The 114280-nt window shown below is 62.5% G+C and carries 102 protein-coding genes and 1 tRNA gene (2 of these 103 only partly in view); 52 read left to right on the plus strand and 51 right to left on the minus strand.

From position 1 onward, the window contains the following. Both HWY05_RS33510 and HWY05_RS33515 read right to left on the minus strand, forming a co-directional pair. Positions 1-3038 carry the 5' portion of a maltotransferase domain-containing protein gene (locus tag HWY05_RS33510; protein WP_176061048.1) on the minus strand. Its footprint begins 415 nt before the window's first position, so only the first 3038 of its 3453 coding nucleotides appear in the window; it begins with the start codon at positions 3036-3038; its stop codon lies off the left edge, out of view. 449 nt (positions 3039-3487) lie between these two features. Beyond that, complete coding sequence (locus HWY05_RS33515) at positions 3488-4150, minus strand: DUF1345 domain-containing protein (RefSeq protein ID WP_035561076.1); 663 nt, start codon at positions 4148-4150, stop codon at positions 3488-3490. A gap of 284 nt (positions 4151-4434) precedes the next feature. On the opposite strand from HWY05_RS33515, the gene HWY05_RS33520 reads away from it, so the two are divergent. The 4 genes from HWY05_RS33520 (at position 4435) to HWY05_RS33535 (ending at position 9057) form a co-directional block, all read left to right on the plus strand. Further along, complete coding sequence (locus tag HWY05_RS33520) at positions 4435-5052, plus strand: sugar dehydrogenase complex small subunit (protein ID WP_035561078.1); 618 nt, start codon at positions 4435-4437, stop codon at positions 5050-5052. A 39-nt stretch (positions 5053-5091) separates the two neighbouring features. Further along, a complete protein-coding gene (locus tag HWY05_RS33525) occupies positions 5092-6693 on the plus strand; it encodes a GMC family oxidoreductase (RefSeq protein WP_035561081.1) in 1602 nt (533 codons plus the stop codon). A 20-nt stretch (positions 6694-6713) separates the two neighbouring features. After that, the gene (locus tag HWY05_RS33530; protein WP_176061049.1) at positions 6714-8174 is read left to right on the plus strand and encodes a cytochrome c; all 1461 of its coding nucleotides are present in this window, start codon (positions 6714-6716) and stop codon (positions 8172-8174) included. Positions 8175-8319: 145 nt separating this feature from the next. Further along, positions 8320-9057: a metallophosphoesterase gene (locus HWY05_RS33535; protein ID WP_176061050.1), complete on the plus strand. Its 738-nt coding sequence runs from the start codon at positions 8320-8322 to the stop codon at positions 9055-9057. 75 nt (positions 9058-9132) lie between these two features. On the opposite strand, the gene HWY05_RS33540 is transcribed toward HWY05_RS33535, so the two are convergent. Together HWY05_RS33540 and HWY05_RS33545 are read right to left on the minus strand one after the other, a co-directional pair. Continuing rightward, positions 9133-9834: an RES family NAD+ phosphorylase gene (locus HWY05_RS33540; RefSeq protein ID WP_176061051.1), complete on the minus strand. Its 702-nt coding sequence runs from the start codon at positions 9832-9834 to the stop codon at positions 9133-9135. Next, the gene (locus HWY05_RS33545; protein ID WP_035561093.1) at positions 9831-10268 is read right to left on the minus strand and encodes an MbcA/ParS/Xre antitoxin family protein; all 438 of its coding nucleotides are present in this window, start codon (positions 10266-10268) and stop codon (positions 9831-9833) included. Before HWY05_RS33545 ends, HWY05_RS33540 begins: the two co-directional genes overlap by 4 nt. Before the next feature lie 113 nt (positions 10269-10381). Between HWY05_RS33545 and HWY05_RS33550 the strand changes: the two genes are divergently transcribed. Continuing rightward, entirely contained in the window at positions 10382-11068 is a 687-nt protein-coding gene (locus tag HWY05_RS33550; protein ID WP_176061052.1) for a hypothetical protein, read from the plus strand. Positions 11069-11076: 8 nt separating this feature from the next. Here the strand turns inward: HWY05_RS33550 and HWY05_RS33555 are convergent, their stop codons facing one another. From HWY05_RS33555 to HWY05_RS33570, 4 genes are all read right to left on the minus strand, one after another. After that, on the minus strand, positions 11077-12000 hold the full coding sequence (locus HWY05_RS33555) for an HTH-type transcriptional regulator ArgP (protein ID WP_051981117.1): 924 nt from the start codon (positions 11998-12000) through the stop codon (positions 11077-11079). A 147-nt stretch (positions 12001-12147) separates the two neighbouring features. After that, a complete protein-coding gene (locus tag HWY05_RS33560) occupies positions 12148-12549 on the minus strand; it encodes a DUF2442 domain-containing protein (RefSeq protein ID WP_176061053.1) in 402 nt (133 codons plus the stop codon). Continuing rightward, a complete protein-coding gene (locus HWY05_RS33565) occupies positions 12546-12788 on the minus strand; it encodes a DUF4160 domain-containing protein (RefSeq protein ID WP_176061130.1) in 243 nt (80 codons plus the stop codon). The genes HWY05_RS33560 and HWY05_RS33565 overlap by 4 nt, the downstream gene beginning before the upstream one ends. Positions 12789-12845: 57 nt before the next feature. Beyond that, positions 12846-13697 carry a LysR substrate-binding domain-containing protein gene (locus HWY05_RS33570; RefSeq protein WP_176061054.1) on the minus strand — a complete coding sequence of 284 codons (852 nt, stop codon included), beginning with the start codon at positions 13695-13697 and terminating at the stop codon, positions 12846-12848. Positions 13698-13797: 100 nt separating this feature from the next. On the opposite strand from HWY05_RS33570, the gene HWY05_RS33575 reads away from it, so the two are divergent. Then, positions 13798-14181, plus strand: coding sequence for a tautomerase family protein (locus HWY05_RS33575; protein WP_176061055.1), 384 nt, complete (start codon positions 13798-13800; stop codon positions 14179-14181). Positions 14182-14321: 140 nt separating this feature from the next. On the opposite strand, the gene HWY05_RS33580 is transcribed toward HWY05_RS33575, so the two are convergent. Further along, positions 14322-15116 (minus strand): SDR family oxidoreductase, encoded by a 795-nt coding sequence (locus HWY05_RS33580; RefSeq protein WP_035561103.1) that lies wholly within the window; start codon positions 15114-15116, stop codon positions 14322-14324. A gap of 218 nt (positions 15117-15334) precedes the next feature. Here HWY05_RS33580 and HWY05_RS33585 point away from each other — a divergent pair, with 218 nt between their 5' ends. Continuing rightward, positions 15335-16171 (plus strand): TOBE domain-containing protein, encoded by an 837-nt coding sequence (locus HWY05_RS33585; protein ID WP_176061056.1) that lies wholly within the window; start codon positions 15335-15337, stop codon positions 16169-16171. Between the two features lie 33 nt (positions 16172-16204). Here HWY05_RS33585 and HWY05_RS33590 read toward each other — a convergent pair whose 3' ends face one another. The 4 genes from HWY05_RS33590 to HWY05_RS33605 all read right to left on the minus strand — a co-directional run bounded on the left by HWY05_RS33590 (position 16205) and on the right by HWY05_RS33605 (position 19226). After that, positions 16205-16906, minus strand: coding sequence for an ATP-binding cassette domain-containing protein (locus tag HWY05_RS33590; RefSeq protein WP_176061057.1), 702 nt, complete (start codon positions 16904-16906; stop codon positions 16205-16207). Position 16907: 1 nt separating this feature from the next. Further along, positions 16908-17582: a molybdate ABC transporter permease subunit gene (modB, locus tag HWY05_RS33595; protein ID WP_035561113.1), complete on the minus strand. Its 675-nt coding sequence runs from the start codon at positions 17580-17582 to the stop codon at positions 16908-16910. 30 nt (positions 17583-17612) lie between these two features. Then, on the minus strand, positions 17613-18386 hold the full coding sequence (gene modA / locus HWY05_RS33600) for a molybdate ABC transporter substrate-binding protein (RefSeq protein WP_176061058.1): 774 nt from the start codon (positions 18384-18386) through the stop codon (positions 17613-17615). Between the two features lie 138 nt (positions 18387-18524). Then, complete coding sequence (locus tag HWY05_RS33605) at positions 18525-19226, minus strand: phosphatase PAP2 family protein (protein WP_176061059.1); 702 nt, start codon at positions 19224-19226, stop codon at positions 18525-18527. Positions 19227-19592: 366 nt separating this feature from the next. Between HWY05_RS33605 and HWY05_RS33610 the strand changes: the two genes are divergently transcribed. Together HWY05_RS33610 and HWY05_RS33615 are read left to right on the plus strand one after the other, a co-directional pair. Further along, positions 19593-20786 carry a PHB depolymerase family esterase gene (locus tag HWY05_RS33610; protein ID WP_176061060.1) on the plus strand — a complete coding sequence of 398 codons (1194 nt, stop codon included), beginning with the start codon at positions 19593-19595 and terminating at the stop codon, positions 20784-20786. A 106-nt stretch (positions 20787-20892) separates the two neighbouring features. Next, complete coding sequence (locus tag HWY05_RS33615) at positions 20893-21069, plus strand: DUF3563 family protein (protein ID WP_081936309.1); 177 nt, start codon at positions 20893-20895, stop codon at positions 21067-21069. Positions 21070-21165: 96 nt separating this feature from the next. Here the strand turns inward: HWY05_RS33615 and HWY05_RS33620 are convergent, their stop codons facing one another. The 7 genes from HWY05_RS33620 to HWY05_RS33650 form a co-directional block, all read right to left on the minus strand. After that, complete coding sequence (locus HWY05_RS33620) at positions 21166-21624, minus strand: TspO/MBR family protein (RefSeq protein ID WP_035561122.1); 459 nt, start codon at positions 21622-21624, stop codon at positions 21166-21168. Positions 21625-21681: 57 nt separating this feature from the next. Then, positions 21682-23181 (minus strand): deoxyribodipyrimidine photo-lyase, encoded by a 1500-nt coding sequence (locus tag HWY05_RS33625; RefSeq protein WP_176061061.1) that lies wholly within the window; start codon positions 23179-23181, stop codon positions 21682-21684. Between the two features lie 234 nt (positions 23182-23415). After that, positions 23416-23835: an organic hydroperoxide resistance protein gene (locus tag HWY05_RS33630; protein ID WP_035561127.1), complete on the minus strand. Its 420-nt coding sequence runs from the start codon at positions 23833-23835 to the stop codon at positions 23416-23418. A gap of 169 nt (positions 23836-24004) precedes the next feature. Further along, a complete protein-coding gene (locus HWY05_RS33635; RefSeq protein ID WP_035561131.1) occupies positions 24005-24457 on the minus strand; it encodes a MarR family transcriptional regulator in 453 nt (150 codons plus the stop codon). A 160-nt stretch (positions 24458-24617) separates the two neighbouring features. Continuing rightward, on the minus strand, positions 24618-25424 hold the full coding sequence (locus HWY05_RS33640; protein ID WP_176061062.1) for a BPSS1780 family membrane protein: 807 nt from the start codon (positions 25422-25424) through the stop codon (positions 24618-24620). Next, complete coding sequence (locus HWY05_RS33645; RefSeq protein ID WP_176061063.1) at positions 25415-26410, minus strand: homoserine kinase; 996 nt, start codon at positions 26408-26410, stop codon at positions 25415-25417. The genes HWY05_RS33640 and HWY05_RS33645 overlap by 10 nt, the downstream gene beginning before the upstream one ends. A gap of 302 nt (positions 26411-26712) precedes the next feature. Beyond that, positions 26713-27108, minus strand: coding sequence for a hypothetical protein (locus tag HWY05_RS33650; protein WP_035561139.1), 396 nt, complete (start codon positions 27106-27108; stop codon positions 26713-26715). Between the two features lie 200 nt (positions 27109-27308). Between HWY05_RS33650 and HWY05_RS33655 the strand changes: the two genes are divergently transcribed. Continuing rightward, positions 27309-28835 (plus strand): AMP nucleosidase, encoded by a 1527-nt coding sequence (locus HWY05_RS33655; RefSeq protein ID WP_176061064.1) that lies wholly within the window; start codon positions 27309-27311, stop codon positions 28833-28835. A gap of 34 nt (positions 28836-28869) precedes the next feature. Here the strand turns inward: HWY05_RS33655 and HWY05_RS33660 are convergent, their stop codons facing one another. Both HWY05_RS33660 and HWY05_RS33665 read right to left on the minus strand, forming a co-directional pair. Continuing rightward, positions 28870-29400, minus strand: a complete 531-nt coding sequence (locus tag HWY05_RS33660; protein WP_035561141.1) for a chromate transporter — start codon at positions 29398-29400, stop codon at positions 28870-28872. Next, a complete protein-coding gene (locus tag HWY05_RS33665; RefSeq protein ID WP_105510597.1) occupies positions 29397-29966 on the minus strand; it encodes a chromate transporter in 570 nt (189 codons plus the stop codon). The genes HWY05_RS33660 and HWY05_RS33665 overlap by 4 nt, the downstream gene beginning before the upstream one ends. Positions 29967-30063: 97 nt before the next feature. Between HWY05_RS33665 and HWY05_RS33670 the strand changes: the two genes are divergently transcribed. Continuing rightward, a complete protein-coding gene (locus HWY05_RS33670; RefSeq protein WP_176061065.1) occupies positions 30064-30981 on the plus strand; it encodes a transcriptional regulator GcvA in 918 nt (305 codons plus the stop codon). Positions 30982-31072: 91 nt separating this feature from the next. On the opposite strand, the gene HWY05_RS33675 is transcribed toward HWY05_RS33670, so the two are convergent. Next, positions 31073-31816 carry a TIGR00730 family Rossman fold protein gene (locus HWY05_RS33675; RefSeq protein WP_035561148.1) on the minus strand — a complete coding sequence of 248 codons (744 nt, stop codon included), beginning with the start codon at positions 31814-31816 and terminating at the stop codon, positions 31073-31075. Position 31817: 1 nt separating this feature from the next. Between HWY05_RS33675 and polA the strand changes: the two genes are divergently transcribed. The 3 genes from polA to HWY05_RS33690 all read left to right on the plus strand — a co-directional run bounded on the left by polA (position 31818) and on the right by HWY05_RS33690 (position 37095). Continuing rightward, entirely contained in the window at positions 31818-34559 is a 2742-nt protein-coding gene (polA, locus tag HWY05_RS33680; protein WP_176061066.1) for a DNA polymerase I, read from the plus strand. A 155-nt stretch (positions 34560-34714) separates the two neighbouring features. Further along, complete coding sequence (locus tag HWY05_RS33685) at positions 34715-36064, plus strand: NAD(P)/FAD-dependent oxidoreductase (protein WP_035561161.1); 1350 nt, start codon at positions 34715-34717, stop codon at positions 36062-36064. Positions 36065-36222: 158 nt separating this feature from the next. Continuing rightward, the gene (locus HWY05_RS33690) at positions 36223-37095 is read left to right on the plus strand and encodes a dienelactone hydrolase family protein (protein ID WP_176061067.1); all 873 of its coding nucleotides are present in this window, start codon (positions 36223-36225) and stop codon (positions 37093-37095) included. 100 nt (positions 37096-37195) lie between these two features. Here the strand turns inward: HWY05_RS33690 and HWY05_RS33695 are convergent, their stop codons facing one another. Continuing rightward, positions 37196-38065: a sulfurtransferase gene (locus HWY05_RS33695; RefSeq protein WP_176061068.1), complete on the minus strand. Its 870-nt coding sequence runs from the start codon at positions 38063-38065 to the stop codon at positions 37196-37198. Between the two features lie 192 nt (positions 38066-38257). Further along, complete coding sequence (locus HWY05_RS33700; protein ID WP_176061069.1) at positions 38258-39364, minus strand: aromatic ring-hydroxylating dioxygenase subunit alpha; 1107 nt, start codon at positions 39362-39364, stop codon at positions 38258-38260. Positions 39365-39672: 308 nt separating this feature from the next. Between HWY05_RS33700 and HWY05_RS33705 the strand changes: the two genes are divergently transcribed. The 4 genes from HWY05_RS33705 (at position 39673) to folE2 (ending at position 43922) form a co-directional block, all read left to right on the plus strand. Continuing rightward, positions 39673-39981: an exodeoxyribonuclease VII small subunit gene (locus HWY05_RS33705; protein WP_111932566.1), complete on the plus strand. Its 309-nt coding sequence runs from the start codon at positions 39673-39675 to the stop codon at positions 39979-39981. After that, the gene (locus HWY05_RS33710; protein ID WP_176061070.1) at positions 39978-40859 is read left to right on the plus strand and encodes a polyprenyl synthetase family protein; all 882 of its coding nucleotides are present in this window, start codon (positions 39978-39980) and stop codon (positions 40857-40859) included. The genes HWY05_RS33705 and HWY05_RS33710 overlap by 4 nt, the downstream gene beginning before the upstream one ends. An 85-nt stretch (positions 40860-40944) precedes the next feature. Beyond that, positions 40945-42852, plus strand: a complete 1908-nt coding sequence (gene dxs / locus HWY05_RS33715; protein WP_035561177.1) for a 1-deoxy-D-xylulose-5-phosphate synthase — start codon at positions 40945-40947, stop codon at positions 42850-42852. A gap of 263 nt (positions 42853-43115) precedes the next feature. Further along, on the plus strand, positions 43116-43922 hold the full coding sequence (folE2, locus tag HWY05_RS33720) for a GTP cyclohydrolase FolE2 (protein WP_176061071.1): 807 nt from the start codon (positions 43116-43118) through the stop codon (positions 43920-43922). A 90-nt stretch (positions 43923-44012) separates the two neighbouring features. On the opposite strand, the gene tsaD is transcribed toward folE2, so the two are convergent. Further along, complete coding sequence (gene tsaD, locus HWY05_RS33725; RefSeq protein WP_035561182.1) at positions 44013-45041, minus strand: tRNA (adenosine(37)-N6)-threonylcarbamoyltransferase complex transferase subunit TsaD; 1029 nt, start codon at positions 45039-45041, stop codon at positions 44013-44015. A gap of 156 nt (positions 45042-45197) precedes the next feature. Here tsaD and HWY05_RS33730 point away from each other — a divergent pair, with 156 nt between their 5' ends. From HWY05_RS33730 to HWY05_RS33765, 8 genes are all read left to right on the plus strand, one after another. Then, on the plus strand, positions 45198-46415 hold the full coding sequence (locus tag HWY05_RS33730) for an NAD(P)/FAD-dependent oxidoreductase (RefSeq protein WP_176061072.1): 1218 nt from the start codon (positions 45198-45200) through the stop codon (positions 46413-46415). Between the two features lie 68 nt (positions 46416-46483). Further along, positions 46484-46690: a 30S ribosomal protein S21 gene (rpsU, locus tag HWY05_RS33735; RefSeq protein WP_176061073.1), complete on the plus strand. Its 207-nt coding sequence runs from the start codon at positions 46484-46486 to the stop codon at positions 46688-46690. Between the two features lie 224 nt (positions 46691-46914). Then, a complete protein-coding gene (locus tag HWY05_RS33740) occupies positions 46915-47361 on the plus strand; it encodes a GatB/YqeY domain-containing protein (RefSeq protein WP_035561192.1) in 447 nt (148 codons plus the stop codon). 82 nt (positions 47362-47443) lie between these two features. After that, positions 47444-49309 (plus strand): DNA primase, encoded by a 1866-nt coding sequence (gene dnaG / locus HWY05_RS33745; RefSeq protein ID WP_035561195.1) that lies wholly within the window; start codon positions 47444-47446, stop codon positions 49307-49309. 99 nt (positions 49310-49408) lie between these two features. Further along, a complete protein-coding gene (gene rpoD / locus HWY05_RS33750) occupies positions 49409-51802 on the plus strand; it encodes an RNA polymerase sigma factor RpoD (RefSeq protein WP_081936310.1) in 2394 nt (797 codons plus the stop codon). A gap of 153 nt (positions 51803-51955) precedes the next feature. After that, positions 51956-52043: transfer RNA gene (locus tag HWY05_RS33755), tRNA-Ile, on the plus strand. A gap of 305 nt (positions 52044-52348) precedes the next feature. Beyond that, a complete protein-coding gene (locus HWY05_RS33760) occupies positions 52349-52555 on the plus strand; it encodes a hypothetical protein (RefSeq protein ID WP_176061074.1) in 207 nt (68 codons plus the stop codon). Between the two features lie 964 nt (positions 52556-53519). Beyond that, positions 53520-54653, plus strand: coding sequence for a porin (locus HWY05_RS33765; RefSeq protein ID WP_035561201.1), 1134 nt, complete (start codon positions 53520-53522; stop codon positions 54651-54653). Between the two features lie 168 nt (positions 54654-54821). Here the strand turns inward: HWY05_RS33765 and HWY05_RS33770 are convergent, their stop codons facing one another. Then, positions 54822-55904, minus strand: a complete 1083-nt coding sequence (locus HWY05_RS33770; RefSeq protein ID WP_176061075.1) for a porin — start codon at positions 55902-55904, stop codon at positions 54822-54824. 329 nt (positions 55905-56233) lie between these two features. Here HWY05_RS33770 and HWY05_RS33775 point away from each other — a divergent pair, with 329 nt between their 5' ends. After that, positions 56234-56584 (plus strand): transposase, encoded by a 351-nt coding sequence (locus HWY05_RS33775; protein ID WP_035564050.1) that lies wholly within the window; start codon positions 56234-56236, stop codon positions 56582-56584. Positions 56585-56707: 123 nt separating this feature from the next. On the opposite strand, the gene HWY05_RS33780 is transcribed toward HWY05_RS33775, so the two are convergent. Then, positions 56708-58267 carry a methyl-accepting chemotaxis protein gene (locus HWY05_RS33780; protein ID WP_035561207.1) on the minus strand — a complete coding sequence of 520 codons (1560 nt, stop codon included), beginning with the start codon at positions 58265-58267 and terminating at the stop codon, positions 56708-56710. 191 nt (positions 58268-58458) lie between these two features. Continuing rightward, the gene (locus HWY05_RS33785) at positions 58459-59205 is read right to left on the minus strand and encodes a Crp/Fnr family transcriptional regulator (RefSeq protein WP_176061076.1); all 747 of its coding nucleotides are present in this window, start codon (positions 59203-59205) and stop codon (positions 58459-58461) included. Between the two features lie 158 nt (positions 59206-59363). Here HWY05_RS33785 and HWY05_RS33790 point away from each other — a divergent pair, with 158 nt between their 5' ends. Beyond that, a complete protein-coding gene (locus tag HWY05_RS33790) occupies positions 59364-60995 on the plus strand; it encodes an acyl-CoA synthetase (protein ID WP_176061077.1) in 1632 nt (543 codons plus the stop codon). A 28-nt stretch (positions 60996-61023) separates the two neighbouring features. Here HWY05_RS33790 and HWY05_RS33795 read toward each other — a convergent pair whose 3' ends face one another. The 3 genes from HWY05_RS33795 to HWY05_RS33805 form a co-directional block, all read right to left on the minus strand. Beyond that, positions 61024-61248: a hypothetical protein gene (locus HWY05_RS33795; RefSeq protein WP_035561215.1), complete on the minus strand. Its 225-nt coding sequence runs from the start codon at positions 61246-61248 to the stop codon at positions 61024-61026. 289 nt (positions 61249-61537) lie between these two features. Then, positions 61538-61741: a cold-shock protein gene (locus HWY05_RS33800; RefSeq protein ID WP_006047703.1), complete on the minus strand. Its 204-nt coding sequence runs from the start codon at positions 61739-61741 to the stop codon at positions 61538-61540. Between the two features lie 297 nt (positions 61742-62038). Next, positions 62039-62674: a LysE family transporter gene (locus HWY05_RS33805; protein WP_035561219.1), complete on the minus strand. Its 636-nt coding sequence runs from the start codon at positions 62672-62674 to the stop codon at positions 62039-62041. 496 nt (positions 62675-63170) lie between these two features. On the opposite strand from HWY05_RS33805, the gene HWY05_RS33810 reads away from it, so the two are divergent. Next, positions 63171-63434 carry an H-NS family nucleoid-associated regulatory protein gene (locus HWY05_RS33810; RefSeq protein ID WP_035561222.1) on the plus strand — a complete coding sequence of 88 codons (264 nt, stop codon included), beginning with the start codon at positions 63171-63173 and terminating at the stop codon, positions 63432-63434. Positions 63435-63654: 220 nt separating this feature from the next. Then, positions 63655-64893: a serine hydrolase gene (locus HWY05_RS33815; RefSeq protein WP_176061078.1), complete on the plus strand. Its 1239-nt coding sequence runs from the start codon at positions 63655-63657 to the stop codon at positions 64891-64893. A 167-nt stretch (positions 64894-65060) separates the two neighbouring features. On the opposite strand, the gene pcaG is transcribed toward HWY05_RS33815, so the two are convergent. Beyond that, positions 65061-65648, minus strand: coding sequence for a protocatechuate 3,4-dioxygenase subunit alpha (pcaG, locus tag HWY05_RS33820; protein WP_176061079.1), 588 nt, complete (start codon positions 65646-65648; stop codon positions 65061-65063). Positions 65649-65651: 3 nt separating this feature from the next. After that, a complete protein-coding gene (pcaH, locus tag HWY05_RS33825) occupies positions 65652-66356 on the minus strand; it encodes a protocatechuate 3,4-dioxygenase subunit beta (protein ID WP_035561231.1) in 705 nt (234 codons plus the stop codon). Positions 66357-66464: 108 nt separating this feature from the next. Here pcaH and pcaQ point away from each other — a divergent pair, with 108 nt between their 5' ends. Beyond that, complete coding sequence (gene pcaQ, locus HWY05_RS33830; RefSeq protein WP_176061080.1) at positions 66465-67466, plus strand: pca operon transcription factor PcaQ; 1002 nt, start codon at positions 66465-66467, stop codon at positions 67464-67466. A 293-nt stretch (positions 67467-67759) separates the two neighbouring features. Next, positions 67760-68896, plus strand: coding sequence for a VOC family protein (locus HWY05_RS33835; RefSeq protein WP_176061081.1), 1137 nt, complete (start codon positions 67760-67762; stop codon positions 68894-68896). 92 nt (positions 68897-68988) lie between these two features. Here HWY05_RS33835 and HWY05_RS33840 read toward each other — a convergent pair whose 3' ends face one another. Next, entirely contained in the window at positions 68989-69933 is a 945-nt protein-coding gene (locus tag HWY05_RS33840; protein ID WP_176061082.1) for a LysR substrate-binding domain-containing protein, read from the minus strand. Between the two features lie 175 nt (positions 69934-70108). On the opposite strand from HWY05_RS33840, the gene HWY05_RS33845 reads away from it, so the two are divergent. Both HWY05_RS33845 and HWY05_RS33850 read left to right on the plus strand, forming a co-directional pair. Then, entirely contained in the window at positions 70109-71146 is a 1038-nt protein-coding gene (locus HWY05_RS33845) for a DUF1338 domain-containing protein (RefSeq protein WP_176061083.1), read from the plus strand. Positions 71147-71278: 132 nt separating this feature from the next. Further along, positions 71279-74254 (plus strand): FAD-binding and (Fe-S)-binding domain-containing protein, encoded by a 2976-nt coding sequence (locus HWY05_RS33850; protein WP_176061131.1) that lies wholly within the window; start codon positions 71279-71281, stop codon positions 74252-74254. A gap of 33 nt (positions 74255-74287) precedes the next feature. Here HWY05_RS33850 and HWY05_RS33855 read toward each other — a convergent pair whose 3' ends face one another. Beyond that, positions 74288-74920, minus strand: a complete 633-nt coding sequence (locus HWY05_RS33855; protein ID WP_176061084.1) for an XRE family transcriptional regulator — start codon at positions 74918-74920, stop codon at positions 74288-74290. Between the two features lie 532 nt (positions 74921-75452). Here HWY05_RS33855 and HWY05_RS33860 point away from each other — a divergent pair. Then, entirely contained in the window at positions 75453-75902 is a 450-nt protein-coding gene (locus tag HWY05_RS33860) for a hypothetical protein (protein WP_176061085.1), read from the plus strand. Positions 75903-75966: 64 nt separating this feature from the next. On the opposite strand, the gene HWY05_RS33865 is transcribed toward HWY05_RS33860, so the two are convergent. Continuing rightward, complete coding sequence (locus tag HWY05_RS33865) at positions 75967-76545, minus strand: GNAT family N-acetyltransferase (RefSeq protein ID WP_051981123.1); 579 nt, start codon at positions 76543-76545, stop codon at positions 75967-75969. Positions 76546-76657: 112 nt separating this feature from the next. Beyond that, positions 76658-77302, minus strand: a complete 645-nt coding sequence (locus HWY05_RS33870; RefSeq protein WP_176061086.1) for a glutathione S-transferase C-terminal domain-containing protein — start codon at positions 77300-77302, stop codon at positions 76658-76660. Between the two features lie 72 nt (positions 77303-77374). Here HWY05_RS33870 and HWY05_RS33875 point away from each other — a divergent pair, with 72 nt between their 5' ends. Continuing rightward, complete coding sequence (locus HWY05_RS33875) at positions 77375-78109, plus strand: TetR/AcrR family transcriptional regulator (RefSeq protein WP_176061087.1); 735 nt, start codon at positions 77375-77377, stop codon at positions 78107-78109. Positions 78110-78175: 66 nt separating this feature from the next. Next, positions 78176-78880, plus strand: coding sequence for a hypothetical protein (locus HWY05_RS33880; protein WP_051981125.1), 705 nt, complete (start codon positions 78176-78178; stop codon positions 78878-78880). A gap of 9 nt (positions 78881-78889) precedes the next feature. Here the strand turns inward: HWY05_RS33880 and HWY05_RS33885 are convergent, their stop codons facing one another. Then, positions 78890-79567, minus strand: coding sequence for a DJ-1/PfpI family protein (locus HWY05_RS33885; protein WP_176061088.1), 678 nt, complete (start codon positions 79565-79567; stop codon positions 78890-78892). 132 nt (positions 79568-79699) lie between these two features. On the opposite strand from HWY05_RS33885, the gene HWY05_RS33890 reads away from it, so the two are divergent. Beyond that, the gene (locus tag HWY05_RS33890; RefSeq protein ID WP_035561262.1) at positions 79700-80695 is read left to right on the plus strand and encodes a DJ-1/PfpI family protein; all 996 of its coding nucleotides are present in this window, start codon (positions 79700-79702) and stop codon (positions 80693-80695) included. 115 nt (positions 80696-80810) lie between these two features. After that, entirely contained in the window at positions 80811-82115 is a 1305-nt protein-coding gene (locus tag HWY05_RS33895) for a hypothetical protein (RefSeq protein ID WP_176061089.1), read from the plus strand. 70 nt (positions 82116-82185) lie between these two features. On the opposite strand, the gene HWY05_RS33900 is transcribed toward HWY05_RS33895, so the two are convergent. The 5 genes from HWY05_RS33900 to HWY05_RS33920 all read right to left on the minus strand — a co-directional run bounded on the left by HWY05_RS33900 (position 82186) and on the right by HWY05_RS33920 (position 87289). Beyond that, positions 82186-82548: a cupin domain-containing protein gene (locus tag HWY05_RS33900; protein ID WP_035561266.1), complete on the minus strand. Its 363-nt coding sequence runs from the start codon at positions 82546-82548 to the stop codon at positions 82186-82188. A 133-nt stretch (positions 82549-82681) separates the two neighbouring features. Then, entirely contained in the window at positions 82682-83737 is a 1056-nt protein-coding gene (locus HWY05_RS33905) for a polyamine ABC transporter substrate-binding protein (protein WP_231585164.1), read from the minus strand. A 729-nt stretch (positions 83738-84466) separates the two neighbouring features. Next, on the minus strand, positions 84467-84781 hold the full coding sequence (locus HWY05_RS33910) for a DUF4148 domain-containing protein (RefSeq protein ID WP_176061090.1): 315 nt from the start codon (positions 84779-84781) through the stop codon (positions 84467-84469). A 171-nt stretch (positions 84782-84952) separates the two neighbouring features. Beyond that, positions 84953-86026 carry an aldose epimerase family protein gene (locus HWY05_RS33915; protein WP_176061091.1) on the minus strand — a complete coding sequence of 358 codons (1074 nt, stop codon included), beginning with the start codon at positions 86024-86026 and terminating at the stop codon, positions 84953-84955. 33 nt (positions 86027-86059) lie between these two features. Beyond that, the gene (locus HWY05_RS33920) at positions 86060-87289 is read right to left on the minus strand and encodes a DNA-binding transcriptional regulator (protein WP_176061092.1); all 1230 of its coding nucleotides are present in this window, start codon (positions 87287-87289) and stop codon (positions 86060-86062) included. Between the two features lie 273 nt (positions 87290-87562). Here HWY05_RS33920 and xylA point away from each other — a divergent pair, with 273 nt between their 5' ends. From xylA to HWY05_RS33955, 7 genes are all read left to right on the plus strand, one after another. Next, the gene (xylA, locus tag HWY05_RS33925) at positions 87563-88885 is read left to right on the plus strand and encodes a xylose isomerase (protein ID WP_176061093.1); all 1323 of its coding nucleotides are present in this window, start codon (positions 87563-87565) and stop codon (positions 88883-88885) included. 168 nt (positions 88886-89053) lie between these two features. After that, positions 89054-90082, plus strand: coding sequence for a D-xylose ABC transporter substrate-binding protein (gene xylF, locus HWY05_RS33930; protein ID WP_035561282.1), 1029 nt, complete (start codon positions 89054-89056; stop codon positions 90080-90082). A 79-nt stretch (positions 90083-90161) separates the two neighbouring features. Next, complete coding sequence (xylG, locus tag HWY05_RS33935) at positions 90162-91721, plus strand: D-xylose ABC transporter ATP-binding protein (protein ID WP_176061094.1); 1560 nt, start codon at positions 90162-90164, stop codon at positions 91719-91721. Beyond that, entirely contained in the window at positions 91718-92917 is a 1200-nt protein-coding gene (locus HWY05_RS33940) for a sugar ABC transporter permease (RefSeq protein ID WP_176061095.1), read from the plus strand. Before xylG ends, HWY05_RS33940 begins: the two co-directional genes overlap by 4 nt. Positions 92918-94080: 1163 nt before the next feature. After that, the gene (locus HWY05_RS33945) at positions 94081-96819 is read left to right on the plus strand and encodes a TonB-dependent receptor (protein WP_176061096.1); all 2739 of its coding nucleotides are present in this window, start codon (positions 94081-94083) and stop codon (positions 96817-96819) included. A gap of 285 nt (positions 96820-97104) precedes the next feature. Next, positions 97105-99375, plus strand: a complete 2271-nt coding sequence (locus HWY05_RS33950; protein ID WP_176061097.1) for a xanthine dehydrogenase family protein molybdopterin-binding subunit — start codon at positions 97105-97107, stop codon at positions 99373-99375. 50 nt (positions 99376-99425) lie between these two features. Next, positions 99426-99884: a (2Fe-2S)-binding protein gene (locus HWY05_RS33955; protein ID WP_176061098.1), complete on the plus strand. Its 459-nt coding sequence runs from the start codon at positions 99426-99428 to the stop codon at positions 99882-99884. A 241-nt stretch (positions 99885-100125) separates the two neighbouring features. Here the strand turns inward: HWY05_RS33955 and HWY05_RS33960 are convergent, their stop codons facing one another. After that, positions 100126-101793, minus strand: a complete 1668-nt coding sequence (locus tag HWY05_RS33960) for an FAD-dependent oxidoreductase (protein ID WP_176061099.1) — start codon at positions 101791-101793, stop codon at positions 100126-100128. After that, positions 101793-103307, minus strand: coding sequence for a polyamine aminopropyltransferase (locus HWY05_RS33965; protein WP_081936395.1), 1515 nt, complete (start codon positions 103305-103307; stop codon positions 101793-101795). Before HWY05_RS33965 ends, HWY05_RS33960 begins: the two co-directional genes overlap by 1 nt. A gap of 86 nt (positions 103308-103393) precedes the next feature. Between HWY05_RS33965 and HWY05_RS33970 the strand changes: the two genes are divergently transcribed. From HWY05_RS33970 to speD, 5 genes are all read left to right on the plus strand, one after another. Next, entirely contained in the window at positions 103394-103780 is a 387-nt protein-coding gene (locus tag HWY05_RS33970) for a DUF350 domain-containing protein (RefSeq protein ID WP_035561303.1), read from the plus strand. Between the two features lie 65 nt (positions 103781-103845). Then, positions 103846-104853 carry an SPFH domain-containing protein gene (locus HWY05_RS33975; protein ID WP_176061100.1) on the plus strand — a complete coding sequence of 336 codons (1008 nt, stop codon included), beginning with the start codon at positions 103846-103848 and terminating at the stop codon, positions 104851-104853. Positions 104854-104862: 9 nt separating this feature from the next. Continuing rightward, the gene (locus HWY05_RS33980) at positions 104863-106410 is read left to right on the plus strand and encodes a DUF4178 domain-containing protein (RefSeq protein WP_176061101.1); all 1548 of its coding nucleotides are present in this window, start codon (positions 104863-104865) and stop codon (positions 106408-106410) included. Next, positions 106407-106556 (plus strand): hypothetical protein, encoded by a 150-nt coding sequence (locus HWY05_RS33985; RefSeq protein WP_176061102.1) that lies wholly within the window; start codon positions 106407-106409, stop codon positions 106554-106556. The genes HWY05_RS33980 and HWY05_RS33985 overlap by 4 nt, the downstream gene beginning before the upstream one ends. Continuing rightward, positions 106553-106990 (plus strand): adenosylmethionine decarboxylase, encoded by a 438-nt coding sequence (speD, locus tag HWY05_RS33990; protein ID WP_279614195.1) that lies wholly within the window; start codon positions 106553-106555, stop codon positions 106988-106990. Before HWY05_RS33985 ends, speD begins: the two co-directional genes overlap by 4 nt. A gap of 12 nt (positions 106991-107002) precedes the next feature. Here the strand turns inward: speD and HWY05_RS33995 are convergent, their stop codons facing one another. Then, entirely contained in the window at positions 107003-108478 is a 1476-nt protein-coding gene (locus HWY05_RS33995) for an HD domain-containing phosphohydrolase (protein WP_176061103.1), read from the minus strand. 168 nt (positions 108479-108646) lie between these two features. Here HWY05_RS33995 and HWY05_RS34000 point away from each other — a divergent pair, with 168 nt between their 5' ends. Beyond that, positions 108647-109435, plus strand: a complete 789-nt coding sequence (locus HWY05_RS34000; protein WP_035561313.1) for an alpha/beta hydrolase — start codon at positions 108647-108649, stop codon at positions 109433-109435. Between the two features lie 114 nt (positions 109436-109549). Here the strand turns inward: HWY05_RS34000 and HWY05_RS34005 are convergent, their stop codons facing one another. The 4 genes in view from HWY05_RS34005 to HWY05_RS34020 are tightly spaced (at most 46 nt apart) and all read right to left on the minus strand, a layout consistent with a single transcriptional unit that may run on beyond the window. Beyond that, a complete protein-coding gene (locus HWY05_RS34005; RefSeq protein WP_176061104.1) occupies positions 109550-111070 on the minus strand; it encodes an efflux transporter outer membrane subunit in 1521 nt (506 codons plus the stop codon). Then, complete coding sequence (locus HWY05_RS34010) at positions 111067-112104, minus strand: HlyD family secretion protein (RefSeq protein WP_176061105.1); 1038 nt, start codon at positions 112102-112104, stop codon at positions 111067-111069. The genes HWY05_RS34005 and HWY05_RS34010 overlap by 4 nt, the downstream gene beginning before the upstream one ends. After that, positions 112101-112310: a DUF1656 domain-containing protein gene (locus HWY05_RS34015; RefSeq protein WP_035561322.1), complete on the minus strand. Its 210-nt coding sequence runs from the start codon at positions 112308-112310 to the stop codon at positions 112101-112103. Before HWY05_RS34015 ends, HWY05_RS34010 begins: the two co-directional genes overlap by 4 nt. A gap of 46 nt (positions 112311-112356) precedes the next feature. Continuing rightward, positions 112357-114280, minus strand: partial view of an FUSC family protein gene (locus tag HWY05_RS34020; protein ID WP_035561325.1) — the 3' portion only. Its footprint extends 179 nt past the window's final position; only the last 1924 of its 2103 coding nucleotides appear in the window; its start codon lies off the right edge, out of view — the gene reads right to left on this strand; its stop codon occupies positions 112357-112359.

The raw sequence follows: 114280 nt of genomic DNA on the forward strand, positions 1-114280 counted from the left end.
GCGCGGCGAATCCGGTTCAGCGCACTGATCTCGCCGACAATATTGCCGGGCCGGTTCCAGTCCCATGCGCGCAACTGGTACTTCTCGGAGTCGAGATATTCCTCGCTGTTCGGCAAGGCGGCGGCCTCGCACAACTCGAAACCGCTGTACACGCCCCACAAACCGGCCAGCGTCGCGGCCAACGCCGCGCGAATCAGAAAACCCGTGCGACCTTGCGACTGCAAATGCCGCGGGTTGATATCCGGCGTGTTGACGAAGAAGTTCGGCCGGTAGAAATCGCGCGCATCGGTTCGCGTGAGTTCGTTCATGTACTCGATGAAATCGCGCTTCGATTCGCGCCACGTGAAATACGTGTACGACTGCGAGAAGCCGATCTTGCCGAGCCGGTTCATCATGCGCGGCCGCGTGAACGCTTCGGCGAGAAAGATCGTGTCCGGAAAGCGCGCGCGGATATCGCCGATAACCCATTCCCAGAACGGCAGCGGTTTGGTGTGCGGATTGTCGATACGGAAAATATGCACGCCCGCGTCGATCCAGAACAGGAACACGTCGCGCAACGCGAGCCAGAGATCGGGCTTGGCGTCGTGCGCATAGAAGTCGGGGTTGACGATGTCCTGATATTTCTTTGGCGGATTCTCCGCGTAACGCAGCGTGCCGTCGGGACGCCATGCGAACCAGGTCGGATGCTCCTTCAACCACGGGTGATCCGGCGCGCACTGCACGGCAAAGTCGAGCGCGATTTCGAGGCCGTGCGCGTGCGCGGCGGCGAGCATCGCCTTGAAGTCGTCGAGCGTGCCGAGTTGCGGATGCACGGCGGTGTGGCCGCCTTCCGCGCCGCCGATCGCATACGGGCTGCCGACATCGCCCGGTTGCGCATTCAACGTGTTGTTGCGGCCCTTGCGATTCGCGACGCCGATCGGGTGGATCGGCGGGAAGTACAGCACGTCGAAGCCCATGTCGCGAATGCGCGGCAGTTTCGTCGTGACGTCGGCGAAGGTGCCGTGGCGCGCTTCGTCGTCGCTCATGGAACGCGGGAAGATCTCGTACCAGCTTGCGAAGCGCGCGGCGGTGCGGTCCGCGTCGATCTTGTAGATGATCGGGTCGCGGCTCAGGAACGGCCGGTGGCGCGCGGCGCTCATCGACTTTGCGGTGGTCGGCGCGAGCAGCAAGGCGAGTTTGGTGTCCGGGTCGGACTTCGTGAAGACCTTGACGATGTGTTCCAGCGGTTCCGTTATCGCGCCATCCACGGTTTCGACTTCGGCGAGGACCAGCGCGAACAGATGCGAGGCTTCGTCAAGTTCCAGTTCGACGGTTTGGCCCGCCTTCAGCTTCTTCTGGATATGCTCGACCAGCGACGCGAAGTCGTCGCGCCAGGCGATCACCGTGAATTCGTGGCGGCCGAGGCGTTCGAGCGGAATGCGCGCGGTCCAGATGTCGAGGCCGGCGGGTTGCGCGGGGGACATGGGGACTTCGTGCCACGCGGTTTCGTCGGCGGCACGCCAGAGCACGGCGGCGGCGATCTTGTCGTGACCTTCGGCAAAGATCGCGGCGCGGATCTCGGCGCGTTCGCCGACGCTGCGCTTGGCCGGGAATCGGCCGTTGTCGACGGAAGGCGTCACGTTTTCTATCGCCACACGCGGCGCGCTGAGCGCCTCGATCACCGTTTTGCGGCCGCTGCGTTTGCTGTTGGCTTTGTCGATCGGCGGCGCGAGGCGGATCGGTTTTTCCGTCACCGCGCGGAACAGGCGGACCGCGCCGGGGGCGAGTGTGAACGGTGTCAACGTGACCGGCGTGGTGTGACCGGGCGCGTCGAGCGGCACGAAACGCGTGAAGTTGCCGGGTACGCCCACCAAAAAGCGCGCAGGGTCGACGCGCACCGGCGCGCCGAGTTCGGGATTGATGGCGATCAGGATCGCCTCGTTGGCGTCGCGCAGGTCGGGCTGATCGGCGCGCAGCAGCACGGCGGCGGGCGCGCCTGGCCCGCTTAGCGGGCGCAATTCACCGTTGGCGTGCAGGGTTGCCGTGTTGCGTGCAACGTCGTTCACATGCGCAATGCGCTCGGAGAGATCGAACTGCTTCGCCTGAGCCGCGAGCGCGAATTGCGCGGCGTCGCCACGCGTTTGCGACATCGGCTCGGCGATGCCGTATTCGAAGCCCATCGGCATCATCCAGCCGGTGCCGGTCGACGCCGACGCGAACAGCGCGCGCCGATAAGCACGCTCGACGATACCGGCGCCATGCGCGTCGCTCAGGTCGGCGACGAGGCGTGTGCCGTAGGGTGCTTCGGGGAACGCGATCGGCGAGCCGAGGCGCGCCAGTGCGGCGTGCTCCTCGACCATCCAGCTTGAACGGAAGTCCCACCAGCGCACCGACGTGAACACGCTGTCGAAGCCCGCGCCTTCCAGCGCGGGCAGGTCGCCGCGTGACAGACCGGGCGTCGCGGCGAGAAAGCGCACGTGCGGATGCCGGGCGCGCACCGCTTCGCCGAGCTGCCGCCAGACGGCAGCGGGCACGCGATGGGGCGAGTCGAAGCGGAAGCCGCCCACGCCAGCCTCGGCGAGCGACAGCAATTGCTGCGTCCACCAGAGCGTTAGCGCGGCGCGACTGCCGGCCTCGTTGAAATTCGCATACGCGACGTTGTCCTCGCGATGCACATGGCGCGGATCGAGTCGCGCTTCCTCCGACTCGAACGGATGGAACCAGTCGGCATGTTCGGCGTAGAGCGCGCCATCGGCGGCCATCCGGTCGATCACCAGATCGGCCAGCAAGGTCACGCCATGCTGATGGGCCGTGGTCGCAAGCGTGCGAATCGACTCGACAGCGGACCCTTGCGCCTCGAATACCGGATGCAGCCTGGCGTGATTGCCGACCACTTGCCCGTGGCCTGCCTGTCCCGGCTCGAAGAGACTGCCGATCAACGCATGATCGAAGCCCAGCGCGGCGGCGTGCGCGAACTGCGCGGGCCACGCGGCGAGCGGTCCAACCAGAAGTGAATGAAAAAAGTAAATCCGTGGCGCGTACCCGTTTGGAGATTCCATCGGTCGTTTCCAGATTCGTCCTGCTGCGGTGTGGATGCAATTGGCATGCGATCACAGCGCTCATTGGGCTTCCAGAGCCGGATACCGCTACCGCGCGATTGCGTCGAGCGAAGGCGCGTACTGGTCAATGTAGTGCAAAGATCGTCACGCCGCTGGCCAGTAAGGGAGTGCTTTGACGCCACGCACGGTGACGCCGGGCTGGCCGGAACTGTTCGCAAGACGCAGCAATCGGTGTGCCAGTATGGTCTGGAAACACGGCGAACGGGGGGCGAGCGAGCGCCCCGCAGGAGGATGCGGGGGACGCTGGAAGGTGGGATGGCGACGGGCTAAGGTCTGGCTGAAGTGGCGGCCCGCGTGTAAATCGGGCGGCGTCGTCCGGGTTTTACACGGGGCGTGGGGCGAGCCGCGCAGGTCGCACGGTCACCCGAAAAACTGGAGCGGCAGTGCGCTTACGAACCGACGAGGCCCGCTGCGATGTTCACGCACAAGCCCAGCACCGCGACGTTGAAGTAGAACGACAGGATCGACTGCGCGAGCGCCGCGCGGCGAATCGTGCGCGAGCGCAACACCACGTCGGAAGTTTGCGAGGCCACCGCGATGGTGAACGAGAAGTACAGGAAGTCCCAGTAATTCGGCTGGAGCTTGTGATCCGGAAACAGCAACGGCGTCTCGTCGACGTCCGGGTCGTAGTACAGCCGCGCATAGTGAGACGTGAAGATGGTCGGAATCATGAACCATGCGCCGACCATCGTCAGGCCGGTCAACGCGTAGTGCCACGCGGTCGAAGCGCCCGCGGTGCCCTTCGCCGAAGCCAGTTCGAGCACGATCGCCGCCAGACTGGCGACCGTCGCCACGCAGATGATGGCGAGCACCACGCCCGCGTTTTCATCGTCGCGGCGGGCGTATTCGCGCACGTCGCCTTCGTCGGCGAGCGCCATGTGTACCCAGATCAGCACCAGATAGGTCCAGACGGCGGCGTCCCAGCCGGCCAGGCCGAGCACCATGGGACGCGTGTGGGCGGGCAACAGGAACGCGGCGACGACGCCGACGGCCAGACCGATCAGCATGCGTGGCCGATTGCGAAGCACCTGCGGAAGAAATCGTGTGAGCATGGAATATAGGAGGGTGGGCATCGGTGTCGCGGATTCTACCCGCGCTTCGAGCACCATTTGTCGAATGGGCGAGTCACAGGCTATAGTCTTTCGCAACGGCCTTGCGTGCCGCTTTCAGTTGAAAGGCGATTGGCAGGCTGAGGTTTGTTGCACCGAGAAGACCGCTGAAGCGGCACGAGACCAGGTTTGGGGTAGAGCATCGAGGCAGCGCGCGGAGGGCATTCATGCCGCGCCGTGTTGCCCGTTGAGTATGACTCACGATCGACTCACCATCTGGAGTCCCCATGACAGATGTTCCTGAGAAAAATAATGCGCACCACGAAGTGACGCATTCAGCCGGGTTGTCGTCGTCAGCTTCGTTGTCGAAATCGTTTCCAACGTCATTTTCCGCGTCACGCAGAGCGTGGGTGCTCGGTGCCTGCGCCGGCGCCGTGGCGCTCGCGTTTGCCGGCGCCGGCCGCTCGCTCTCGTGGATCGCCCCCGCTTTCGCCGATGCGCCCGCGGGCGGCGGCCTCGACGCTTTCGTCGCGCTCTCGCAGCGCCTCACTGCCCACACGAGCTTCGACCCGATTCTCAGCAAGCGTTACTACGACGCCCTCGCTAAATCCGACAGCCAGTTCACCCAGAACGTCGCCGCGCTCAATACGTGGCTGCAAGGCCATGGCGGTGTGCCGTCCGATACGGTCACGCAGGCCTTGCAGGCCGAGCAACCGGCGCTCGCGAAAACCGTGGGCGCGATCATGCGCGCGTGGTATCTGGGCCTGGTCGGCGAGATGCCGCATGTGGACGTGATCGCCTATGAAAAAGCGCTGATGTTCGAGCCCGTGAAAGACGTGCTGACCATTCCGTCGTATTGCCGCGACGTGCCTTTCTACTGGACGCAGAAACCGGTCAGCGCCTGACGCAACGACGTTCCCCGGTCGATATAAAAGAGGGCAACAATGGCAAACTCAACTTCCGCCGACATCGTCGTAGTCGGTTCGGGCGTGGCGGGTGGACTGGTCGCGCATCAGATGGCGCTGGCCGGTGCCTCGGTGATCCTGCTCGAAGCCGGACCGCGCATTCCGCGCTGGCAGATCGTCGAGAACTTCCGCAACTCGCCGGCCAAGTCCGACTTCGCGACGCCGTATCCGTCCACGCCCTACGCGCCGCATCCCGAGTACGCGCCGGCCAACAATTATCTGATCCAGAAGGGCGACTATCCGTACAACTCGCAGTACGTGCGGCTGGTGGGCGGCACCACCTGGCACTGGGCGGCGGCCGCGTGGCGCCTGCTGCCGTCGGACTTCCAGTTGCACAAGCTGTACGGCGTGGGGCGCGACTGGCCGTATCCGTACGAAACGCTCGAACCGTGGTATTCCGCGGCGGAAGCGCAGTTGGGCGTGTCGGGCCCGGATAACTCGATCGATCTCGGCTCGCCGCGTTCGAAGCCTTACCCGATGAGCGCACTGCCGCTCTCCTACATGGATCAACGGTTTAGCGACGTGCTGAATGCGCAGGGCTTCAAGGTGGTGCCCGAGCCGGTGGCGCGCAACAGCCGTCCGTACGACGCGCGGCCCACCTGCTGCGGCAACAACAATTGCATGCCGATCTGCCCGATCGCCGCGATGTACAACGGCGTGGTGCACGCGGAAAAGGCCGAGCAGGCTGGCGCGAAACTGATTCCCGAGGCGGTGGTGTACCGCGTCGAAGCGGACAACAAAGGGCTCATCACGGCGGTCCACTACAAGGACCCGAACGGCAACAGCACACGCGTGACCGGCAAGCTGTTCGTGCTCGCCGCCAACGGCATTGAAACGCCGAAGCTGATGCTGATGTCGACCTCCGACAAATTCCCGCACGGCGTGGGCAACAGTTCCGACCAGGTGGGCCGCAACCTGATGGACCATCCGGGCACGGGCGTGACCTTTCTCGCCAATGAACCGTTGTGGCCCGGACGCGGGCCGATGGAAATGACCTCGATCGTCAACTTCCGCGACGGCGCGTTCCGCTCCGATTACGCGGCCAAGAAGCTGCATCTGTCGAACGGTGTGCCGACCATGAGCGTGACCGCCGATCTGCTGGGCAAAGGCCTCACCGGCGCCGAGCTCGACCGGCAGATTCGCGACCGCGCGGCGCGCACGCTGAACATCAACAGCTTTCACGAGCATCTGGCGGAGCCGCAGAACCGGGTGGTGCCGTCGGCGGATCACAAGGACGCGCTCGGCATTCCGCAGCCGGAGATCTACTACTCGATCAACGACTACGTGAAGAAAAGCGCGGCCAACACGCATGAACTCTACGCGCAGATCGCCAACCTGTTCGGCGGCGCCGAGGTCTCGTTCGACGATACCTTCGCCCCCAACAATCACATCATGGGCACCACGATCATGGGCAGCGACCCGGCGGATTCGGTCGTCGATGCGGATTGCCGCACGCACGATCACTCCAATCTGTTCATCGCCAGCAGCGGCGTGATGCCCACCGCGGCCTCGGTAAATTGCACGCTGACGATCGCAGCCTTGTCGCTGAAACTGGCCGACAAGCTCAAGCGTGAAATCTGAGCCCTGAACGGAGCGCCACCATGACGAAGAACCTCTCTCGCGGGCAGCCGGCTCAGGCGCTCGTGCAGCACAAACGGCGGCGTTTCCGGGTCGCGACGCTAGCGGCGGCGTTCTCGCTGTTCGCGCTGTATGTGGCGTGGTACGAAGCGCATGGGCCCAACGCGCGGCATAACGACGAATTGCCGATCATGCAGGCGCATGCTGACGACGCGTCGCAAGCGCCCGGCAGTGCGCCCGGTGGTGCGGCCAACGGTGTGGCCAACAGCGCGCCCACGCCCGCCGCAGCAGCCGGTAGCAGCGATCTGGTGAAACGCGGCGAATACCTCGCGCGCGCCGGCGATTGCGTCGCGTGTCACACGGCGGACAAAGCCCGTCCGTTTGCGGGCGGCCTGCCGATCAACACGCCGTTCGGCACCATCGTGACGCCCAACATCACGCCCGATCCGGACACCGGCATCGGCCAATGGAGCGACGCCGATTTTCTGCGCGCGATGCATGAAGGTATCGGCAAGAGCGGCGAGCGGCTTTATCCCGCGTTCCCTTATGCGGAATACACCAAGGTCACCGATCAGGACGTGCTGGCGATTCGCGCGTATCTGAACACGCTCACGCCGATCCACTACGCGCCGCCGAGCAACAGCCTGAAATTTCCCTTCAACCAGCGCTGGTTGATGGTGTTCTGGAACATGTTCAATTTCACCGAGGGGCGTTTCGTCCCCGATCCGAAGCAAAGCGCCGAGTGGAATCGCGGCGCGTATCTGGTGGAAGGTCTCGCGCATTGCGAGGAGTGCCATACGCCGCGTAATTTCACCCAGGGTTTGAAGACGAGTTCGCGCTTCTCCGGCGCGCTGCAGGCCGGCTGGCATGCGTACAACATCACGCCGGACAAGAACAGCGGCGTGGGCAACTGGAGCGACGACGAGCTCGTTTCGTATCTGTCGACCGGCGCGGCGCCGGGACGCGCCAACGCGGCCGGCCCGATGGCCGAAGTGGTGACCGACAGCACGCAATATCTGACGCGTGAAGACCTCGGGTCGATCGTCGCGTATTTGCACTCCGTGCCGCCGATCAGCGGCGGCGAAGCGCGTCCGCGCGACCAGTGGGGCAATCCCGCCAACGACGTCACGGCAATGCGCGGCACCACGGTCAACGCGGTGAACGGCGCGCAACTGTTCGTGGCCAATTGCGCGACCTGTCATAGCTGGACGGGCCAAGGCGTGGGCGCGAGCGCGCCGGGGGCGTATCCGTCGCTGATCCATAACTCGGCGGTCGGCGCGAGCGACGCCAACAATCTGGCGATGGTGATCCTGCACGGCGTCAGACGGACGACGAAGCAGGCGGACGTGCTGATGCCCGCCTTCGGCACCGAACTCACCGACGATCAGGTCGCCGCCATCACCAACTATGTGACCAAACAGTTCGGCAATCCTCAGTCGACAGTGACCGTCGATCAGGTCGCCAAGCTGCGCACTCAGCAATAGCGGCCGCGCGGAGCGCGTGTTTCCGGAGAGGGCTTCCGGAAACACGCGGTTTTCGCGTCGATTTGCATCAATTTCGCCGTTCGGCGCGCCAGGATACGATGGGCAACGCGCATACGTCGCGTGTCTGTCGCATTATCATGGGCCCATGGCTTCCGTACTCGTCAACCCCGTTCAGCATCATTCGGCCAACGCGAGCGGCCGCGATTTCGTGGTCGGCGATCTGCATGGCTGCGTCGATGCATTGCGCTATCTGCTGCGCACCATCGCGTTCGATCCCGCGCGCGACCGGCTGTTCTCGGTCGGCGATCTGGTGGATCGCGGCGAGCATTCCGAACAGGCGCTGGCGCTACTCGACAAGGCGTGGTTTTTCCCCGTGCTCGGCAATCACGAAGACACGCTGTGCGGTGTTGCGGACGGTCGTATGCGGCGTCAGTGGTGGTATGGCATTGGCGGCGCGTGGGCGGCGGATTTGCCCGACGAACGCTTGCAGCACTATGCGGAGCAATTGCGGACGTTGCCGCTCGTGCGGGTGGTGGGCAGCGGCAAGGAGCGCTTCAATATTCTGCATGCCGAATTCTTCGGCTCGGACGCTGAACTCGATGCAGGGAATTTTTCCGCCGACACCCGTCAGCAGTTGCTGTGGGGTCGCGGCCTCGCTTTGGGCAATAGCGATCCCGGCCGTCAACGCGGTCTTTCGCTGACGTATTGCGGCCACACGCCGATGCGCGATATCCAGCAGATCGGCTCGCAGGTGTTCATCGACACCGGCGCGTTCGGGCCGAGCGGCAAGCTGACGATCGTGGAGCCGCAGGCATTGCGCCGCTGGTCGGTCTCGACCGAAGATGCGCGTGCCGATGGCGCGGCGGCGTTGGCGTTGCCTTGACGCAGTTTGCTCGGCGTTCGCTGACGCTTTTTACGCGCGCCTTAGGGCATCTTTTGCGATTCAACCGTCAGCGTATCAACCCACCTGGTTGAGTTCGAACACCATATCCACGCTCGTGCCGTTCCAGTTGTATTCCAGATACGCGGCGTGATGACAGGCGCGCAGCAGTGTCGTTTTGAACCCGGCGAGACATTCGCCGTCCGGGTCTCGCACCGATGGATACGCAATGCCCGGCGCCCCCGCTTCGCGCACCGCGCGACCGAGCGATTGCCCCGCCAGATAATCGTGCGGCGACAGCACCGCGAGATCCAGCGACGCATCGCCGCGAATATCCACCACGTTGCCTTGCGCGATAACCGTGTAGAGACGCATTTGCTGGCGCATGGGCGCCTCGGCGGTGGCCTCCAGAAATTTGCCCGTGTGATACCGCGTTTCGGCGATCGCGGTGGCGCGCGAGCGGGCGCAATAAAACACGCCGTAGCTGCCGTCCGAAAAGCGACTGCCTAGCGGATTCAGATGCGTCAACGCGGCCATGATCGGTCCGTAGCCGGGCCCGAATTGGCGCTCTTCGTACGGCACCAGATCGAGATCGCCGACCTCGGTGCGCAGACGGTCATTGGTCATCGCCTCGAGCGCGTACAACGCGTCGAAATCTTGCGGCGATGCCACCCGGTCGAACAGATTGACGGCCGGAAAGCGCGTGGGAATCACCCGATAGGCGGGCGACCAGTCGAGCCGCGCCGTGCGCCAGCGGTCCTGCCATTGCGGTTGTGTCACGCCCAGCCGCCTCGCATTGCGTCGAGATACTGGCGTACGGCCACGAGATCGCTGATGTTGCCGGCCAGCATGCGGTCTAGCGCGCGACGGCCGCCGAATGGCGGCGCGCTGTTGGGGCGCTTGATCCAGGAGTCCGCGGCGCCGGCTTGCGGCAGCAGGATTTGCAGCGCCTTGTAGATGCCGAGCAGCAGCGACAGGCGTTCGAGCGTATCGCGCCCGACGCGCGCCGTTTCAGGCGCCGCTTTCCATTTGAAGAAGGTGGAGCGGCCAGGTGAGCCGAGCAGCACGATCTGCTCCTCGGCGCTCAAGTCCCAGTCGCGTGCGATGTTGAAGAAAGCGCGCAAACCCGCCGCGGACATTTCCGTTAACGAGGGGGCCGAAGCGGGCCGTCGAATCGGCGCGTCGGGCTGGGAGGCACGGGCGGCGTGAGCCATGAGCGGGCAAGTCCTTTTATGTACTTAAGATAGATAGTAGTCTAGATGTGGATTTTTGCAAGGGAATATAATCCCGGGCTCATTGGGCAGCGGCAGATCAGGAGAAGCAGGAGATGTGGGTTCGAGTAGTAGCAGCGGCGCTGGCCGTGTGGTGTGTGTCGGGTGCGGCGATGGCTGCGGGTTATGCGGAAACGTGGAATCCGCCGGAAGCGACGGGGCATGCGGCCAAACAGGCCGGGAAGACGAAGAAGGTTGGGAAGGTTAAGGCTTCGGGCGGTTCGAAGGCGGGTTCAAAAGCGGGGGCGAAGGTTGCCTCGTCGAAGACGGCGTCAAAAACCGCTTCCAGGCATACGGCGAGCGGTCAGCACGGGGCGCAGCGTGTGGCGTCGGCGTCGGTGACGGGCAAAGGTGGCAAGCCAGCGACGCGTGGCGCGGTAAAGAAAGTGACGGCCAGGAATGGGAGTGCAAAAGGAACCGTCAAAGCGCTGGGCACTGCAGGCAGCAAGCCCAGGAAGCCGAAAGCGGCCGTGATGGCGCAGGGTAAGAAGCCGCATGCGCAACTGGTGACGGCGAAATCGGGGCAGGGCAAGGTCACATACGCCAACCTGGTTCAAGGACATGCGACGCGTCCGCACGCGGCCAAGGTTGCGGCGAAATCGGCTGCAACGAAACCGGCAGTAGCTCAAGCCAATGCGCCGGCTCAAAACGCAAACGTTAGCGCCAGTCCGGCGGCGATGGCCGCCACGTCCAGCAATCCGGCGACCGCCGGTAGCGGCTCGTTGCCGCCAATTCTTCACTGAGCTCGATTTCAGCCGGCGCGTTTGCGTTTGGCCTTGGTCTCGGGCGGCCCCAACGCTGTGCGGCCTAGTTCCACGATCCGCGCCGACAGCTTTTCCAGACGCGGTGATTGCACCTTCCACGCGTGCCAGTACAACTCGACGTCGGTGGGCTGTTTCGGCGCGAGGTCGACCAGCTCGCCGCGCGCCACGGCGTCGCCGAATTCCAGCTCCGGCACCATTCCATACGCGAGGCCGCGCTGGATCGCCATGTAACGCGGGACCGGCGCGGGCACGTAATGGCACGGATACGCCTCCGGCGGCAGGCCGAGGCGCGTCTCGAGAAAGCGCGCCTGCAACGCGTCCTTGCGTGAGGACAGGATCACCGGCGCGCGCCGCGCGCTGTCACGCGTCAATCCATTCGGAAACCAGCGTTCGACAAACGCCGCCGATGCCACCATCCGGTAGCGCATCGCTCCGAGCCGTTCGGCGAAGCAGCCGCGCATCGGCGCGGGTTCAGTGGTGATGCAGCCGATCGCAAGACCCGACGCGAGCAGCGCATGCGTGTGGTCCTGATCGTCGACGGTTAGGTCCAGCAGCACGTTTTCCTGCAGCAGGATGTCCGAGAGAGCGGGGAAAAACCACGTGGATAAAGTGTCCGCGTTGACGGCGGCGGCGACGCTCAGCAGCGCCTCGTTGGCGCCGGCCAGATCGCTGGCGAAGTCGTCTTCGAGCAGCGCGGCGCGCCGCAGATATTGCAGCAGGCGCTGGCCCATCTGCGTGGCGCGACATGGTCGCGTGCGCACGATCAGCGGATTGCCGATGCGCGTTTCGAGCGCCCGCACCCGCTGCGATACCGCCGACGACGTGAGATTCAGCCGCACGGCGGCCTGCTCGAAACTGCCGGTTTCGATGACCGCGCGCACGGCGGCGGTTTGTCGGGGGTCGAGGTCCACGAAATGCCCTTTTATAAGAGGTGACGCCGAACGGCGCGACGGGCTGCTCCACGAACGGACGCGAAGCCGCGCGACGGCTCGGTCCAGCCGCTCGGCGCCGCGGTTGAATGCATCGCGCGTCTAACGATCGCTTCGGACGATCTCAAGTCAAGCCGCTTTGCGCGGCCGACCGCCTTTCTTGCCGTTTTCGCGTGCTGCCGCCGACTTCGCTTCGGACTTGACGCTGCCACCGCTGCGGCCGATATCGCGCATCCATGCTTTCGAGCCGAATACGCCGTCGATCAAACCGTGCACCGACACCACGACGTCGAGCGCCGGAAATACGAGCGCAGAGCCGAGGCCGAAGATTTCTATCTCGCGTAGATCTGCGGGCGCTGCGTTGTGCAAACCTTCGATGAAAGCGACCGGGACGAGCAGAGAAATGCCGTTGGTCAGTGTGATGTCGAGACGTTTGGTACGTGGCTTATATTTCGCGCCGAGCGCGGCGGGACGCCGGGCGGTTGCGGCGCCACGTTCCTGAGCAAGCCGCCATTCTTCGCTGCTGTTCATGAGTGGATTCCTTTCCATGCGGAGCACAGGAACGGCACCATTTCGTTAATGCGTTTTGCCAGTCGGCGCGCTTCGCGTTCTGAATACCCTCGAGCTTCGCGGATCGACACCGGGCCCTCGGGACAATTCAAGATAAAGATAATCTCACCATCCGGACCGAGAACATGAACATGTGGCGGAGCGTGATCGTGAGGGTAAATCACCACGACCAGCCCGTCGATCCGGGCAATGATGGGCATGTTCACGATTATATACCGTAGCCGCTTGGGTTTTTACGATAACCCGTGCGAATGCGCTCAAGCGCTCGCTAACCCATGCGTCACCAGCCGCAACGTCTCCACCGAGCGCTGATCCCGCACCCGCGAGTGCAGCGTCACCCGCGACTCCGGCAGCAGTGGCAAACCCAGCCGCTCGCCGACATCGACCAGACCGCGCGGCGCAACCCGGCGTGCGAGCGGCGACACCGCCAGTCCCGCCGCGACCGCCGCGCCGACCGCCGCGACTCCGCCACCGACGAACACCTCCTGCCACGCGATCCCCGCCTCCGCCAGCGCGCGCAGCGCCACTTCGCGCACGTTGCACGGCGGGCTGAGCAAGGCCAGCGCCAACGGCTCGCCGACGCGCGGCAGCCATTCCGGCGTGGCCAGCCAGCCGAGCGGTTCGCTGAAAAGCACCTGCGTATCGTCGCGCGGCGGCTCGTCCGGACCATAACGGACGATCACCGCGTCGAGCCGGCGTTCGTCGAATTGCGCGAGCAGCGCGGTCGACGTCCCCATATGCAGTTCCACCACCAGTCCCGGATCCTGCGCATTGAGCCTGCCGAGCAACTGCGGCAACTCGGGCCCCGCGACATGCTCGCTCAGCCCCAGCACCAACCGGCGACGTTCCACCGACAGCGAACCCAGCGCCCGTTCATGCGCGTTCAACAGGTCGCGTGCCGCGCCGAGAAACGCGTTGCCGTCGCCAGAAAGGCGCACCACGCGAGGCGTGCGCTCCAGCAACTGCTTGCCCAGATGCGCTTCCAGCCGCTTCAGCTTGAGGCTCACGGCCGATTGCGTGGTGCCGAGCGCATCCGCCGCGCGCGTGAAGCTGCGCAGATCGGCGACCAGAACGAATGCGCGGACCGCGTCGAGATCAAGTACTTTCATTTCAAATGAATATAGATGAAATCATCAATGATGTCTGTTTATTATGACTGAGCGCGCCTAAGCTGTGTTTACCCAATCACTGCAACCGAGGAGATTCATCATGCCGCTCACACGAATTGCATTGCGCGCCGGCAAGCCGGCTGAATACCGGAAGGCGCTGACGCAGAGCATCCAGCGCTCGCTGGTGGAGACCTGCAACGTGCCGAAGGACGACATTTTCATGTTGATCACCGAGCACGACGCCGACAATTTTGTGTACGACAACCAGTATCTGAACGTCGAGCGCAGCGACGATCTGGTGATCGTTCAGATTACGTTCAACAACACGCGAACGATCGAGCAGAAAAAGGCGCTGTACAAGCGCATGGCGGATGAACTGGCGGAGTCGCCGGGGCTGCGACGGGAAGATGTGTTCATCAATCTCGTCGAGGTGCTGAAGGAGAATTGGTCGTTCGGCAACGGGATCGCGCAGTACGCGCTTTAAGCGTTGCGCGCCGCGGAGCGCGTGTCGTAGCGGGAAGCTTCGCGACGCGAAACGGACGGTAGGGTCGATTCGGCTCGCTTTATGGAACCGTGTTCGACCCTACCGCCCGTTCGTTGTTTAGACGCGAAAAAGCGCCGCCGTTAAGCAATCGTATCGATGACCCCACCGTCCACACGCAGCGCCGCGCCGGTGGTCGCCGAAGCCTGCGGCGAGCACACGTACACGACCATGTTGGCCACTTCCTCGGTGCTGGCCGCGCGTTGGATGATCGAACTGCTGCGGTGCGCGCGCACGAATTCGGTGGCGACCTGTTCGACGGTTTTGCCTTGCTCGCGCGCGGTGTCTTCCACCATCGAACGGAATCCGTCCGACAGCGTCGGTCCGGGCAGCACGGAGTTCACCGTCACGCCGCTGCCGGCCGCCTGCTTGGCGATGCCGCGCGCAATGCTCAGTTGCGCGGTCTTCGAGAAGCCATAGGCCAGCATATCCGGCGGAATGTTCAACCCCGATTCCGACGAGATGAAGACTACGCGCCCCCATTTACGCTCCATCATGCCCTTCAGATAGTGCCGCGTGAGTCGCACGCCGGACATCACGTTGACTTCGAAGTAGCGCGCCCAATCGTCGTCTGGCGTGGAGAAAATGTCGCCGGGTCCGAAAACGCCGAGGTTGTTCACCAGAATGTCCGCCTGCGGCACGGCTTTCGCCAGCGCGTCGCTGCCGGCCTGACTGGAGAGGTCGCCGGCAAAGCCTTGCAACTGCGCGTGCGGCGCCGTCTTGAGAATGGCTTCGATGGCGCGGTCCACGGCGTCCTGCTTGCGTCCGTTGACGACCGTCCGCGCGCCCGCCGCGGCGATGCCGGTGGCGATAGCCAGGCCGATCCCCGCAGTGGAAGCGCTGACGATAGCGGTCTTGCCCGATAGATCGATGTTCACTGTGTGCTCCTTGTCGACGTTGCAACGCGTGAGCCGGAAGTGGCCGCGCAGGAAATAGGAAGAACGGTGCCCGAGGCATCGAGCAGAAAGTATTCCACGGTTCCGTTTTCGAGGCCGGCTGCGTGCCAGGCTGGCGGACGGTGGTGCGCGGTGGCGTCGTTATAATGATTCGCTGTCCTTGTTGCTGTCCTTTTCGCTCTCCACCACCGTTCCTCGCCATGACAACCGACCACTCCGATCCTTCCCACGAGCCCCTCGAACTCGGCGGTTCCGTCTGGTTTCAGGCGGGCGCGCAAACGCTCGGCGGCGCGTCGCGGATCGCGCTGCTCGCGGCGATCGGCGAAACCGGTTCGATCACCAGCGCGGCGAAAGCCGTCGGCATGAGCTACAAGGGCGCGTGGGACGCTATCGACACGATGAACAACCTCGCCGGCGAGCCGCTCGTCGTGCGTCTGACCGGCGGCAAGGGCGGCGGCGGCACCACGCTCACGCCGCGCGCCGTGAAGCTGATCGAGACGTTTCGCGCGGTCGAGCGCGAGCATCGGCGCTTTCTGGAGCGGGCCGGCGCGGCGATTGAAGGATTCGCCACGGATTGGGATCTGATCGGCCGCATCGGCGTGAAAACGAGCGCGCGCAATCAGCTTTACGGCACGGTGTCGGCGGTGACGCGCGGCACCGTCAACGACGAAGTGGCGCTGGCATTGGCCGGCGGGCACGAAATCGTCGCCGTGGTCACGCATGAAAGTACGGAGACGTTGGGGCTTGCGGTGGGTTCGGCCGCGTTCGCGCTGATCAAGGCGTCGTGGGTCGTGCTGCTGGTCGAGCGCGACAGCGGCGCGCCGCTCAAGCTGTCGGCGCGCAATCAGTTGCGCGGCACGGTGCTGAGTGTGAAACGCGGGGCGGTGAGCGCCGAGGTGTCGCTCGGGTTGGAAGGCGGCGCGGTGATCACGGCGGTGGTGACCAATGAGAGCGTCGACACGTTGGGCCTGGCGGAAGGTTCGGTTGCTGTCGCGGCGTTCAAGGCGTCGAGCGTGATACTTGGGGTGAAGGACTGAACTGGCGGGCAGTGCGACGGCGTTTGCTCGGATTCAAGGCTCGCTGCGCGCGTACCCCGCGAACGCCTGATGCTCGCGCACGCAGCCGTCGCTGACTTGCACGACCTGATCGCCGAATGCGGCGACGTCGTCCGGATCGTGCGTGATCAACACCATCGGAATATCGAGCCGCGTTTGCAGGTCGGATAACTCGCGCCGCATACGCTGACGCAGCGCGCTATCCAGCGCGGAAAACGGCTCGTCCAGCAGCAACAACCGCGGTTGCGCGACGAGCGCACGCGCCAGTGCGACCCGCTGCTTTTGTCCACCGGAAAGCTGCGCCGGATGATTCCCGGCAACACTCTTCAATTCCAACGCATCAAGCCAGTAATCGACCTGCGGATGCGCGAGCCGCGCGCGCGGATTGAGCCAACCCTGCTGCAAACCGAAACCGATGTTCTGCCGCACGTTGAGATGCGGAAACAGCGCGTAGTCCTGAAACAGATACGCGATCTCGCGCGCCTGCGGTTTCAGATCGATGCCGCGCGCGCTGTCGAACAGCGCGTCGCCATGCAGCGTGATCGCGCCCTCGTCCGGGTGCAGCAGGCCGGCAATCGCCTGCAACGTCAGACTCTTGCCCGCGCCGGACGGCCCGAACAGCACGACGCGCGGCGTGGTCGCCTGGAATGCGACGTCGAGCGTAAAACGGCGCTCGGCGCTCTGGAATGTCTTGCGGATGTCGACGGCGAGCGGCATGTCAGCGGGACGTCAACAGGGTGTGCTGCGGCACGAGACGCCCCGCCAGCAACAGGATCACGACGCACGTCACCGAAGTCACGAGCACGAGGAAATTCGCGGTGCTGTCGTCGCCGGCTTGCACCGCCGAATAGACCGCCACCGACAACGTCTGCGTGCGGCCCGGCAAGTTGCCCGCGATCATCAGCGTCGCGCCGAATTCGCCGAGCGCGCGGGCGAACGCCAGCAGCCCGCCCGCCAGAATGCCGCGCGACGCCAGCGGCAAGGTCACGCGAAAGAACACGGCGGTCTCGCTGACGCCGAGCGTGCGCGCGGCTCGTTCGAGTTGCGGATCGACGGCTTCAAACGCGGCGCGCGCCGATTTCAGCACGAGCGGAAATGCCACGACGGTCGACGCGATCACCGCGCCTTGCCAGGTGAACACCAACTGGATATCGAAACGATCGAGCCAACTGCCGATCACGCCGCGCCGCCCGAGCAGCACGAGCAGGTAGTAGCCAAGCACGGTGGGCGGCATCACGAGCGGCAGCGTCAGCAGCGAGTCGACCAGGTCGCGCGCGCCGGAACGCCAGCGCGACAGGCCGAAGCCCGCCGCGACGCCGAACACCAGATTGAGCGCGGTGGCCCAGCCCGCTACTTTGAGCGACAGCAAGAGCGGAATCCAGGCCTGTTGCATGGGCGTGCGATGCCTCGGTGATTTCGTTGATCAGTGCGCGGGCCTGAAGCCGTACTTCGCGAGCACGGCCTGGCCGGCTGGCGACAGCACGAAGCTGATGAAGGCTTGCGCGTCTGCCGCGTGACGGCTGCCTTCGACTTGCGCGATCGGATAGGTGATCGGCGTTTGCGTCGGCACGTTCAGCGCGACCTTGACCTTGTCCGGCATGACGGCGGCGTCGGTGCTGAAGACGAAGCCGGCGTCGACTTCGCCGCGCGACACGTAGTCGAGACTTTGACGCACGTTAGCTGCGAGCACGGCCTTCGCGCTGACGGCGTCCCACACGCCGGCAGCCTGCAGCGCGCCTTGCGCATAACGGCCGATCGGCACGGACGCAGGATCGCCATACGCGACACGTTTCACGTTCGCCGATGCCAGATCGTTGATGGCGGTCGGCGCGAAGTGGCTGTCCGTCGGCACGATCAGCACCAGCGAATTCGCGGCGAAGTCTTTGCGCGTGGCCGGCACGATCACTTTTTCGGCGGCGGCCTTGTCCATGGCTTTCTGATCCGCGGAGGCGAACACGTCGGCGGGCGCGCCCTTGGCGATCTGCTGCATCAGCACGTCGGAGGCGCCGAAGTTGAGCAGGACCTTGGTGCCGGGATGCCGCTGCTCGAACACGTCGCTGACGGCCTTGAACGCGTTGGTCAGGCTGGCGGCGGCGGAGACCACCAGTTCATCGGCGCGCGCATTGACGCTGACGACCAGAGAGAAGGCGCTGGCGATGAGCAGCGCGTGTTTCAGAAAGCGGCGGGACAGGGTCATGGAGGCTTGGGCGTCCGGCGCAGACCGGAGCGGCAGGTTAAAACGCTATCGTAATATATGAAAGGTTATAACGGTAACCATGACGATTATTCAACGGTGCGCATAACCGGATGCGTGATGCGGCAACGGGCCGGCGTGTTAAACGTGGGATGAACGCGGCGGCGTGAGGGTATTGAGCGTTTGCGACAGCGGCGTAGTGGCCGGGCGGACATCGCGCACGGCCCGCCACTTGGCGCGGATGAACGGCCGCTCATGGCCGGACACCTTCAACGCGATATGTGTGACCCAACGTTGCGTGGGCACATGGACGCCGTGCATCAGCAGCGCGAGGACCATCAGACTCGCGGTGACGGGCAGCGCCGACAGACGGCCGGGTTCGGCATGCCACGCCATACGCACGAACAGCAGCGCGGCGAGCGCGCCGACCAGACAGCCGGTAATGGCTTCGGAGGGCGAGTGAGCGCTCAGCACGACGCGCGACAAGCCCACCGCGATACCGGCGGCCAGGCCGAGCAACACGCCGAGCAAACGGATGGCCGGCCGCGACGGCAGCAGCATCAGGAACAGCGCGACCGGGTAGACCGCGGTGGACAGCATGGCGTGACCGCTGACGCCGGTGAAGTCCAGTTCGCGCACGCCCACGCCCCAGCCGAGGAAGGCCAGCTTGGTCACGGTCGTCACGCCGATGGCCGCACCCAGCACCAGCAGCCAGCTCGCTGCCATGCGCCACGAGTAGCCGACGGCCAACCACAGCGCGATGGCGAACGCGAGCGGCAGCGTCATGCCGGCGCCGCCGAGGCTGGTAATCGCGTACCACAGATGAACGGGTAAATCGGGCATGGCAAGAAGCGCGACCCAGGCCGCGTAGAATCGGTTGGTATTGAATGGTTAACGCGCGAACGGCACGAATCGCCGACCTGGCGCTGCCTCACACGTCAAAGAATTAACCGCCAGTATAGACGGGTGCTGCGGGGCGGTCCCGCCGCGCGCGACGCTTTCCGGCGCTGGACGTTGGCTGGCGAACAAGCCCTGACGCGGTTTGACGCCGAGTTCGCGACAAGGTTCGCCGGGCGGAAATTTCGCGGATTGAACGTGGTCCATGCCTCCAGCATCGCGTGAGGAATGGTGTTATTGTGCATTGCACAACGAAACACTATTCCCGTTCTATCGGACGGATCCTGTCCCTTTTTGCGAGGTTATCCGCCGATGGCAAAAAGTCTATCGAAGATCTGGCTGCGCGGTCTCAAGCGATTGCTGGCCATTCAGGCCGAGCCCCTTCACAAAGCTGCCAAACGCACGCCCGCACGGCCGACCCGGGCCGCCACGAGCAAGGCTTCGGCGAAGGTTCGTCCGCTCAAGGCCGCCGCGGTGCGCGCGCCGGCAAAGCGGGAGACGTCGCGACCTGCCGCGCGGGAATCGCGGGTGCGGCCGCGCGCTTCGGCGTGGGCGAGCGGTGCATGGACGCGCTCGTTCCATTCGGCGCCCGCCGCGCCTGGACGGCTGGTCAACCATCTTCAGTACGGCTTGTACATTCCGTCGGGGCATGCGCTCGAATCCATGCCGCTGGTCGTGATGCTGCACGGCTGCACCCAGTCGATCGATGAATTCGCCGAGGGCACGCGCATGAACGTGCTCGCCGACCGCTTCGGCTTTGCCGTGGTGTATCCCGAACAGTCGAAGCATGTGCATTCGCATCGCTGCTGGCATTGGTACGACGCCAGCGAAAGCGCCGGCGGGGCGGAGGCGCGCGCCGTGGTGTCGTTGGTGGATGCGTTGATCGTGCAGCATGGTTTCGACAGCGAACGGGTGTATGTCGCGGGTATTTCGGCCGGAGCAGGGCTGACCGCGTTGCTGGCGCTCAATTATCCGGAGCATTTCGCGGCCGTGGCGCTGCATTCCGGCCCCGCTTTCGGCGAAGCCCGCTCAGGTATCGCCGCCATGGATGTGATGCGGCGCGGCGCGCGGGGTGAACCGGCCGAGCTGGTCGATGCGCTGGTCGACGTGGCGAACTATCCCGGCATGCCGGCGATTATCGTTCACGGCGATGCCGACCATGTGGTGTCGCCCATCAATGCGGACCAACTGGCGGAGCAGTTCCTCCGCCTGAACCGTATCGTCGACGCGAACGGCGCGCGCAAATCCGGCGAAGTGCGCGAAGAACGCAAAGGCGGCGTCGTGATGCGCGACTACATTCGCAGCGGACGGCGGGTGGTGCGGCTGTGTCGTGTGCAAGGGCTTGCTCATGCGTGGAGCGGCGGCGACGACGTTATCCCGTTTCATTCCGCCAAAGGCCCTGATGCCAGCGCCATGGTGTGGGAATTTTTCAAGCATCAGCGCCGCGTGGGCGCCGGCCGATCGGCGGAAAGCCCTGTCGCAGCGATGTCCGCTGGTGTGCGGTGACGTTGGATCAACATTTTTGAAATGAGTGGCGCGGCTTTAGGGTTTTCCCTATAATAGGGGTTATCCCTTAGGCGTTAACGCCTAACACTCATTGTCGAGGTTGACCATGTACCTGCTTAGCCGCCTGTTCCTGTTTCTGACCAAATCGCCCGATCAACTCGCGAAAGAACGCGCCGACGCTTTCCTCGCCGAAGCCACCGATCTGTACGATCTGGAATTCCGTATGCGCAAGCTGGATCGCGAAGCGAATCCGCGTCAGCCGTCGTGGATGAGCCAGCACTAAGCTGCGCAAAGTTGAAGCATCGGCGGGAATTGAAACGCCGGTGTTCGGGGTAAGCGCCCCAGTTGTTACGTGCACTCAGCCAAGCCGAGACACACGCTACACGGCCGGATTCAATTGCCACAACGCGTGATTTAACACCGCGGCGAACGCCACCCAAGCTACATAAGGCACGAGCAGTCCGCCTGCCCAGCGATCTCGTCGCCAGAACGCGAATGTCAGCACGGCGATCAAGACCAGCAGTATCGCGATATCGATCAGCGCCATGTCCGGTCGGTGCAGGCCGAAGAAGAGCCACATCCATGCTGCGTTGAACAGCAGTTGAACGGCCCATAAGACGATCGCGGCGCTCAGCCCATCGCGTTTCCACACGCGCCACGCGGCAATCGCCATGAGCACATAAAGCACGGACCACGCCGGCGGAAACACCCAGTTCGGCGGATTGAACGCAGGCTTTTGCAGCGCTGCGTACCAGGCGTCGGGTAGAAACTGGCTCGCGACTAATGCGGCGGCCAGCGTCAACAGCAAAAATACGATCAGCGACGGCAGACGACGCATTCCGATTGCCTCCATGTCAGGCATTTTCAATTCAGTCCCAATGATGTAAGCGGGCACTCACTTGCCGAAACGAGCCAGCGTACGCGCTCGCGCTTCCGCGTGATCGACGATCGGCGCGGGATAATCTTCGCCCAATACCACCCCGAATTCCGCCAGCCGTTCTGTGCCAGCTAGCCACGGTGCATGAATCCATTTGGGCGGCAGCTTCGCCAGTTCCGGTAAATAGCGTTTGATGAAACGCCCCTCGGCGTCGAATTTTTCGGACTGCGTGATCGGGTTGAAGATCCGGAAGTACGGTTGGGCATCGCATCCCGTCGACGCCGCCCACTGCCAGCCGCCGTTATTCGCCGAAAAATCGAAGTCGTTCAGTTGCTCGGCGAAATAACGCTCGCCGAGCCGCCAGTCCACGCCCAGATCCTTCACCAGAAAACTCGCCGTCACCATCCGCAAGCGGTTGTGCATGTAGCCGGTGCGGTTCAGTTGCAGCATTGCGGCATCGACCAGCGGATAACCGGTGCGGCCGTCGCACCATGCGGCGAATGCCTCGTCCGCTTCCGGACCCTGCTCCCAGCGCAGGCGCTCGTACTCTTCTTTGAACGACGCGCCGCTCGCCAGCCGCGGGTGATGCGCCAGGATCATGAAGTAGAAATCCCGCCAGATCAGTTCCGATAACCACGTGGCCGAGCCTTGGCTGTCGGGTTGCAGCGACATCTCGTGGGCGAGGCGCGCGAGCGTGCGAATCGAGACGGTGCCGAAGCGCAGATGCATCGACAGATAGCTTGGGCCCTTGGACGCGGGAAAGTCGCGCCGATCGGCGTAGCTGTCGATGCGGGTCATGAAATCGTCAAGGAGCTGCTGCGCGCCGCTCACGCCGGTGGGCAGCGCCAGTTCCGCGAGATTGCTCGGCGCGAAACCAAGCTGCTTGAGTGTCGGCAATTGCCGATCCAGCGCAGCCGGCGGCGTGGCCAGATGTTCCGCGTAGGTTTCCACCGGATACGGCTTCAGATCGAACGCCGTCAATTGCTTGAGCCACGCGTTCTTGTACGGCGTGAACACGGTGAACGGCTTCTTCTGGCCAGTCAGCACCTCGTCGCGCTCAAAGATCACCTGGTCCTTGAAGGTCAGCGATTGGCGTCCGGCGTCGGCGAGACGTTCCTGCACCGTTTCGTCGCGCGCGATCGCCACAGGCTCGTAGTCGTGATTCGCGAACACCGCGTCCACGCCGAGCTGGTCGGCAAGCTTCGGCACCAGGTCGGTCGGATCGCCGTACAGCACGATCAGGCCGCCACCTTCTGCGCGCAGCGCCTCGTCCAGTTCGCCCAGCGCCGCCAGAATGAACTCGATGCGGCGGTCCTGCACAGGCGTATCCGGATGACGCGCCTGCCAGGCGTCGATTAGCGGCTGAAGGATGGTCGTGTCGAACACGAACACGCACCACACGCGCTCACAATGTTTGAGCGCGTAGTAAAGCGCGGCGTTGTCCGTGCCGCGCAGGTCGCGGCGGAACCAGACCAGACCGGTTTCGAAGGAGTCGTTCAGTCGTCGGACGCGTGTCATCGGGTGCGGAAAGAGTCGGGTGAAGGTTGTGGTGGCTGGCGTCCAAAGCGCGGTATGGGGCGCCAGCGCCAGCACCAGCGCATTAAGGGATCGGATTGTCGTCGCACATTGCGTGCCGCGTCCAGAAACGACAAAACGCCCGCCCCTATTGTGCCGGGAGCGGGCGCCGTTTGCGGCGGCGCGGTTTGCCGCGCCATATCGCGTGATGCTTCAGCAATTCACCGAGGTCGCAGCTTACGCGACTTGCAGGCGAACCGCGACGTTGTTGCGCGTGGCGTTCGAGTACGGGCAAACCTGGTGAGCGGCGTCGACCAGTTCCTTCGCGGCGGCTGCTTCGAGACCCGGCAGCGAGACCCGCAGTTCGATGTCGAGTGCGAAACCGCCCTGGTCGTTCGGGCCGATACCGACTTCCGCGGTGACTTGTGTGTCAGCCGGCAGAGTCTGCTTGTGCTGACCGGCGACGAACTTCATCGCGCTCAGGAAACACGCCGAGTAGCCGGCGGCAAACAGTTGTTCCGGATTCGTGCCCGCTGTACCGTTGCCGCCCAGTTCGCGCGGCGCCGCCAGCTTAACGTCCAATGCGTTGTCCGCCGATACGGCGCGACCGTCGCGGCCACCGGTGCTCGTTGCGCTGGTCTTGTACAGAATGTTCATGGTGCTGCTCCTTTGTCTCGGTTGTCAGGATCTGCATGGTTGCCGCCGTTTGCCCGCCGTTCTGGCGAAGCGCTTTGGAAGCGGCATGTGACTAAGATAGTACACTAATCATTAGTGTGCAAATTAAATTTCACATGGCACTGATGGCCGACCCGATGTGCCAGGCGGGCTAGTGGTCCATGTAATCGTTGAGGGTAGCCCGCAAACGTGTCAAATCGTCGCGCAGACGCAGCAGGAATTCCGGCGTCTGCTGGGTCGCGCAGAAAATTTCGGCGGGCACTTCGCGCGCCTGGCGCTTCAGCGCGATGCCGGCTTTGGTCAGGCGGATGTACACCAGTCGTTCATCGTCGACGCCGCGTACCCGCTCCAGCAGGCCTTGCGACTCGAGACGCTTGAGCAGCGGCGTGACCGTCGCGGAATCGAGATTCAGGCGCGCGGCCATGTCCTTGACCGTGACGTCGTCGCTCTCCCACAGCGCCAGCATGGCCAGGTATTGCGGATAGGTGAGCCCTAGCTTGTCGAGCAGCGGCTTGTAGGCTTTCGTCATGGCAAGCGAAGTCGAATAGAGCGCAAAGCAAAGTTGCTCGTCGAGCGTGAAGGGCAAAGCGGGGCGCTGGGTCATGATGCATCTCGTCTGGAATAGCGCACAAATAGATTGCGCACAAACTATTGTGCCGCAAATCACTGTGGGTTGACGAGTGTTGGGGAACGACGGGGGAACGGAAGGAAGGGCGGGCGCCAGAACGGCGCCCGCGTCTGAACAGCTTTCAGTCAGGCTTGAATCAAGCCGCCGGCGTGGTCGGCAGATCCGGCGTTTCGGGCGTTTGCACGCCGAAACAGCCGCGGTACGTCGCGTAAAACGAGCAATACAGCATGGTCGTGACGATCATCGTGGCGGGCATGAGCACCGCGAACGCGAAGTCGGCTGCGCCCAGCGCCTGCATCAGTGCCGACAAACCGAGCGAGACTGTGGTCGCCGCAGCGAACCACAACGCGCCGAACACGATAAACGCGCCACGATTGCGCCAGCAGCTGACCACGCTGAAGAACATTGCCTTCATGGGCGGCACGTCGTGCCAGGCGGCGAGAATCGGCGAGAACCAGAAAATCATCGCCACCGGAATGTAGAGCGCAAAGGCGGCGAGGATCGCGAGCGGGATATTGCTGTTGGCGATCGCTTCCTGGTCCATGGCGGCGGCGCCGAGCATGACCTTCAGCAGCATGCCGCCGTCGGCGAGCGCCGAACCGGCCAGCACCAGCGCCATCGCGACCACATACAGCACGCCAAGCACCAGCAGCCGTTTGGCGACCACCTGACCGTACGAGTGAAAGCCATCTACCAGAATGGTCGGGAACACCGGCTTGCCCGCGATCGTATTACGGCACGCGGCCATGAAGCCGACCGCGACGCCCGGGATGAACGCCAGCGGCAATACGCCGCCGATCACCGGAATCTGCGCCACGAGCGTCATGACCAGCAGATAGGTGAAGAACAGCGTCAGGAAAGCGAGCGGGTTCTTGCGGAACAGCCAGATACCCTGCCGGAACCATACGTAGCCGGTTTTCGCGGGGACTTCGATCAGTTGCATGAGGTATGAATGCCTGGGAGTGCAACGCCGGAAAGGCGTTCGCGCAGAATGCGCTCGAAATGGCCGGGGTCGTGCGGTTTGAGTAGTTCAGCCGCGCGTGGCAAATGAAAATCATACAGGCGCGAGACCCAGAAACGGTACGCACCCGCGCGCAGCATGTCGCCCCAGTGGCGGTTTTCTTCGGCGGTGAACGGTCGCACGGTCTGATAGGCGCGCAGCATGGCCTCGGTGCGCTCGTCGTTCAGCGTGCCGGTGGCGAGGTCAACGCACCAGTCGTTGACGGCGACCGCGATGTCGAACAGCCACTTGTCGCAGCCGGCGAAATAGAAGTCGAAGAAGCCGCCGAGGCGCACCTCATGTCCCGTGTCCGGCGCGGCGTGCGCGAACATGGCGTTGTCGCGGAACAGGTCGGCGTGGCAGGGGCCTTCGGGCAGCGCGGCGTAATCGGCCGAGGCGAAGAACGCTTCCTGATGCGCCAGTTCCGACACCAGCAGGTCGCGCTGCTCGCCTTCCAGAAACGGCAGGACGGTCGGCGCGGTTTCCTGCCACCACGGCAGGCTACGCAAATTCGGCTGGTAGCGCGGATAGTCGCGGCCCGCGAGGTGCATACGCGCCATCATCTGTCCGACTTCGACGCAGTGTTCGATGCCTGGCGACAATTCCGGCGCGCCTTCCAGCTTGGTGACGATCGCCGCGGGCTTGCCGCTCAGCGTGCCGAACAGCGTGCCGTCTTCGCGCGGCAGCGGATCAGGCACGGGCACGCGATGCGCGGCCAGATGCTGCATGAGGTCGAGATAGAACGGCAGTTGGTCGGCCGTCAGCTTTTCGAAAATCGTGAGGACGTATTCGCCGCGCGTCGTCGTCAGAAAGAAATTGCTGTTCTCGATGCCGGACGAGATGCCACGCAACTCGACGACGTCGCCGAGATCGTAGTGGCACATCCATTCAGCTAGTTGGGATTCGGTGACAGCGGTGAAGACAGCCATGCGGGAAACGTCGGATCAGGTTGGTCGGGCTGGCTCGGTGCGGCCAGTGCGAGGTGTGGCAAAAGCGGTGACAAAAAACGGTGGTGAAATGGCGACAACAGCAAAGACACGAAACGCTGACGGATGCGGTGTCGAACACACGGTCCGTCAGGGCCGTCGAGCGAGCGCGGTATCACCACGCCGTATCGCTTAAGTTAAGTCCGTTCGGCAAGCGGGCTGAAAGCCCGGGAGACGTTGCGCAACGTAGGCGCATCCGGCTCGGCGGTCCGCACAGGACCGTCGCGCCGCGACGTCTCAAACCATCAATAGCTCAAATGCACGGACGGCAAACGCGTGCTGGCCTGGCCGTTGTCGCGCACCTTCGGCGATGTGTCGAGCGGCGCGCTCATCTGATAGCGCGTGCCGAGGTTCGAATGCACATTGATTTCGACGGGCTTGCCTTTGTCGCGGTATTCGGTGATTTCGGTGCCGTTGCCGCTTTTTTCGTAGAAGCTCGGTGTACGCGGGACATTGATTTCGACCTTCGAACTGACCTCGGCAGCCGGACGATTGATCTTCTCCAGGTCGGGCAAGCCGGCGCGTTCATTGGCCGACTGGGGTGCACCGGGGGCCGGAGTGTCATCGACAGGCTGGGCAGCCATCGCGGCGTTGCCAAAGGCGAGAGCCAGTGCAACGGCGACGGGAAGGAGCGGCTTCATGGTGATTCTCCAATATGGTGGCCCGATTCTAGCAAATCCAGCCAGGCCTACGGGCGCGATCGCCTTATTTTGCGCCGCTTTCGCGCGGCGCGCGCGCAATCTTGCCGGGCCTGCGGAGGCAGAGGTTGCACGTGCTGCAAGGTCATTTGGCGATCGCGGGTTCCGTGGTAATGTCGTTGCATCAATCGAGGCGAATGAAGATGAACAACGATACCAATCAACGCGCGGTGCAGACTCCCGCCAACAGCTTCCCAATCGAATCCTTCGACGACGCCACCGAGGCCGTCACCTACCTCTCGGCGATTTACGAAGCGAACACCTCGTTCCTGCGCGACGCTTTTGCGCGCTACCGCCGCAACGAATTGTTCGAACGCCGGGTGCGCGCCTGCTACCCGTTCGTACGCGTGCGGACCGAGGTCAACACGCACATCGACTCGCGTCGCTCGTATGGTTTCGTCGCGGGTCCGGGCATGTTCGAGACGACCGTGACGCGGCCGGATCTGTTCGGCGACTACTATCGCGAGCAACTGCGTTTGCTTGCCAAGAATCACCATGTGAAGATCGAAGTGGGCGTGTCGGAGCAACCGATTCCAATTCACTTTGCGTTCGCCGAGGGCATTCACCTTGAGGGCGATCTGGATCGCGAACGCCTGTTCCTGATGCGCGACGTGTTCGACGTGCCCGACCTCGCGCTGCTCGACGATCGTATCGTCAACGGCACGTATGAGCCGCTGCCGGGCGAGCCGCATCCGCTCGCGCTGTTCACGGCGGCGCGGGTGGATTTCTCGCTGCATCGGCTGAAGCACTATACGGCGACATCGCCCACGCATTGCCAGAACTACGTGCTGTACACGAACTACCAGTTCTATATCGACGAGTTCGTCAAACTCGGCCGCACGATGATGGCCCATACCGACGACGAAGAACTGCGCGCCTATCGCAGCGAATACACCTCGTTCGTCGAACCCGGTGACGTGATCACGTACAACGAGAATCTCGGCGAAGAGACGCAGGAAGGCACCCCGCCGCCGCGTCTGCCGCAGATGCCCGCGTATCACCTGAAGCGCGCGGACGGCAGCGGTATCACGATGGTCAACATCGGCGTCGGGCCGTCGAACGCGAAGACGATCACCGATCACATTGCCGTGCTGCGTCCGCATGCGTGGATCATGCTCGGCCACTGCGCGGGTCTGCGCAATACGCAGCGTCTTGGTGACTACGTGCTGGCGCACGGCTATGTGCGCGAGGATCACGTGCTCGACGACGACTTGCCGCTGTGGGTGCCGATTCCGGCGCTCGCCGAAGTGCAGGTGGCGCTGGAGCGCGCGGTCGCGCAGATCACCCAGCTGGACGGCGTCGAACTCAAGCGTGTGATGCGGACCGGCACCGTTGCGAGCGTGGATAACCGGAACTGGGAGTTGCGGGATCATCGCGAGCCGGTGCAGCGGTTATCGCAAAGCCGCGCGGTCGCGCTCGATATGGAAAGCGCGACGATCGCCGCGAACGGCTTCCGTTTCCGGGTGCCTTACGGGACCTTGCTTTGCGTTTCCGATAAGCCGCTGCACGGCGAGTTGAAGCTTCCGGGCATGGCGGATCAGTTTTATCGCGCGCAGGTCGATCAGCATCTACAGATCGGCGTGAAAGCGATGGAGCTATTGCGGATGAACGGGTTGCATCGCTTGCATAGCCGGAAGCTGCGGAGTTTTGCGGAAGTGGCGTTTCAGTAAGTCAGCCTCAGCAAGCTTCAAGCGGGTTCGGGCCTCACATCTGCCCGAACCCCGTCAACCCGATCAAACTCCCCGCCGCCAGCAGCCACAGCGGATGAATCCGCGTCTTCAGCGACAACGCCGCCGTAAACGCAGTAATCCCCCAGGCAATCGCCGTCGGATCCGAAGCCTTGGCGATCAGCACCGCGCTCGCCGCGACAATCCCGGCCGTTACCGGCACCAGTCCCAACTGCGCGTAGCTCCGCCACGGACGGTCCTTAAACCGCTCCCACGCATGCAACGCCAGTATCGTCACAATCGACGACGGCCCGAACTTCGCCACGGAAGTCACCAGCATTCCCGCCCAACCGGCCACGTGCCAGCCGACCAGCGTGACGATCATCAGATTCGGCCCCGGCGCGGCCTGCGCGAGCGCGAACAGGGCGCTGAATTCGCTGGCCGGCATCCAGTGATGCACGTCCACCACCTGGCGCTGCATCTCCGGAAGAATCGTATTGCCGCCGCCGAATGCGAGCAGCGAAAGCTGACTGAAAATGACTGCGAGGGCAATGAGCGTGTCGTTCATCGTGCGCTCCTCGACGCGATGTAGATGCTGAGCGGCGTTAGGACCAGCATGGTCGGCAGCAGCGGCAGACGCAAGATCGCAATCGCGATGAAACCGAGCACGGCAATCAGCGCGGCCAGTGGTTTCCCACGCAACGGCAGCACGATCTTCACGGCCATCGCGATCAACAACCCGGCCGCCGCCGCGGCAAGTCCCGCAAAAAGATGACGAACATGCGGGTCGTTCTGCGTATGTTCGTACAGCACACCGAGCCCGATCACCACCAGCGAAGGCCCCGCGATCAGCCCAAGCAGGCCGGCCAGCGCCCCCGGCACGCCGCGAAAGCGCATGCCCATGGCCACCGACAGATTGATGACGTTGCCGCCAGGGAGAAATTGGCACAGACCCAGCAGGTCGGTGAATTCTTCGCCGCTCAGCCAGCGGCGTTGTTCGACCAGCGCGCGCCGCGCCAACGGCAGCGCGCCGCCGAAAGAGATCAGCCCGAGGCCGAGAAAACCGCCGAAAATTTCCCGCAGCGTGGGCGTCGGCGCCAGGCCGGTCTCGGACGAGGTGAGGTCGTGATCCATATCGCTAAGCTTCCAGTTCAAGCTCAGCAGGTTAACGCTGAACTGCCGGCATGCAAAACGATTTTTCGGCTTGGCTTTGTGACTTAGAATCACAAGCATGGCCCGTAACCTTCCTCCCTTTCCGGCGCTGCGCGCCTTCGAAGCCGCGGCACGGCATGAAAGCTTCACCGCCGCGGCGAACGAATTGCATGTGACGCACGGTGCAATCAGCCGCCAGGTCGCGGCTTTCGAAACGTGGCTCGGCGTGCAGGTGTTCCACCGTCGCGGCAAACGCGTGCGTCTTACCGACGACGGTCGTCGCTATCTGTCCACCGTGCAGGCCGCGTTCGACAGCATCGCGCTCGCCACCGATCAACTGCGCGACACCGGCGTCGTGCAGGTGCTGCGCGTGAACGCGCTGCCCACCTTCGCGATGAAGTGGCTGCTGCCGCGTCTGCACCAGTTCCAGCGCAAGGTGCCGAATGTGGAACTGCGGCTATCTACGTCGAACGCACCGGTGGACGCTCTGGAGAGCTTCGACGTCGCGGTGCGGCGCGGTCCAGCACATTGGCCGAATTGCGTCAGCGGTCATTTTCTGGGCGAAAGCGAGATTCCCGTCTGCAGTCCCGCGCTGTTGCAACGCTCGCCGATCAAGGTCGCGGACGATCTCGCGCGACACGTGCTGCTGCATTCCGACACGCGGCCGGATGCGTGGAGCAACTGGTTATCGGCGGCTGGGGTGACGGTGAAATGCCGCAAGAAGCAGTCGTTCGACCACTTCTATCTGGCCTTGCAGGCCGCGGTGGATGGTCTCGGCGTGGCGCTCGGCCCGCTGCCGCTGCTCGCGGACGAGTTGGTATCGGGGCGGCTCGTGGTGCCGCTAGCCGGTCCGCGTATCGACGCGCGCGGCTACTGGTGGGTGGCGAGGCGGGAGGTTGCGCAAGCGCCGCTGGTGGCGCTGTTCTGCGAATGGCTGCAGGCGCAGGGCGATCAGACCGATATAACGGAAACGGGCAGCCTGGAGGCTGCCCGTTAGCGTTCACGAATGCATGGCATCGCGTTGTGTCGCATCAAACGGCGTTCACCTTGCACCAAAGCGCGAAGCAAACACCGAACAACCCAACGTCTTACAGATAGAACATCCGGTCTTCGTCCGACTTCGCCGGATGCGGCTCGGTCTCTTCACGGTCTTCATAAAACTTCAGCACCGCTTCGAGCACCTGGTCCGGATCGTCGATCACCTGCATCAGATCCATGTCGGCCGGATTGATCAGGCCCATGGGCGTGAGCGAATTCTTGAACCACGCTAGCAGGCCTTCCCAGAACTCGGCGCCCACCAGAATGATCGGCACGTGGCGCGACTTCTTGGTTTGAATCAGCGTGAGTACTTCGGCCAGTTCGTCCAGCGTGCCGAAGCCGCCCGGCATCACGATGACCGCGTCCGAGTTCTTCACGAACGTCACTTTGCGCGTGAAGAAATGACGGAAGCGCAGCGAGATGTCTTGCCACTGATTGCCCGATTGCTCGTGCGGCAGTTCGATGTTCAGGCCGACCGATGGCGCCTTGCCGGCATGCGCGCCCTTGTTGGCCGCTTCCATGATGCCGGGGCCGCCGCCCGAGATCACCGCGAAGCCTGCGTCCGACAGCTTGCGCGCGATTTGCGTGGCGAGTTTGTAGTAGGGAGAGTTCGGTTTCAGACGCGCTGAACCGTAGATGCTGACAGCCGGGCGAATCTCCGAGAGGTACTCGGTCGCCTCGATAAACTCTGCCATAATCGTGAACATCTGCCACGATGCGCGGGCCTTCTTAGCCGTAGCGCGCTCTTGATCTGCGAGTGATCGCAGACTCGGAATCACTTTTCTCTTAGTCATAATGCCTGAAGAACGAAGCCTTGAAGGTAAGACCCTGCTATTGGTCGACGGTTCGAGTTATCTGTACCGGGCCTACCATGCGATGCCTGATCTGCGCGGACCCGAGGGCGGTCCCACGGGTGCGCTCTACGGGATGATCAACATGCTGCGGCGCATGCGCAAGGAAGTCACAGCAGAGTATAGCGCGTGCGTGTTCGACGCCAAGGGCAAAACGTTTCGCGACGACTGGTATCCGGACTACAAGGCGAATCGTCCGTCCATGCCGGACGATCTGTCACGTCAGATCGAGCCGATTCATGTGGCGGTGCGCGCGCTCGGCTGGCCGCTGCTGATGATCGAAGGCGTCGAAGCCGACGACGTGATCGGCACGCTCAGCACCGCCGCGGAACAGCGCGGCATGAACGTGATCGTGTCGACTGGGGACAAGGATCTGGCGCAGCTCGTGTCGGATCATGTCACCCTCATCAATACGATGACGAACGAAAAGCTCGACCGCGCCGGCGTGATCGCCAAGTTCGGCGTGCCGCCGGAACGCATCATCGACTATCTGTCGCTGATCGGCGATACGGTCGACAACGTGCCGGGCGTCGAGAAATGCGGGCCGAAAACCGCGCTCAAATGGCTCACGCAGTTCGATTCGCTGGATGGCATCGTCGCACACGCGGACGAAATCAAAGGTGCGGTAGGAGACAATCTGCGCCGTGCGCTCGATTTCCTGCCGATGGCGCGCAAACTTGTCACCGTCGATCGCCATTGCAATCTGACCGAGCACATCGTGTCGATCGAGGAAAGCCTGCAAAGCCGGCCGGAGTCGCGTGAGGAACTGCGCGACGTATTCGCGCGCCACGGCTTCAAGACCTGGCTGCGCGAAGTGGAAATCGCCGAGGTCGTGGAGGGTCCGCAAGTCGACGCGGAGCCGGCGTTGTCGGTGGATCACGAGCGGCATTACGACACCGTGCAGACGTGGGAACAATTCGACGCGTGGTTCGAGACGATCAACGCGGCCAAACTGACCTCGTTCGATACCGAAACCACGTCGCTCGATCCCATGACCGCGCAGATCGTGGGTTTGTCGTTGTCGGTCGAGGCGGGGCGCGCGGCGTATGTGCCGCTCGCGCATCGCGGCCCGGACGCGCCCGTGCAATTGCCGCGCGACGAAGTGCTCGCGAAGCTCAAGCCGTGGCTCGAAAGCGCCGATCACAAGAAGGTCGGCCAGCATCTGAAGTACGACGAACAGGTGCTCGCCAATTACGGCATCGAAATGCGCGGCATCGAACACGACACGCTGCTGCAATCGTACGTGGTCGAATCGCACCGCACGCACGACATGGACAGCCTCGCGCTGCGTCATCTCGGCATCAAGACGATCAAGTACGAAGAAGTCGCGGGCAAGGGCGCGGGCCAGATCGGTTTCGACGAAGTCGCGCTGGAACAGGCCGCGGAATACGCGGCGGAAGACGCCGATATCACGTTGCGTCTGCATCAGGCCTTGTATCCGCAAGTAGCCGCGGAGAAAGCGCTCGAGTACGTGTACCGCGATATCGAACTGCCCACCTCGCGCGTATTGCGCAAGATGGAACGCACCGGTGTGCTGATCGACGCGGAAAAACTGCGGCTGCAAAGCAGCGAAATCGCCGCGCGTCTGATTCAACTGGAAGCCGAAGCGTACGTGCTGGCCGGCGGCGAATTCAATCTCGGCTCGCCGAAACAGATCGGCCAGATCTTCTTCGAGAAGCTCGAGTTGCCGATCGTCAAGAAGACCCCGAGCGGCGCACCGTCCACCGACGAAGAAGTGCTGCAAAAGCTCGCCGAAGACTATCCGCTGCCGAAGATTCTGCTCGAACATCGTGGTTTGTCGAAGCTCAAATCGACCTACACCGATAAGTTGCCGCGCATGGTCAACACCACCACGGGCCGCGTGCATACGAACTACGCGCAGGCCGTGGCGGTCACCGGACGTCTCGCATCGAACGATCCGAACTTGCAGAACATTCCCGTGCGAACCGGCGAAGGCCGCCGCATTCGCGAGGCGTTCATCGCGCCGCCGGGCCACAAGCTGGTGTCGGCGGATTATTCGCAGATCGAATTGCGCATCATGGCGCACATTTCCGGCGACGAATCGCTGCTGCGCGCGTTCTCGCAAGGGGAAGACATTCACCGCGCCACCGCAGCGGAAATCTTCAGCGTGACGCCGCTCGAAGTGTCGAACGATCAGCGGCGCGTGGCCAAGGTCATCAACTTCGGCCTGATCTACGGCATGAGTTCGTTCGGCCTCGCGTCGAACCTCGGCATTACGCGCGACGCGGCCAAGCTTTATATCGACCGCTATTTCGCGCGTTACCCGGGCGTGGCGCGTTATATGGACGAAACGCGCGTCAGCGCGAAGGCCAAGGGTTATGTGGAGACCGTCTTCGGCCGCCGCCTGTGGCTGCCGGAAATCAACGGTGGCAACGGTCCGCGCCGCCAGGCCGCCGAGCGCGCCGCGATTAACGCGCCGATGCAGGGCACGGCCGCCGACCTGATCAAGCTCTCCATGATCGCCGTGCAGAATTGGATCGAAGAGTCGAAGATCGGCACGCGCATGATCATGCAGGTCCACGACGAACTGATCCTCGAAGTGCCGGACGCCGAATTATCCGAAGTGCGCAAGCGCTTGCCCGAATTGATGTGCGGTGTCGCCGACCTGAAAGTGCCGCTGGTCGCCGAGGTAGGCGCCGGCCTGAATTGGGAAGAGGCGCATTGACGCAGGTGTGACGGGATGCGATATCGTCGTGCGCATGTCACATATGCGCATTGATAGCTTGTGACAACCCGTGCTGCTCGCGGACAATCGCTGAAAGACGGCGCGTTGCGATGCGCCGTGCGACGCATAACCGATCAGCAAACACGGAGAGTTCAATGCATCGATTTATCGTCGTTGGCGGGGGAGCGGGCGGGCTGGAATTAGCCACGCGTCTGGGCGATCGCTATGCGCCTCACAAGAACAAAGGCGGCGTGCGCGCGCAAGTCACGCTCGTCGACCGCAATCCCACACATATCTGGAAGCCGCTGCTGCACGAAGTGGCGGCCGGCAGCATGGACCCGTTCACGCAGGAACTCGAATATGCAGCGCAAGCGCGCTGGCATGGCTTCGAGTTTCAGCAGGGCGAACTGGCCGGTCTGGACCGCGCCAATAAGCGTCTCACGCTCAGCACCGTGCTCGACGACGACGGCGCTGAGTTGCTGCCCGAACGCGAACTCGAATACGACACGCTGGTCATCGCGATCGGCAGCACCACGGCGTTCTTCGGCGTGAAAGGCGCGCCGGAGTTTTCGCTGGCGCTCGATACGGTCAGCCAGGCCGAGCGGTTCCGCAAACGTCTGATCGCGGCGTGCATGCGCGCGGAGCATCAGGTGCATGAGCCTGTCGAAGCGGTGCCGGACGTGGGTGTGCCCACCGAGCCGCGCATTCAGGTGGCGATTGTCGGCGGCGGCGCGACCGGCGTCGAACTGTCGGCGGAATTGCGCAACACCGCGCAGGTGTTGTCCGCGTACGGCTTGCATAAGCTCGATCCGCGGCATGACGTCGGCATTGTGCTGATCGAAGCGGGGCCGCGTATTTTGCCGGCGCTGCAGGAACGTGTTTCGACGGCGACCGCTGAACTGCTGACCAAGCTCGGCGTGAAGCTGATGATCGGCGAGACCGTGGCCGAAGTCGCGCCCGGCATGATTCGCACCGCGAGTGGCAAAACCGTGCGCGCCGATCTGACGGTGTGGGCGGCGGGCATCAAGGCGCCGGCGATTCTGAGCCAGCTCGACAGTCTGCCGGTCAATCGTCTGGGGCAACTCATCGTGCGCCGTACGCTGCAAACCGAGATCGACGACAACGTCTTCGCGCTCGGCGATTGCGCCGCGTGTCCGTGGCCGGGCAACGAGCGGAACGTGCCGCCGCGCGCGCAGGCCGCTCACCAGCAGGCGAGTTTTCTGATGAAAGCGCTCGCCGCGCGGCTCGACAACAAGCCGCTGCCGGAATTCACCTATCGCGACTTCGGCTCGCTGGTGTCGCTCGGGCATTTCAGCGCGGTCGGCAATCTGATGGGCGGCGTGATCGGCGGCAACATGCTGATCGAAGGGCTGTTCGCGCGGTTCATGTACATGTCGCTGTACCGGCTGCATATCGCCGCGCTGCACGGCTACGCGCGAATGGTGCTCGATACGTTCGCGCACTGGTTGCGGCGTACTACGCTGCCGCGAGTCAAGCTGCACTAAAGGCAACGGCGGGTCAGGGTAAGGGTGATTGCGAGGGCGAGGGTGGGGCGATGGGTGCCACGACCTTCGCTTCGCGAAGGTTGCATCTGCAACGGGATGCGCGGCAGGCGTATCCTGTTGCCTCCCTTACGCAACCTTTTGCAACCGAGGAGCGCCGCATGCTGAAACCTGAGATCGACAGCCTCGTCCCGCACGTTCCCTTCAATCGACGCACCTTCATCAAAGCCGCGCTCGGCACCGGATTCGCGGCCGCCGTGATGCCGGTGTCGGCACAAACCATCCATACCGATAGCGACGGCCTCGAAGCCGGCGAAGTGGCCGTGCGTTCCGGCGACACGCTGGTGCCCGCGTACCGCGCGCAGCCGAAGGGCAAGACGCATCTGCCGGTGATCATCGTCGTGCATGAGATTTTCGGCGTGCACGAGCATATCGCCGACGTGTGCCGGCGCTTTGCAAAGCAGGGCTATCTGGCGATTGCGCCGAATCTGTATGAGCGGCAGGGCGATCCCACCGTTTATACGAGCATGCAGCAACTCAATGAGCAACTGGTCAGCAAAGTACCCGACGATCAGGTCATGGGCGATCTGGATGCGACCGTCGCCTGGGCGGGCGAGCATGGCGGCGATCTGAACCGGCTCGGCGTGAATGGCTTCTGCTGGGGTGGGCGGATTGCGTGGCTGTACGCCGAGCACAATCCGCGATTGAAGGCGGGTGTGGCCTGGTATGGCCGCGTGACGGGGCAGAAAAGCGTGATGAACCCCGCGAATCCGCTCGATGAAGTGGCGCAGTTGCATGCGCCGATGCTTGGCCTATACGGGCGCCAGGATCAGAGCATTCCGCAGGACACGCTCGAGCAGATGAAGCGGGCTATCGCGCAGGGTCCGGAGGCGGGGCGTGGGTCGCAGTTCGTGGTGTACGACGACGCAGGGCATGCGTTTTTCGCGGATTATCGGCCGAGTTATAAGAAGGCCGATGCCGAGGATGGCTGGCGGCGGGCGTTGGTGTGGTTCAGGCAGCATGGCGTGGCGTGAGGCGCAGAGTTCGACGACACGATTAAAAAAGCCGTTGCCGCTTTACAGCGGCAACGGCTTTTTGTTGCCAAACTAATCGGTAGTTCACGGCTACTTTCGCTTAAGCATTCGCCCCGGTGCCAATCGGCCGCTTCGAGTCCGCACTCCATTCGCTCCACGAGCCCGCGTACAACGCTGCGCCATGCAGACCGGCGACTTCCATCGCCACCGCATTGACGCATGCCGTCACGCCCGAGCCGCATTGCAGCACCACATGTTCCGGCGACGTATCGCCCAGCAGCGCGTGGAACTCTTCACGCAACGTGTGCGCGGGCTTGAAGCGGCCGTCGGCGGTGAAGTTGTCCTTGAAGAAACGGTTGAGCGCGCCCGGGATGTGGCCGCCGACGCGATCCAGCGTCTCATTCTCGCCGCGATAGCGATCGGCCGCACGGGCGTCGACCACCACGCGTTCCTTCGAGGCGAGGTTGCGCTCGACCGTTTGCACATCGACGGTGACGGCCAGCGGCGCGGCCGCCTTGAAGTCGCCGGTATTCTGCGCCGGCACGTCTTGCGTCAGCGGAAAACCGGCGGCCTCCCAGGCCTGCAAACCACCGTCGAGCAGCGCGACCGCGTCATGCCCGAGCCAGCGCAGCAGCCACCACGCGCGAGCGGCGTACATGCCGCCCTGCGAGTCATAGGCGACAACCTGCTGCCCCTGCTTCAGTCCGCGCGACTCCAGCGTCTCCACGAGACGCGCCCGATCCGGCAACGGATGACGCCCGTTCGTGCCCGTCTTCGGCCCCGACAGATCGCGATCGAGGTTCAGGTAATGCGCGCCCGGCAGATGCCCGGCCAGATAGGCTTTTTCGCCCGCTTCCGTGTCGGCCAGATCGAACCGGCAATCGATGACGAACACGCTGCCCGGCGCAGCGGTGAGCCGTTCCGCGAGATTCGTCGCGGAGATCAGCGTGGTGTAGTGAGTGTGCGGCATGACGTCTCCTTCATACGGGCGATGGCGGCTCAGTTCAGCGGCATGACGCCACGAGCGGATGGCCGAGCTATCCCGTTAGTCTAAACAAAAAAAGACGGACCGAAGTCCGTCTTTCCTTGTGTTGGCGCTGCCTGCCGGCGCTGCCCGGGCGTGAAGCGGATCACATTCCGCTCAAACGCCGATCAGATCACATCAGATCGTGCCAAGTTCGCGCCGCAGGAACTCGTGGAAGTGCTGCATGCCGTCTTCCATTGGGCTCTGGTACGGACCAACCTGCGACTCGCCGCGATCCATCAACGCGCGGCGGCCGGCGTCCATGCGTTCGGCGATCTCGTCGTCTTCGCTGGCGGTTTCCATATAGGCGGCGCGCTCGGCTTCGACGAACTCGCGTTCGAACAGCGCGATTTCTTCAGGGTAATAGAACTCCACCACGTTGGTGGTTTTCTGCGGCCCGCGCGGAATCAGCCACGACACCACCAGCACGTGCGGATACCACTCGATCATGATGCCGGGGTAATACACCATCCAGATCGCGCCGAATTCGGGCGGGTTGCCGCCGCGGAAGCGCAGCACCTCGTCGTGCCACTTGCGGTACGTCGGACTGCCCGGCTGCTCCAGATCCTTGTGCACGCCGACCGTCTGAACGCTGTACCACTCGCCGAATTCCCACGTCAGGTCGTCGCAATTGACGAAGCTGCCGAGGCCCGGATGGAACGGCGCGACGTGGTAATCCTCCAGATAGACCTCGATAAAGGTCTTCCAGTTGTAGTTGCACTCGTGCACTTCGACGTGATCGAACATGAAGCCCGAAAAATCGAAATGTTGGCTGGGACCAAGGCGTGCCAGATCGCGCGCGACGTCACGCCCCTGCGCTTCGAACAGCAGGCCTTGCCAGTTCTGCAGCGGCGTGGCGCCCAGATTCAGACACGGGTTGTCCGCGAAATGCGGCGCGCCGAGGAGCTGACCGTTCAGGTCGTACGTCCAGCGATGCAGCGGGCAGACGATGTTCTCCGTCTGGCCGCGGCCGTTGAGCATGATGGCTTGCCGGTGGCGGCACACGTTCGACAGCAGTTCGACTTGTGACTGCTGGTTACGGACGAGCACACGCCCCTCGCTCTCGCTGGGCAAGGCAAAATAATTCCCCGCTTCGGGCACCATGAGATCGTGGCCGATGTAACGAGGACCTTTCTTGAAAAGGGTTTCGATTTCGCGCGTTAGAAGCGCTTCGTCAAAGTAAGCCGTGACTGGCAGCTGGCTGTGGACAGACCGCAACTGCAATGCATTGCTCAGATTGGACATTCCCACTCCCGTGAAGACGTGAAAGCAGTGAACAACCCAACCATCGAAGATTCGATTTAGGGAGCCCGCGATTATACCCGTTTCCCCTGGTCCGGGGCACGTAAGTAGTTCATTTGGATCAAAAATGTCGGGGAAGTTCGTGGTTTTTTTGCGCTGACCCAAGGATTCTTTTCTGAGACACTCAGCGGGCGCGCACAGGGCAAATCGGGGATAAACGTAGGGGAAAGGCTCCGCGCAGGGCGGCGAGCGGATCGGAAATGTCGCTTTTGCCGTAGAATGTCCGACTTGTTTTAATTTTGCGACTATTCATGGCGAAGACCGCATCGAAAGAGGCTGCTGCCGCGCCAGCTGAAGGCGTCGACACCACGCCGCTGCCCGAGAACTACGAGGCCGCCCAGGCGGAACTGGAGGGGCTGGTGGCGCGCATGGAAAGCGGCAATCTCAGCCTCGAGGAGTCGCTGACCGCCTACCGGCGCGGCGCCGCGCTCGTGGCGTTTTGTCAGCAGCAGCTCGAAAAGGTCGAGCAGCAGGTGCGCGTGCTCGACGGTGAGACGCTCAAACCGCTGCCCATGAATAGCGCAGGCACAGCCGCTACTGAGAGCGGGGACGACCTATGACATTCGAACCATGGATGCGCTCGGTACTCGAGCGCGTCGAAACGGCACTAGAACATTACCTGCCGAGCGAGACCACCGAGCCGGCCAAACTGCATGAAGCCATGCGCTATGCGGTATTGGGCGGCGGCAAGCGGGTTCGCCCGCTGCTGTGCCACGCGGCCGGCGAGCTGACCGGCGCGCGCGCCGAATGCCTCGACGCGGCGGCGGCGGCGCTGGAAATGATTCACGTGTATTCGCTCGTGCACGACGACATGCCCTGCATGGACGACGACGCGCTGCGGCGCGGCAAGCCCACGGTACACGTCCAGTATGACGAAGCCACGGCATTGCTGGTCGGCGACGCGCTGCAGGCACAGGCGTTCGTCGCGTTGACGTCGGAGGTTCTGGCGCCGGCACAGCAGGCTTCGCTCGTGCGTGAACTGGCGTTGGCGAGCGGCTCGATCGGCATGTGCGGCGGTCAGGCGATCGACCTGGCCAGCGTCGGCCATACGCTGACGCGCACCCAGCTCGAAACCATGCACCGCATGAAAACCGGCGCCTTGCTGCGCGCCGCGGTGCGCATGGGCGCGCTGGCAGGCGAGACGCCGGACGCGGACGCGATGCGTTCGCTGGACGCGTATTCGGCCGCTGTCGGCCTCGCGTTCCAGGTCGTCGACGATATTCTCGACGTCACGACCGACTCCGCGACGCTCGGCAAAACCGCAGGTAAAGACGCGAAGGACGGCAAGCCGACCTACGTGTCGATTATTGGGCTCGACGCCTCGCGTACGCTCGCAGCACAGCTGCGTAGCGACGCTCATGCTGCACTGGCGCCGTTTGGCGCACGCGCGCAGCGTCTTGCCGAATTGGCCGACCTGGTGGTGAACCGGGTTAGCTGAACGCGAAAGCCCGCCGCCGCGCATCTTCCCCACGAGGTGCATGTATGAAGTGCGGGCGCGTAAGTTTTCCTACAATGGAACGACGATGTACGACTTGCTGAAAACCATCGACGACCCGGCAGCCTTGCGCCGCCTCGATCGCCGCCAACTGCAACCGCTTGCCGACGAGTTGCGCGCCTTTGTGCTCGACAGCGTATCGCAGACGGGCGGCCATCTTTCGTCCAACCTCGGCACGGTCGAGTTGACCATTGCGCTGCACTATGTGTTCGACACGCCGCGTGACCGGATCGTCTGGGACGTCGGCCATCAAACCTATCCGCACAAGATCCTGACCGGCCGTCGCGACCAGATGCACTCGCTGCGTCAGCTCGGCGGCATCTCGGGCTTCCCGAAGCGTGACGAGTCGGAATACGACACTTTCGGCACCGCGCACTCCAGCACGTCGATCTCGGCTGCGCTCGGCATGGCGATCGCGAGCAAGCTGAAGGGCGAGCACCGTACGGGCATCGCCGTGATCGGCGACGGCGCGATGACGGCCGGCATGGCCTTCGAGGCGATGAACAACGCCGGCGTCGAAGACGACGTGCCGCTGCTGGTGATCCTGAACGACAACGATATGTCGATTTCGCCGCCGGTCGGCGCGCTGAATCGCCATCTGGCGCGTCTGATGTCGGGCCGCTTCTACGCCGCCGCGCGTGCCGGTGTCGAACGTGTGCTGCGCGTTGCGCCGCCCATGCTCGATCTGGCCCGCAAGCTCGAAGAGCACGCGAAGGGCATGATCGTGCCGGCCACGCTGTTCGAAGAGTTCGGTTTCAACTACATCGGCCCGATCGACGGTCACGACCTCGATTCGCTGATCCCGACGCTGCAGAACATCAAGGAACTGCGCGGTCCGCAATTCCTGCACGTCGTGACGAAGAAGGGTCAAGGCTACAAGCTGGCTGAGGCCGATCCGGTGCTGTATCACGGCCCGGGCAAGTTCAATCCGGCGGAAGGCATCAAGCCGGCTACCACGCCGTCGAAGAAAACCTACACGCAGGTGTTCGGCGAATGGCTGTGCGACGCGGCCGAGCTCGATCCGCGCGTGGTGGGCATCACGCCGGCCATGCGCGAAGGCTCGGGCATGGTCGAGTTCGAGAAGCGCTTCCCGGATCGTTATTTCGACGTCGGCATCGCCGAGCAGCACGCGGTGACGTTCGCCGGCGGCCTCGCCGCCGACGGCATGAAGCCGGTGGTCGCGATTTACTCGACCTTCCTGCAACGTGCCTACGATCAGTTGATCCACGACGTCGCGCTGCAAAATCTGCCGGTGGTGTTCGCTATCGACCGCGCGGGTCTGGTCGGTGCCGACGGCGCCACGCACGCAGGTGCTTACGACCTGGCGTTCCTGCGCTGCATCCCGAACATGACGGTGATGGCCGCGTCGGACGAAAACGAATGCCGTCAGATGCTGTACACGGCATTGCAGCAGCCGAACCCGACGGCCGTGCGCTATCCGCGCGGCGCCGGTACGGGTGTCGCAACCGTCAAGCAGATGGCTGTGCTGCCGATCGGCAAGGGTGAAATCCGTCGCGAGACTTCGCAACCCGCGGGCAAGCGGATCGCGATTCTGGCGTTCGGCACGATGGTCGCGCCGTCGCTGGCCGCCGCCGAGCAACTGGACGCCACGGTCGCGAACATGCGCTTCGTGAAGCCGCTGGACACGGATCTGGTCCGCCAGCTCGCCGAAACGCACGACGCCATCGTCACGGTCGAAGAAGGCTGCGTGATGGGCGGTGCGGGTTCGGCCTGCGTCGAAGCCCTGCTTGAAAGCGGCGTGTTGCGGCCGGTGCTGCAACTGGGCCTGCCCGATCAGTTCATCGATCATGGCGATCCGGGCAAGCTGCTCGCCGCGTGCGGTCTCGACGCCGTCGGCATCGCCAAGTCGATTCGCGAACGCTTTCTGTCGAGCGGCGCGGTCGGCGGTCAGTCGTCGGTGAAGCGCGTCGCTTAAAGCGTCGCATCAGGCGGCGCGGCTCGTCGCCCGAGCCGCGTTGCTATCGCGGTCATAGCAATCTCCAACTTGAATCGATGGGCCTTCTGGCCCATCATCCAACGCCGGCCGGGGCCGGCGTTCGCCGTTGCGCGACCTGATCCGCACGGCCGCCGAGCGCCCCCGAACTGTCGGTTCGCGACAGTCCGCGGCAGCCTTCCAAGGTGACTTCCTGCGGAGCGAAAAGCCTGCGCGGCCCGGCGTTTTCTGGAAAGGACAAGACAATGAATCAGATGAATCCCGCCTTTGTGATGCCCGACGTGCAAAGCACGCCCGATACGCGTCAGATCCCGATTCAGCGCGTCGGCGTGAAGGCCGTGCGTCATCCGTTGACGGTGCGCACGCAAAGCGGCGACGTCCAGCCGACAATCGGCACGTGGAATCTCGACGTGCATCTGCCCGCTGACCAGAAGGGCACGCATATGTCGCGATTCGTTGCGTTGCTTGAAGAGAACAAGGCGCCGCTGGAGTCGACTACGTTCCGCACGATGCTCGCCGCGATGCTGGAAAAACTCGAGGCCGAGGCCGGCCGTATTGAAGTGTTTTTCCCGTATTTCGTGAACAAGACCGCGCCGGTGTCGGGCGTGCAAAGCCTGCTGGACTACGAAGTCACGTTGACCGGCGAGACCCGTAACGGCGCGACGCGTCTGTTTCTGAAGGTGCTGGTGCCGGTCACGAGCCTGTGCCCGTGCTCGAAGAAGATCTCGCAGTACGGCGCGCACAACCAGCGCTCGCACGTCACGATCAACGCCGAATTGGCCGGCGACGTGGCCGTCGAAGAACTGGTTCGTATCGCTGAGGAAGAAGCGTCGTGCGAGCTGTGGGGCCTGCTGAAGCGTCCGGACGAGAAGTTCGTCACCGAGCGTGCCTACGAGAATCCGAAATTCGTCGAAGATCTGGTGCGCGACGTCGCGCAGCGTCTGAATGCGGACGAGCGGATCGTCGCGTATGTGCTTGAAGCGGAGAACTTCGAGTCGATTCACAATCACAGCGCGTACGCGGTGATCGAGCGCGATAAGCGGGCGGTTTGATAAGTTCATTGCCCCACGCTGGTCGCCAATAAAAAAGCCGCTCTAAAAGAGCGGCTTTTTTACGCGCGCCGAACTACTGAGCTTTCGAGCTTAGCGTGCGAGCGAAGTCAGGTCCCAGCGCGGCTTCACCGTGAACGCGTAATCTTTGCCCGACTGATCCGGCCAGCGCTGCAAGCGCAACGCGCCGGCCAGCGCGATCATCGCGCCGTTGTCCGTGCACAGCGACAAATCCGGATAATGCACATAGAAATTGCGTTTCTTCGCTGCGGCGGAAAGCGCCTCGCGCAGTTGCCGGTTCGCGCCCACGCCGCCGGCCACCACCAACCGGTTCAGCTTGGTTTTTTTCAGCGCGGCCAGCGACTTCACCGCCAGCACGTCGACCGCTGCGTCCACGAAACCGCGGGCCAGATCGGCTTTCGCCTGCTCGCAGATATTCGCGCCGCCGAGCTTTTTTGCATGCGTGAGCACAGCGGTTTTCAAGCCGCTGAAGCTGAAGTCGAGGTCGCCGGAATGCAGCATGGGACGCGGCAGCACCACCGCGCCGGGCGTGCCGAATTCGGCCATGCGCGACACTTCGGGGCCGCCGGGATAACCGAGGCCGAGCAGCTTGGCGGTTTTGTCGAAGGCTTCGCCGGCTGCGTCGTCCAGTGTTTCGCCGAGCGTTTCGTACTCGCCGACGTCCGTTACGCGCATCAATTGTGTATGTCCGCCGGACACCAGCAGCGCGACAAACGGAAACGGCGGCGGCTCGTCCACCAGCAGCGGCGACAGCAAATGCCCTTCGAGATGGTGGATGCCGATAGTCGGCTTGTCCCACGCCATGGCCAGCGAATTGGCCACGCTCGCGCCGACCAGCAGCGCGCCCGCGAGCCCTGGCCCTTGCGTGTAGGCGATCGCGTCGATGTCGCTGCGCGCCGCACCGGCGCGCTCCATCACTTCTTCGAGCAACGGCAGCGCACGCCGGATATGGTCGCGCGACGCCAGTTCAGGCACCACGCCGCCGTATTCCCGATGCATCGCGATTTGCGAATGCAGCGCGTGCGCGAGCAGGCCGCGCTCTGTGTCGTAGAGCGCGAGACCGGTTTCGTCGCAGGAGCTTTCGATGCCGAGAACGAGCATGATGGATGGTTGGGTTCGAACGACCACGGCCGTGCGTGACACTGCGGATACGACGCGCAGGGACTGTCAGGACGCGGCCGAGAAAATGAAAAGGCAAGCCTGAAAGTATAGCAGTGCCGACAAGCCGCCGCAGACGCGCAGGTACAATGCGGCCCCATGGAATCCTTCGATATCGCGGTAATCGGCGCAGGCGCGGCCGGCATGATGTGCGCGGCCGTGGCCGGGCAACTCGGCCGTCGCGTGGTGCTGATCGACCACTCGCAGCGTCTCGCGGAAAAAATCCGCATCTCCGGCGGCGGCCGGTGCAACTTCACCAATCTGTACGCCGGCCCGGCTAATTACCTGTCTGCCAATCCGCATTTTTGCCGCTCGGCGCTGGCGCGCTATACGCCGCGCGACTTCATGGCGCTGCTCAAGCGGCATCACGTGACGTGGCACGAGAAGCACAAGGGGCAACTCTTCTGCGACCAGTCGAGCGACGCCGTCATCAATGTATTGAAGGCCGAGTGCGACGCGGGCCGTGTCGCGTGGCGCACGCCGCTGTCGGTCGAGCAGGTGCGGCAGGACGCGGAAGGCCGCTACACGCTGGACACCCAGTCGGGTCCGATCACGGCGCGCGCGCTGGTGATCGCGACCGGCGGTCTGTCGATCCCCAAGGTCGGCGCGACGGATTTCGCCTACCGCGTCGCGAAGCAATTCGGCCACAAGCTGATCGACACGCGCCCGGCGCTCGTCCCGCTGACCTTCGCCGCGGCCGACTGGGAGCCGTTCGCGGCGCTGTCGGGCGTATCGCTGGAAGTGCAACTCGCGACCGGCAACAAGAAGACCGGCGCGGAATTCAACGAAGATCTGCTGCTGACCCATCGAGGCCTGTCCGGCCCGGGCGTGCTGCAGATTTCGAGCTACTGGCAGCCCGGCGAGCCGATTCACATCAATCTGCTGCCGGAAAAGGACGCCACCACCGCGTTGCTGGAGGCCAAAACCGGCACGAAGCGCCAGATCGCCAATCTGCTGTCCGAATGGGTGCCGCAGCGGCTTGCGCACGTCTGGCTGGAAACCCACCAGATTCCCGCCGACGCACGCGTCGCCGATCTGCCGGACAAGACCCTGCGACGCGTCGGCGAGGCCTTGTCGCGCTGGACGCTCACGCCCAACGGCACCGAAGGCTATCGCAAGGCCGAAGTGACGCGCGGCGGGGTGGACACGCGCGACCTGTCGTCGGCGACGATGATGAGCGCGCGTGCGCCAGGTTTGTACTTCATCGGCGAGGCGGTCGACGTGACCGGCTGGCTCGGCGGCTACAATTTTCAGTGGGCGTGGGCGTCGGGCGTGGCGGCTGGACAGGCGGCCGCGGAGTACGCTCTGGGGGCTTGACGGCGCATTAGCTTTGTGAGAGAGCTCTGCTATACTCCTGAACCTTTACAAAGTGCCGTTATTGAAAAATGACGACCATCCGCGTAAAAGACAACGAGCCGTTTGAAGTTGTCGTGCGCCGTTTCAAGCGCAGCATGGAGAAAACCGGCTTGTTGACGGAACTTCGCGCTCGCGAGTTTTACGAAAAGCCTACGGCTGAGCGCAAGAAAGCGGCTGCGGTGAAGCGTCATTTCAAGCATCTGCGTGGCCAGATGCTGCCAAAAAAGTTCTACTGATTCTGGCGTTGCCGCGGTTCCCGTCGAACGGAGCGGCGACATCCAACCGGTGAGGGCGCTGCAGGCGCCGTCACGGAAAACACGGTCCCTTCGGGCCAGCCGGCAGGGTCGCACACATTACGCATATCGCGCCAACCCGTTTGAGGAAGCAGTCCCAAGCGGGTATTCGTGTTGATGCGGTCGGCCCGGCCGGATTTTCAAATTCCAACGCATTCAGGTGAGTGATGAGTCTCAAGGACCAGATCAACGACGACATGAAAGCCGCCATGCGGGCGCGTGAAACCGAGCGTCTCGGCACGATCCGCCTGTTGCTCGCCGCGATCAAACAACGCGAAGTCGACGAGCGCATCACGCTCGACGACACGGCGATCACGGCGGTCATCGACAAGATGATCAAGCAGCGCAAAGACTCGATCAGCCAGTTCGAGGCCGCCAGCCGCACGGATCTCGCCGACAAGGAAAAGGCCGAAATGGCGATCCTGTCCGCGTATATGCCGGAGCAGATGTCCGAGGCGGAGATCGTTGCCGAAGTTCAGGCCGCGGTCGCGCAAACCGGCGCTGCCGGCCCGCAGGACATGGGCAAGGTGATGGGCGTGCTGAAGCCGAAGCTGGCCGGCCGCGCCGACATGACCGCCGTCTCGGCGCAAGTCAAAGCCGCGCTCGCGAAGTAATTTCCGTCTATCGGGTCTGCGCGCACCGTCGCTCGACGGGCGGCGCGCGCAGCCTTGAGCTTTTCAGGTAGCGTCATTTACTGTGATTCCTCCGTCATTTCTGCAGGACCTGCTCAACCGCGTCGATATCGTCGACGTGGTCGGCCGGTATGTGCAGCTGAAAAAGGGCGGCGCGAACTTCATGGGGCTGTGCCCGTTTCACAACGAAAAAAGCCCCTCGTTTACGGTTAGTCCGACTAAACAGTTCTATCACTGCTTCGGCTGCGGCGCGCACGGCACGGCGATCGGGTTCCTGATGGAACACGTTGGCTCGTCGTTCCCCGAGGCCGTCAACGATCTCGCGCAGTCGGTCGGCTTGACCGTGCCGAACGAGCCATCGCCGGGGTATGGCGGCGGGGGCGGCGGCTATGCGCCAGCGGCGTCCAAAGCGGTCACCACGGCGCTTTCCGACGTCATGCAAACCGCCTGCGATTTTTACCGCAAGCAACTGCGTGGCGCGCCCACCGCGATTCAGTATCTGAAGAAACGCGGCTTGACCGGCGAGATCGCTGCCCGCTTCGGACTCGGCTACGCCCCAGACGGCTGGCAGAACCTCGAGCCGGCATTTCCTAACTATCGGGACGATTCGCTGGTCGAGTCGGGGCTGGTGATTGTCAGCGAAAAGTCGGACGCGCAGGGTCAGAACCGCCGTTACGACCGCTTTCGCGAGCGGATCATGTTCCCGATACGCAATGTGAAGGGGCAGGTGATCGGCTTCGGCGGCCGGGTACTGGACAGCGGCGAGCCGAAATATTTGAATTCGCCCGAAACGCCGCTATTTAACAAAGGCAGCGAGTTGTACGGGCTGTTCGAGGCGCGTCTGGCGATTCGCGAACAGCACTACGTGCTGGTGGTCGAAGGCTATATGGACGTGGTCGCGCTGGCCCAATTGGGGTTTCAGAACGCGGTCGCGACGCTCGGCACGGCCTGCACGCCGATTCATGTGCAGAAACTGATGCGTCAGACCGATACGGTCATTTTCAGTTTCGACGGCGACTCGGCGGGGCGGCGCGCCGCGCGCCGCGCGCTGGACGCCTGTCTGCCGCACGCGGCCGACAATCGCACCATCCGCTTCCTGTTTCTGCCGTCTGAGCACGATCCGGACAGCTACGTGCGTGAATTCGGCACCGAGGGCTTCGCCGAGCAGGTCGAGCGCGCCATGCCGCTGTCACAGTTCATGCTCAATGAGGTGCTGACCGGCAAGGAGCTGGATCAGCCCGAAGGCCGGGCCCGCGCGCTGTTCGACGCCAAGCCCTTGCTGCAGGCGCTGCCGGCCAATGCGCTGCGCGCCCAGATCATGCATATGTTCGCCGACCGGCTCGACGTGCCGTTCGACGAAGTGGCGGCCCTCTGCGAGGTCGATTCGCGGATCGCGGTGGCCGCCCGCTCGGCGCCGGCCCGCAAAGACCGGCGCAGCGTGACCGGGATCGAAGAGAAAACGCTGCGCAATCTGGTGATGTATCCGCGCACGGTGGCGGTGCTCGACGAAGACGCCGAGCAGGCGCTTCTGACGGTGACGCGGCACGGCGAGCTGTTCGAAGAAGTGACGACGCACGCGCGTGCGCTGGGCGATTCGGCGGAGTTTCAGTTGCTGTCCGATCTATTGCGAAACGGCGCGAACGCCCCAACTTTCGAGGAAATCTTTCGCAAAATTCTAGACTATGATGAAAACGTCCGGGATTTGTTGCTGAAGGACCCGGAGGATGCGACCGTCATCGAGGAACGGCGCGAGCAGGAGCGAATTGTCGGCGAGGAATTGAAAGCCGCGATTCTGAAGATGCGGTACGACGCTTATTGCGATCGTCTCGAGCAACTTTCGCGGCAATCCCGGCACACGCCGGAGGAGTTTGCGGAGCTGTCGGAGTTGAACCGGAAGCGGGCCGACATGAAGCGCCAGCTGGGGCTCTAGGCCGGTTGCGAAGGGTCGAAGTGGTATAATAAAAGGTTTCCAGCGGTTTGTTTTTCAAAGGGTTTTCCTAGCAAAGGCCAACAGGCGAAGGGCGATGCGATGGCAAAGACTACAGGCGGAAATAAAGCGGCAGGCACAGGCTCGAAGGAGCCGACCAGAAAGGTCACCGAGGCCAGGCTAGATTCTTCCGCCAGAAAAACGTCTACCGTCAGTGTTGCACCGGTTGCGGGGAAGAAATCCTTGACCAGTTCCGCTGCGCGAGCGGAGCAGGTTGAGGCAGCGAGAGTGGTATCACCACCGGTCACGAAGCGGCCGGGTGTCAGAAGCGCAAGGGAAGCGGTTGTCGCGCAGGACGATGCGGCAGTCCGCGAGGTTCCAGTATCCACGGTTCAACCGGCTGGCGTCCACCAGCCGCGAGTCGAGACTACAGCCGGTACGGCGAACTCCATGACGAAAAAGCTGAATGAAGTACCCGTCGATGACGAAGCAACCCAAAGCGAAGAAACCCCTGCCGCCGCGGCTCCGGCCAAAGTGGAAAAGGTCAAGGCTCGCGACCGTCGTGCAAAGGAAAAAGCGCTGCTGAAAGACGCGTTCGCGTCGTCACAGCCGGGCACGGTCGAGGAACTCGAGGAGCGCCGTTCCAAACTGCGCACGCTGATCAAGCTCGGCAAGGAGCGCGGCTTCCTCACGTACGCCGAAATAAACGACCACCTGCCGGACAACTTCACCGAGACCGAGGCGATCGAAGGCATCATCAGCACGTTCAACGACATGGGCGTGGCGGTGTATGAACAGGCCCCGGACGCTGAAACGCTGCTGCTGAACGACAACGCACCCGCCGCTTCGTCGGACGACGAAGTGGAAGAGGAAGCCGAAGTCGCGCTGTCCACCGTCGACTCCGAATTCGGCCGCACCACCGACCCGGTCCGCATGTACATGCGCGAAATGGGCACGGTCGAGCTGCTCACGCGCGAAGGCGAAATCGAAATCGCCAAGCGGATCGAAGACGGTCTGAAGCACATGGTGATGGCAATCTCCGCGTGCCCGACCACGATCGCCGACATCCTCGCCATGGCTGAGCGGGTCGCGAACGAGGAAATCCGGATCGACGAACTGGTGGACGGCCTGATCGACGCCAACGCGGAAGACGCGGACGGCTTCTCCGCGCAAGAGGCGGAAGCGATCGAGAGCGACGAAGAAGAAGTCGAAGAAGAGTCCGAGGAAGACGAGGAAGAAGACGACGGCACGGCGCAAGCCACGGCCAACGCAGCGCAGATGGAAGCGCTCAAGCGTGCGTCGCTCGAAAAGTTTGCCCTGATCAGCGAATGGTTCGACAAGATGCGTCGCGCGTTCGAGAAAGAAGGCTACAAGTCCAAGTCGTATCTGAAGGCTCAGGAAACGATCCAGAACGAACTGATGACGATCCGCTTCACCGCGCGCACGGTCGAGCGTCTGTGCGATACGTTGCGCGCGCAAGTGGACGAAGTGCGTCAGGTCGAGCGTCAGATTCTGCACACGGTGGTCGACAAGTGCGGCATGCCGCGCGCGGAGTTCATCGCGCGTTTTCCGGGCAGCGAAACGGATCTCGAATGGGCCGACCGGATTGTCGGCGAGGGTCACGCCTACAGCGCGATCCTCACGCGGAACATTCCGGCTATCCGCGAACAGCAGCAACGTCTGCTGGACCTGCAGGCGCGTGTCGTATTGCCGCTGAAGGACCTGAAGGAAACCAACCGTCAGATGGCGGCCGGTGAACTGAAGGCGCGGCAAGCCAAGCGCGAAATGACCGAGGCGAATTTGCGTCTCGTGATCTCGATCGCGAAGAAGTACACGAACCGTGGTCTGCAGTTCCTCGACCTGATTCAGGAAGGCAATATCGGCCTGATGAAGGCGGTGGACAAATTCGAATATCGCCGCGGCTACAAGTTCTCCACGTACGCCACGTGGTGGATTCGCCAGGCCATTACGCGTTCGATCGCCGACCAGGCGCGTACGATCCGGATTCCGGTTCACATGATCGAAACGATCAACAAGATGAACCGTATTTCGCGTCAGATTCTGCAGGAAACCGGTCTCGAACCGGATCCGGCAACGCTGGCCGAGAAGATGGAAATGCCGGAAGACAAGATCCGCAAGATCATGAAGATCGCGAAAGAGCCGATCTCCATGGAAACGCCGATCGGTGACGACGACGATTCGCATCTGGGCGACTTCATCGAAGATACGAACACGGTGGCGCCGGCGGATGCGGCCTTGCATGCCAGCATGCGCGACGTCGTGAAAGATGTGCTCGACTCGTTGACGCCGCGCGAAGCGAAGGTGCTGCGCATGCGTTTCGGTATCGAGATGAGCACCGATCACACGCTCGAAGAAGTCGGCAAGCAGTTCGACGTGACGCGTGAGCGGATCCGTCAGATCGAGGCGAAGGCGCTGCGCAAGCTGCGTCATCCGAGCCGTTCGGACAAGCTGAAGTCGTTCCTTGAAGGGAATTGATCGACGCTTGTAGCGTGTAGTAATCGATGTAGCGGTTTGAAGGGGCTTCCCGGTTGTTTCGCGATAGCGAAGCGGTTGCGGAGGCCCCTTTTTCGTGTAGTATGTCGGCCAATCAAGGAATCGGCCCGGCCTTCAAGACCGGGTCTTTTTCTTGGGCCGGACGCCGTGCTGGTTGCAGGCAGCGGACTCATAATCCGCCTCCGAAAGGACATCGTCGGTTCGAATCCGACCCGGCCCACCATCAATGTAAAAAGGGTTTCGAGACTTCGAAACCCTTTTTCGTTTTACGGCTTGAAATCGGTAATGGCGTGCGGCGATATAGCGCGTCCACCGCGCGATTAATTCGGATTCGGATTTCGGGTGTGTGGATTCCAGCCGGGTTTTGCGGGTATGCCGGAGCTGGATTTCTCGTTGGCGGTCAAGCGCACAGACTGATCCGCAACGTGCCGCTAGTCTGCCTAAATACGACCCTGAATTCCGTCCCTGCCTGTGGCACATGGTTTGCTCAATGTCGGCGTCAAGACCGTACCCATAACGAGAACTATCATGCGACCCGACCACACCGTTACCGAATTCGTTCCGCCTCAACCTTTGTTGGCTTCATCCGTGGAAGACGGCGGGGAAGCCATGCCGCGCAGGCAAATCTCCGCGCTGGCACGTGCGACATTCTGCTTTGCGTGGCTATTCGGACTGGAGGCGTTCCTGAGCGTATCGGGCGACGAGGTGCCGGGCTCCCGGCTCGATCGCCACTGAATGATTGCGCTGATCGATGCAGACGCTCGACGAAGTCGATCAGGCCACCCTTGGCCCCCCCCGGACGCGACACGCCATAAGGTAAGGCTTGCCGGTAATTAGGGAAACTCCGTGTAAAAATTGGAACCGCGTCGCCGTTAAATAAAGACGGAAGGCTGTTCGATGTTTGCCGTCCGCTTTCAGCACGGGTTTTTGTCACGCGGCGGCCGGCGCCGCAACTCACCTCCGGGCAATGCCCGTGCCGAAAGCTTCAATTTCGACACGCGCGCTGTTGCAGCGTACAGCGCGAACGAGCATGAGCGACCCAAGCAGGATTTCATAAGACCGCCCTAAGGGCGGTTTTTTCTTGGGCTGTCTTCTGGCTGCGCCAGCGCGCGCCCTAGCCGCATTGGCGCCGCGCGAATTGAGTTCGCAACCACTTCGCCGTTGTAAAACCTTTATGACCTGCATCAAATATTGCGGGATAACTGGCATTTAAATGCACGACCGCATTTTCCAGATTAAGTTCCCGTCTTTCTAAAATAAATCTACTCCCCTCCGTAATACCCGTTTTGTCATTGCCTCAATTTCGAGCAATATGCCGGCTTTCATCATTCTTGGGTCCGACCCGATTACGTCACGCGTATTAAACACTGTTGCATGCGCACAACTTTTAATATTGAGAGATTGCAAATGACTTATGTCTGGAGCAGGCGCCAGACGTCTGCGATGTTGCGATAAATGCAGGAAAAACAACGACTTAAGGCCTGGCAGGTCCGGATTATTGCGGATTCTGAAAAATCATGTTGTGTAAATTGCGGGCGTTACCACCAGGGTCGCCCCCTACACTCACGCTTCGTTTCAAGGGTGCCCAGATGCCGACCGGAAAACGGTTCGGCGAACACGGGCAGCAGCGGATGTCATGCATGCGCAGCTGAGGCAAGTCCCGCTCCCCGCGTAAATTTATCGAACAGGAGTCCCACGCATGAAAAAGAGTCTCATCGTTGTTGCGGTTGCCGCATCGTTCGCTTCCGTCGCTCACGCTCAAAGCAGCGTGACCCTGTATGGTTTGCTCGACGCAGGCCTGACGTACACCAGCAACGTCAACCACAACGCAAAGTACTCGGCAGGTAGCGGTGGCATCAACCAAAGCATGTTCGGTCTGCGTGGTTCGGAAGATCTGGGCGGCGGTCTGAAGGCAATCTTCACGTTGGAAAGCGGCTTCAACATCAACAACGGCAAGTTCGCTAACAACAACGGCATGTTCAACCGTCAGTCGTTCGTCGGTCTGTCGAGCGCGCAATTCGGTACGGTCACGCTGGGTCGTCAATACGACGCAGCGCAAGACTACCTGGCACCGCTGACCGCAACGGGCAGCTGGGGCGGTACGTACTTCGCTCACCCGTTCAACAACGACAACCTGAGCACGAACGGCGGCTACTCGGTCAACAACTCGATCAAGTACTCGAGCGCTAACTACGCTGGCTTCACGTTCGGCGGCACGTACGGCTTCTCGAACCAGGCTGGCGCATTCGCAAACAACCGCGAATACAGCGTTGGTGCTGCATACCAGTGGCAAGGTCTGCACCTCGGTGCTGCTTACGCACAGCAGAACAACCCGGGCGCAGGTAACGGCGGCGCGTCGGACGGTTCGTACGTCAACGCACTGGCAGGCAACGTCGGCAGCTTCCGTCAGCGTGAATTCGGCTTTGCTGGTTCGTACGCATTCGGCCCGGCTACCCTGGGTCTGGCATGGACGCAATCGCGTTCGGACAACTTCGTCGGTGGTGCACAGTCGCTGCGCGCTAACAACTATGAAGTCAACGGCAAGTACAACCTGACGCCGGCTATGAGCCTGGGCGTTGCGTACACGTTCACCGACGGCAAGGGCTACGGCGTTGCTGCCAACGGTGGTTCGGAATCGGTTCGCTACCACCAGATCGGCGTGCAAGCTGACTACTCGCTGTCGCGTCGTACGGACGTCTACGCTCAAGCCGTGTACCAGCACGCAATGGGCGACGGCGGTGTCGCTTCGATCTACAGCGGCGACAACTCGCAACTGCCGTCGTCGTCGAAGAACCAGACGGCTGCTACGGTCGGTCTGCGTCACCGCTTCTAAGCTTCCGCAGAAGCTAGTTGTTGTGGAAAAGGTGCCGTTCGCGGCACCTTTTTTTATGGGCGCGCGATATGCGCAAGCCGCCACATCCGCATGCCAGACGCCGCCGCGCCCAGCAAAGCCCGAGTAGGCCCAGGCAGGCCCACTGGGCCCACCCCTGATCCAGACGCTCTAGAAAATCGTCCGCAGACCTAGCGCAACGCCGGTCTGATTATCTTTGCCCGGCAACTCAACCGACGCGGCACCCGACACCTTGTCGAAATCGACCGTGCCGTACACCTCGGTGCGCTTCGACAGCGCGTATTCCGCCAGCGCCACGAACGTATAGCGATTGCCGCTGCCCAGCAGACCGTTGCCGATCGCCGCGTTCGACATGTGGTCGTAGTAGGCCGCGCCGGTCAGCGTCAGCGCGTGGGTAGCCTGCCACGTTATGCCGGCAAACGGGCCGTTGTCGACCCGACCCGAGCCCTTCAGGATGTCGACGCCTTGCACGAGCGGTTGCTGCGCCAATGCGCTATCGACGAAACCCGTGTCGTCCTTCGAATGCAGATAGCCGATGTACACCTTCGCCGTGCTGAAGGCATAGACCGCATCCGCGTTGAAGAGGGTTTGCTTGTGATTGCTGTTGTCGCTGTTCTGCTGCACCCCGGCCGCGACGCTCAACGGACCGGCTACGTACGACAACGTGAAGCCGACCATATTGCCGGCGCCGAGATGGCCCGGAACCTGCCCGGAGAAGCCGCCCACGCCGGTCGATTCCGCGTTGGTGCCGAACGAGTACATCGCGGCCATGGTCAGGCCTTTGTACGTGCCGGTGTATTTGACGGCGTTGTCGGCATAGAGCCCGGCGCCGAGCGCGCCCGGCAGCCACGAGTTTTCCGCGTAGTTACCGACGGTCAGCGGATCATAGGTATCGCCGAGCAGATCGAACAACGGCGTCTTCTGACGACCGAGCGTGACCGTGCCGTATTGGCTACTAAGGCCGACATACGCGTTGCGGTTGAAGAGTCGCTGGCTGTCCGAGGCCGAGCCGTCCTGTAGATTGATGCCGCTTTCCAGATCGAAAATCGCCTTCAGACCGCCGCCCAGGTCTTCCGAGCCGCGCAGACCCCAGCGACTATTGGTGATCGCGCCGTTGGTCATGAACAGGCGCCCGTCGTTCTTCGCGTTGGAATGGCTCAGGTAGCGCAAGCTCACATCGGCCACGCCGTATAGCGTGATCGAACTTTGTGCCGAAGCCTGCTCGGATGTCATGGCGACGATCGCGCCGCCTATAACTGCGGCGGTCTTGAGGAGCCTTACTTGTCTCACTGGTTTTCCTGCTTGTCGGTTATGGATTTTTAATTGAGGCGCGCGGTGTAGCGTGGCCACGCCGCGGGCGCGCCGATAATAAATCACCACCTTCGTCACGCCAAAAATTCTTCGACGCAATAAATCGTTGCGTTTATTGACATTTGTCCACATGCATCTGACAAGAATTAACTTTCGTGAATGCGTGCTTGCGTTAGTCTGAAATTCATTTATCGATCGACCTTATTTTCGCGGCGACGCTAGCACGTGTGCTGCAGGCGCGTTTCTACTGCATGAATACTCTCGCTTCAAATCTGACTCACACACCGGCCGTTCACGATCTCACGGACGAGCAATGGCACCGCATCGTGCCGCTGCTGCCCGAAATGAAAGAGCACGGGCCTCGGCGCGGCCGTCCCAGCATCGACATTCGCCGCGTGATGAATAGCGTGATGTGGGTGCTGCGCACGCGCGCGCCGTGGAGCGCGATGCCCGAGCGCTATGCGCCGTATCAGACCGCGCATCGTTATTACCTGCGCTGGAAGAAGTCAGGCGTGCTGGCCGATATCGCCTTCACGCTATTTGGCAGCGACGCCATGCTCGAGCGGCCACTCACGCGACGCAGCGACGTGCGAGCCGCGTAAATCGCAACGGAAGTCGACTATCTGGTTGGGTAGTCGAACCTTCAAAAGAAAAAGCCGTCACCGGGCATTCCCTGTGACGGCTTTTTCATTAAAGCTTCTCGCGCCCGACGCGGCGCCATCCGGCTACGCGCGCTGCTCGACCTTGAACACCGCAACGGCATGCTGCAGGCGCTCCGTCTGCTCATCGAGCGAGCCCGCGGCGGCTGCGGCCTGCTCGACGAGCGCGGCGTTGCGTTGCGTGACGTCGTCCATCTGACGGATGGCGAGGTTGACTTCGCCGATGCCCGAACTCTGCTCCTTCGAAGCCGCGGAGATCTCATTGATGATGGCCGTCACGCGGCGCACCGCGTCGACCACTTCGCCGATCGTGCTGCCGGCCCGGCCGGCCAGCGACGAGCCTTCGCCGACTTGCGCGACCGACTGATCGATCAACACCTTGATCTCCTTCGCCGCCGTCGCGCTGCGTTGCGCGAGATTGCGCACTTCGCCCGCGACCACCGCAAAACCGCGGCCTTCTTCGCCGGCGCGGGCGGCTTCGACCGCCGCGTTCAGCGCGAGAATATTGGTCTGAAACGCAATGCCCTCGATCACGCTGATGATCTCGCCGATCTTGCGTGAACTATCGGTGATGCCGGCCATTTTCTGCACCACGTCGTTGACCACCTGACCGCCGCGCGCGGCGATGCTTGACGCGTCCGTCGCCAATTCCGATGCGGTGGCCGCGTTGTCGGCATTCTGCGTGACGGTCTTGGTGAGTTCGTCCATGCTGGCCGCGGTTTGCTGCAACGACGCGGCCTGTTCCTCGGTGCGGCTCGACAGATCCAGGTTGCCCGCGGCGATTTCCTTCGACGCGATCGTGATCGTCTCCGCGGACGTCTTGATGCGCGTGATGGTAGCCGCCAGTTGATCGCGCATCTCGCGCAGCGAGAACAGCAGGCTCGACGTGTCGTCGCGGCGCAGGTCGATGCGGGTGGCGAGATCGCCGCGCGCGATCTGCATGGCGATCGCGGCGGCAGTGGCCGGTTCGCCGCCGATCGAGCGCGACACGTTGCGCACTACGCGCGACGCGACGAACGAGACGAGCACGCCCAGCACCACGAGCATGCCGGCCGAGCGGGCTAGCGTCGCGTAGAACTGCGCCTGGATGTCGTCCATGTAAGCGCCGGCGATGAAATCCCAGCCCCAGGGCGCAAAACGCTTCACGTAGCCGATCTTTTCGCTCGGCGTCGTTTCGCCGGGTTTCGGCCACCAGTAGCGCAAGTAGCCCGAACCGCCCGCCGAGCCGCCCGCTTGCGCGATGTCGTGATAGAGCGCGTTGCCCTTCGCGTCGCGGAAGCCGCTCATGTCCTTGCCGTTCAACTTTGGGCTCATCGGATGATCGATCATCACCGAATCGCTGCGCACGATCGTCACGTAGCCGGACGCGCCGTAACGCTGCGCGTTGATGCGGGCGATGGCCTGCTGTTTAGCGACGTCGACGGAGAGCTTGCCGGCGTCGGCCTGCTTCGCGTAATCCGCGACGATCGACGCCGCCATGTCGGTGACGTCGGCCAGATCGGCCTGGCGTGCGTCCATTTGAGCGTTACGTGCATCGAACGCGTTCACAACGGTCACGATCAGGAGCGCGACCCAGCACAACAGCAACGGCACCCACAGTTTCTGTTTCAGTGTCAGACGGTTCATTATCGGTTTCGACGAGACGTTGAGCTCGGAATAGAGCGAGGCTGCAATCTGCGTTGCATAGTCCGCATAACGGCTGCGGTAGCGCTTTCTTTATCCATCTGCTGAAAATTTAGGCGCGGATAAGCAAAACGGCCGTGCTCGAGCGGCCGTTGCAATGAGAGGGCGATGAAACGCGGTGCGGCGCGTGAGCGCTAGATCTGTTCGCGGCCGAATGCACCTAGACGCTCGAGATCGAGCACGTCGATCTGGTTGTACGAGAGGCGCAAAATCTGCAGCTTTTCGAGGTTTTGCAGCGCCTGATTGATCCGTTGACGCGATACGCCCGCTAACAGGCCGACTTCTTCCTGCGAAATAGCGAGTGTGCGGCCGGTGTCGGGATACAGATCGGGATTGAACAATTGCGCGAGCGATTGCGCGACGCGTGCATCCACATCGAGCAGCCGGCTATTCTGGATCGACGCGATGAACTCGCCCATCCGGTTGTTCAGTTGCCGGATCACGAAACCGGTGAACGGCAGGCTGCTCTCCAGCAGCGCATGGAACGTCGCCGATGGCACGAACATGACGAGCGAGGGCTGAATCGCGGCCACGTCGTATTTGCGTAGTTCGCGCTTGATCACGCTGCCTTCGCCGAACCAGCCGCCGGGCGGCACGCCCGACAGCGTGCAACTGCGCCCCGACGCGTTGTAGATGGCGAGCTTGATGAGGCCGGTGTGCACGCCGATCCAGTAGTCCGACGGCTCCTGGCGGCGGGCGATCCACGCGCCGCCCTCGAGCCGTTCCGCATGAGCGCTCGCGAGGACCATCGCCTGATGGTCGGCGGCGAGCGCCCGAAACCACGCGCAGGTGGCAAACAGGCGCGGCAGATCGTCGCGCGCGACCCGTTCGGTGCGGTGCGGCTGGGTGTCCGCGAGGACGGGGAGCGGAGCGTCGTTCATAAGCGGCTTGAGTGGCGGATTCGGCTGAAGTCGGGTGGCCCACGCTGGGGCGAACCACTCTGTCATTTGAATGACAGACAGTTCACCATGTCACTTGCTAGGCTAGCTTACCCACCAGAATAAGCGACGGCGCGGCCAGCGCCTCAGGAGACGAAGCGATGAAGCACATGTTCGAAGAAGGCCTCGAGCGGCGTGAGGCCAATTATGTCCCGCTGACGCCGATCGATTTCATCGCGCGCGCGGCTGAAGTCTACGGTGAGCGGCTGGCGGTCGTCCATGGGGAGATTCGCCGCACCTGGCGCGAGACGTACGAGCGCGCGCGGCGTCTGGCCAGTGCGCTGCGGCAGGCCGGCATCGAGCGCGGCGACACGGTGGCCGCCTTGCTGCCCAACATTCCTCCGATGATAGAAGCGCACTTCGGCGTGCCGATGGCCGGCGCTGTGCTCAACACGCTGAATACGCGGCTCGACGTGTCGTCGCTGCTATTCATGCTGCGCCATGGTGAGGCGAAGGCGTTGATCGTCGATACGGAATACGGCGAATTCGCGCATCGCGCCGCGCTGGAGTTTCCTGAGTTGCGTGTGATCAGTGTGGCCGACGCGATGCCCGCGGACCCCGCGAAGTTCATCCGCGCGACCGACTATGAAACGTTCCTGCAAGCCGGTGACCCCGCTTTCGCGTGGACGATGCCCGTCGACGAATGGGGCGCCATCGCGCTGAACTATACGTCGGGCACGACCGGCGATCCGAAGGGCGTGGTCTATCACCATCGCGGCGCTTATCTGAATGCGCTCAGCAATATCCTCGAATGGGATATGCCCAGGCACGCGGTCTACTTATGGACGCTGCCGCTTTTCCACTGCAACGGCTGGTGTTTTCCATGGACCGTTGCCGCGCGCGCCGGCGTGAATGTCTGTCTGCGCCGATTCGACGCGAAGACGGTGTTCGACCTGATTCGCCGCGAGGGCATCACGCATTATTGCGGCGCGCCGATCGTGCAGAGCGCGCTCGCCAATGCGCCGGCTGAGTGGCGCGAGGGGATCACGCATCGCGTATCGACGATGGTGGCGGGCGCGGCCCCAGCGCCGGCCGTAATCGCGAAGATGAAGGAGATCGGTTTCGATCTGACGCACGTGTACGGGCTCACTGAAACTTATGGGCCGGCGGCCGTCTGCGCAAAACAGGAAGCGTGGGATGCCCTCGACGACAGCGCGCGCGCCGAAATGAATGCGCGGCAAGGCGTGCGCTACCACCTGCAATCGGCGGTGACGGTACTCGATCCGGACACGCACGAGCTTGTGCCCGCCGACGGCGAAACGCTCGGCGAGATCATGTTCCGCGGCAATATCTGCATGAAAGGGTATCTGAAGAACGAGCGCGCCACGGAGGCAAGCTTCCGCGGCGGCTGGTTCCATACCGGCGATCTCGGTGTACGGATGCCTGACGGCTATATCCGCATTCGCGATCGCAGTAAGGACATCATCATTTCGGGCGGCGAGAACATCTCGAGTATCGAGGTCGAAGACACGCTGTATCGCCACCCTGCGGTATCGGTTGCCGCCGTGGTGGCGATGGCCGATCCGAAATGGGGGGAAGTGCCGTGCGCCTTCGTCGAACTCAAGGAAGGCGCGCAGGTGACCGAAGAAGAGATCATCGCGCACTGCCGGCTGTTTCTTGCGGGATTCAAATTGCCGAAAGCGGTGCGCTTCGGCGAATTACCGAAGACGTCGACGGGGAAAATCCAGAAGTTCGAACTGCGCGCGCAGATCAAGGCCGAAGGCCATGAATAGCGCGCGTGACCACGCTTATTGAGCGCGTTTAACCGCGCGTGTCGACCCAGTGGTGTGCCCAGCGTGCCGAGTGCTGCAAAGCCTGTTCTTCGTTCGTGAAGTAGTCGAGCGAATAGAACTGGTAGCGCCCTTCGGTGCGCGCGCTGTCAGCGCGTTCGAGCAGCAGGTTGGACGAAAACGAGCCATCGGGTAAACGGTGCGTCGAGGGTTTGACGGCATAGCCGTTGTAATGATGAATATGTTTGATTTGCATTTTATTTCTAATAATGTGCGAGTGCGCGCCGGCCGTGCGGACGCTAATGCGAGTCACGCGGACGAGCTGATTCGAGCCATTGCGAGCCGAATTCTGACGCAGTCGGAAAGCGAAAAATGGGCGTTGAAGCCAGAGGGGAGAATGAGGTGCAACGAGGCGTTTGGCGCTTATGCAAGCTGCTGAAATGATTCGCAGCTAAAAAGCGATCGCGCCAGCTGTGGGAGACGAAGCTCCGCGAGGATGTCGCTGCAACCCGGTGTCCGTTGCCGGACACCGAGCCCTTCAAACTTTACAGCGGCGTGATGTTAGCCGCTTGCAGACCCTTCGGGCCTTGCTTCGTTTCGAAGCTCACCTTTTGGTTCTCAGCCAGCGTCTTGAAGCCATTGCCGCTGATTTCCGAGAAATGCGCGAACAGGTCGTCGCCGCCCTTGTCCGGGGTGATGAAGCCAAAGCCTTTGCTGTCGTTGAACCACTTAACGGTACCGGTATCCATGAGGAATCCTTGAGTAAAAATAGAGAAAGATGTGCTCGGTTGATTGAGCGGATGAAGCGTCAAGGAGGGAGAGGACAACGAATACCGCTTGGGAGCGAGACATTGATGAACAGCAATCGAACTTCTTGAACTTCGGGTGGCAGAGTAACCGCTTAGGTGTGTCAGCGTCAACCCCTATCTCGTAACTATTTTGCCTGGCAAGTCGGATCGCCGACGCGACGCGCCTGGTGATGCGGCCCTGGTTCGTGGTTTGCCGTGTCGCGCGACACGGCAAACGGTTCGATCAACGGCGCGGCTTCAGATCCCCACTTTATGGGCGGTGAGGATCAGACGCAGACCCAGCGCGGTGACGGCGCTCGCGGCGACGCGATCGATCCACGCTTTCCATTGCAGATAGATTTCGCGCGGACGTTTGCTCGAAAAGCACAACGCGACGATCGTGTACCAGCCGGCTTCGATCGCGAAGATCGCGGGCGGCAATGCGAAGTAGCACCACAGCGGCGGATGCTGCGGGAGCAGGGCCGCGAAGATGCTGCCGTAGTAGACGGCGGTCTTCGGATTGCTGAGTTGTGTGCTCAAGCCGATCCAGAACGATTTGCGCGGATTGGTGACGGCAGCTTGCGAAGCGTCGAAGGCGAGCGGTTTAGCCGCGCCGCGCCAGATTTTCGACGCCAGATAGATCAGATAAAGGCCGCCCGCCACTTTCAGACCCACGTAGAGCCATTCGACGGTAGCGAGCAGCGTATAGAGCCCGAGCAACGCGATGCCGCTAAAGAACACACCGCCGATACCCATGCCGAGCGCAGTAGCAAGACCGTCGCCGCGAGAAAGTCCAATCGCATTGCGTGCCACGATAACGAAGCTCGGTCCTGGACTCATTGCGCCGAGCAGGAGCGCGGCAAGAATCGTGATGACGGCGGTTGAGGCATGCATGATGGTGTCTCCTTGGCGTGGACGGTCGAACGGCTATCGGTTGAACTTTGCCTGCTGGATGGAGCGACTCCCTTTGTTGCCGGCTATTGTAGCTTCCGCGCGTAAGTCGGCGAATTCGTCGGCGAGTTCGTCAGTGTGTGAGAGTGGATTGCCCAATACGTGAAAAAGAAATGAATTGCCGACGTCGCACGCAAACCATCCGTTGCTGCAAGCAGAAGAAATTGGATGCTAGAATTCCTGCCCATACGCAGAAGCAACCCCCGAATGGTGGGTGAGACACCGATCCCCTTCGAACCTATCGAACCGATTACCGGCAAATTCCCTGGAATCCAGGATTTGTTGGGCATGATTTCCCGGTGCAATTCGACTCGAACAGGACGTCATTGTGAATTCGAATTGCGCTCGGCCGATTCGAACCGCATCCAGGCTTCGCGTTGTTTAGCGAAGCCTTTTGTTTATCCAATGCGAGCAATACTAGCCTCGACACCACTACGTTATGAAAGAGCGAGAAGGACAAATGCAGCTCGACCTCGACGGGAATGCGCGTGAGCGCCTGATCGTCTGGATCCGCCGGCGCATGGACGACTACGGCATCACGTTGGAAGTGCTCGCCGAATCGATCGAGGCCGACGCGAATGCGGTTCGCGCGGTGCTGTACCGCGACGCTTTCGGCAATAGCTGGGACGGTTATGGCGATAAGCCGGATTGGCTCGCGCGCGCCATTCACGCTGGGCAGAACATCGATCACTTCCGTTGTTAATGGTGGGAACGCTTCGCTCGATTCGAACGATTCGCTTGGCGTAGTGAGCGCTGCGCATCGCTACGCCCTGTACGCGGCACACCCGCCCGTCTGCGGCGAATCGGCTGGCATGCGCCTTTACCGTTGATCGTCGGCACGATCTGTCTTAACATCGCCCGGGTCGTTGCCGGCTTCGTGTCCACTCCATTTCGGGCACACACGGCACAGAACTGGAAGCTGAATGCCGTACGGTCGTCGAAGTCCCTCGTTTGAATTCCCTGCCTGTCGTTTTCCTGCATGGCTCCGCTGTTTCGCGGCAATCGGCCTGTTATGGCTGAATATCGGCGCGTCGTTCGGTGCGGCTCATGAGCCTGTGCGGCATTCGTCCGCTCGCGTGAGCCGACATGCCGTGCCGTCGACGAAACATGCGTCGAAAGCGAAAATCCACTCGTCCAATCAAGCGAAAAAGCCCACTGCCGGCAAAGCGCGGCGTCGCGTCGCGCACAAGCGCAAGCAGTTGACGAACGGCGAGCTGCCCATGCATGCCAGTCAGCACGCGACCAGGCATCGCAGGCAGGCCGCGCGCAATGCGCGCGAGCCGCGAGGCGTACGGCGTCCCACGGCGGTGACTGCGCAGCGCAACGCGACGTCCACTGCAGCATCGCGTACGGCCGCGCATGCGTCGTCTCGTTCACCTCATCTGCTGGCGCGCTGCGGCTATACGCCCAGGTCGCGCGCCTTGCTTCGCGCGAAAGCCGTTTATGTCGTGGACGAACGCACGCATACCGTACTGACCGAAAAGCAGGCCGACCGGATCATGCCGATCGCTTCGGTATCCAAACTGATGACGGCGGTCGTGTCGCTCGATGCCAAACACGCGCTGAATGCGCCGCTCGACGTCACCGTCCATGATCAGGACTTCGACAAGTTCACCGGCTCGCGCCTGAGTGTGGGGTCGAGATTGTCGCGTCACGACATGCTGCATATCGCGCTGATGTCGTCGGAGAATCGTGCCGCCGCCGCGCTGAGTCGCGATTACACGGGCGGGCGACCGGGCTTCGTCGCTGCGATGAATGCGAAGGCGCGCGCGCTCGGCATGCGGCATACGTCGTTCGTCAACGGGACGGGTTTGTCGCCGCATAACGTTTCCACGGCGCGGGATTTGTCGCTACTGGTCGCGGCGGCGAGCCGCTATCCGTTGATTCGCGCGTATTCGACCGATCGCTCTCAAGTGGTTTTGCCGGGCGGCGGGCGGGCACGTTTGAGTTACGTGAACTCGAATGCGCTGGTGCGTGGCGGCGACCGCTCGATCGTTTTGCAGAAGACTGGCTTCATCAACGAGGCGGGTCACTGTGTCGTCGTGCGAATGAGGGTGCATGGGCGGCCCGTCGATATCGTCGTGCTCGGCGCGCCAGGCGCACACGATCACATTGCCGACGTGGAGCGCATCAGCCGCTGGCTGCACTGTTCGCTTCGATAGCCGTTTGCGGTTTTCAGTTTGCAGTTTTCAGCAGCCACATCAAACCCGTCAGGCCAAAAAAAAGCCCGCGCGGGGCGGGCTTAACTACTCGGAGTTTCGCGATCCAGTCGCTAGACGGATCATGCTCAGTGTATGTGAAAGCTATATGAAAGTGTAGAAAAACCGTATCAAAGGTCGAAAAACACGGTTTCCTGATCGCCTTGCATGTGGATGTCGAACCGGTACACGTTGGCCGTGTCCGGCTCGCGGCGCGCGATCAGCGTGCCGCGCCGGTCCGCTGGGACTGCTGCCAGCACGGCGTCTTGCGCGTTCGCTTCGGCTTCGTCTTCGAAATAGATGCGTGTGAAGGTGTGCAGCAGCATGCCGCGCATCGTCACGATTACGTTCAGATGCGGCGCTTCGTCCGGGCTCACACGGCCGGGTTTGACCGTTTCCACGACAAAACGCTTGTGCGGGTCCGTGCCGGTGCCGACGCGCGCAAAACCGCGAAACCCCGTCCTCAGGATGTCTTCGCGCGATTCCGGGAAGTGGCCGTTCGCGTCGACTTGCGACACTTCGAGCATCGCGTCGCCGATCACTTTGCCGTCACCGTCGAACAACTGGCCGACGATCGTGATGTGCTCGCCGGCCGCTTCGCGGTCGGCCACGACAGGCGTGAACAGGCTCTTGAACTCGAAATCGTACTGTTGCGGGCACAGACCGTAGGCGAAGTAAGGTCCCACGGTCTGCGAAGGCGTTTGCTTAAGGGTGGTCATGGCTTAGCGCTCCATCGGCGTTTGATTGCGGCCGCGCAGCACGATGTCGAAGTCGTAGCCGAGCGCATAGGCTTCTTGCGTGGTGTCGAGCGAGAAGTTCGCGATCAGCAGGTCGCGGGCGTGTTCCGGCGTGCCCTGGAAAATCGGATCGAATGCGAGCAGCGGGTCGCCGGGGAAATACATCTGCGTCACGAGGCGCGAGCCGAAATGGTCGCCGAACAGCGAAAAGTGAATATGGTTCGGACGCCACGCGTTCGGGTGATTGCCCCACGGATACGCGCCTGGCTTGATGGTCAGAAAGCGGTAACGGCCGTCGTTGTCGGTAATGCAGCGGCCCGCGCCAAGAAAGTTCGGATCGAGCGGCGCGTCGTGCTGGTCGGCCTTGTGCACATAGCGGCCGGCAGCGTTGGCTTGCCAGATTTCGACCAGCGTATTGCGCACCGGTCGGCCGCCTTCGTCGAGCACACGGCCCGTCACGATGATGCGTTCGCCAAGCGGCTCGCCGTTACGCACGGCATTGCGCGTCAGGTCGTGATCGAGCGCGCCGAGATCTTCCGTGCCGTACACCGGCACGCGCTGGTCGCGCAGCTTTTCCTTCAGCGGAATCAGCGGACGCGTCGGGCCGCGTTTGACCGATGAACCGTAGCCGGGATGGATGTAGGCGGGGTGGGACGCGAAGTCGCGCGGGGTGAGAGAGGACTCGTCCATCAGTGTCTCCTTCGGACAATTGTGGGATACGGCTTTATGGAGCGACTGTATCTAACCGGAGCGGTTATGAAAAATGACGTTTTCGACCGTTTCGTATAACCTGTCGTTATGCAACGCAGTCTCGCGGATAGCCGCGTCAAATTCCGTCATCTCCAGTGCTTTCTGGCCGTTGCGCAGTTCGGCAGTGTCCAGCGGGCCGCCGACAGCCTGTCGATCACCCAACCCGCCGTCTCCAAGACGATTGCCGAACTCGAGGCGATTCTCGGCGTGAAGCTATTCGAGCGCGGTCGCCATGGCGCGGTGCCGACCCGCGAAGGGCAGCTCTTCATGCCGCACGCCAGTGCCTGCGTCAGCGCGTTGCGGCAGGGCGTCGACCTGTTGGCGCGCGCGGAAGGCGCGGCGGCGGCCACGCTGGAAGTCGGTGTGCTGCCGACCGTGGCGGCGGCGCTGATGCCGCCGGTGCTGGAGCGGATCGGCGCGCTGTGGCCGCGCGTGATCGTGCGCCTCGCGACCGGCGCAAACCCGGAATTGCTCGAGCGGCTGAAAGCGGGCACGATCGAACTGGCGATCGGGCGCCTGGCCGATCCGGAGCGGATGGTGGGGCTCAGCTTCGAGCAGTTGTTCAGCGAGCCGTTGATCGCGGTGGTGCGAGCCGGGCATCCGCTGGCGTTGGGGCCGGGTTTGCCTGCCAGTGCGCTGGAAGATTATCCGGTGGTGTTGCCGCCATTCGGCACGCTGATCCGGCAGTCGGCGGAAAGTTTGTTGAGCGCGTGGGGCGTGCCGCCGTTGTCGGCGTTCGTTGAGGTGCTGTCGGTGTCCACGGGGCGGGCGCTCACGCTGGAGAACGGCGCGGTGTGGTTCGTGCCGCAGAGCGCGGTGGAATATGAGCTGGCGCACGGCATGCTGACGCGTTTGCCGTTGCCGTTTGCCGGCACCGACGAGCCGGTCGGTTTAATCCGGCGTTCGGATACGCAGCCGTCGCCGGTGGGGCGCGCGTTTATCGACGCGGTGCGCGAGGTCGCGCGGCAGCGGATGGTGGCGATGGCGGATAAGCCTGCGGACAAGGGCACGCGTAAAGGCGCGCGCGCGAAGAAGACGCCGAAGCATTGACGCTGGCCGATGCGAACCACGAACCACGAACCACGAACCGCAACCGGCAACCGGCAACCGGCAACCGGCAACCGGCAACCGGCGCCTCTGTTCAAATGTGAACCATTTAGTACAAAATGTAGGTTGCGAACGCCCCGCGACCCGGTGTACAAACACGGTGCATATGCGCGTCGCGTACCGCATTGCCGCAGCGCACCACGCATCCGGCTTGAGCCCGCTGGAAAAAACAGGGTGCGCAGTCAACCGCAGCAACATCGAACACAGCAGTCGAACGACCGCACAAGGAGATTGCCATGCCCCGCGACCTGCCCACTCCCGACGCCGCGCTGCGCGCCGTGTCGGTGCCTGAGCACAACCCGCTCGGCACAGCCGGCCTCGAATTCGTGGAGTTCGCCGCGCGCGACCCGCAAGCGCTTGGCGAGACCTTCAGGCAGCTCGGCTTCAAGGCGATCGCCCGTCATATCAGCAAGGACGTCACGCTGTATCGCCAGGGCGAGATGCAATTCCTGATCAACGCCGAGCCCGATTCGTTCGCCGCCCGCTACGCCGAGGAATACGGCGCGGGCATCTGCGCTATCGGCATTCGCGTGGCCAACGCGCAGCGCGCATTCGACCGCGCGATCGACCTCGGCGCATGGGCGTTCGAAGGCGAGCGGCTCGGCAAGGGGGAATTGCTGATCCCGGCGATTCAGGGCATTGGCGACTCGCACATCTATTTCATCGACCGTTGGCGCGGACGCGGCGGGCAGCGCGGTGGCCTCGGCGACATCTCGATCTTCGACAGCGACTTCCGGCCCGTCGAGATCGACACGGCGCACGCCGATCTGAGTCACGCGGGAACCGGGCTCGTGGCCGTGGATCATCTGACGCAAACGGTCGGCGAGGGCCGCATGCAGGAATGGCTCGACTTCTATCGCGACCTGCTGAATTTCCGCGAGATTCACGAGTTGCACGCGAACTGGCACATCGCGGCGGAATCGCGGGTCATGGTGTCGCCGTGCGGCGCGATCCGCGTGCCGTTGTACGAAGAAGGCACGCGCCGGACCAACCTGATGCACGACTATTTGCCGGACCATCCGGGCGAGGGCGTGCAGCACATCGCGCTCGCCACCGACGACATTTTCGCGTGCGTCGAGCAACTGCTCGCGAACGGTGTCGAATTCGTCGAGCCGCCGCCGCGCTACTACGCGCAACTCGATACGCGTTTGCCCGGTCACGGGCTCGACGTCGAGCGGCTCAAACGCACGCATGTACTCGTGGATGGCGAAATCGGCGCCGACGGCGTGCCGTTACTGTTTTTTCAGACCTTCGTGCGCCGCCGTGTCGGCGAGATCTTCTTCGAGATTGTCCAGCGTCAGGGGCATCACGGTTTTGGCGAAGGCAATCTGAGCGCGCTGGCGCAGGCCCGCGATCAGCAAGCGGGCGGTTGACGCGATTCAACGGTTCAACGCGTCAAGGCTTCAAAGCGTCAAGGCTCCAACGCTTCAAGCCCCGAACGGCCGCCCGCTGCCGCCGGCCGCGCTCAATCACCGCCCGGATTACCCGCCAACGCCGGATTCACCGCCCCATAATCCGCCGCCTCATGCAGCAGCCACTCACGAAAGCTCGCGAGCGGCTTACCGTGACTCAACTCCGTCGGATAAACGAGGTAGTACGCCGAGTCGGCAACCGCCGGCGCGGCGAGCGGCACCGCGAGCGGAATCACAAGCCCGAGCTGTTCGAGTTGCGCATCCACAAAAAAGCGCGGCACCAGTGCGATGCCGAGGCCGGCCGCGGCGGCGCTGATCAGCATGGTGTGGAGTTCATAGCGCACGCCCTGCATGGTCCGGTTGTCGTCGACGCCCAGATTCGCGAACCACGTTGCCCAGCCGTCGGGCCGGGTGGTGGAGTGCAGCAGCGGATAGTCCAGCAGATCGGCCGGCTGTTCAACCGGCCGCGTCAGCAAACTCGCCGCGCACACCGGCACGACCTCTTCGCTAAACAGAAAATCCGCCGACGTGCCCGGCCACGTTGGTTTGCCGTAGTGAATCGCCGCTTCGAAATGCGTGTCGGCGAACGGGAACGTGCCGGTGCGCACGCCCATGTTCACGCGAACATCCGGATACCGCGCATTGAATGCCGCGAGCCGCGGAATCAGCCATTGCGACGCAAAGGTTGGCAGCACCGCCAGTTCCAGATAACCGCCGCCGCTGCCATGCGCGATGATCGACAGCGTGTCGCGGTCGAGCTGTTCCAGCGAGCGCCGCACCTGCGCGCTATACACCTTGCCCGCCTTGGTCAGTACCACACGCTGTTTGACGCGCACGAACAGCCGCACGCCGAGATTGGTTTCGAGCGTATTGATCTGCCGCGACACCGCGCTTTCGGTAAGGAACAGTTCGCGCGCCGCATGCGTGAAGCTCTCGTGCCGGGCGGCGGCTTCGAAAGCGAGCAGCGCGCCCATGTTGGGGATCTTGAACTTTCGCATGTTGATTCCGAAAACGCATCAAGTGGCGATTTTATCTCGCTTTACGGCGGCGCTGAGAATTTGAATAATGTTGCCTTCAAACTTGCCGTATCGCGCGTTGCGCGGCCACCGGCGGTCCCCGACAGCGCGTCGGCGAGCGCGCCAGGCATCACGTAAAGCCCCGTAGAGAACCCATATGCGAAACATCAAGAATGCGAATGTCGAACAACTGCTGCAGAAACTGCTAGGCGCCGACACCACCGCGCGGCTCTTCGCCACGCTGAACCATCCGCAGATTCTGAACGAGTGGGAAACGGGCACCGTCACGCGCGTGGAACTCGCGCAGGCGATGAACATGGCGCTGTTCGAAGACCTGCTGGCACGTTCACCGAACGGCCGCCAGTACACGGACGAAACGATCGCCGCCGGCGGCAGCGTGTATTTCGATCACGGCGCGCTGCGCACGGTGCGCTGGCCGCACAGCGGCGCGCTGCCGATGGGCGAAGCCGCGTTCGCGCGCATTCTGCGTCCGCTCGGCTTCAGCATCAACGGTCGCTATCCGCTCGACCGCTTGGGTATGACCGGTCGCGCGTGGGCGCATGACGACGCGCCCGACGAGATATCGCAATTCTTCGTCAGCGAATTGCATCCCGAGCGTTTTTCCGAGGCTTTCCAGCAGGCCGTGACGAACGTGATCGGCGCCTCGCGCGATCCGTTGACGCCGCGCGCCGTCGGCCAGTTGTGGGAGCTCGAACGCGACGGCGTGCTGCCGCTCGACGCGGCGCACGAATTGCTGCCCGTGATCGTCGGCGCGTTCGCGCGTCAGCACGAGACACCACGTGAAGCCGATTACGAAGTATTGTTGAAGGAGTCGGCGGAAATGGCGTGGATCGCCACGGAAGGCAACGCGTTCAATCACGCCACCGATCGCGTCGCGGACGTCTTCCAGCTCTCCGACGACGAGAAGGCCAAGGGTCGTCCGATGAAGCCGGAAGTCGAGCGCTCGCGTTCGGGCCGCGTGTTCCAGACCGCGTATCGCGCGGACAGGGTGCGTCGCGAATTCGTTACTGCCGACGGCGGTGTCGTGACGCGTGACGTGCCGGGCTCGTTCTACGAGTTCATCACGCGCAAGCGCACGTTCGATCAGGACGCGCGCCGCTGGGAAACCGACCTGCGTTTCGACGCGGGCAACGCTCAAGGCATCTTCAAGATGACGGCGAGCCAGGCGGCATGAGCGTCGAGCAACGGCGCTCGAACGTTGAACAGAACACGTGAGGGCGCGGCAGTGGGAACATCAACATCATTCGATGAAGCGCAAGCGAATACGCCGCACGATACCGAGCGCGGCACGCTAAACGCCGCACGCGTGGCCACGCCGTTCAAAGGCACCGCCGCCGTGCTGCAGGCACTCGAAGCGGACCTGCGCCGCCATGTGCGCGGCGAAGTGCGCTTCGATCAGGGCTCGAAAGCGCTGTATGCGGCGGATGCGTCGAACTATCGTCAGGTTCCGCTCGGCGTCGTCGTACCCGCCGATGTCGACGATCTGCTGGCCACGCTCGCCGCCTGCCACCGCAACGACGTACCGTTTTTGCCGCGCGGCGGCGGCACGTCGCAGAACGGCCAATGCGTGAACGTCGCGGTGGTGGCCGACGCGAGCAGGTACGTGAACCGCGTCGTGTCGGTCGATCCGGTCGCGCGCGTGGCGATCGTCGAACCGGGCGTGGTGTGCGACACCTTGCGCGACGCTGCCGAACAACACGGCCTCACCTTCGCCCCCGATCCAGCGACGCATAGCCGCTGCACGCTCGGCGGCATGATCGCCAACAACTCGTGCGGCGCGCATTCGGTGATGGCGGGAAAGACCGTGGAAAACGTCGAAGCGCTGGAAATCGCGACCTTCGACGGTGCGCGTTTCTGGGTCGGCCCGACTTCCGACGCGGAACTCGAAAGCATCATCGCGGCCGGCGGCCGTCAGGGCGAAATCTACGCCGCGCTCCGGCAATTGCGCGACACCTACGCCGAGCAGATTCGCGCGAAATTCCCGCGTATCAAACGGCGCGTGTCGGGCTTCAATCTCGATCAACTGTTGCCGGAAAACGGCTTCAACGTGGCGCGCGCGCTAGTCGGCACCGAGGGCACCTGCGCGGTGACCTTGCAGGCGAAAGTGCGCCTCGTGAAGAGTCCGGCGAAGCGCGTGATCGTCGTGGTCGGCTTCACCGATATCTACATCGCGGCGGATGCCGTGCCGAATTTCATGCGCTGGGAGCCGATTGCGATCGAAGGACTCGACCGCGCGATCATTCGCGGCTTGCAGGCGCGCGGGTTGAAGAAGGACGAGATCGCGCTGCTGCCGCCGGGCGACGCATGGGTCGTGCTCGAATTCGGCGCGGACACGCAAGAAGCGGTGATGCAGCGGGCACAAGCCGCTGCGGCGTATTTTTCGTCCGGCGAGGCGGGGCCGAACGTGTCGGCGATGCTCGTCGAAGATCGCGTGTTGCAGGCGAAGGTGTGGTCGATTCGCGAGACGGGGGCGTCGGCGGTGGCGTTGTCGGTTGAGGACGGCGCGCCGGATCCGGTGGTTGGCTGGGAAGACGCCGCCGTCGATCCGATGCGGCTCGGCGACTACCTGCGCGCGTTTCAGGCGCTGGTGGACCGCTATGGCTACGAGACGAGCCTGTACGGCCATTTCGGCGACGGCTGCGTGCACGCTCGTATTACGTTCGATCTGCGCAGTGCGGCGGGCGTCGCGACGTGGCGCAAGTTTCTGCGCGAAGCGGCGGAACTGGTGGTCGAATTCGGCGGCTCGCTGTCGGGCGAACATGGCGACGGCCAGGCCAAGGCCGAGTTCCTGCCGATCATGTACGGCCCGGAATTGATGCACGCCATGGAGCAATTCAAGGCGATCTGGGATCCGGCCAATCGTCTGAATCCCGGCAAGGTCGTGCATGCGTATCGTGCCGACGAAAATCTGCGGATGGGTCCGGCCTACAAGCCGGTGACGCTGCAAACGAAGCTCACGTTCGCCAGCCCGGAAGGCGACGGTTTCCAGCGCGAGATCGAGCGCTGCATCGGGATGGGCAAGTGTCGTTCGCTCGAAGGCGGCACGATGTGCCCGAGCTATCGCGCCACACGTGAAGAGCGTTATTCGACCCGTGGCCGCGCGCATCTGTTCTGGGAAATGCTGCAAGGCGACGTGATCGCCGACGGCTGGCAAAGCCGCGAAGTGAAAGAGGCACTCGATACTTGTCTTGCCTGCAAGGGCTGCAAATCCGATTGCCCGACGCATACGGATATGGCTTCGTACAAGGCCGAGTTTCTCTCGCATTACTACGAGACGAAGCGTCGGCCACGGCAGGCGCTGTTCATGGGGCGCATCGGCGAATGGGCGCCATGGGCGGCGCGCTTTCCGCGTTTGACGAACTTCATGACGTCGGCGCCGGGCCTGGCTTCGCTCGGCAAGTGGGTGGCGGGCGTGGCGCAGACGCGTGAGTTGCCGCGCTTCGCCGGGACGACGTATCGGGAGATCGCGCGGCGTTCTTCATCCAACTCGTCCAACTCTCGTGGGGCTGAGGGTAACGTTGGCAACGTGGGGAAGAAAGTCATTCTCTGGGTCGACACGTTCAACGATCACTTCACGCCCGAAATCGCCGAAGCCGCCGCGGATGTTTTAAAGCAACTCGGCTGGCACGTCGTGCTGCCGAAGAATCGCCTGTGCTGCGGGCGTCCGCTGTATGACTTCGGCCTGCTCGAACGCGCGCGTGAACTGCTCATGCACATTCTCGACGACCTCGCGGACGATATCGCCGCTGGTGTGCCGCTGGTCGGTCTCGAACCCGGTTGTTTATCCGTCTTCAAGGACGAACTGCTGAAGCAATTGCCCGGTCACGCGTTGGCGAAGCAGTTGTCCGCGCAAACATTTCTGTTCTCGGATTTCGTCGCGCGTCAGCCGTTCGACTGGCCGACGCTCTCCGCGGATGTGATCGTGCACGGGCATTGTCATCAGAAGGCGCTGTTCGGCATGCAAGGCGACACGGCGTTGCTGAACAAACTCGGCGTGACCTGGAAACTGCTCGACACGGGATGCTGCGGCATGGCGGGATCGTTCGGCTTTAACTCCGAGCATCACGCGTTGTCGGAGAAGATCGGCGAAGACACGCTGTTTCCGGCCGTGCGTGAAGCGACGGCGGCGAATGCGGAAACGATCGTGCTGACCAATGGTTTTAGTTGCCGCGAGCAGATCGAACAGGGAACGGGCCGCCACGCAATGCATATTGCGCAACTCGCGCAGCGGGCATTGGCGGCGGCGCGCGTGGACGTGGTTGCTGACGTTACGGTCGGTTAAGACGCTACGCGCGGATTGCAGCGTGCGCGCGTGTTATTTCTTCGGTGAATCGGTGGCGCTCGGCACGGTCGGGATGTCGGCGCTGGTCGCCATCCACAACACTTCGGCGTCTTCGTCGCTCGTCGAAACCGCCGCGTGGCCGGTGCGGCTGTCGAAGTACAAACTGTCGCCGGCGTTCAGATGCGTTGGCGCGTACAACTCGGAATACAGGCACACGCTGCCGCTAATCACGTACAGGAATTCTTCGCCTTCGTGACGACCCCAGTCGTCGAAGGCGTCGAGCGTGTGCGCGGAAATGCGGATGCGGAACGGCAGCATCGCTTTGTGCGCGAGGTCGGTGGCGAGCAACTCCATCTGATAGCCGCGATACGCGTGGCGCTGGCCTTCATTTTTGCGGGTCAACGCGCGACGTCCGCTCGCGCTGACTTTCGGCGTGGAGCCGAACAACTCGCCGATTTCGATCTTCAGACCCAGCACGATTTTCTGCAGCACGTCGAATGTGGGGGACATCAGGCCGTTTTCGACTTTGGAGAGCGTCGAGCGGGACACGCCGCACAGGCGGCTCGCGGTTTCCAGCGTCAGATCCTGGGCCTGACGGGCGGCGCGCACGCGTCGGCCGAGGTCCGTAGTGGAGGGATCGGCGGGTTTGGTGAGATGGGTATCCATGGGGTCCGACAGCTTGAAAGCTCGCCTTCGTGGGCGCGTGGTGTTTCCGATAATAACATTCGGTGCGGCGGGTCCGGTCGGCGAGGACGGTCGGGGATTGCTCGCAGGACGATGATCGGCGCTCATTGGGCGGATGTGCGCAGCTGACCGTACGCGCCAGTTTTCTCATCGGAAACGTCATGCTTCGGGATGGCGTGTGAGCCTTGCATCGCTGTGGTTGGCTTCGTCAATTAAGGCGACGTATGCGTGTGGATTGGCAATCGGCATTATTTGCTGAATGCATATTTGAATGCGGTAATTGTTAAAGACAAAGATCAAGGGTCATTGCGCATTTGCAATCCGCTATAGGTGCTTTGATGCGCTCTGATGGATAAGTCAAAGATCGTTGAAGGATTTTATTTTGTGTGACAAAAATATGCCTGTAGCATAGTGATTATTTTTTGTTAAATGGCCTCGTTGACGGTTATTTTTATCTGCCATATCGATTACGATGCAGGGATTAAAAACAGCATCACTCAGATAAAAACGATCCATGTCGCAGAATCGTAAAAAACGACCAACGGGGAATCAGGGGCGTCGAAAACCGCTTGGAAAGACCAAGCTCCTGCCGCATACCACCTCTTACGTGCGTGAGCAATCGCTTTACTGGCATCTGGCTTTGGCCGCATTTCAGACGGGCAACGGTAATGGCGATCTGCTGGTCAAACTGGTCAAGGCGCTTTATCTCGCCTGGTATCTTCAGCAGGCCGGTTTCGGCGACGTTGAACGCGAGCTTTATCTCGAAGCAGAGCGCATTCTGGACGCCGCCGCTCACAGCGCGAACAAAGATATCTGGTCGATCGCCGCCACCGACTGTCCGCCGATTATCCGGATTCTCGATTTTCATGAGCAGCAATTGCTGTGCGCACCGGTGTTTGCGGTTGATGAAGCCGAATCGCGTGTCGTGCGTTTTGGAAAGAGTGAGAGGCGATCGCCTTGGTGAGGGCGAGTGGGGGCGCCGCATAGCACCGGCGGCGGTTAAGGGCCGTTTATTATCCGACGCCGTTTTAATTTACCCAACGGGCGTTCCATTTGACGCAGTTCGCCTGCGCGGTACTCGCTTCAACCGTTGCGTCGCCGAGATGACGCTCAAAATGCACCAGGTCGTACCACACCCCATGCATCCGTATGCTGCGTGTTGCTCTACCGTAAGCGACAAAACCATTGCGTTCTAACACGCGGCTGGAAGCCCGGTTTTCATGCCGCACCGTCGCCTCGACTCGCCATAGTTTCAAATCGGCACGCGCAGTTTGTAGGGCGAGCTCGACAGCCTGCGAAGCATAACCTCGTCCCGCGAATTGCTCGCCGATGCGATATCCGAGCATTGCTTTGTTGTAGTAACGCCGCTCCACGCCCGTCAGATTAATTCGGCCAACAATCTCTTCGTCTTGTTTGACGAGAAACTGATAAGCCTTGTCTTCCCGTTTCTCTCTTTGCGCCGTTTCTATCGCTGCTTTGACAGCATCGATGCTGTAGTAGTCCGCATCGCGAGCATTGATCCAGTGCTCGAAATAGGCGCGATTTTGCAGTTCAAACTGAAGGAGCGGCTCGGCGTCGTTGAGGGTCAACGGGTGGATTTGTACCATTCTATTTTTTAACCTGCAGGCAAGTGTCGACGTTCTTTGCGCGCAGTTTATCGGAACGGTGGATTCTCCGTTTCGGCACGTGCAGCGCCCGGAGGCGCTGCTACGTACGCACTCACGAAGCGCTTGCTTGCCGCCTCGCCTGCTCCTCGCCAAACAGCGCGATCTCTTCTTTCAATGCCTTGGCGACAGGCGGTCGAAGCGTCGTCCGTTTGTAGTACGCCGCGACGGCAGGCCACCCGGCGAGATCGACGCCACTGTACTGCGCCCAGTTCAGCACGGTGACGAGGTAAGCGTCTGCCACCGTAAAGCGATCCAGCAAAAACTCGTGGTCGCCGAAATGCTGTTCGAGCACCTGAAGGCGCAGCGCGACTTTCTTCTGCGTGTAGGCCCGAACATCGACGGATGCATGCGGATCGAGCAGCGGCACGAACACGCCCTTATGTAGTTCCGTGCTGATAAAACCCAGCCACTCCTGCAACTTCGCGCGCTCCGCCGTGCCGACCGCCGGCGCAAGCGCAGCCGCTGGAAATGCATCGGCCACATACGGCAGGATCGCGGTGTTTTCCTTCAGCAGCCAGCCCTCATCCGTACGCAGCACGGGCACCTGTCCCAACGGGTTGATCGGATAAAAATCGGAGCCGTCACGCAATTGCTTTGACTTCGTGTCGACTTCAATGAACTGCGCGTCCGCGTTGGCTTCATAAAGCGCAATGCGGGTTGCGAGTGAACAGGCGAGTGGCGAAAAGTAAAGCTCCATGCTCGTGACTCCGGGTCGTTGTGATTGTTTTTGTACTATAGTGTATAAAAATCAACGCTGGCAACTATTTATATGCACACCGGTACAAAAAACGAAAAGCGCTCGCGTGGACGGCCTCGCAGCTACGATCCCGAGCAGGCGCTGAGCGACGCGCGAGACGCGTTCTGGGACGGTGGCTATTCCGGCACCTCGCTCGACGCGCTGAGCGAGTCGACGGGAATGAACCGCCCGAGTCTGTACGGCGCGTTCGGCGATAAACACGCGCTCTATCTGAGCACGCTGGATCGGTACGTCGAAACCGGGCTTCAGGGTATGGAAGCGGCGCTCGGCGGAGATCGACCTTTAGCCGATGCCTTGATGTCGGTGTACGACGGTGCACTAGCGATCTATTTGCCGGTTGGCGTGGCGCCGCGTGGCTGTTTTCTGATCGGCACGGCGTTGGCAGAATCGAGAGTCGATCAGGAAGTTCGGGACAAGCTCGCAGCGGGGCTGAATACGTTCGACGCGTCGTTTGAGCGGCGCCTCGAACGTGCGAAGGCAGCCGGTGAACTCGATAGCGCCGCGAATCCGGCCGTGTTGGCGAAGGTCGCTTCCGCGATTCTGCACAGTCTGGCGCTGCGCTCGCGCGCGGGCGATTCACACGCCTCGCTGCGCGCAACGGCCAAGGCGGGCGTTGCGTTGATCTGCGGCATGCAGGCGGAGCCGCCGCGCAAGACTGTTAGAAAACCTCGTGGCGGTGGCGGTGGCGGCGTGCCGGCCACTAGTGCGCTTGATGAAGCTCCCGTGCGACGCAAGTCGAACCGATAACGAGCGCATCATGCCGAGAACAATCATCTCAATGAGTTACGACTGCCATTGCATCGAGTGGGACAAGTGCTGACTTCTTACTTCTCGAGTGGCGACGTTATCCGCAGTCGCTACGTCAGCGACATCGTGCTATCCGGTGCGCTCGACATACCCATGCCTTCGCCACGTCTGCTGGCGGATTGGCAACGCGAAATTGCGACCAACATGGTTCTCGAAACCGGCGACGTCGAAGTCATGCCGTTGGCGCGCGCGCGGGCGCGTTGGCCGGACTACGGCCGCTGCGTGCAGGCCGTGTCCGACTGGACGCGCACGCTGGGATTGCCCGACGTGCTCGCATCCAGCGACGTCGCCCTGATGGTCTGCCGAGGCGCGAGGTATCACCACGACGCCGAGCAATATGGCGGCGCGGCGTTCTGCAATCTCTTCCTGAGCGAAGACCGCGGACTCGACGTGCATTTTCCGTCTGCCGGCCAACGCATTCCCCTGAAGCGGGGCACGGCGTTGATATTCGACACGGGCCAGCCTCACGGCGTCGTTCAACGCGGCAGCAGCGGCTTCAATGCCGCCGATTTCGCACCGGAAGAAGACTACGTGCAACTCTTCCTGACGTGGGAGCTGCCGATTGAAGACGCTCACGTAGCGCGAGCGCTCAAGGTCGAATTCGACGTCGCGCCTTCCAGCGCATTGCAACTGGATGAAGAGCAAGTCCGGCTCGACGGCGAAAAAGTCATGGTGTGCCCGGAGACGGGACGTTGGCGTCCCGCCGACTGAGCCTCCGCATCAAAGCGATGCAGCCACCCGCATAACGATCTCGCGGCGTCGCGCCAGCGAATCCGCTGACCGCTGACGCACCGACTTCACAACGGCCGGCGGCGCGGTCTCCGGGCTGCCGGCGTCGAATGGCGGAGCGGGCGCGTATTCGAGTTGCAGTTGAACCGCCTGCGCTTGCTGCTCACCGACCAACTCACTCGCCAGCGTCAGCGCGAAATCGATACCCGCCGTTACGCCGCCGCCGCTGACCAGATTGCCGTCACGAACTACGCGATCGCGCACGGGAATCGCGCCCAACGGCGCGAGCAATTCGTGAAACGCCCAATGCGTCGTGGCCTTGCGTCCGCGCAGCAGGCCGGCCGCGCCCAGCACGAGTGCGCCGGTACAGACGGAGGTGACGAAGCGCGCCTGGCTCGCCTGTCGCCGGATGAAGTCGAGGGTGTCCGGATCTTCCATCAGGTCGCCGATACCGGCGCCGCCCGGCACGCAGATCACGTCGAGCGGCGGGCAGTCGTCAAACGTGGTGTCCGGCACGAGCGTCATTCCGCTGCTGGATTTCAGCGGTGCCAGGTCTTTCCAGAGAAGATGAACGGTCGTATCGGGCAGTGAGGAAAAGACGTCATGCGGCCCGGTCAGGTCGAGTTGCTGCACGCGTGGGAACACGAGCAAGCCAATGTGAAGCGTCATTGCAGTACCTCGTTGTTTGAACGTCGTGGCCTGCTCCACGTTCGGCAGGCAATCTGGGGATGGACAGACGAACTGTACGCAAGTACTGTCTGGCGGGAATGCCATATTCCCAACATTTCCCGCCAGGCTGCCATGCGTAAAGCGCTTCGATCGATCAACGTCCTCGCCTTCCCAGACGTGCAACTCCTCGACGTTTCGGGGCCGTTGCAGGTATTCGCGTCCGCGAACGAACTCGCGCGCGGGCGCGGTCTTGCTCCGTGCTACGAGCCGCGTGTGATCGCCGCTCAGGCGGGCACGGTCGTGTCGTCGGCCGGCCTGGGACTCGTCGCGCATGCGCTGCCGTCGGCGCGCACGCCGTCCGACACGTTCATCGTCGCGGGCGGAAGAGGGGTTCACGCGGCATCGCGCGACGCTGTGCTGACCCGCTGGGTGCGTCAGCATGCGGCCATATCGCGGCGGGTCGCGTCTGTTTGCACCGGCGCTTTTCTACTCGCGGCCGCGGGGCTGCTGGATGAACGTCGTGTCGTGACGCACTGGGCGCACTGCAATGAACTCTTGCAGCAATACCCCGCGTTACGGGTGGAACCGGATCGGATTTTCGTTCAGGACGGCACGGTGTGGACTTCGGCAGGTGTCACGGCGGGGATCGATCTGGCGCTGGCGCTCGTTGAAGAAGATCTCGGCCGTTCAATGGCGCTCGACGTCGCGCGAGAACTGGTGGTGTTTCTCAAGCGGCCAGGCGGGCAGTCGCAGTTCAGCAAGGCTTTATCGCTGCAACAGGACGACGATCAATTCGGCGAGCTTCACGCGTGGATCGTGGAGCATCTGACCGTCGATCTTTCGGTCGCCGTGTTGGCCGATCGTGTCGGCATGAGCGAACGCAGTTTCATGCGCCACTACCGCGCGAGGACCGGTAAAACGCCGGCGCGCGCCATCGAACAGATTCGTACCGAGGCCGCGTTAGGCCTGCTCGTGGATACGTCGTTGCCGATCAAGCGCATTGCGGCGCGGTGCGGATTCGGCAGCGAGGAGACCATGCGGCGTAGTTTGATGCGAACAATCGCGGTTACGCCACAGGCGTATCGCGAACGTTTTACGTCGAGAGATAGCGAATTGATGAGGTCGTAGTGCTATCGGGCAACACTCGGTCGCGAAAAAGCCAGGTGCTTTATATCCGTAGCACATCGCCTCCGAATGAGCATGCTTCAATGATCGCTCACCTAGCACCTTCAGAGGCTATCAAATGGCGACGTCAATCTCAGGCACGCCCCTGCGTGCTGCGACACCGATAACGATACCGATTTATCCCGATCTGATTGGTGATGGTGGCAACAAGGCGAACAGAGGTCGAGAAGATCGGCAAGCTCTTCCGGCAATCTATCGCCATCTTCACCAGCAAGATGAACCTTGCTCGCCGATTCAGGCAAATCGTTTTGGATACGCGGGCGATGGCGCGGCGGCCAATGTATTGCGAGGTCTCGGCGCGTTAGGACAGATGGGCGTTTCCCACAGCCGACAAACCGGCGCAGCGCCTTTGCTGCGGATCGTCAAAGCGCGCTCGAACGATTTCGTGCGAGGCGCGTGCGACTTGCTCGGCACCGGCAATCTCGGCGGTAAGGAAGTGCTGGGTCTGGCATCGAAAGCGCTGTCGGATGGCGCGACTGAGTTGGGCATCATGCCGGCAGTTCAAAGCCTGTCCAACAACGTCCAGGATCTGATTGCGGATCCGAAGAGTGAGCAGGCCAAATGGGACGTGGGCAATGCGGCGGCGCATCTTGCTGGTGGACTCGCTGCCACGGCCGCATCGTTTGTCTTTCCTCCCGCCGCGCTGGCGCCGCTGCTTCTGCCGAATTTTTCCGAAATCCATCATGCCGAGGATCTCCGGCACGAAGTGAACCGGTTGCGTGCGCAAGGGCGCAATACGGAGGCCGATGCAATGCACACCATTTATCAGGAGGCTGCGCTAAACGCAACGCCGATCATTAACTGGTTCGGCTCGATCTATAAGTCGGCCATGCAACCCGCCATCGAGACATTCGAGCTATCGCAAGGCAACAAGCCGGATGCTCCGCCAGCGGGCGGCGTACCGCCCGGCTTGGCCGAAAACGCGGGAGACGTTGGCAACTGCTACTACGCGAGCGCTTTGTCCGAGCGTGCACAGAGTTTTGCGAGCAACGCCAGATCACACCTGAAGGAGCTGAGTGAAAAGTCAGGCGCGGACACGGTAACGATTCTGTCGCGTGCACCGCAAGTATTCGCCTGGCCGTCGACGGGGCAGCCAATGCGGACGTTCGACAAGGCGATCGCGATCACTTATTCGAAGCGATCCGATTCTGTCTCGGCCCAGTTTCTCTCTCCAGGGACGCACGGACAATTCCACGTTCCGATCATGGACGGCGTGACAGCGGACCGCCGGATGAAGAACCTCATCGTGGTGGGCAACATGCTGGATCCGCACAAAACGAACGTTAAGTTCGATCTCTCAATGTATCGGGATGGCAGAGTCGGCAACCTCGCTATTGCCGATCCCCGGCATTACGCGGTTTAACGTAGCGCCGCTGCGACGCGGCGAAGAGGTGCGCAATGAGGCGAACCTCTTCAATGGACTCTGCTGTCGTTTATCCCTTGAACTCCACCGAAACAAAAATTTTCCTGCAGGGCTCAAGTACTTCCCACGTCCCTTTGAATCCGGCCGGAATCAGAAAACGATCGCCCGTTCGTACGGTTTTACTCGTTCCGTCAGCGTCACGAATGACGGACACGCCTTCGAGAATTTCACAGTACTCACTCTCGGTGAAGTTCACGCTCCACTGTCCACATGCGCCTTCCCACATGCCCGCCGCGAGTTGACCGCAAGGGCTGGTGAAATGCGTATGAACGGCCTGTGACGGATTGCCGGCGAGTACCGCTTCGGTCTTTGGCATGTACTCGATGCTTTCTTTCGCCGGCTGCGCGAAATCTACGATGTTCGAAATGCTCATGATGTCCCAGTTAAAACGCGAAAAAACGGCAAGATCAAAAAAAGCGTGGCACACGCACCCACTGCGCACGCCACGCCGGAAAGACTCATCTGAAAACCCGTCATCCAGCCAACTTCCACTCAACGTGCGTTGCTCAACTGCCCGATTTCAACTGCGCCCAAAGCCGGTTTTCGAGCCGCATGATCGGCGCCGGTTGCGGCCGCATCAACGTCATCTTGTTCAGCACGTCTGCGGGCGGATAGACGTTCGCATCCTGTTCGATGGTGGGCGTTACGAATTGCCGCGCGGCCCGGTTCGCGGTCGGATAGAACACTTCGTTGGTAATGGCGGCGCTGACCTTCGGGTCTTCGATGTAGTTCATCCATTTCATTGCCGCTTCCGGATGTGGGGCATCTTTCGGAATGACCATCACATCCATCCACACCAGTCCCGCATCCTTGATATTCGAGAACCGGACTTCGTAAGAGCGTTTGGCCTCCGACGCGCGACGCCGGGCAATCCCCACATCACCTGAAAAGCCGAACGCGACGCAGATATCGTTGTTCGCGAGATCGTTGATGTAGCCGGACGAATTGAACTGCGTGATGTACGGACGGATCTTCTTCAATACTTCGTACGCGGCCTGGTAGTCGCCGGGATTGGTGCTGTTCGGGTCTTTGTGCATGTACTGAAGCACGGCGGGAAAAACATCCGATGCCGAATCGAGGAAGGAGACGCCGCAACTTTTTACTTTCGACAGATTCGCTGCATCGAACAGCAGCGACCAGCTATCCACCGGTGCTTCACCACCCAGCGCTTTCTTCACGGCTTGCACGTTATAGCCAATGCCGTCCGTGCCCCATGCCCAGGGCACGCCGTATTGATTGCCGGGGTCCGCGTCGGAGATCAGTTTCATGAGGCCGGGATCGAGATTCGCGAGATTCGGCATCTTCGATTTGTCGATCTTCTGATAGACGCCGGCTTCGATCTGCCGCGCCATGTAGCTCGATGTCGGCACCACGATGTCATAGCCCGAACTGCCTGCGAGCAGTTTGGCCTGCAAAGTGTCGTCGCTGTCGTAACTGTCGTACTTCACGTTGATGCCGGATTGCTTTTCGAAGTTGGCGATCGTGTCCTTCGCTATGTAGTCCGACCAGTTGTAGACGTTCAGCGACGTATCCGCGGCACACGCGGCGCTCATCGTGGTCATAGCGGTCAGCGAGCACAGCAGCGTGCCGGTGAGCGAAAGCAGCGTGTTATGACGGGTCTTCATTCTGCAATCTCCTTGGGTTCATCTTCGGTTTTTTGCCGAAACGACGAGGCGTGACGCCGCCTGCCGCGGCGCAAGCGCACAGCAAAGCAAAAAGGGAGGCGTATGGGCGAACGCCGGCAGCCGTTTCGCGCGGGCAAGCGAACTTGCACGGCACGACCAGGCAAACGCATGGCAAACGGTCAGCCGCTAGCTAAACGAGCGGTCTACCGCATGCAACGCAGGCTCGCGAAAAGAGAGGGGGGCTAAGGCAGAAGCGACGCGATTTCGTCGGTGCGAACGGGAATAGCAGAGGGCGCTGCGATGACGTTATGCCGGCGCACGGAACGGCGCGACAAGACGGTATCGATGGACAGGGGGCGGGATGGCGAAGCGCAGCTGCTCCCCTGATGAGCGATCGGACAGCCGGACAGGAATGTTCTTTCCCGACCAGGCTGGTATCTCACCAATGGACCACGGACTTTCACAATTGAACCCGAAGCGACGTTGAGTAGAAGTTCTCGTTGACGTGAACAACGACGCTGCGAGAACCACCAGACTGCCGCCTTAGGATAGCCGAGCCATTATTTTCGTCAAAGGACTTTCTGACATGAGGTCGTCATGGTCGCGCGCGTGCATGCCAATGCGAGCGCGACATGCACTCGCATCGAATGAACGGGACGTAATGCGTTATTGGCTGTTGGTCATCGGCGCTTGCTGCGCCGGATTCGCCATCGGTGCTTCGGAACCCGTTTGCGATGTGCCACCCGCCGGACTGCCGTAGCCCGTTGCGTTTTGCGCTGCAACGCGTGCTTCGGCTGCCTGAATATCGGCGGGATAAGTGGCGTCGGTCGCAACAGCCGGGTTGTAGCCGGCGTCTTCGAGTTGCTTCAACTGAGCCTTGACCTGTGCACGCGTGAGCGGCTGCTGGTCGGATTGCGCGAGCGCCACTACTGGCGCAGCCAGCACGACCACCAGCGCAACGGCTTTGATTAGCGATTTCATGATGCTTCCCTCCGGAATTGTTTTATCCGGCACCGCAGCAATTTACGGCGCCCATTGAAGGAGTCTAGGAAGCCCGCGGTCCTGGGGAAACACCTGGTACGTTAATTCAGTATTGCCGCAAACAGTAAGTCGGCGCGCTGTAAGCCACGTCGTAAGATAGGATGAATCGCTTCATACGCCTTGGCGTACATCGACTCTATAAGTCGTGACTTGCCGGTACGTATCGCCGGCTCGCACGATTCTCCGTTCCTGCCCGGCCATATTGACCTGGTTCGGAAAACCGCCCGCTTCGAGACACAACCCGGCATGCGCCTGGTAGGTGATGCCGCCGCGCCCCTTCTCGCCATTCAGCCAGTTGCCGGTATAAAACTGTAAGCCGCATTGATCGGTCGAGACGGTCAATTCGCGTCCGCTGCCCGGGTCATACGCACAGGCAACCGGGCGTAACGGCAATGTACCGGCGTCTGCGGCGTCGTGCAGTACGTAGCAATGATCGAATCCATGCGCCCGTGCCAGTTGCGCATGGGGCCAGTCCAGACGTGCGCCAATCGGCGCGCTTTGCCGGAAGTCGAATGCGTTGCCCGCGACTTCCGCGAGCCGGCACGGAATCATCGCCGCGTCGACTTCGAAGAAACGCTCGGCGTCGATCGACAACACATGACCGCGAATATCCGTGCCGGGGCGGCCAGTCAGATTGAAGTACGCATGGCTCGTCAGATTGAGCGGCGTCGCAGCGTCGGTGATCGCTTCATAGGCAATGGTCAGTGTGCCGTCGTCGTCGAGCGTATAGCGCACTTGCGTGGTCACGTTGCCCGGGAAACCGGCATCGCCTTCGGGCGACTCCAGGCGCATGAGCAGCGCGCCGTTGTCCTCGCTCACGTCCCACAGCGCACGATGAAAACCCACGGTGCCGCCATGCAACAGGTTCGCGCCTTCGTTGCGGTCGAGTGTGTACTCGATGCCGTCGAGCGTGAAGCGCGCATCCGCAATGCGGTTCGCCCAGCGGCCGATCAAGCCGCCCATATAAGTGGTGGCCGCCACGTAGTCGGCCGGCGTGTCATGACCCAGCAGAATATCGCCGAGACGCCCCGCGCGATCCGGCGCATGCCACGACACCAGCGTCGCGCCCAGGTCGCTGATGGCAACTTTCATGCCGTGCGCGTTGCGCAGCGTGAAGAGCCGGACGGGATCGCCGCCGTGCAACGTGCCCCACGGCTCGGAAGAAAGGTGTGCGATGCTGATCATGTCGTCGGTCGAAATAAGAGAGTAAAGGTGCGCTCAGTCGGGCATGGGCGTCGACGTCTGCGCCGCATTCGCGCGGTCCTGGTACTCGCGCGGCGTGCAGCCGAGCTCACGCCGAAATACCGCATACATGTACTGCAGCGACGTGAAGCCGCAGCGGATTGCGACCTCCGCGCTGGACGCGTCGCGTTTGGCTAGCAGTGCTTTCGCGACGTCGAGTTTATGGCGCAGGATTTCCTGGTGCACCGTGCATTGCCGTTCGCGCCGGAAGTATTCTTCGAGCGACGAACGCGACACGCCCACGTAATCGGCCACCTGCTCGGTGCGAATGCCCTGGCATGCGTATTGGCGAATAAAGTGCCGCGCGCGCATCACATACGGACTCGCAAGCGGTTGATGTTTGGTCGACTCAAGCACATTAATACCGACGGGCGGCACGAGAATTCGCCGCCCCGGGAAACGTGCGCCGTGCAGCATCTGATGCAACAAATGGGCGGCGGTACGGCCCATTTCGTCGGTGCCCTGAATGACCGACGAAAGTGGAATTCGCGTCAACGTGCGCGTGAGCGGATCGTTGTCGATGCCGATAATCGCCACTTCCTCCGGCACGGGAATGCCCGCGATCAGGCAGGCCTGCAGCAAGTGCCGCGCGCGTGCGTCGGTCACGGCAATGATGCCGACCGGCTTCGGCAATTCGCGTAGCCACGTGGTGAGTTGTTCGGTCGCCTGGTTCCATGATGGCGCGCTGGTGGAGAGCCCGCGATAGATCTCGCTGTCGATCTGCTCCTCGCTGTGGCCGTCCGCACGCCGCAAATGCGCGAACGCCAGTTCCCGCTGTTGCGCCCAGCGGTTTTCCTGCGCCTGCGGCAGGCTGTACAGCGCGAAGTGCTCGAGGCCGGCGCCGATCAGATGCGTGTAGGCCAGCGAGACGAGCTTGCTGTTGTCTGTAGCGATATAGGGTAAGTCCGGAGGGTAGTGCGCCGGCTCTTCGAACGACGACCCCACCGCCACCACCGGCAGCGGACAATCGCGCAGCGCTTCGCCGACGGCCGGATCGTCGAAATCCGCAATGATCCCGTCGCCGTCGAAGCGCTCGATCCCCGTGAGCCGGCAGCGAAAATCTTCTTCGAGAAACAGATCCCACGCCACGCGCGTCGACAGCAGGTAATTGCCGATGCCGGAAATGATCTCGCGGTCGTAGACCTTGTTCGCGTTGAACAGCAGCGCGATCCGATGGGTCGTCTGTGGTGTTTGCGGACGGGTCATGGGTGGGCGGCGTGCGGGTCGTGAATCGGACGCCACGCGCCTTCGTCTCCGGTTGAGTGCGGGTTTGTACCGCATCGTTTTTAAGCGTCTGGTTATTCTAGGCCCCGAATCGCGAAGCCGTGCGAATCAAACGCGCGGGCGGTAAGAAACATCAAGCACGCTGCGCAATTTCGCAATTGCCGATGCCTCGTCCAGGCGTCAGCATGGCGTCACCTTGTCGACCGCTACGGCAACGCCGGGCGAGTTGCATTGCAACATAAACAGGAGACGCCGATGTCCTATTTCGAACACATTCCCGAGATCCGTTATGAAGGCCCGCAATCGGACAATCCGCTTGCGTACCACCATTACGATAAAAGTAAAAAAGTACTCGGTAAAACCCTCGAAGAACACCTGCGTATTGCGGTGTGCTACTGGCATACGTTCGTGTGGCCAGGCACGGACATCTTCGGGCATGGGACGTTCCGGCGCCCGTGGCAGCAGGCCGGCGACGCAATGGAGCGGGCGCAGCAAAAAGCCGACGCCGCCTTCGACTTCTTCTCGAAGCTTGCCACGCCGTACTACACGTTTCACGACACCGATGTCGCGCCCGAAGGCGCAAGCCTGAAGGAATACAGCGAAAACTTCTCGCGTATGGCCGACTATCTGGCGCGCAAGCAGCAAGACAGCGGCGTCAAATTGCTATGGGGCACGGCCAATCTGTTCTCGCATCCGCGTTACGCGGCTGGCGCCGCAACCAGTCCCGACCCCGAAGTATTCGCGTTTGCCGCGACGCAAGTGCGTCATGCGCTCGACGCGACGCACCGGCTTGGCGGTGAGAACTATGTGTTGTGGGGCGGCCGCGAAGGCTACGACACGCTGCTCAATACCGACCTCGTGCGCGAACGCGATCAGCTTGCGCGCTTCCTGCATATGGTGGTCGACCACAAGCATCAGCTCGGTTTCAAGGGTGCGTTGCTGATCGAACCCAAGCCGCAGGAGCCGACCAAACATCAATACGACTACGACGTCGCGACGGTTCACGGCTTTCTGTTGCAACACGGACTCGAGAAAGAGATTCGCGTGAACATCGAGGCCAATCACGCGACACTCGCCGGCCATTCGTTTCATCACGAGATCGCCACGGCTTACGCGCTCGGTATTTTCGGCAGCGTCGACGCGAATCGCGGCGATCCGCAGAACGGCTGGGATACCGATCAATTCCCAAATAGTGTCGAAGAGCTGACGTTGGCCCTTTACGAAATTCTCAAGCATGGTGGGTTCACGACTGGCGGCATGAACTTCGATTCGAAAGTGCGGCGGCAGAGCGTCGATCCGGAAGATCTGTTCTACGGCCACATCGGCGCGATCGACAATCTCGCGATCGCTGTCGAACGGGCCGCGGTGCTGATCGAAAACGATCGTCTCGAACAATTCAAACGTCAGCGTTACGCGGGCTGGGAGGCGGAATTCGGCCGCAAGATTCTCTCGGGCGATTATTCGCTGTCGACGTTGGCGTCGGACGCGCTGACGCGTGGATTGAATCCGCAGCACGCCAGTGGGCATCAGGAGTTGATGGAAAGTATCGTGAATCAGGCGATTTACAGCGGGCGTTGAGCGCGCTTCGCAGCATACGCACCAGGCAACAGCAGCATTACATAAAAATCGCGCGGCCACGTCGACCGCGCGAAACAGGAAGCTTTGGGTTGTCGCTTGTCCGGTCTTGCGGCTCGCAGCGCAGACCGTCCAATCCGGTATTCCGACTATCAGAAGATGGAGACAGACATGAAATTCGCAACGCGTCGTACCGTACTGAGTTCGCTCGTGTGTGGAGCGGTACTTGCCAGCCTGTCGCTTGCCGCGCCGCTCGCGCATGCAAGCAAGGATCACCCTGAAATCGGTTTCTGTATCGACGATCTGCGTGTGGAACGCTGGTCGCGCGATCGCGACTATTTCGTCGCCGCCGCGGAAAAGCTCGGCGCGAAAGTGTCAGTGCAATCGGCCGATGCGAGCGAGGAGCGGCAGATCTCGCAGATCGAGAACCTGATTTCGCGCGGCGTGGATGTGATCGTGATCGTGCCGTTCAATTCGAAGACACTCGGCAATGTGGTTGCCGAAGCGAAGAAAGCCGGCATCAAGGTCGTTTCGTATGACCGCCTGATTCTCGACGCCGACGTCGATGCCTACATCTCGTTCGACAACGAAAAAGTCGGCGAATTGCAGGCGCAAGGCGTCTACAACGCACAACCTAAGGGCAACTACTTCCTGCTCGGCGGCGCGCCGACCGACAACAACGCCAAGATGCTGCGCGAAGGCCAGCTCAAGATCCTGAAACCGGCCATGGACAAGGGCGACATCAAGATTGTCGGTCAGCAGTGGGTGCCGGAATGGAGCGCCTCCACGGCATTGCGTATTACCGAGGATGCGTTGACGGCGAACAACAATAAGATCGACGCGATCGTCGCATCGAACGATGGCACCGCCGGCGGCGCGATCCAGGCGCTTGCCGCGCAACACATGGCGGGCAAAGTGCCGGTGTCGGGCCAGGACGCGGACCTCGCCGCAGTGAAGCGGGTGATTGCCGGCACGCAGACCATGACGGTGTACAAGCCTTTGAAGCTGATCGCGAGCGAAGCGGCGAAACTCTCCGTGGCGCTGGCCAGAGGCGAGAAGCCGGCCTTCAACGCGCAATACGACAACGGCAAGAAGAAGGTCGACACGGTGTTGCTGCAGCCTACGTTGCTAACCAGGAGCAACGTCGACGTGGTGATCAAGGACGGCTTCTATACCCAGGCCCAGCTCGCGAGCCAATGAGCGTAACGTGTGCGCGGCGGATCTCGACACGCTCCAGCGGTGTCGCCGCCGCCGCGCGCCTTGCAGCGAGGCATAGCGAATGACTCAACCCTTGCTGACGATGCGGGGCATCGTCAAGGCATTTTCCGGCGTGAAAGCGCTCGACGGCATCGACCTGACGGTCGCGCCGGGCGAGTGTGTCGGCCTGTGCGGCGAGAACGGCGCGGGCAAATCGACGCTGATGAAAGTGCTGTCGGGCGTCTATCCCTACGGCACCTGGGACGGCGACATCACGTGGGAAGGCGAGCCGCTGAAGGCCGCCAGCGTGCGCGACACAGAACGCGCCGGCATCATCATCATTCACCAGGAGTTGATGCTGGTGCCGCAGCTCTCCGTGGCGGAGAACATCTTTCTCGGCAATGAAATCACGCTGCCCGGCGGCCGCATGAATTACGCGGCCATGTATCAGCGCGCCGACGAACTCATGCGCGAACTCGGCATTGGCGGCATCAATGCCGCGCAGCCGGTGATGAACTACGGCGGCGGTCATCAGCAATTGATCGAGATCGCGAAGGCGTTGAACAAGCGCGCGAAATTGTTGATTCTCGATGAGCCGTCGTCGTCGCTGACCGCGTCGGAGATCCGTATTCTGCTCGACATTGTGCGCGATCTGAAACGACGCGGTGTGGCGTGCGTGTACATCTCGCACAAGCTCGACGAAGTCGCGGCGGTCTGCGACACGATCAGCGTGATTCGCGACGGCCGCCATGTCGCCACCGAGCCGATGCGTTCGCTCACCACCGACCGCATCATTTCGCTGATGGTCGGCCGTGAGATCAAGAATCTGTTTCCGCGCGAGCCGCATCCGATCGGCGACGTGATCTTTGAAGCGCGCAATGTGACCTGCTTCGACGTCACCAATCCGCGGCGCAAGCGGGTCAACGACGTGTCGTTCGCGCTGCGGCGCGGCGAGATTCTTGGCGTGGCCGGTCTGGTCGGTGCAGGGCGCACCGAATTGATGGAGGCGGTATTCGGTGCATACGCCGGGGTGAGCGAAGCGACGGTCGTGCTGGAAGGCAAGCCGCTGAAGATTCGCGCACCCGTGGATGCGATTCGCGCGGGCATCGGCATGGTGCCGGAAGATCGCAAACGACACGGCATCGTGCCGGGTTTGAGTGTCGGCCACAACATCACGCTCGCGGTGTTGCAACGTTTCACCAAAGGCGGACGGATCGATTCGGCCGCCGAACTCGACACGATCAACACGGAGATGAAGCGGCTTTCGGTGCGCGCGGCGCATCCGATGCTGTCGATTGCGAGCCTGTCCGGCGGCAATCAGCAGAAGGCCGTGCTCACACGCATGCTGCTGACCGATCCCAAGGTACTGATTCTCGACGAGCCCACGCGAGGCGTCGACGTCGGCGCGAAATACGAAATCTACAAACTGATTTTTCAACTGGCGCAGCGCGGTATGTCGATCGTGATGGTGTCGTCCGAATTGCCCGAGGTACTCGGCATTAGCGATCGCGTACTGGTGATCGGCGAGGGTGAACTACGGGGCGATTTCGTCAACGACGGCCTCACCCAGGAGGACATTCTCAGCGCCGCGATCCGCCCCGTGCAGCGATCCCCGAACCCAACCGCAGCGAGTGCCGCATGACGCCCGACGTTACTTCCCAACGCGCCGACGGCGCCGCGCCACGCGGTGCTTTCGGCGGCCCGCAGCGCATTCAGCAATTGTTCGCACGCTACAAGATTCTCGCGTTGCTGATTGCGGTGGCCGCGATCTGGATTTTCTTCTCGTTCCTCACGCACGGCGCATTCGTCACACCGCGCAATCTGTCGAATCTGCTGCGGCAAATGTCGATTACCGGCATGCTCGCGTGCGGCATGGTGTTCGTGATCATCGCGGGCGAGATCGATCTGTCGGTCGGTTCGCTGCTCGGTTTACTCGGCGGCGTCGCCGCGATACTCGACGTCAACCGTCATTGGCCGATCGGCGTGACCGTGCCCGTGGTGATGCTGCTCGGCGTCGTGGTCGGCATGTTCAATGGATGGTGGTCAACCTATCGCCGCGTGCCTTCGTTCATTGTCGGCCTGGGTGGCATGCTCGCGTATCGCGGCATTCTGCTCGGCGTCACGGGTGGTTCGACGATTGCACCGGTCTCCGACGGTTTCGTGTTTCTCGGTCAAGGCTATTTGCCGCGGCTCGTGGGTGACGCGCTCGCCGTCGTGCTATTCGTGCTGCTCGCGTTTCTCACACTGCGGCAGCGGCGCAATCGCGAGCGCTATCAATTGCGCGTGGTGCCGGTGTGGCAGGACGTCGTCAAGGTGGTCGGTGCGGGCGTGATTCTGGCAGGCTTTGTCGCCACGCTCGATCGTTACGGTGGCATTCCGGTGCCGGTGCTGTTACTGCTCGCGCTGCTCGGCATCTTCACGTGGATCGCGACGCAGACCGTGTTCGGACGGCGCATTTACGCAGTTGGTTCGAACCTGGAAGCGACGCGCCTTTCCGGCGTCAATACGAACCGCGTGAAGCTCGCGATCTTCGCGCTGATGGGGCTGATGTGTGCGTTCGGCGGCATTGTCAACACGGCGCGGCTGGCGGCCGGCTCGCCGTCGGCGGGCTCGATGGGTGAACTCGATGCGATCGCCGCGTGCTTTATCGGCGGGACGTCGATGCGGGGTGGTTCCGGCACTGTGTACGGCGCATTGATCGGCGCGCTGGTGATGGCGAGCCTCGATAACGGCATGTCGATGCTCGACGTCGACGCTTACTGGCAGATGATCGTGAAGGGCAGCATTCTGGTGCTCGCGGTTTGGATCGACGTCGTATCCGGCTCGAACCGGCGGTGAGATAGCCCAACGCGATCGCGGCGACACGCATGCAGCATTCGGAAACGGATTGCTGCATGTTTTACTTGACCGATCACAACGTTAGGCATCCGTACAAATATAACGTTGGTCTCTACGCAACCAGCCAGTTCTCCGCAAGCGGAGCATGTCTCTGCGGACCTCAGAGAGTATCGCCGGCTTAACGACGTTCTCTCGTCGTTATCCTCTATTCGTCGCTTATCGCCATTTACATATTATTTTCAATGTGATTACAATGCCTGCACCTTATCGCTGAGATAAGTGCACTCGTCAGTGCTCTCAACCTGCCGCCTTCCCCTAGGTGCGCAGGTTTTTTTTTGTCAGATTTCTTGCATTGAAAGAATTCGTATGGCGCTGACTTAAATTGGTGCAAGCCATAACAGTTATGGGATAGCGGCACCGACGTGGTGCAAATCGGCGCCAGCGCCGTAAGGTGGGGTGTTACGCGCGTCGCACAATTTTTTTACGCCGATCAAACAAATTTTGACTGAGCGATTCTGTCCTGATATGTTTGCGTCCACCAAATGAAAGAAAAGCTCAGCCTGGTGTCAGGCAGAAGTCATGACGTGGCTCGCAAGCGGGCGCGGGTAGCCTTTCACGGCTCACCCATGAAGTAAGCTAAATGAAAGTATTAAATTGATGGATCGCGCCTCGCGATCAATGCCGTTGATTGCGCGATCCTGTCGTATTTGATTGATGCGCGGTTGTATGCGCCGTCGTTCGTTATCTAAGAGAAATTGCCGCTATTGAATCTTTTTGTCCGTGCAAAGAAATTAGGCATGCTGATAAAAATGCGGGGTAAACACCAATAGCTCGAAATTGAATCTAAAGATTGCGAGTAGTCGCGCGGCAATAGAAAGCACCTTAATCGACGAATAAGCCGAGCGGCATTGACTGGCCGCCATGGTGCGCCGTTGTTATCACCGTTCTACCGATGTTGAAGCACCCGAGGCCCGCACAGCAGAATGAATAATTAGTATCACTACGGACCAGGAGCGACGTTCAGGTTCGCTGATCGGGTGGGTCGTTGTTGAAGTTTCGAAGGAAAACAGGGCGTTCGAAGCGTGGCGGTGGGGTGCCGCAAACGAAGAGGCTTGCCAGGCCTCTTCGAATAACAACTGGCGTTTATGGCGAGAGAGAGGAACATGAAACAGAGGGATCTAGCATCGGCCATTCGGAAGATAATCTGGGCTGAAATGGCGATAACCGCGATGGTGGGGACGTCCGCATTCGCGCAGAGCCAGCCGTCGGCGGCAGGCGCGGCGGTTGCGTCGCCCATTACCGTCGCGCAGGCCGGCACGCCGGACGGCACGGCGGCGGCTGCATCGGGCGCGGCAGCCACCACGCCCGTTAAACAGCTCAAGAAATTCGAAGTGACGGGGTCGCTTATCCGCACGTCGGACAAGGTCGGCAATACCGAAGTCCAGACCATTACGCAAAAGGACATCGCGCAAAGCGGCTACACCACGGTGTCCGACTTCCTGCGCGGCACGGCGGCGAACTCGGCCAGCAGTTGGTCCCAGTCGACGATGAACAGCGCCGCCCCCGGTGGCGCCGGTATCGCGCTGCGCGGCTTGAGCGAGAAGTACACGCTCGTGCTGGTGGACGGCCAGCGTGTCGCCAACTACGCGCAAGCGGTGAACTTCACCGACACGTTCTTCGACGTCAACAGTATCCCGCTGAACATCGTCGACCACATCGACATCGTGAAGACGGGCGCGGTATCGATTTACGGCTCCGATGCAATTGCCGGTGTCGTCAACATCATCACCAAAAAGAACTTTCAGGGCCTGCAGCTCGATACGCAATTGGGCAAAGCGCAGCATCCCGGCAACGGTCAGGGAAGCTTCAGCGCCCTCGGCGGTTTCGGCGACCTGAACTCGGATCGCTTCAACGTGACCGCTGCGGCGAGCTACTACCGCGACAGCGGATCGACGCTGGCGGATCGCGACATGACGTCGGGCCAGGATTTCACGCAGTACGCCGGTGGTCTCGCGGCGCCGCTGGGTCCGAACCAGCAGTCGTACTGGACCACGCCGGCCGGCAACACGGCGCTGAATCCGTGCCCGCCCGGCAGCACGTCGGCGAAGACGGGCGGTGCGGCGTGCGCGTACAACGTCGCGGCCGGTACTTCCCTGACGCCGGCCGTCACGCGTTTGAACGCGAAAGTGCGCGGCACCTTCAAGATCGACGAAGACAAGGAAGCGTACGCGGGCTTCTGGGTGAGCCGCGACGAAAACGTGCAATTGCAGGGCCCTGCATCGCTAACCGCCAATTCGAACGTGTTCACGCCGTCGACCGGCTCCGTCGCTCCGCTTTCGCGCACGGTGTCGGCGTCGAATCCGTTCAATCCGTTCGGCGTGGCGACACCGATCAATCTGACGTTCCCCGGCAACGTTAGTGTTGCGGATACCGTGTCGACTTTCTGGATGGCATCGACCGGCATCAAGGGTTCGTACAACTCGGCGGCGCTGGGTAGCTGGGACTGGTCCGCCGATTACGGCCATTCGCAGAGCACGGTCGATACGAGCTACTCCAACCGCCTGAACGTGGCGGGCGTGGAGAACATGCTGGCGAACGGCTCGTATAACTTCGCGAACCCGGGCTCGACGCCCAACGGTCTGAACGGCGTGTTCAGCGACGACTATCAGCAAGCGATTTCGAAGGTCGACAGCGTCACGGCCAAGACCTCGACGTCGAGCCTGTTCAGCCTGCCGGCCGGCAATGTCGGCTTGGGCTTTGGTACGGAGTTCCGCCACGAGTCGTCGGTGATCAACCCGCAGACGCTCGCGTCGACAGGCATTAGCGCGCCGGCGAATGTGCAGACCGTGGACAGCTCGCGCAACGTGGCGGCGTTGTTCTATCAGATCGACATTCCGATCATCCACAACCTGACGTTCACGCAAGCGTCCCGCTACGACCACTACAGCGACTTCGGCGGTGCTTTTTCGCCGAGCTTCGCGCTGCGTTATCAGCCGGTGCGTATGCTGACGACGTTCGCCTCGTTTAGCCGCGGTTTCCGCGCGCCGACCGGTGTCGAGAATTCGCAGGCGGTTTATCTCGGTCACCAGAACCTGGTGGATCCGAACGATCCGAGCGGCGTGCCGACCAAGCATTTCACGACCGAGCAGACCACGGGTAATCCGAATCTGCAGCCTGAGCATACGAAGAACTACAACATCGGCTTCCAGTTGTCGCCGGACGCGATGACCGACATCGGTGCGGCGTTCTACAAAGTGCGCATCGACGGGGTGATCGGGACGGCAGATCCAAACGCCGTGCTTCAGCAAAACAATCCGTCGACGGTGGTACGCAATCCCGACGGCACGATCCGCTATATCGTGCAGCCGTTCGTCAACCTGGGCGCGCTCGATACCGACGGCTTCGACATGAACTTCCGCAAGGCGGTTCGTACGACCTACGGTACGTTTACGCTGTCGGGCGACTGGGCGTACGTGTGGCATTTCAAGCTGCACAGCCCGGGTTCGGCGCCGCAGGACTTCGCGGGTAACAATCTCGCCCTGCTGCAACCGTTCGGCGCAAGTAATCCGCGCTGGAAGGGCAATACCACGTTGACGTGGGATTTCCACAACCTGACGACGTCGTTGACGTGGCAATACACGGGTCCTTATACGAACGGCGTGTCGGCAGAGTTCGGCGATGGCGGAACCGGGTCCGTGGCGTCATATAGTCAGTTCAATCTGGTGGCGAGCTATCGCGGCTTCAAGCATTGGACGATCTACGGCGGCATTACGAATCTGTTCGACAAGCGGCCGCCGTTCGACGTCGAGTGGCAAGCGACGCCGGACATTACGGGTTACGACCAGTCGCTCTACACGGACCTCGGCCGTTTCTTCCAGGTCGGCGCGACGTACCGGTTCTAATGCGTTGATCGCAGTGTTACCGACTGGCTAGCCAGCCCAACAAAGCGCCGCTTCTTGCCCATGTTTATGGGTGAAAGCGGCGCTGACCATTTCAGGCCTCGCATCTCGCCTTGGCCGCAGCTTCGCGTTAACCCTTCCGCTTCACCAACATTGACTTAAATTCCCGAATTTAAGTCCCGCAATCGCTCCCTCGTCTTACTACTATCCGAACACCCGCCACGCAAAACCCGCGCTCCCGCGCGCATTCCCAACGTCCGCCACCATGCAAGCTCACCGAGCCCTGCCATGTTGAAGCGCAGAACCTTCCTGCTCGGCGGGGCCGGCGCAATGGGCGCGCTGCTGGTCGGCTGGTCGGTGCTCCCGCCGGCTCAACGCCTCACGACTTCCACGCCGTTACCCGCGGAAGGCACGCAATTGCCGTTGAATGGCTGGGTCAAGATCGCCGCCGACAACAGCGTGACCATCATCATGTGCAAGGCGGAAATGGGGCAGGGCATCCACACCGGCCTCGCGATGCTCCTCGCCGAAGAGCTCGACGCGGAGTGGTCGCAGGTGCGCGTGGAGGATGCGCCGATCGACAGGATCTACAACAGCGTGCAGAACATCGTCGACGATCTGCCGTTTCGTCCCGATGACGACAGCGCCGTGAAGCGCGCGACGGTCTGGATGACCCGCAAGCTGGTGCGCGACGCCGGCACGATGATGACGGGCGGTTCGTCGAGCATCAACGATCTGTGGACGCCGATGCGCGAAGCCGGCGCCTCGGCGCGCGCGATGCTGATCGGCGCGGCGGCTGCGCAATGGCAGGTGCCGGCCGCCGAATGCCGCGCGGAAAGCGGCGAGGTGTTGCATCCGTCGGGGCATCGGGCGAGCTTCGGCGAGTTGTCTTCGCTGGCGGCGCAGCAGCCGCTGCCGCGCAACGTGGCATTAAAAGATCCGGCCAACTTCAAGCTGATCGGCAAACCGGTCCATCGCATCGAGGCCGCGTCGAAGATCAACGGCACGGCGCGCTTCGGCATCGACGCGCTGCCCGACGGGCTGCTCTATGCGAGCGTCGTCATGTGTCCCACGCTGGGTGGAACAGTCGCGCATTTCGACGCCGGGCCCGCGGAGAAATTGCCGGGCTTCATCAAGGCGTTCGCCGTCGCGCCGTACAACGGTGGAACCGGCGGCGTCGCGGTGATCGCCGACAACCCGTTCCGCGCGATGAACGCCGTCACCGCCGTCACCGTCGATTGGAACGACGGCGACGCGGCGCACATCTCGAGCGCGGATGTGCAGAGCCGTCTCATGCAAGCGCTGGACGACGGCGACGGCCACGCCTACTACCGCCTCGGCGATATCGACGCCGCGTTGAGCGGCGCCGCGCGCACGGTCAGCGCCGACTATCACGCGCCGTATCTCGCGCACGGCGCGGTCGAACCGCTCAATTGCACGGTACAGGTCGCGGACGGTGTGGCGACGGTGTGGGTGTCCACGCAAGTCCCCGCGCTCGCGCGTCATCACGTGGCCAAGGTGCTGAACCTCGACGCCGATAAGGTCGACGTGCAAACGCAGTTGATCGGTGGCGCATTCGGCCGGCGTCTCGAACTCGATTTCATCGCGCAGGCCGCAGTGATTGCGCGCCAGGGCGGTGGGCGTCCGGTGCAGACCATCTGGTCGCGCGCGCAGGATTTCACGCATGATTTCTATCGGCCCGCCTGCGTATCGCGGCTCAAGGCCGGTCTCGATGCGCACGGCAAGCTGGTCGCGTGGGACAGCCTGTCCGCGGGTCAGGCGATCGTGCCGGAATCGCTCGCGCGCTACTACGGCGTGCCGCGTATTCCGATCGACAAGACCACTTGCGAGGGCGCGTTCGATCAACCCTACGAGTGGCCCGCCGCGCGTGTCGCGCACAAGATCGTCGATCTGCCGGTGCCGGTCGGCTTCTGGCGTTCGGTCGGCCATTCGCATCAGGCGTTTTTCACGGAGAGTTTCACCGACGAACTCGCCGCCGCCGCCGGCCGCGATCCGATTGCGTTTCGCGCCGAACTGCTCGCGCGGCATCCGCGTCATCTGGCCGTGTTGAAGCGGGTTGCCGCGTTGTCGGAATGGGGGCGTCCGTTGAGTCATGCCGCCGACGGCGCACCGCGCTCGCGCGGCGTCGCGCTGCACGAGGCGTTCGGCAGCGTCGTCGCGCAGGTGGCGGAGGTGTCGCTCGGGCCGGGCAAGCAGATTCGCGTGCATCGCGTGGTTTGCGTGATCGATTGCGGCTTACCGGTGAATCCGAATCTGATCCGCCAGCAAATGGAGAGCGCGATCGTGTTCGGCCTTTCGACCGCGTTGCAGGACGAAATCACGATCGTCGACGGTCAGGTGCAGCAGAAGAACTTCGTGGATTTTCCGGTGGTGCGGATGAACGATTGTCCGACGATCGAAACCGAGATCATGCCAAGTCAACTGCATCCGCAAGGCGTCGGCGAACCGGGCGTGCCGCCGGTCGCGCCGGCGGTGGCGAACGCGGTGTTCGCGCTGACGGGCCAGCGTCTGCGCGCGTTGCCGCTGAAGCTGACGTAACGCGCGGCAAACTCAAGCACACCAAGGTCAGGCATGACGAGGAGACCCGCATGGGATCGCTAAACATCAACGGCCGCGCGGTAGCGGTACAGGCCGAGCCGGATATGCCGCTGCTGTGGGTGCTGCGTGCCGAACTCGGCATGACCGGCACCAAGTTCGGCTGCGGCGTGGGCATTTGCGGCGCGTGTACGGTTCATCTGGACGGTAAGGCGAGCCTGTCATGCCAGACGCTGATGTCGAGCCTGCATACGCAGAAGATCACGACGATAGAAGGCGTGCAGGGCGCAGAAGCGCAAGCGTTAAAAGCGGCGTGGATCGATCTCGACGTGGTGCAGTGCGGCTATTGCCAAAGCGCGCAACTCATGGCGGCCTGCGCGCTGCTCAAACAGAAACCCAATCCCACGGATGCCGATATCGACGCGGCCATGTCCAACATCGTTTGCCGTTGTGGCACGTATCCGCGCGTGCGGGCGGCGATTCATCAGGCGGCGAAGCGTCGGCCGGCATAGCGACAGCGACGTGTTGACGCGTTCGCGTCGGTTTTCGCCGCCGCGTGCGCTCAGTTAGCGAACATTTCCACCACGGCAACCACGGCCGTAAAAATGCCGATACATCCGCCCAATGTGACTGCGCCTTGCATGAATTGCGACATACGTGACCCTGTTGCGTGAGTGATTGACGAAGAACATTTAACCCGAAATGAAAGCTTAAAGAAAGCTTATCAAAAATAAAACGTAAGCGAATTCGGGCTTATCCCAGGGCGCGGTTTGCCGCGAGCACACCCCAATAGGACGCTTCTTCGAACAGCGACATCCCCGACAGATCCGCATGCGCGAACAGCACCGGTCCGTCCGCGTCACGCAACGCGAGCAGGCCGGGACGGCTGAGGAAGCCGACGTCCGGCGTCGCCATGGCGTGGCCGCGCACGGTGATTTCCAGCGCGGTGGCGTGACGCCATAGGTCGCGGCCATAAGCGGGCAGCAGATCGATCGCCGCTTGCGTGCGCAGGTCGTCGGGATGCGCGGCGGCGAGCCAGCGGCGGGTGTCGTCGGGCGTCTTCAGATCAAGCGCCTGATACGCCGAGAACACCGAGCGCTGCGGCGGCGACAGACGAATCAGTTGATGCGTCGAGACGACATAGCCGAGACCTTCGCCGCGATAGACCACGTTGTCCCACGCGAGCGGCACGCCTTGTGCTTCACGCGGCATGCCTTCCATCAGGAAGTTGGAGACCAGCCACGGCGCACGCGGCGGCAGGTCGCGCGATGCGTCGAAACCGTACGCGGACAGATGCGGCATGACGTGCTGCGCGACAAAAAGCGGCATGGCCGACACCACGCGGCGCGCTTTCAGCACGAAGGTACTGAGCACGTTATGACTGTCGATGCGCACGCACAGCACTTCCACGCCACCCGGTTTTTCATCGACACGCGCGGCAAAGCCTGGTAATGACCACGTCGATTTGCCCACGCGCTGCGTGATCGACGCACTCAGCTTGGTCACCATGCTATGCAAGCCATCGGGCCAGGTCAGTACCGCGCCGTCTTCCGCATTGCGCGCATGGCCGCCGCGCGACGAGAAGTAGTGCAAGCCGGCCCACGCGGAGACGTGTTCATAACCGGCGCCGAAATCGTCGCGGCACGCGTAGTTCAGATACCAGTGCAGCGACGGCGCGGTATAGCCGTCGTCGAGCAACCACTGTTTGAACGAGCGTTTATCCAATGCGCGCCAGCGCGGCTCCTGCGACGACTGCGCGAGCGGAATGCAGAACACCTTGCGGCCGTCGCTGCCCACGGCGGTGCGCAGCGCGTCGGTGTAAGCGAAAAAGCGCTGCTGCTGCGCGATTTCCGCGTGATTCACGCCGAGCGTCGGCACCAAGCCGTCCTGCCATTGACCGTCGATCAGCAAGCGTTCGTCGGGTGCATGCACCAGCACGCGTTCGTCGAACACCGGCCGTGCGGTGAACGGATCGGCTTCGATCACACCGAAGTCGGCGAGCATGTCGCGCAGGTGCGTCGATTCCATCGACGGTAACGGCAGATAGTGCGCACCCTTCGGATAGCCTAGCTCGCCATAGCGGCCGCCGGCCGCATTGCCGCCGAATTCGGGCCCGGCGAGCACGACGAAATCCTTGTGCCCCGCTCGCGCAAGTTGCCATGCGCACGACAAACCCGCCGCGCCCGCGCCGAGAATCGCGATGTCGGTTTCGAGCGTGCCGGACGGTGGCGGCAAGCTGCGATGATCGCGCAGCGCATGACCTTCGCGCATGCCGGGACTGTCGATCACCGGCGTGGTCTCGATCCAGCCGGTGCGGCTGAGATCAGTCAACGAGCCGAACGCGCCCAACGCGCTCGCTCCCAACGCGCCCGCGCCCACTGCGCCGGCCGCGCCCGCAAAGAGAAAAGTGCGGCGGTCCATCAGCGCAGCACGTGCTTCCAGTCGTCGTCGAAAAGGCGGACGAGCGGCTGGTCGTTCATCTGGTTCGGCGCCATCGGCAACGCGGGCATGTCGGCGGGAAAGTGAAACATTTCAACCGCGGTTTGCGCGTCGAGCCAGCGCATCGGCTCCGAGTAATGCGTCGGGATCGTATAGTCGCGACGCTTGCCGGCAATCACGAAACCCCAGTCGCCGAATGACGGCACATAGCAGTGATACGGCCACGTGTTGAAGCCCGCCTCGCGCAACGTGTCGACGATCGTCCAGTAAGCGTGCGGCGCGAAATACGGCGAGGTGGATTGAATCACCGCATAGCCGTTCTCGGACAAATGCCGCGACAGCATGCGATACACCGGCACCGAGTACAGCCGGCCTAAACCGAAGTTGGTCGGATCGGGAAAGTCCACGACGATCGCGTCGAAGACCTCGGCGTTGGATTCGAGCCAGCGCACGGCGTCGTCGTTGATCACGTGCACGCGCGGGTCTTTCAGCGAGCCCTGATTGAGTTTGACGAGCGGCGCCGAGGTGGAAAACATCCGCGTCATGGCCGGGTCGAGATCGACCAGCGTCACCGTTTCGATGTTGCGGTGCTTGAGGATTTCGCGCACCGCGAGCCCGTCGCCGCCGCCGAGCACGAGCACATGCTTCGCCCACGGCAACGCTTCGAGCGTCGGATGAATCAGCGCCTCGTGATAACGGTGTTCGTCGCGCGACGAGAATTGCAGATTGCCGTTCAGGTACAGCCGCATGTCGTCGTGCCATTGCGTGAGCACGATGCGCTGATAGGGCGTGGTTTCGGAGAAGATCGTCTCGTCGCCATACAAGCCGTGTTCGGCCCAATGCGTGAGGCGCTCCGACAGCGCGAAACCCGCGCCGAGCAGGCTGATCACGAGTGCGGCGCGCATCAGCTTGCCCGGCACGTTGCTGATTTCGGCACGGAACGTGTGGGTGGTCCACAGCGCCACCAGCGCGTTGAGAATGCCGAACAGAAAGCTGGTGCGCAACAGGCCGAGACGCGGCGCGAGCACCAGCGGAAACAGCAGCGAGACTGCGAGCGAGCCGAGATAGTCGAAGGTCAGCACGTCGCTGACGGTGTGGCGGAACGCCTGGCGGCGCTGCTGGAACGCGCGCATCACCAGCGGAATCTCCATGCCGATCAACGCGCCGAGCACCAGCACCACCGCGTAGAGCGCCGCGCGAAACGGCGTGGACAACCACGCGAACACGCCGAACAGCATGGCCGCCGACAAACCGCCAAGTAGGCCCACTAGCAATTCGATATCGACGAAGCGGTCGAGCACGTCGTCGTCGTCGACGAACCTGGCGAGCCACGAGCCCACGCCCATTGCAAACAGATAACAGCCGATCACCGACGAGAACTGCAATACCGAATCGCCGAGCAAATAGCTGGACAAGGTACTGCTGATCAGCTCATAACCCAATCCGCACGAGGCCAGCACCAGTACCGACAGTATCAGCATGCGATTATGTTTAATCTTCATGCTGGGCACTCCGGTCCGATCTGGATATACTGGCGGCGATTTGCGCGCGCCGTCGCGACACACAAAATCCGGGAGATTAAATGGGTGATGCCTTTTCTTATGGGATTCATTTACTGTCGGCGTTTGTGCTGATCCTCGGATTCGCGGCAGTTTACCTCAAGGTCACGCCGTTCGACGAACTTGCGTTGATCCGCGAAGGCAACGTGGCGGCGCTGCTGTCCTTTGCCGGCGCGCTGATCGGCTTCTGCCTGACGCTCGCGTCGAGCATTGCGCACAACTCCACGCTGATGCTGGTGCTGATCTGGGCATTCGGTGCGATGATCGTGCAGGTCGCCACTTATGCCGTACTCACGCGCTTATTGCCCGGCATGAACCATGCGATTGAAACGCGTAATAACGCAATGGGTGGATTGATGGGCGCGGCTTCGCTGGTGGTCGGCATTATCAACGCGGCCTGCTTAACGTAAATTCACGTTTAACGCATTTTCATCTTAATGCCTGATTGGCGGGCGCCTCGCGCGAGGAGTACACGATGAGTCTCGGTTCGTTTATTCGCAAGCAGTTTGTCGACGTTCTGCAATGGACGGAAGACGGTGACGGCGTATTGGCCTGGCGTTATCCGATGGAAGACCAGGAAATCCAGTACGGCGACCAATTGACGGTGCGCGAGTCGCAAATGGCGCTGTTCGTCAACGAAGGCCGCATTGCCGACGTATTCGGCCCCGGCCTGTACACGCTGACCACGCGCACGCTGCCGCTGCTGACCAGTCTGCGCAATTGGGACAAGCTGTTCGAGTCGCCGTTCAAGTCCGACGTCTACTTCTTCAGCACGCGTTTGCAACTCGGCCGCCGCTGGGGCACGCCGCAACCCGTCACGATCCGCGACAGCGAATTCGGCCTCGTGCAGGTACGCGCGTTCGGCATCTATTCGTACCGCGTGGTCGACGTGCCGGCGTTTCATCGCGAGATCAGCGGCACGCGCGGCCTTTATACCGTCGACGATCTCGAGCAGCAATTGCGCAATCTCGTCGTGACGGCCATGAGCGTGGCGTTCGGTTCGGCCGATGTCGCGTTCGTGGACATGGCGGCGAACCAGGAGGTGCTGTCGCAACGTATCGGCCAGGCGCTCGCGCCGGTGTTCGCGCGTTACGGCGTGGCGCTCGATTCGTTCACGGTGCAAAGCGTATCGCTGCCGGACGCGCTGCAAAAGGCGCTCGACGCCCGCATCAGCGTCGGCGTGAGCGGCGATCTGAACAAGTTCGCGCAGTACCAGGCCGCGCAATCCATTCCGCTCGCCGCGCAAAACGCGGGTGGCGTGGCGGGTGTCGGCGCGGGACTCGCGGCCGGCGCGGCGATCGCGCAGACCATGACGGGCGCGCTGAATCAGACACAGTCGCCGACTCCCGCACAACCCGCGGCCGCCGCGAACGACTACGTCGACCGCCTGCAGCAACTCAAGACCTTGCTCGACAAAGGCCTCGTCACCGAAGACGACTATGCGAAGGCGAAAGCCGAGATTCTCGCGAAGCTGACGAAATAAGCGCACTCGATGTTCAGTACTTCGTGTCCACAATGCGGCGCACCGCTCGAATTCCGTTCCGCCGCGGCCGTGATGGCCGTGTGCGGGTCGTGCCGCAGCACCTTGCTCAAACACGGCGAAGCCGTTGAACGCCTCGGCGAAATGGCCTCGGTGTTCGAGGACTATTCGCCGCTGCAACTCGGCGCGACGGGACGGTATCAAACGCGCTCGTTCACGCTGCTTGGCCGAATCCAGTTGCGCTACGACGCGGGCTACTGGAGCGAGTGGTACGCCACCTTCGACGACGGCACGTTCGGCTGGTTGTCCGACGCATCGGGCCAATACGCGGTCACCACGCAGCGAGCGCTCGAAGACACCGAGACCGCCACGCTGCCGTCTTTCGATTCGCTGAGCCCAGGCGTGCCCTTCGAATTCGACGGCAAGCGTTATCTCGCGTCGGACATTCGCACCGCGCAATGCGTGGGCGGCGAGGGCGAGTTGCCGTTTCGTGTCGGCGACGGTTGGCAGGCGCGGGTCGCGGACTTCCGCTACGAAGACCATTTCATCACGCTCGACTATGCCGACGCCGATCAGCAACACGGCAAGCCGGTGCTGTATTCGGGCGAGTCGGTGGAACTCGCCGAACTCGCGTGTCAGGGCTTGCGCGACGAGGCGGAAATTCGCGAGTCGGCGGGACGCTATCGCGGCGACCTGGCGGCGTTCACCTGCCCGAGTTGCGGCGCGTCGCTCGATTGCCCGGTCGGCGTCGCGGATTATGTGATCTGCGGCTCGTGCCATGCGGGCGTGGATTGCAGCGCGCCGCAGGCCACGCTGTTTTCGAAGAAGCGCACGCTCGAAGCAATCGACACCGCGTTGCCGCTCGGTGCGAGCGCAACCTTCGACGGCGCGAAATACACGGTGCTCGGCCTGATGCGTTGCCGCACGCCGGACGGCGAATCCAGTTGGGACGAGTATCTGCTGCACAACCTCGACCGCGGATTCCTGTGGCAAGTGCATAGCGAAGGCCGCTGGGAGCGCGTGGAAGTGTTGAATCACTGGCCGATGATCAGCCAGAGCGGCCAGGTGCTCGACGACGGCAAGACCTATCGCGAGAGCGAGCACTACGTCTCCGAAGTGATTTATGTGGCCGGCGCGTTCAACTGGCGCGTGCAGGTGGGCGACAAGACGTCGATCACGGATTTCGCGTGGCGCGACTTCAAAATGACCCGCGAAATTGCCGCCGACGAAATCGTCTGGTCGCGCGCGAGGCCGTTGACCAACGGCAAGGTCGCGGAACGGTTCGGCATGCCGGAACTGGCGGCGGCCGGTGCGGCGGCGAGCCGCCGTGCGACCCAGCCCAAGACCAGCCAAAGCGACCTCAAACCGGTCAAGGAAGGTTTCACGACTGTCGGCTTCGGACCGTGGCCGTGGATCGGCACGGGCGTGATGGTGTTTGTCAATTTCGGCAAGCTGTTCGAATTCGATGGCTCGACGGTGCTGGTGATTATCGGCATCCTGGCTTTGTGGGCGCCCGAGTGGATCTGGCGCGCCTTCCACGACGAGTCGAGGTCAGCGTGAGACAGTTTTTATATGCGCTCTACGCGTTCGTGGTGATCGTCATGTTCAGTTGCACGTCGATGACGGGAAGCGGTGGGAGTGGCGGCGGCGGTTATGGCGGAACGTCGGCGCGCAGCGGTTATTCGTCGTATGGGGCGCACAAGTGAGCGGGGCGCTTCCGGTGTCGGAATTCGCGCCTACGCCTACGCCTACGGCCACGGCTACGACCACACCTGCACCGCGTGACGCGTATGGCGCGCATGTGCTGGCCGATCTGGGCGGGATCGCGGCGGACCTGTTACGCGACGCCCACGCGCTCGAATCGATTCTGGTGACTGCGGCGAAAGAGGCCGGTGCGCGCGTGTTGTCGGCGCATTTCCATCACTTCGGCGGCGAGCACGGCGTGACGGGTGTCGTGTTGCTCGCCGAGTCGCACATCACGATCCACACGTGGCCCGAACATCGCTTCGCTGCACTCGATATTTTCATGTGCGGCAACGCTCGACCCGAGCAGGCGGTCGAGCGGATCGCGCTTGATTTGCGGGCTGACGTGAAAAACCTGCGCACCTGCGAGCGAGGCATCGCGGCGCCGCCACGTTAGTGCTAATTCGCCTCAGATCAACCGCAGCGTCGACGCTTTCAACGTAGCTGCCGCGCGCGTCGAACATTCAAGCTTGCGGAACACGCTTTCCACATGCGTGCGCACGGTGCTCGGACTCATCTGCAGTGTCTTGGCGACTTCCTTGTTGCTCGCGCCTTGACTGATGTGGCGCAATACCTCCGCTTCGCGCGGCGACAGCAACGCGGCCCGCGCGGGCTTGGCGCGCTCGGCGCCCGACTCATGCCCGTCGTTCTCGTCACTCAGCAGCGCATGCACCGCGTCGGCATCGAAGCGGCCCGCCGCCGCTTCTTCATTGAGTAACGCCGCCGCTTGATCCGCCGACAACGCCGCGCGCCACGGACGCGGCGAGCGCAACGCCACCCAGCTCGCCGCTGCGGCCAGCACGCGCGCTTCGCGGCCGAGCATGCCGCCTGTCGCGCCGCGGAAATAGCCCGAACCGTCGAGCCGTTCATAAGCCTGCGACGCGATCTCCGATTCACGCGAGAGCGCACCGATCTGCTTGCCGGCGCGCGCGGTCCAGTAAGGCACGAGGCGGACCTTTTCCCACGCGGCCGGTGAAAGCCGCCCCGCCGTATTCCAGATCGCGTTCGAGACCGCCATGCGCCCCATGCCGTGAATCAGACCGGCGAGATAGGTGGCGTCACGAACGTCGTCGTCGAAACCGAGGCGCGCGCAACAGGCTGCCGCCGCTTCGGCCACGCGGCGCGAGTAGCCGGCCATCCACGGTAATTTCAGGTCGATCACGTCGGCGATGATCTCGGGCGCGGTGCCTTGCTGCATCGGTAACGCGTCGAGCGGTTTGTCGCGCCCCGCTGCACCTTGCTCGTCGAGTTCGGCGAGCCAGTCGGCGGCTTGCGCAAACGCGACTTGAGCGAGCGCGTCCGGATATTTGTGGCCCGCCTTCTGCGCGATCAGTTTTTGCGCCGCGTCCAGGCCATATACGCGGCTCAGAATTTCGAGGTCGCCCGCGAGCCCAACGAGAAATACGGCGTCAGGCACCCGCGCGCCGTCGAGTTTTTGCGGCAGACCGCCGCCGTCCCAGGCTTCGAAAATGTGCCGCAAAGCGGCTTGAGTGGCGCCCTCCAGGCCGAGCATGCGCGCAATTTCCCCGGATACCTCGCAGTGAATCTGCGCGAGCGGCGTGATCGTCGCTTCGAGCTGCCCCTGAGCTTCGGCCGCGCCACCCCAGCCTGGCCGCATGGCGAGCATCGCCTCGCGGCCGCCGATGTCGTCGCCGAGCATCTCCGAGAAGCCCGACGCGTTGGCCGTGCAACCCGACCACCGCAGCAGCGAAACTTCCTGCACGACGCCGCATTGCGCGTCGTCATGACCCGCCGCGGCCGCCAGTCGCGCGGCCAGCCAACTGGTGCGCAGCGAGTGGTCCGTGGGCTGACCCATGCTGAGATCGCCGATAAACGCCAGCGCCTTCACGGCGTCGAGCGCGCGGATTGTTGAAACGTCTGCCATAGGTATCGACCTGTTTGTCCTGTCTTTCATTTGCCGCGCCTCGCGTGAGCGCCGCAGCGGCCTTTCCGCGCCTCGGTCATTCGACCGATACAGCCGGCGGACGGATCGGCGCATCCTTCAATCCACACTCTGCCCGCTGATTTTCTCTTCCCCACAAGGACCGATAGTATGAATACCCTGCTCAAAAAATGCCTGGCCGCCGCGGTGATGTTCGGCAGCCTCCTGTCGATCAGCGCGTTGACGCCGGCCAGCGCCGCGCCCAACGACGACCTCAAAGGCAAGAACGTCGTGCTGGTGCACGGCGCGTTCGCCGACGGTTCGAGCTGGCAGAAGGTTATTCCGCTCCTCGAAGCCAAGGGCCTGCACGTCGTCGCGGTCCAGAATCCGCTCAGTTCGCTCGACGCCGATGTTGCCGCCACGCGCCGCGTGATCGATCAGCAGAACGGTCCGGTGATTCTGGTCGGCCATTCCTGGGCCGGCGCGGTGATCACGCAAGCCGGTAACGACGACAAGGTCAAGTCGCTGGTCTACGTGGCCGCGTTTGCGCCGCAGAAGGACCAGTCGATCAACGACATCCTGAAGGGCAAGCCCGCGCCTGCGTGGGCCTCCGCGTTGCAGAAGGACTCGGGCGGCTACCTGACGCTGTCGACCGACGCCATCATTCACGACTTCGCGCAGGATCTGCCGGTCGCTCAGGCGCGCCTCGTGGCCGCGACGCAAGGTCCGTGGTTCGCCGGTTGTACCGACGACAAAGTGACACAGCCCGCATGGCAAAACAAGCCGTCGTGGTTCGTGGAAACGGAGAAGGATCGCATGATTCCGGCTGCGCTGCAGGATGCGATGGCGCAGCAGATCGGCGCGACGGTGATCAAGGTCGACGCAAGCCATGTGGCGATGTTGTCGAAGCCGACGGAAGTCGCGGCCGCGATCATCGAAGCGGCACGTGCGACGAAGTGAGTGGGTTGTCTGCTTGACGCATGATGCCTCGCTCGCGTGAGTGAGGCAGTTGCCGGATAAAAAAGGCGTTGCCGGGATGTCCCGGCAACGCCTTTTTGTCTTTTCAGCACACGCTCAAGGTGCTTTCGTGGTTGTCGCGGCGTTCGGCGCCGCATTCGCCGAGGGTGCTGCCCCCACCGCACCAGGCGCAGCCGACGCCGGCATTTCCCAGCCACCGCCCAGCGCAAGAAACAGATTGACCTGATCGACCGCCACCTGGCCTTCCGCCGCCGCTACCTGCGATTTCGTCGACGTCAGCGTGCGCGTCGCATCCAGATCCGAAATGAACGACTCGCGCCCGGCGAGATACAGCCGGTGCGTTTCATCCGCCGACTCGGCCGCCGACTTCAACGCGGCGCGCAACGCATCGGCGCGTGCGTAATCGGAAGCGTAAGTGGCGAGGCTGGTTTCCGTCTCGCGCAGCGCGGTCAGCACCACGCCGTCGAACTTCGCGAGCGCCACCTGGCTCGAGGCTTCGGCTTCTCGCACACGGCCGCGCGCGCCGTTCGCGGGGAAGGTCCAGCTGATCAGCGGACCGAAGCCCCAGCGCGCGGTAGGCGACGTGCCCAGGTCTTCGAGAATCCCGGTCAGTCCCGCCGACGCGCCGATGCTCACCGTCGGATACAACGCGCCGGTCGCCACGCCGATGCGCGCCGTGGACGCCGCCAGTTGACGCTCGGCCTCGCGCACGTCGGGGCGGCGTTTGAGTAGCGCGGCGCCGTCGCCGACCGGAATCGGCTGGCGAATCTGCGGGAGCCGGTCGCAAGCGAGCACGGCCGGCGGCAGGTCGGACGGCGCGCGGGCGAGCAGCGCGGCGAGCCGGTACTGCGCGATTTTGCGGCGTGCCGTATAGCGCGGAATATCCGCTGCTAGCGTTTCGACCTGCGTTTGTCCGCGCGTCACGTCCGGCTGATTGCCGCGTCCCGCGTCGCGTAGACGGCGCGATACGTCCACGCGCTGCTTCTGCAACGCGAGCGATTGCTGTGCGATGCGGAGTTCTTCCGCCGCCGAACATTGGTCGACGTACGAGCGCACCACGTCGGCGACCACGCTGATCCGGGCGAGATCGCCGGCGGCCTGCACGGACTCGGTGTCCGCTTGCGCCGCTTCGACGCCGCGCCGCAGTTTGCCGAACAGATCGATTTCGTACGACACGCTGATGCCGATATCGCCTTCATTGGCGACCGGCAGTTTCTCCGTGAGCAGGTATTGCTCGGCTGATTCCTGCGCGCGTTCGAGCAGCACCGAGCTTTTGCCGGAGAAGCCGCCTTGCGCCTGCGCGACGCCGAGTGCTTCACGCGAACGCGCCAGGTTGGCCGCCGCGACACGCAAGTCGGTGTTCGATTGCAGCGCCTGATCGACCAGGCTGTTCAGCACGGGATCGTCGTACAGTTGCCACCACACAGCGGGCACATTCTGGCGCGACGTCAGCGCGGTGTCGGCGCCTTCGATCGGCGCATTGGCAAGCGGCGCGTTGACGAGTGCCTGCTTCGGCAGTGCGTAGTTGGGGCCGACGTTGATGCAGCCGCTGAGCGCGACGGCCAGCGGCAAGAGCGGCAGCAGCCGCAGTAGCGGAAGAGAGCGCGACAGCTTCATTGCGACGCGCCCGAGATCACGGCGGCGGATGCGGGCTGTGCGGCCGAACCGGCGGACGTAGCGGAAGCACTGCTCAACGAAGCGCCTGAAGCCGTACCCGAAGCCGCCGTTGCGGACGCATCCACTGCCCCCGCCGCATGCGTATCGGGATGCTTCTTGCCGATCGGCGACAGATCGCGCACCGATACAGTCGCCGTGCGTCCCGCGATCATGCGGAAGTCAGGGGGCACTTCGTCGAGCGCGACACGCACGGGAATCCGTTGCGCGAGCCGCACCCAGCTAAATGCCGGATTCACGTTCGGCAGCAGATTCGAGCCTTGCGTGCGGTCACGGTCTTCAATGGCGGCGACGATGCTTTGCACGTGACCGCGCAGCACGTTCGGCTCGCCCATCACCGTGATATCGACCGGCTGGCCGATGTCGATGCCGCGCAGTTTGGTTTCCTCGAAATACCCGTCGACCCGGAACGAATGCATATCGACCACCGCGAGTACGGCGCGCCCCGCCGCGACGAATTCGCCGGCACGGGGTGCGCGATCGTTCAGATAACCGTCCACGGGGCTCACGATTGTGGAGCGTTGCAGGTTCAGTTTCGCGGTGTCGATCGCGACGGTCGCGTCAGCAAGCGCGGCTTCGCCCTGTTCGACGCGCGAGCGGCTTTCCTCATAAACCTCCGCGGCGACCAGGTTGCCGAGCTTGCGGTTACGCGCGTCTTCGCGGCGCGCCTGGTCGAGCGTGGCGCGGCGCTGTTGCGCGGTGGCTTCCGCCTGACGTAACGCGAGCGTGTAGCGCGCCTGGTCGATCACGAACAGCACCTGGCCTTTGCTGACCTGCTGGTTGTCCACCACGTCGACCGACGAGATCAGCCCCGAGATATCCGGCGCGACCTGGATCACGTCCGCGCGCACGTGTCCGTCGCGAGTCCAGGGCGCGAACATGTAATAGCCGACCAGTTTCCACAGCACGAAGGCGGCGGCCACGACGACGATCAGGGTCAGCAGAATTTGACCGACGGAGAACCAGGTTTTTTTCACGTTATTAGTCTGTGCGAAACGACAACGACAAGGCCCAGCACCAGCACATAGATGCCGAGATCGAAGATGGAGCGATGCCAGACGAAGCGGTAGAAGCCGACGCGCGCGAGTACGGTGCGCAAGGCCAGGTTGATCAGATAGGCGATCAACATCAGCACGAGCACGGCCGGCACGAACACGCCGAAAATATCGATTTCACCGATCATCGCGGGAAGAAGAAAAAGGTGGAGGACGGTTCACGAGCTGCGCGCATCAGACAGCGGCCTCCGGTTCGGGCGGCGTGGGTGTCATCAGCGTGGCCGGAAACAGCGAAAGACGCAAGCCGACCAGCGCATGCAGCGCGTCGCGCAGGCGGCGCGCCGAACTTTGCGAGGTCGGGCTCGGTGCGCCGGCATTGGCGAGTCCTTGCGCGATGACGCGCGCGATGGCGGCGTCGATCGACGACATCAGGCTGTCGGGCACCGGCTCGCGCTTGCGGCGGTCGACGCAGTTTTCGTAATACGCGCGTACGTCGTCGAGTACGTGATCGATCGCGGCCGGCGCTTCGCCGGCGAGCTTGCGGGTCACGCGGCGCAGATCGAGCGCGTTGAACGCAATGCGCAGATCGCGGAAGCTTTCGATCGACGGGTGGCGATGGTCGTCGGTGGCGGCCAGACGCGGGATCAACTGCATCAGGCGGTCGAGCATGCGCGCGGCGAGATTGCGCGGATCGTCGATCGGCCGTGTCGATGCCGTGAGCGCCACGTCGGCCCAGCTCGAACGCAACAGGCGCGAGGCCGCGAGTTCGGCGCCGAACGGGCGCGTGACGCGAGTCCACAGATACGCGTACAGCAGACCGGCCAGACCCGCGAGATTGCTGTTCATGAAGATCAGGAAGTCGGCGTCGTAAGCGTCCTGAATGCTGATGAACGTGGCGGTGTTCACGGCGACCAGCACGGTCGCCAGGTTGAACTGCGGACGCGGAATCAGCGTGCCGACAAAGATGAACGGCGCGGCGAACATGATCACCAGCAACGGGAAATCATGCACATGCGGCAGCACGACGAACAGATAGACGCCTGCCGCTACCACGCTGATCGCGGTGGCCACGAAGAAGCGGAACACCATGGGCGCGGGTTCGTCGAGCGCGGCGAAGAAACAGCACGCCACCGCCGCGAGCGTCACCGCGCCGGCGCCGTCGTTCCAGCCCGAACCGATCCACAGACTGCACGCGAGAATCACCGCCGCCGCCGCCGAACCGGTCGAGAACAGCATGATGCCGCGATCGTAGAAGCGCTCGGTGCCGCCCAGCCGCCAATGGCGAAAACGCGGCCGCCACGAGCCTTCTTCGCGGGTAATGATGATGCGCAGCGAGCGGCAGTCCTGCCACACGTCGATCACCTGTTTCATGCGCCACAGTGCGTTCGAGAGCAGCGCGCCGTCCCAGTTCGCCAGCGCGGCGGGCGGTGGCTGCATGGCCGCGATGCGCACGCGCAGCGCATCGGCAGCCGTATCGGGGTGATAGCCCGCGCTGACTACAGGCATCGGCGCGTTGAACCATTTGATGACGTCGTTCAGCAGCGCTTCGAGCCCCTCGGGCCACGTCTGGCGGCCGGAGTTGTACAGCGCGATCAGCGGATCGGCGAGCGACGACATGATCGGCAGGAGAAGCTGCATGCGTCCGCGTAGTTCATGCGCGCGCGCCAGCACGTCGGGCCGGGTGTGGTCGTAGGCCAGTTGGCTCAGCAACAATTCCAGCGCGTTGATGATGGACGCGAGCCGCTGCCGCGCGCCCGAAATCGCGGACCCGGCAATGCGGCCGGACAGCGTTTCGGTGGCATAGAACGCGGCGTCGCGAAACCACGCGTCGGTACGTTCGATGATGGTCGGCGCGAGCCGGCTCGGAAACAACGCGCTGCCCACGATGCTCGCGCAGACGATACCGAGTGTGATTTCTTCGGTGCGACTCACCGCCAGATCGAACACGCCGCCGGGATTCGTGACCGACGGCAGCGCGATGATCGGCATCGTGTAGCCGGCCAGCAGGAACACATAGCTGCGCGCGGTGCGGTCGGACACCGCGAGATACAGCAGCGTGCCGGTCCATAACGCGACGATCACGCTGAACAGATACGGCGATTCGACGAAGGGCGGCACCAGCAGCACGGCGGCCGACGCGCCCAGCGCGGTGCCGAGC

The organism is Paraburkholderia sp. BCC1876 (assembly GCF_902833695.1).
Taxonomy (GTDB): domain Bacteria; phylum Pseudomonadota; class Gammaproteobacteria; order Burkholderiales; family Burkholderiaceae; genus Paraburkholderia.

Coding starts and splice junctions, on each gene's coding strand:
- HWY05_RS33515 (WP_035561076.1), bottom strand. CDS start 4,150: ATGCTCACACGATTTCTTCCGCAGGTGCTTCGCAATCGGCCACGCATG.
- HWY05_RS33520 (WP_035561078.1), top strand. CDS start 4,435: ATGACAGATGTTCCTGAGAAAAATAATGCGCACCACGAAGTGACGCAT.
- HWY05_RS33525 (WP_035561081.1), top strand. CDS start 5,092: ATGGCAAACTCAACTTCCGCCGACATCGTCGTAGTCGGTTCGGGCGTG.
- HWY05_RS33530 (WP_176061049.1), top strand. CDS start 6,714: ATGACGAAGAACCTCTCTCGCGGGCAGCCGGCTCAGGCGCTCGTGCAG.
- HWY05_RS33535 (WP_176061050.1), top strand. CDS start 8,320: ATGGCTTCCGTACTCGTCAACCCCGTTCAGCATCATTCGGCCAACGCG.
- HWY05_RS33545 (WP_035561093.1), bottom strand. CDS start 10,268: ATGGCTCACGCCGCCCGTGCCTCCCAGCCCGACGCGCCGATTCGACGG.
- HWY05_RS33550 (WP_176061052.1), top strand. CDS start 10,382: ATGTGGGTTCGAGTAGTAGCAGCGGCGCTGGCCGTGTGGTGTGTGTCG.
- HWY05_RS33560 (WP_176061053.1), bottom strand. CDS start 12,549: ATGAACAGCAGCGAAGAATGGCGGCTTGCTCAGGAACGTGGCGCCGCA.
- HWY05_RS33565 (WP_176061130.1), bottom strand. CDS start 12,788: ATGCCCATCATTGCCCGGATCGACGGGCTGGTCGTGGTGATTTACCCT.
- HWY05_RS33570 (WP_176061054.1), bottom strand. CDS start 13,697: ATGAAAGTACTTGATCTCGACGCGGTCCGCGCATTCGTTCTGGTCGCC.
- HWY05_RS33575 (WP_176061055.1), top strand. CDS start 13,798: ATGCCGCTCACACGAATTGCATTGCGCGCCGGCAAGCCGGCTGAATAC.
- HWY05_RS33585 (WP_176061056.1), top strand. CDS start 15,335: ATGACAACCGACCACTCCGATCCTTCCCACGAGCCCCTCGAACTCGGC.
- HWY05_RS33590 (WP_176061057.1), bottom strand. CDS start 16,906: ATGCCGCTCGCCGTCGACATCCGCAAGACATTCCAGAGCGCCGAGCGC.
- modB (WP_035561113.1), bottom strand. CDS start 17,582: ATGCAACAGGCCTGGATTCCGCTCTTGCTGTCGCTCAAAGTAGCGGGC.
- modA (WP_176061058.1), bottom strand. CDS start 18,386: ATGACCCTGTCCCGCCGCTTTCTGAAACACGCGCTGCTCATCGCCAGC.
- HWY05_RS33605 (WP_176061059.1), bottom strand. CDS start 19,226: ATGCCCGATTTACCCGTTCATCTGTGGTACGCGATTACCAGCCTCGGC.
- HWY05_RS33610 (WP_176061060.1), top strand. CDS start 19,593: ATGGCAAAAAGTCTATCGAAGATCTGGCTGCGCGGTCTCAAGCGATTG.
- HWY05_RS33615 (WP_081936309.1), top strand. CDS start 20,893: ATGTACCTGCTTAGCCGCCTGTTCCTGTTTCTGACCAAATCGCCCGAT.
- HWY05_RS33620 (WP_035561122.1), bottom strand. CDS start 21,624: ATGCGTCGTCTGCCGTCGCTGATCGTATTTTTGCTGTTGACGCTGGCC.
- HWY05_RS33625 (WP_176061061.1), bottom strand. CDS start 23,181: ATGACACGCGTCCGACGACTGAACGACTCCTTCGAAACCGGTCTGGTC.
- HWY05_RS33630 (WP_035561127.1), bottom strand. CDS start 23,835: ATGAACATTCTGTACAAGACCAGCGCAACGAGCACCGGTGGCCGCGAC.
- HWY05_RS33635 (WP_035561131.1), bottom strand. CDS start 24,457: ATGACCCAGCGCCCCGCTTTGCCCTTCACGCTCGACGAGCAACTTTGC.
- HWY05_RS33640 (WP_176061062.1), bottom strand. CDS start 25,424: ATGCAACTGATCGAAGTCCCCGCGAAAACCGGCTACGTATGGTTCCGG.
- HWY05_RS33645 (WP_176061063.1), bottom strand. CDS start 26,410: ATGGCTGTCTTCACCGCTGTCACCGAATCCCAACTAGCTGAATGGATG.
- HWY05_RS33650 (WP_035561139.1), bottom strand. CDS start 27,108: ATGAAGCCGCTCCTTCCCGTCGCCGTTGCACTGGCTCTCGCCTTTGGC.
- HWY05_RS33655 (WP_176061064.1), top strand. CDS start 27,309: ATGAACAACGATACCAATCAACGCGCGGTGCAGACTCCCGCCAACAGC.
- HWY05_RS33660 (WP_035561141.1), bottom strand. CDS start 29,400: ATGAACGACACGCTCATTGCCCTCGCAGTCATTTTCAGTCAGCTTTCG.
- HWY05_RS33665 (WP_105510597.1), bottom strand. CDS start 29,966: ATGGATCACGACCTCACCTCGTCCGAGACCGGCCTGGCGCCGACGCCC.
- HWY05_RS33670 (WP_176061065.1), top strand. CDS start 30,064: ATGGCCCGTAACCTTCCTCCCTTTCCGGCGCTGCGCGCCTTCGAAGCC.
- HWY05_RS33675 (WP_035561148.1), bottom strand. CDS start 31,816: ATGACTAAGAGAAAAGTGATTCCGAGTCTGCGATCACTCGCAGATCAA.
- polA (WP_176061066.1), top strand. CDS start 31,818: ATGCCTGAAGAACGAAGCCTTGAAGGTAAGACCCTGCTATTGGTCGAC.
- HWY05_RS33685 (WP_035561161.1), top strand. CDS start 34,715: ATGCATCGATTTATCGTCGTTGGCGGGGGAGCGGGCGGGCTGGAATTA.
- HWY05_RS33690 (WP_176061067.1), top strand. CDS start 36,223: ATGCTGAAACCTGAGATCGACAGCCTCGTCCCGCACGTTCCCTTCAAT.
- HWY05_RS33695 (WP_176061068.1), bottom strand. CDS start 38,065: ATGCCGCACACTCACTACACCACGCTGATCTCCGCGACGAATCTCGCG.
- HWY05_RS33700 (WP_176061069.1), bottom strand. CDS start 39,364: ATGTCCAATCTGAGCAATGCATTGCAGTTGCGGTCTGTCCACAGCCAG.
- HWY05_RS33705 (WP_111932566.1), top strand. CDS start 39,673: ATGGCGAAGACCGCATCGAAAGAGGCTGCTGCCGCGCCAGCTGAAGGC.
- HWY05_RS33710 (WP_176061070.1), top strand. CDS start 39,978: ATGACATTCGAACCATGGATGCGCTCGGTACTCGAGCGCGTCGAAACG.
- dxs (WP_035561177.1), top strand. CDS start 40,945: ATGTACGACTTGCTGAAAACCATCGACGACCCGGCAGCCTTGCGCCGC.
- folE2 (WP_176061071.1), top strand. CDS start 43,116: ATGAATCAGATGAATCCCGCCTTTGTGATGCCCGACGTGCAAAGCACG.
- tsaD (WP_035561182.1), bottom strand. CDS start 45,041: ATGCTCGTTCTCGGCATCGAAAGCTCCTGCGACGAAACCGGTCTCGCG.
- HWY05_RS33730 (WP_176061072.1), top strand. CDS start 45,198: ATGGAATCCTTCGATATCGCGGTAATCGGCGCAGGCGCGGCCGGCATG.
- rpsU (WP_176061073.1), top strand. CDS start 46,484: ATGACGACCATCCGCGTAAAAGACAACGAGCCGTTTGAAGTTGTCGTG.
- HWY05_RS33740 (WP_035561192.1), top strand. CDS start 46,915: ATGAGTCTCAAGGACCAGATCAACGACGACATGAAAGCCGCCATGCGG.
- rpoD (WP_081936310.1), top strand. CDS start 49,409: ATGGCAAAGACTACAGGCGGAAATAAAGCGGCAGGCACAGGCTCGAAG.
- HWY05_RS33760 (WP_176061074.1), top strand. CDS start 52,349: ATGCGACCCGACCACACCGTTACCGAATTCGTTCCGCCTCAACCTTTG.
- HWY05_RS33765 (WP_035561201.1), top strand. CDS start 53,520: ATGAAAAAGAGTCTCATCGTTGTTGCGGTTGCCGCATCGTTCGCTTCC.
- HWY05_RS33770 (WP_176061075.1), bottom strand. CDS start 55,904: ATGACATCCGAGCAGGCTTCGGCACAAAGTTCGATCACGCTATACGGC.
- HWY05_RS33775 (WP_035564050.1), top strand. CDS start 56,234: ATGAATACTCTCGCTTCAAATCTGACTCACACACCGGCCGTTCACGAT.
- HWY05_RS33780 (WP_035561207.1), bottom strand. CDS start 58,267: ATGAACCGTCTGACACTGAAACAGAAACTGTGGGTGCCGTTGCTGTTG.
- HWY05_RS33785 (WP_176061076.1), bottom strand. CDS start 59,205: ATGAACGACGCTCCGCTCCCCGTCCTCGCGGACACCCAGCCGCACCGC.
- HWY05_RS33790 (WP_176061077.1), top strand. CDS start 59,364: ATGAAGCACATGTTCGAAGAAGGCCTCGAGCGGCGTGAGGCCAATTAT.
- HWY05_RS33795 (WP_035561215.1), bottom strand. CDS start 61,248: ATGCAAATCAAACATATTCATCATTACAACGGCTATGCCGTCAAACCC.
- HWY05_RS33800 (WP_006047703.1), bottom strand. CDS start 61,741: ATGGATACCGGTACCGTTAAGTGGTTCAACGACAGCAAAGGCTTTGGC.
- HWY05_RS33805 (WP_035561219.1), bottom strand. CDS start 62,674: ATGCATGCCTCAACCGCCGTCATCACGATTCTTGCCGCGCTCCTGCTC.
- HWY05_RS33810 (WP_035561222.1), top strand. CDS start 63,171: ATGAAAGAGCGAGAAGGACAAATGCAGCTCGACCTCGACGGGAATGCG.
- HWY05_RS33815 (WP_176061078.1), top strand. CDS start 63,655: ATGCCGTACGGTCGTCGAAGTCCCTCGTTTGAATTCCCTGCCTGTCGT.
- pcaG (WP_176061079.1), bottom strand. CDS start 65,648: ATGACCACCCTTAAGCAAACGCCTTCGCAGACCGTGGGACCTTACTTC.
- pcaH (WP_035561231.1), bottom strand. CDS start 66,356: ATGGACGAGTCCTCTCTCACCCCGCGCGACTTCGCGTCCCACCCCGCC.
- pcaQ (WP_176061080.1), top strand. CDS start 66,465: ATGCAACGCAGTCTCGCGGATAGCCGCGTCAAATTCCGTCATCTCCAG.
- HWY05_RS33835 (WP_176061081.1), top strand. CDS start 67,760: ATGCCCCGCGACCTGCCCACTCCCGACGCCGCGCTGCGCGCCGTGTCG.
- HWY05_RS33840 (WP_176061082.1), bottom strand. CDS start 69,933: ATGCGAAAGTTCAAGATCCCCAACATGGGCGCGCTGCTCGCTTTCGAA.
- HWY05_RS33845 (WP_176061083.1), top strand. CDS start 70,109: ATGCGAAACATCAAGAATGCGAATGTCGAACAACTGCTGCAGAAACTG.
- HWY05_RS33855 (WP_176061084.1), bottom strand. CDS start 74,920: ATGGATACCCATCTCACCAAACCCGCCGATCCCTCCACTACGGACCTC.
- HWY05_RS33860 (WP_176061085.1), top strand. CDS start 75,453: ATGTCGCAGAATCGTAAAAAACGACCAACGGGGAATCAGGGGCGTCGA.
- HWY05_RS33865 (WP_051981123.1), bottom strand. CDS start 76,545: ATGGTACAAATCCACCCGTTGACCCTCAACGACGCCGAGCCGCTCCTT.
- HWY05_RS33870 (WP_176061086.1), bottom strand. CDS start 77,302: ATGGAGCTTTACTTTTCGCCACTCGCCTGTTCACTCGCAACCCGCATT.
- HWY05_RS33875 (WP_176061087.1), top strand. CDS start 77,375: ATGCACACCGGTACAAAAAACGAAAAGCGCTCGCGTGGACGGCCTCGC.
- HWY05_RS33885 (WP_176061088.1), bottom strand. CDS start 79,567: ATGACGCTTCACATTGGCTTGCTCGTGTTCCCACGCGTGCAGCAACTC.
- HWY05_RS33890 (WP_035561262.1), top strand. CDS start 79,700: ATGCGTAAAGCGCTTCGATCGATCAACGTCCTCGCCTTCCCAGACGTG.
- HWY05_RS33895 (WP_176061089.1), top strand. CDS start 80,811: ATGGCGACGTCAATCTCAGGCACGCCCCTGCGTGCTGCGACACCGATA.
- HWY05_RS33900 (WP_035561266.1), bottom strand. CDS start 82,548: ATGAGCATTTCGAACATCGTAGATTTCGCGCAGCCGGCGAAAGAAAGC.
- HWY05_RS33905 (WP_231585164.1), bottom strand. CDS start 83,737: ATGACCACGATGAGCGCCGCGTGTGCCGCGGATACGTCGCTGAACGTC.
- HWY05_RS33910 (WP_176061090.1), bottom strand. CDS start 84,781: ATGAAATCGCTAATCAAAGCCGTTGCGCTGGTGGTCGTGCTGGCTGCG.
- HWY05_RS33915 (WP_176061091.1), bottom strand. CDS start 86,026: ATGATCAGCATCGCACACCTTTCTTCCGAGCCGTGGGGCACGTTGCAC.
- HWY05_RS33920 (WP_176061092.1), bottom strand. CDS start 87,289: ATGACCCGTCCGCAAACACCACAGACGACCCATCGGATCGCGCTGCTG.
- xylA (WP_176061093.1), top strand. CDS start 87,563: ATGTCCTATTTCGAACACATTCCCGAGATCCGTTATGAAGGCCCGCAA.
- xylF (WP_035561282.1), top strand. CDS start 89,054: ATGAAATTCGCAACGCGTCGTACCGTACTGAGTTCGCTCGTGTGTGGA.
- xylG (WP_176061094.1), top strand. CDS start 90,162: ATGACTCAACCCTTGCTGACGATGCGGGGCATCGTCAAGGCATTTTCC.
- HWY05_RS33940 (WP_176061095.1), top strand. CDS start 91,718: ATGACGCCCGACGTTACTTCCCAACGCGCCGACGGCGCCGCGCCACGC.
- HWY05_RS33945 (WP_176061096.1), top strand. CDS start 94,081: ATGAAACAGAGGGATCTAGCATCGGCCATTCGGAAGATAATCTGGGCT.
- HWY05_RS33950 (WP_176061097.1), top strand. CDS start 97,105: ATGTTGAAGCGCAGAACCTTCCTGCTCGGCGGGGCCGGCGCAATGGGC.
- HWY05_RS33955 (WP_176061098.1), top strand. CDS start 99,426: ATGGGATCGCTAAACATCAACGGCCGCGCGGTAGCGGTACAGGCCGAG.
- HWY05_RS33960 (WP_176061099.1), bottom strand. CDS start 101,793: ATGGACCGCCGCACTTTTCTCTTTGCGGGCGCGGCCGGCGCAGTGGGC.
- HWY05_RS33970 (WP_035561303.1), top strand. CDS start 103,394: ATGGGTGATGCCTTTTCTTATGGGATTCATTTACTGTCGGCGTTTGTG.
- HWY05_RS33975 (WP_176061100.1), top strand. CDS start 103,846: ATGAGTCTCGGTTCGTTTATTCGCAAGCAGTTTGTCGACGTTCTGCAA.
- HWY05_RS33980 (WP_176061101.1), top strand. CDS start 104,863: ATGTTCAGTACTTCGTGTCCACAATGCGGCGCACCGCTCGAATTCCGT.
- HWY05_RS33995 (WP_176061103.1), bottom strand. CDS start 108,478: ATGGCAGACGTTTCAACAATCCGCGCGCTCGACGCCGTGAAGGCGCTG.
- HWY05_RS34000 (WP_035561313.1), top strand. CDS start 108,647: ATGAATACCCTGCTCAAAAAATGCCTGGCCGCCGCGGTGATGTTCGGC.
- HWY05_RS34005 (WP_176061104.1), bottom strand. CDS start 111,070: ATGAAGCTGTCGCGCTCTCTTCCGCTACTGCGGCTGCTGCCGCTCTTG.
- HWY05_RS34015 (WP_035561322.1), bottom strand. CDS start 112,310: ATGATCGGTGAAATCGATATTTTCGGCGTGTTCGTGCCGGCCGTGCTC.